Annotated in this window: 103 protein-coding genes, 2 pseudogenes, 1 riboswitch and 1 other annotated feature (2 of these 107 running past the window's edge); of the genes and pseudogenes, 24 read left to right on the top strand and 81 right to left on the bottom strand. The window is 41.5% G+C overall.

The features are described 5' to 3' along the window. From adh to MKZ11_RS05165, 7 genes are all read right to left on the bottom strand, one after another. A protein-coding gene (gene adh / locus MKZ11_RS05195; RefSeq protein WP_340792944.1) for an aldehyde dehydrogenase crosses the window boundary here: on the bottom strand, window positions 1-624 show its 5' portion. Its footprint begins 918 nt before the window's first position; 624 of the gene's 1,542 nt are visible here — the first part of the coding sequence; it begins with the start codon at window positions 622-624; the stop codon falls past the left edge of the window. Window positions 625-933: 309 nt separating this feature from the next. Then, window positions 934-1,701 (bottom strand): 3-hydroxybutyrate dehydrogenase, encoded by a 768-nt coding sequence (locus tag MKZ11_RS05190; RefSeq protein ID WP_340792943.1) that lies wholly within the window; start codon window positions 1,699-1,701, stop codon window positions 934-936. 21 nt (window positions 1,702-1,722) lie between these two features. Continuing rightward, on the bottom strand, window positions 1,723-2,487 hold the full coding sequence (locus MKZ11_RS05185) for an SDR family NAD(P)-dependent oxidoreductase (RefSeq protein ID WP_340792942.1): 765 nt from the start codon (window positions 2,485-2,487) through the stop codon (window positions 1,723-1,725). An 11-nt stretch (window positions 2,488-2,498) separates the two neighbouring features. Next, complete coding sequence (locus MKZ11_RS05180) at window positions 2,499-3,431, bottom strand: 3-hydroxyacyl-CoA dehydrogenase family protein (RefSeq protein WP_340792941.1); 933 nt, start codon at window positions 3,429-3,431, stop codon at window positions 2,499-2,501. A gap of 77 nt (window positions 3,432-3,508) precedes the next feature. Then, window positions 3,509-4,822: a GntP family permease gene (locus tag MKZ11_RS05175; protein WP_340792940.1), complete on the bottom strand. Its 1,314-nt coding sequence runs from the start codon at window positions 4,820-4,822 to the stop codon at window positions 3,509-3,511. Window positions 4,823-4,853: 31 nt separating this feature from the next. Beyond that, a complete protein-coding gene (hisD, locus tag MKZ11_RS05170; protein WP_340792939.1) occupies window positions 4,854-6,134 on the bottom strand; it encodes a histidinol dehydrogenase in 1,281 nt (426 codons plus the stop codon). A gap of 83 nt (window positions 6,135-6,217) precedes the next feature. Then, window positions 6,218-7,204, bottom strand: a complete 987-nt coding sequence (locus tag MKZ11_RS05165; RefSeq protein WP_340792938.1) for a LacI family DNA-binding transcriptional regulator — start codon at window positions 7,202-7,204, stop codon at window positions 6,218-6,220. A 164-nt stretch (window positions 7,205-7,368) separates the two neighbouring features. Here MKZ11_RS05165 and MKZ11_RS05160 point away from each other — a divergent pair, with 164 nt between their 5' ends. From MKZ11_RS05160 to MKZ11_RS05125, 8 genes are all read left to right on the top strand, one after another. Continuing rightward, window positions 7,369-8,535, top strand: coding sequence for a S1C family serine protease (locus MKZ11_RS05160; RefSeq protein ID WP_340792937.1), 1,167 nt, complete (start codon window positions 7,369-7,371; stop codon window positions 8,533-8,535). Between the two features lie 117 nt (window positions 8,536-8,652). After that, window positions 8,653-9,354 carry a response regulator transcription factor gene (locus tag MKZ11_RS05155; RefSeq protein WP_340792936.1) on the top strand — a complete coding sequence of 234 codons (702 nt, stop codon included), beginning with the start codon at window positions 8,653-8,655 and terminating at the stop codon, window positions 9,352-9,354. Continuing rightward, window positions 9,351-10,766 (top strand): sensor histidine kinase, encoded by a 1,416-nt coding sequence (locus tag MKZ11_RS05150; protein WP_340792935.1) that lies wholly within the window; start codon window positions 9,351-9,353, stop codon window positions 10,764-10,766. Before MKZ11_RS05155 ends, MKZ11_RS05150 begins: the two co-directional genes overlap by 4 nt. A 180-nt stretch (window positions 10,767-10,946) precedes the next feature. Further along, on the top strand, window positions 10,947-11,837 hold the full coding sequence (locus tag MKZ11_RS05145; RefSeq protein WP_340792934.1) for a peptidylprolyl isomerase: 891 nt from the start codon (window positions 10,947-10,949) through the stop codon (window positions 11,835-11,837). Window positions 11,838-12,107: 270 nt separating this feature from the next. Further along, complete coding sequence (locus MKZ11_RS05140) at window positions 12,108-13,295, top strand: hypothetical protein (RefSeq protein ID WP_340792933.1); 1,188 nt, start codon at window positions 12,108-12,110, stop codon at window positions 13,293-13,295. Window positions 13,296-13,416: 121 nt separating this feature from the next. Further along, on the top strand, window positions 13,417-14,652 hold the full coding sequence (locus MKZ11_RS05135) for a Zn-dependent hydrolase (RefSeq protein ID WP_340792932.1): 1,236 nt from the start codon (window positions 13,417-13,419) through the stop codon (window positions 14,650-14,652). Next, window positions 14,649-15,824: an amidohydrolase gene (locus MKZ11_RS05130; RefSeq protein WP_340792931.1), complete on the top strand. Its 1,176-nt coding sequence runs from the start codon at window positions 14,649-14,651 to the stop codon at window positions 15,822-15,824. Before MKZ11_RS05135 ends, MKZ11_RS05130 begins: the two co-directional genes overlap by 4 nt. Window positions 15,825-16,025: 201 nt before the next feature. Next, window positions 16,026-16,568: a hypothetical protein gene (locus MKZ11_RS05125; protein ID WP_340792930.1), complete on the top strand. Its 543-nt coding sequence runs from the start codon at window positions 16,026-16,028 to the stop codon at window positions 16,566-16,568. A 409-nt stretch (window positions 16,569-16,977) separates the two neighbouring features. On the opposite strand, the gene wrbA is transcribed toward MKZ11_RS05125, so the two are convergent. The 16 genes and pseudogenes from wrbA to MKZ11_RS05045 form a co-directional block, all read right to left on the bottom strand. Further along, window positions 16,978-17,661 carry an NAD(P)H:quinone oxidoreductase gene (gene wrbA / locus MKZ11_RS05120; protein WP_340792929.1) on the bottom strand — a complete coding sequence of 228 codons (684 nt, stop codon included), beginning with the start codon at window positions 17,659-17,661 and terminating at the stop codon, window positions 16,978-16,980. 20 nt (window positions 17,662-17,681) lie between these two features. Then, window positions 17,682-18,293, bottom strand: a complete 612-nt coding sequence (locus MKZ11_RS05115) for an alpha/beta hydrolase (protein WP_340792928.1) — start codon at window positions 18,291-18,293, stop codon at window positions 17,682-17,684. A 16-nt stretch (window positions 18,294-18,309) separates the two neighbouring features. Beyond that, window positions 18,310-19,248 carry a ring-cleaving dioxygenase gene (locus MKZ11_RS05110; RefSeq protein WP_340792927.1) on the bottom strand — a complete coding sequence of 313 codons (939 nt, stop codon included), beginning with the start codon at window positions 19,246-19,248 and terminating at the stop codon, window positions 18,310-18,312. Between the two features lie 158 nt (window positions 19,249-19,406). Continuing rightward, window positions 19,407-20,135, bottom strand: a complete 729-nt coding sequence (locus MKZ11_RS05105) for an amino acid ABC transporter ATP-binding protein (protein ID WP_340792926.1) — start codon at window positions 20,133-20,135, stop codon at window positions 19,407-19,409. Then, window positions 20,132-20,422: pseudogene (locus tag MKZ11_RS05100) on the bottom strand (ABC transporter permease subunit); the annotation flags it as partial. The pseudogene MKZ11_RS05100 and the gene MKZ11_RS05105, both read right to left, overlap by 4 nt. A 106-nt stretch (window positions 20,423-20,528) precedes the next feature. Then, entirely contained in the window at window positions 20,529-21,731 is a 1,203-nt protein-coding gene (locus MKZ11_RS05095) for a DUF3238 domain-containing protein (protein WP_340792925.1), read from the bottom strand. A 54-nt stretch (window positions 21,732-21,785) separates the two neighbouring features. Next, a complete protein-coding gene (gene thiE, locus MKZ11_RS05090; RefSeq protein WP_340792924.1) occupies window positions 21,786-22,445 on the bottom strand; it encodes a thiamine phosphate synthase in 660 nt (219 codons plus the stop codon). Further along, complete coding sequence (thiD, locus tag MKZ11_RS05085; protein ID WP_340796925.1) at window positions 22,438-23,268, bottom strand: bifunctional hydroxymethylpyrimidine kinase/phosphomethylpyrimidine kinase; 831 nt, start codon at window positions 23,266-23,268, stop codon at window positions 22,438-22,440. The genes thiE and thiD overlap by 8 nt, the downstream gene beginning before the upstream one ends. A gap of 79 nt (window positions 23,269-23,347) precedes the next feature. Continuing rightward, a riboswitch (TPP riboswitch) is annotated at window positions 23,348-23,453 on the bottom strand. A gap of 346 nt (window positions 23,454-23,799) precedes the next feature. Further along, complete coding sequence (locus MKZ11_RS05080; protein ID WP_340792923.1) at window positions 23,800-24,342, bottom strand: histidine phosphatase family protein; 543 nt, start codon at window positions 24,340-24,342, stop codon at window positions 23,800-23,802. A gap of 264 nt (window positions 24,343-24,606) precedes the next feature. Next, window positions 24,607-25,440: a phosphonoacetaldehyde hydrolase gene (gene phnX / locus MKZ11_RS05075; RefSeq protein WP_340792922.1), complete on the bottom strand. Its 834-nt coding sequence runs from the start codon at window positions 25,438-25,440 to the stop codon at window positions 24,607-24,609. After that, on the bottom strand, window positions 25,437-26,531 hold the full coding sequence (locus MKZ11_RS05070) for a 2-aminoethylphosphonate--pyruvate transaminase (protein WP_340792921.1): 1,095 nt from the start codon (window positions 26,529-26,531) through the stop codon (window positions 25,437-25,439). The genes phnX and MKZ11_RS05070 overlap by 4 nt, the downstream gene beginning before the upstream one ends. Before the next feature lie 21 nt (window positions 26,532-26,552). Beyond that, on the bottom strand, window positions 26,553-27,530 hold the full coding sequence (locus MKZ11_RS05065) for an extracellular solute-binding protein (protein WP_445327027.1): 978 nt from the start codon (window positions 27,528-27,530) through the stop codon (window positions 26,553-26,555). A gap of 22 nt (window positions 27,531-27,552) precedes the next feature. After that, window positions 27,553-29,172: an ABC transporter permease subunit gene (locus MKZ11_RS05060; RefSeq protein ID WP_340792920.1), complete on the bottom strand. Its 1,620-nt coding sequence runs from the start codon at window positions 29,170-29,172 to the stop codon at window positions 27,553-27,555. Next, window positions 29,165-29,917 (bottom strand): ABC transporter ATP-binding protein, encoded by a 753-nt coding sequence (locus MKZ11_RS05055; protein ID WP_340792919.1) that lies wholly within the window; start codon window positions 29,915-29,917, stop codon window positions 29,165-29,167. Before MKZ11_RS05055 ends, MKZ11_RS05060 begins: the two co-directional genes overlap by 8 nt. Window positions 29,918-30,569: 652 nt before the next feature. Beyond that, entirely contained in the window at window positions 30,570-31,115 is a 546-nt protein-coding gene (locus tag MKZ11_RS05050; RefSeq protein WP_340792918.1) for a hypothetical protein, read from the bottom strand. Window positions 31,116-31,126: 11 nt separating this feature from the next. Continuing rightward, window positions 31,127-32,308, bottom strand: coding sequence for a ParM/StbA family protein (locus MKZ11_RS05045; protein WP_340796923.1), 1,182 nt, complete (start codon window positions 32,306-32,308; stop codon window positions 31,127-31,129). A 589-nt stretch (window positions 32,309-32,897) separates the two neighbouring features. Further along, window positions 32,898-33,147: a binding site (T-box leader), on the top strand. Between the two features lie 94 nt (window positions 33,148-33,241). Between MKZ11_RS05045 and MKZ11_RS05040 the strand changes: the two genes are divergently transcribed. After that, window positions 33,242-34,048 carry a YitT family protein gene (locus MKZ11_RS05040; protein WP_340792917.1) on the top strand — a complete coding sequence of 269 codons (807 nt, stop codon included), beginning with the start codon at window positions 33,242-33,244 and terminating at the stop codon, window positions 34,046-34,048. A gap of 258 nt (window positions 34,049-34,306) precedes the next feature. Here the strand turns inward: MKZ11_RS05040 and abc-f are convergent, their stop codons facing one another. The 4 genes from abc-f to MKZ11_RS05020 form a co-directional block, all read right to left on the bottom strand. Beyond that, window positions 34,307-35,977, bottom strand: a complete 1,671-nt coding sequence (gene abc-f / locus MKZ11_RS05035; protein ID WP_340792916.1) for a ribosomal protection-like ABC-F family protein — start codon at window positions 35,975-35,977, stop codon at window positions 34,307-34,309. A 578-nt stretch (window positions 35,978-36,555) separates the two neighbouring features. After that, complete coding sequence (locus MKZ11_RS05030) at window positions 36,556-37,464, bottom strand: DMT family transporter (protein WP_340792915.1); 909 nt, start codon at window positions 37,462-37,464, stop codon at window positions 36,556-36,558. A 91-nt stretch (window positions 37,465-37,555) separates the two neighbouring features. Continuing rightward, window positions 37,556-38,716 carry a DUF6688 domain-containing protein gene (locus MKZ11_RS05025; RefSeq protein WP_340792914.1) on the bottom strand — a complete coding sequence of 387 codons (1,161 nt, stop codon included), beginning with the start codon at window positions 38,714-38,716 and terminating at the stop codon, window positions 37,556-37,558. Between the two features lie 105 nt (window positions 38,717-38,821). Then, window positions 38,822-40,222, bottom strand: a complete 1,401-nt coding sequence (locus MKZ11_RS05020; protein WP_340792913.1) for a vWA domain-containing protein — start codon at window positions 40,220-40,222, stop codon at window positions 38,822-38,824. 151 nt (window positions 40,223-40,373) lie between these two features. Here MKZ11_RS05020 and MKZ11_RS05015 point away from each other — a divergent pair, with 151 nt between their 5' ends. Continuing rightward, window positions 40,374-40,769 (top strand): hypothetical protein, encoded by a 396-nt coding sequence (locus MKZ11_RS05015; protein WP_340792912.1) that lies wholly within the window; start codon window positions 40,374-40,376, stop codon window positions 40,767-40,769. A gap of 230 nt (window positions 40,770-40,999) precedes the next feature. Here MKZ11_RS05015 and MKZ11_RS05010 read toward each other — a convergent pair whose 3' ends face one another. Both MKZ11_RS05010 and MKZ11_RS05005 read right to left on the bottom strand, forming a co-directional pair. Next, complete coding sequence (locus MKZ11_RS05010; RefSeq protein ID WP_340796922.1) at window positions 41,000-41,530, bottom strand: YehS family protein; 531 nt, start codon at window positions 41,528-41,530, stop codon at window positions 41,000-41,002. 133 nt (window positions 41,531-41,663) lie between these two features. Then, complete coding sequence (locus MKZ11_RS05005; RefSeq protein ID WP_340792911.1) at window positions 41,664-42,629, bottom strand: alpha/beta hydrolase; 966 nt, start codon at window positions 42,627-42,629, stop codon at window positions 41,664-41,666. 376 nt (window positions 42,630-43,005) lie between these two features. Between MKZ11_RS05005 and MKZ11_RS05000 the strand changes: the two genes are divergently transcribed. Together MKZ11_RS05000 and pgeF are read left to right on the top strand one after the other, a co-directional pair. Continuing rightward, window positions 43,006-43,155 (top strand): hypothetical protein, encoded by a 150-nt coding sequence (locus MKZ11_RS05000; protein ID WP_340792910.1) that lies wholly within the window; start codon window positions 43,006-43,008, stop codon window positions 43,153-43,155. A 182-nt stretch (window positions 43,156-43,337) separates the two neighbouring features. Then, a complete protein-coding gene (gene pgeF, locus MKZ11_RS04995) occupies window positions 43,338-44,102 on the top strand; it encodes a peptidoglycan editing factor PgeF (RefSeq protein WP_340792909.1) in 765 nt (254 codons plus the stop codon). A 244-nt stretch (window positions 44,103-44,346) separates the two neighbouring features. Here the strand turns inward: pgeF and MKZ11_RS04990 are convergent, their stop codons facing one another. Beyond that, entirely contained in the window at window positions 44,347-45,243 is an 897-nt protein-coding gene (locus MKZ11_RS04990) for a stalk domain-containing protein (protein WP_340792908.1), read from the bottom strand. Window positions 45,244-45,613: 370 nt separating this feature from the next. On the opposite strand from MKZ11_RS04990, the pseudogene MKZ11_RS04985 reads away from it, so the two are divergent. After that, a pseudogene (locus MKZ11_RS04985) lies at window positions 45,614-46,106 on the top strand (ECF transporter S component). Between the two features lie 609 nt (window positions 46,107-46,715). On the opposite strand, the gene MKZ11_RS04980 reads toward MKZ11_RS04985, so the two are convergent. From MKZ11_RS04980 to MKZ11_RS04945, 8 genes are all read right to left on the bottom strand, one after another. Continuing rightward, window positions 46,716-48,218, bottom strand: coding sequence for a malate:quinone oxidoreductase (locus tag MKZ11_RS04980; protein ID WP_340792907.1), 1,503 nt, complete (start codon window positions 48,216-48,218; stop codon window positions 46,716-46,718). A gap of 320 nt (window positions 48,219-48,538) precedes the next feature. Beyond that, window positions 48,539-49,726 carry a DUF4317 domain-containing protein gene (locus MKZ11_RS04975; protein WP_340796921.1) on the bottom strand — a complete coding sequence of 396 codons (1,188 nt, stop codon included), beginning with the start codon at window positions 49,724-49,726 and terminating at the stop codon, window positions 48,539-48,541. 824 nt (window positions 49,727-50,550) lie between these two features. After that, window positions 50,551-51,675 (bottom strand): plasmid pRiA4b ORF-3 family protein, encoded by a 1,125-nt coding sequence (locus tag MKZ11_RS04970; protein WP_340792906.1) that lies wholly within the window; start codon window positions 51,673-51,675, stop codon window positions 50,551-50,553. 39 nt (window positions 51,676-51,714) lie between these two features. Then, on the bottom strand, window positions 51,715-52,125 hold the full coding sequence (locus tag MKZ11_RS04965; RefSeq protein WP_340792905.1) for a VOC family protein: 411 nt from the start codon (window positions 52,123-52,125) through the stop codon (window positions 51,715-51,717). A gap of 777 nt (window positions 52,126-52,902) precedes the next feature. Next, on the bottom strand, window positions 52,903-53,181 hold the full coding sequence (locus MKZ11_RS04960) for a hypothetical protein (RefSeq protein ID WP_340792904.1): 279 nt from the start codon (window positions 53,179-53,181) through the stop codon (window positions 52,903-52,905). A 233-nt stretch (window positions 53,182-53,414) separates the two neighbouring features. Further along, window positions 53,415-53,861: an ATP-binding protein gene (locus MKZ11_RS04955; protein ID WP_340792903.1), complete on the bottom strand. Its 447-nt coding sequence runs from the start codon at window positions 53,859-53,861 to the stop codon at window positions 53,415-53,417. Between the two features lie 487 nt (window positions 53,862-54,348). Next, entirely contained in the window at window positions 54,349-55,707 is a 1,359-nt protein-coding gene (locus tag MKZ11_RS04950) for an IS1182 family transposase (RefSeq protein WP_340792672.1), read from the bottom strand. A 213-nt stretch (window positions 55,708-55,920) separates the two neighbouring features. Continuing rightward, entirely contained in the window at window positions 55,921-56,679 is a 759-nt protein-coding gene (locus tag MKZ11_RS04945; RefSeq protein ID WP_340792902.1) for an SDR family oxidoreductase, read from the bottom strand. Between the two features lie 190 nt (window positions 56,680-56,869). Between MKZ11_RS04945 and MKZ11_RS04940 the strand changes: the two genes are divergently transcribed. After that, on the top strand, window positions 56,870-57,469 hold the full coding sequence (locus MKZ11_RS04940; RefSeq protein WP_340792901.1) for a TetR/AcrR family transcriptional regulator: 600 nt from the start codon (window positions 56,870-56,872) through the stop codon (window positions 57,467-57,469). A gap of 220 nt (window positions 57,470-57,689) precedes the next feature. Beyond that, window positions 57,690-59,051: an S-layer homology domain-containing protein gene (locus tag MKZ11_RS04935; protein WP_340792900.1), complete on the top strand. Its 1,362-nt coding sequence runs from the start codon at window positions 57,690-57,692 to the stop codon at window positions 59,049-59,051. A gap of 150 nt (window positions 59,052-59,201) precedes the next feature. Here the strand turns inward: MKZ11_RS04935 and MKZ11_RS04930 are convergent, their stop codons facing one another. The 6 genes from MKZ11_RS04930 to MKZ11_RS04905 all read right to left on the bottom strand — a co-directional run bounded on the left by MKZ11_RS04930 (window position 59,202) and on the right by MKZ11_RS04905 (window position 68,648). Continuing rightward, window positions 59,202-59,534, bottom strand: a complete 333-nt coding sequence (locus tag MKZ11_RS04930; protein WP_340792899.1) for a DUF378 domain-containing protein — start codon at window positions 59,532-59,534, stop codon at window positions 59,202-59,204. A gap of 316 nt (window positions 59,535-59,850) precedes the next feature. Continuing rightward, a complete protein-coding gene (gene splB, locus MKZ11_RS04925; protein ID WP_340796920.1) occupies window positions 59,851-60,879 on the bottom strand; it encodes a spore photoproduct lyase in 1,029 nt (342 codons plus the stop codon). Between the two features lie 284 nt (window positions 60,880-61,163). Beyond that, entirely contained in the window at window positions 61,164-64,313 is a 3,150-nt protein-coding gene (locus MKZ11_RS04920) for a DEAD/DEAH box helicase (RefSeq protein WP_340792898.1), read from the bottom strand. Beyond that, complete coding sequence (locus MKZ11_RS04915) at window positions 64,286-64,702, bottom strand: (deoxy)nucleoside triphosphate pyrophosphohydrolase (protein WP_340796919.1); 417 nt, start codon at window positions 64,700-64,702, stop codon at window positions 64,286-64,288. Before MKZ11_RS04915 ends, MKZ11_RS04920 begins: the two co-directional genes overlap by 28 nt. A 242-nt stretch (window positions 64,703-64,944) precedes the next feature. Beyond that, a complete protein-coding gene (locus MKZ11_RS04910; RefSeq protein ID WP_340792897.1) occupies window positions 64,945-65,730 on the bottom strand; it encodes a MerR family transcriptional regulator in 786 nt (261 codons plus the stop codon). Between the two features lie 251 nt (window positions 65,731-65,981). After that, window positions 65,982-68,648: a DEAD/DEAH box helicase family protein gene (locus MKZ11_RS04905; RefSeq protein ID WP_340792896.1), complete on the bottom strand. Its 2,667-nt coding sequence runs from the start codon at window positions 68,646-68,648 to the stop codon at window positions 65,982-65,984. Between the two features lie 268 nt (window positions 68,649-68,916). Here MKZ11_RS04905 and MKZ11_RS04900 point away from each other — a divergent pair, with 268 nt between their 5' ends. From MKZ11_RS04900 to MKZ11_RS04880, 5 genes are all read left to right on the top strand, one after another. After that, window positions 68,917-69,426 (top strand): DUF2243 domain-containing protein, encoded by a 510-nt coding sequence (locus tag MKZ11_RS04900; protein WP_340792895.1) that lies wholly within the window; start codon window positions 68,917-68,919, stop codon window positions 69,424-69,426. Further along, window positions 69,416-70,237, top strand: coding sequence for a cytochrome c oxidase assembly protein (locus tag MKZ11_RS04895; protein WP_340792894.1), 822 nt, complete (start codon window positions 69,416-69,418; stop codon window positions 70,235-70,237). The genes MKZ11_RS04900 and MKZ11_RS04895 overlap by 11 nt, the downstream gene beginning before the upstream one ends. 1,023 nt (window positions 70,238-71,260) lie before the next feature. Further along, entirely contained in the window at window positions 71,261-72,949 is a 1,689-nt protein-coding gene (locus MKZ11_RS04890) for a methyl-accepting chemotaxis protein (protein WP_340792893.1), read from the top strand. 447 nt (window positions 72,950-73,396) lie between these two features. Beyond that, window positions 73,397-74,695 (top strand): GTPase, encoded by a 1,299-nt coding sequence (locus MKZ11_RS04885; protein ID WP_340792892.1) that lies wholly within the window; start codon window positions 73,397-73,399, stop codon window positions 74,693-74,695. 125 nt (window positions 74,696-74,820) lie between these two features. Continuing rightward, window positions 74,821-75,447: a flavodoxin family protein gene (locus tag MKZ11_RS04880; protein ID WP_340792891.1), complete on the top strand. Its 627-nt coding sequence runs from the start codon at window positions 74,821-74,823 to the stop codon at window positions 75,445-75,447. Window positions 75,448-75,736: 289 nt separating this feature from the next. On the opposite strand, the gene MKZ11_RS04875 is transcribed toward MKZ11_RS04880, so the two are convergent. The 13 genes from MKZ11_RS04875 to MKZ11_RS04815 form a co-directional block, all read right to left on the bottom strand. Beyond that, window positions 75,737-76,273 carry a chromate transporter gene (locus MKZ11_RS04875; RefSeq protein WP_340792890.1) on the bottom strand — a complete coding sequence of 179 codons (537 nt, stop codon included), beginning with the start codon at window positions 76,271-76,273 and terminating at the stop codon, window positions 75,737-75,739. Continuing rightward, on the bottom strand, window positions 76,270-76,860 hold the full coding sequence (locus MKZ11_RS04870) for a chromate transporter (protein ID WP_445327026.1): 591 nt from the start codon (window positions 76,858-76,860) through the stop codon (window positions 76,270-76,272). The genes MKZ11_RS04875 and MKZ11_RS04870 overlap by 4 nt, the downstream gene beginning before the upstream one ends. An 11-nt stretch (window positions 76,861-76,871) precedes the next feature. Beyond that, window positions 76,872-78,476 carry a gamma-glutamyltransferase family protein gene (locus tag MKZ11_RS04865; protein WP_340792889.1) on the bottom strand — a complete coding sequence of 535 codons (1,605 nt, stop codon included), beginning with the start codon at window positions 78,474-78,476 and terminating at the stop codon, window positions 76,872-76,874. A gap of 32 nt (window positions 78,477-78,508) precedes the next feature. Further along, entirely contained in the window at window positions 78,509-79,528 is a 1,020-nt protein-coding gene (locus tag MKZ11_RS04860) for an ABC transporter ATP-binding protein (RefSeq protein ID WP_340792888.1), read from the bottom strand. Then, window positions 79,434-80,504, bottom strand: coding sequence for an ABC transporter ATP-binding protein (locus MKZ11_RS04855; protein ID WP_340792887.1), 1,071 nt, complete (start codon window positions 80,502-80,504; stop codon window positions 79,434-79,436). The genes MKZ11_RS04860 and MKZ11_RS04855 overlap by 95 nt, the downstream gene beginning before the upstream one ends. Window positions 80,505-80,512: 8 nt before the next feature. Continuing rightward, on the bottom strand, window positions 80,513-82,048 hold the full coding sequence (locus tag MKZ11_RS04850; RefSeq protein ID WP_340792886.1) for a glutathione ABC transporter substrate-binding protein: 1,536 nt from the start codon (window positions 82,046-82,048) through the stop codon (window positions 80,513-80,515). 19 nt (window positions 82,049-82,067) lie between these two features. Further along, window positions 82,068-82,964: an ABC transporter permease gene (locus MKZ11_RS04845; protein ID WP_340792885.1), complete on the bottom strand. Its 897-nt coding sequence runs from the start codon at window positions 82,962-82,964 to the stop codon at window positions 82,068-82,070. A 16-nt stretch (window positions 82,965-82,980) separates the two neighbouring features. Beyond that, on the bottom strand, window positions 82,981-83,922 hold the full coding sequence (gene nikB, locus MKZ11_RS04840) for a nickel ABC transporter permease (RefSeq protein ID WP_340792884.1): 942 nt from the start codon (window positions 83,920-83,922) through the stop codon (window positions 82,981-82,983). 311 nt (window positions 83,923-84,233) lie between these two features. Then, window positions 84,234-84,683 carry an Lrp/AsnC family transcriptional regulator gene (locus MKZ11_RS04835; protein ID WP_340796917.1) on the bottom strand — a complete coding sequence of 150 codons (450 nt, stop codon included), beginning with the start codon at window positions 84,681-84,683 and terminating at the stop codon, window positions 84,234-84,236. Between the two features lie 223 nt (window positions 84,684-84,906). Further along, complete coding sequence (locus MKZ11_RS04830; protein ID WP_340792883.1) at window positions 84,907-86,217, bottom strand: serine hydrolase; 1,311 nt, start codon at window positions 86,215-86,217, stop codon at window positions 84,907-84,909. Window positions 86,218-86,281: 64 nt separating this feature from the next. Then, entirely contained in the window at window positions 86,282-86,584 is a 303-nt protein-coding gene (locus tag MKZ11_RS04825; RefSeq protein ID WP_340792882.1) for a hypothetical protein, read from the bottom strand. A 6-nt stretch (window positions 86,585-86,590) separates the two neighbouring features. Then, a complete protein-coding gene (locus MKZ11_RS04820; RefSeq protein ID WP_340792881.1) occupies window positions 86,591-86,818 on the bottom strand; it encodes a helix-turn-helix transcriptional regulator in 228 nt (75 codons plus the stop codon). A 195-nt stretch (window positions 86,819-87,013) separates the two neighbouring features. Then, window positions 87,014-87,865: a dimethylarginine dimethylaminohydrolase family protein gene (locus MKZ11_RS04815; RefSeq protein ID WP_340796916.1), complete on the bottom strand. Its 852-nt coding sequence runs from the start codon at window positions 87,863-87,865 to the stop codon at window positions 87,014-87,016. A 159-nt stretch (window positions 87,866-88,024) separates the two neighbouring features. On the opposite strand from MKZ11_RS04815, the gene MKZ11_RS04810 reads away from it, so the two are divergent. After that, window positions 88,025-88,759, top strand: coding sequence for a YqcI/YcgG family protein (locus tag MKZ11_RS04810; RefSeq protein WP_340792880.1), 735 nt, complete (start codon window positions 88,025-88,027; stop codon window positions 88,757-88,759). 46 nt (window positions 88,760-88,805) lie between these two features. Here the strand turns inward: MKZ11_RS04810 and MKZ11_RS04805 are convergent, their stop codons facing one another. From MKZ11_RS04805 to kynU, 8 genes are all read right to left on the bottom strand, one after another. Then, window positions 88,806-89,204 (bottom strand): type II toxin-antitoxin system death-on-curing family toxin, encoded by a 399-nt coding sequence (locus MKZ11_RS04805; RefSeq protein WP_340792879.1) that lies wholly within the window; start codon window positions 89,202-89,204, stop codon window positions 88,806-88,808. Then, window positions 89,201-89,479 carry an AbrB family transcriptional regulator gene (locus tag MKZ11_RS04800; protein WP_340792878.1) on the bottom strand — a complete coding sequence of 93 codons (279 nt, stop codon included), beginning with the start codon at window positions 89,477-89,479 and terminating at the stop codon, window positions 89,201-89,203. Before MKZ11_RS04800 ends, MKZ11_RS04805 begins: the two co-directional genes overlap by 4 nt. A gap of 166 nt (window positions 89,480-89,645) precedes the next feature. After that, the gene (locus MKZ11_RS04795) at window positions 89,646-90,956 is read right to left on the bottom strand and encodes a D-serine ammonia-lyase (protein ID WP_445327025.1); all 1,311 of its coding nucleotides are present in this window, start codon (window positions 90,954-90,956) and stop codon (window positions 89,646-89,648) included. A gap of 66 nt (window positions 90,957-91,022) precedes the next feature. Continuing rightward, complete coding sequence (locus MKZ11_RS04790; protein ID WP_340792877.1) at window positions 91,023-91,910, bottom strand: D-alanyl-D-alanine carboxypeptidase family protein; 888 nt, start codon at window positions 91,908-91,910, stop codon at window positions 91,023-91,025. Between the two features lie 119 nt (window positions 91,911-92,029). After that, a complete protein-coding gene (locus tag MKZ11_RS04785) occupies window positions 92,030-92,197 on the bottom strand; it encodes a hypothetical protein (protein ID WP_340792876.1) in 168 nt (55 codons plus the stop codon). A 473-nt stretch (window positions 92,198-92,670) separates the two neighbouring features. After that, the gene (gene kynA, locus MKZ11_RS04780; RefSeq protein WP_340792875.1) at window positions 92,671-93,489 is read right to left on the bottom strand and encodes a tryptophan 2,3-dioxygenase; all 819 of its coding nucleotides are present in this window, start codon (window positions 93,487-93,489) and stop codon (window positions 92,671-92,673) included. Further along, entirely contained in the window at window positions 93,482-94,132 is a 651-nt protein-coding gene (kynB, locus tag MKZ11_RS04775) for an arylformamidase (RefSeq protein ID WP_340792874.1), read from the bottom strand. The genes kynA and kynB overlap by 8 nt, the downstream gene beginning before the upstream one ends. Further along, entirely contained in the window at window positions 94,129-95,394 is a 1,266-nt protein-coding gene (gene kynU, locus MKZ11_RS04770) for a kynureninase (protein ID WP_340792873.1), read from the bottom strand. Before kynU ends, kynB begins: the two co-directional genes overlap by 4 nt. 79 nt (window positions 95,395-95,473) lie before the next feature. Between kynU and MKZ11_RS04765 the strand changes: the two genes are divergently transcribed. Continuing rightward, complete coding sequence (locus tag MKZ11_RS04765) at window positions 95,474-95,638, top strand: hypothetical protein (protein WP_340792872.1); 165 nt, start codon at window positions 95,474-95,476, stop codon at window positions 95,636-95,638. 87 nt (window positions 95,639-95,725) lie between these two features. After that, window positions 95,726-95,890 carry a hypothetical protein gene (locus MKZ11_RS04760; RefSeq protein ID WP_340792871.1) on the top strand — a complete coding sequence of 55 codons (165 nt, stop codon included), beginning with the start codon at window positions 95,726-95,728 and terminating at the stop codon, window positions 95,888-95,890. Between the two features lie 203 nt (window positions 95,891-96,093). On the opposite strand, the gene MKZ11_RS04755 is transcribed toward MKZ11_RS04760, so the two are convergent. From MKZ11_RS04755 to MKZ11_RS04710, 10 genes are all read right to left on the bottom strand, one after another. After that, on the bottom strand, window positions 96,094-96,282 hold the full coding sequence (locus MKZ11_RS04755; protein WP_340792870.1) for a hypothetical protein: 189 nt from the start codon (window positions 96,280-96,282) through the stop codon (window positions 96,094-96,096). Beyond that, window positions 96,279-96,890 (bottom strand): response regulator transcription factor, encoded by a 612-nt coding sequence (locus MKZ11_RS04750; RefSeq protein WP_340792869.1) that lies wholly within the window; start codon window positions 96,888-96,890, stop codon window positions 96,279-96,281. Before MKZ11_RS04750 ends, MKZ11_RS04755 begins: the two co-directional genes overlap by 4 nt. A gap of 1 nt (window position 96,891) precedes the next feature. After that, on the bottom strand, window positions 96,892-98,022 hold the full coding sequence (locus MKZ11_RS04745; RefSeq protein ID WP_340792868.1) for a sensor histidine kinase: 1,131 nt from the start codon (window positions 98,020-98,022) through the stop codon (window positions 96,892-96,894). 350 nt (window positions 98,023-98,372) lie between these two features. Continuing rightward, window positions 98,373-99,863 carry an aldehyde dehydrogenase family protein gene (locus MKZ11_RS04740; protein ID WP_340792847.1) on the bottom strand — a complete coding sequence of 497 codons (1,491 nt, stop codon included), beginning with the start codon at window positions 99,861-99,863 and terminating at the stop codon, window positions 98,373-98,375. Between the two features lie 20 nt (window positions 99,864-99,883). Further along, on the bottom strand, window positions 99,884-100,777 hold the full coding sequence (gene dapA / locus MKZ11_RS04735) for a 4-hydroxy-tetrahydrodipicolinate synthase (RefSeq protein ID WP_340792846.1): 894 nt from the start codon (window positions 100,775-100,777) through the stop codon (window positions 99,884-99,886). 56 nt (window positions 100,778-100,833) lie between these two features. Beyond that, complete coding sequence (locus tag MKZ11_RS04730; RefSeq protein WP_340792867.1) at window positions 100,834-102,147, bottom strand: TRAP transporter large permease; 1,314 nt, start codon at window positions 102,145-102,147, stop codon at window positions 100,834-100,836. Then, window positions 102,137-102,667 (bottom strand): TRAP transporter small permease subunit, encoded by a 531-nt coding sequence (locus tag MKZ11_RS04725; RefSeq protein ID WP_340792866.1) that lies wholly within the window; start codon window positions 102,665-102,667, stop codon window positions 102,137-102,139. Before MKZ11_RS04725 ends, MKZ11_RS04730 begins: the two co-directional genes overlap by 11 nt. Before the next feature lie 84 nt (window positions 102,668-102,751). After that, on the bottom strand, window positions 102,752-103,852 hold the full coding sequence (dctP, locus tag MKZ11_RS04720; protein ID WP_340792865.1) for a TRAP transporter substrate-binding protein DctP: 1,101 nt from the start codon (window positions 103,850-103,852) through the stop codon (window positions 102,752-102,754). Window positions 103,853-104,153: 301 nt separating this feature from the next. After that, a complete protein-coding gene (locus MKZ11_RS04715) occupies window positions 104,154-104,729 on the bottom strand; it encodes a helix-turn-helix domain-containing protein (RefSeq protein ID WP_340792864.1) in 576 nt (191 codons plus the stop codon). A 235-nt stretch (window positions 104,730-104,964) separates the two neighbouring features. Then, the gene (locus tag MKZ11_RS04710) at window positions 104,965-106,017 is read right to left on the bottom strand and encodes a fatty acid desaturase (RefSeq protein WP_340792863.1); all 1,053 of its coding nucleotides are present in this window, start codon (window positions 106,015-106,017) and stop codon (window positions 104,965-104,967) included. 280 nt (window positions 106,018-106,297) lie between these two features. Here MKZ11_RS04710 and MKZ11_RS04705 point away from each other — a divergent pair, with 280 nt between their 5' ends. Continuing rightward, window positions 106,298-108,343, top strand: a complete 2,046-nt coding sequence (locus MKZ11_RS04705) for a prolyl oligopeptidase family serine peptidase (RefSeq protein WP_340792862.1) — start codon at window positions 106,298-106,300, stop codon at window positions 108,341-108,343. Between the two features lie 69 nt (window positions 108,344-108,412). On the opposite strand, the gene opp4C is transcribed toward MKZ11_RS04705, so the two are convergent. The 6 genes from opp4C to MKZ11_RS04675 form a co-directional block, all read right to left on the bottom strand. Continuing rightward, the gene (gene opp4C, locus MKZ11_RS04700) at window positions 108,413-109,315 is read right to left on the bottom strand and encodes an oligopeptide ABC transporter permease (RefSeq protein ID WP_340796914.1); all 903 of its coding nucleotides are present in this window, start codon (window positions 109,313-109,315) and stop codon (window positions 108,413-108,415) included. A gap of 27 nt (window positions 109,316-109,342) precedes the next feature. Then, complete coding sequence (locus tag MKZ11_RS04695; RefSeq protein WP_340792861.1) at window positions 109,343-110,293, bottom strand: ABC transporter permease; 951 nt, start codon at window positions 110,291-110,293, stop codon at window positions 109,343-109,345. A gap of 304 nt (window positions 110,294-110,597) precedes the next feature. Then, window positions 110,598-112,226, bottom strand: a complete 1,629-nt coding sequence (locus MKZ11_RS04690) for a peptide-binding protein (protein WP_340792860.1) — start codon at window positions 112,224-112,226, stop codon at window positions 110,598-110,600. Window positions 112,227-112,319: 93 nt separating this feature from the next. Next, the gene (locus tag MKZ11_RS04685) at window positions 112,320-113,363 is read right to left on the bottom strand and encodes an ABC transporter ATP-binding protein (protein WP_340792859.1); all 1,044 of its coding nucleotides are present in this window, start codon (window positions 113,361-113,363) and stop codon (window positions 112,320-112,322) included. Further along, window positions 113,363-114,343 (bottom strand): ABC transporter ATP-binding protein, encoded by a 981-nt coding sequence (locus tag MKZ11_RS04680; protein WP_340792858.1) that lies wholly within the window; start codon window positions 114,341-114,343, stop codon window positions 113,363-113,365. Before MKZ11_RS04680 ends, MKZ11_RS04685 begins: the two co-directional genes overlap by 1 nt. 260 nt (window positions 114,344-114,603) lie before the next feature. Beyond that, a protein-coding gene (locus MKZ11_RS04675; protein WP_340792857.1) for a M24 family metallopeptidase crosses the window boundary here: on the bottom strand, window positions 114,604-115,343 show its 3' portion. It continues 331 nt past the right edge of the window; only the last 740 of its 1,071 coding nucleotides appear in the window; its start codon lies off the right edge, out of view — the gene reads right to left on this strand; it ends in the stop codon at window positions 114,604-114,606.

Below are 115,343 nucleotides of genomic sequence, written 5' to 3'. Positions count from 1 at the left end.
AACTAATACTAGAATCGATGCGGGCGTTTGCTCAGCAGGCTTCAGCACGACGCAGTTTCCTGCAGCAAGAGCTGGCGCAAGCTTCCACACCGCCATTAGAAGCGGGAAATTCCAAGGAATGATTTGCCCAACGACACCGATTGGTTCATGGAAATGATACGCCACTGTATCTTCGTCAATTTGACTGACTCCGCCTTCTTGCGCGCGGATTGCACCAGCGAAATAGCGGAAATGGTCAATGGCAAGCGGCAGATCAGCATTCAATGTTTCACGAACTGCTTTACCGTTATCCCATGTTTCAGCAACAGCAAGCATCTCTAAGTTTTGCTCGATGCGATCAGCAATTTTCAGCAACGTATTCGAACGTACAGTAACAGATGTTTTACCCCAAGCATCTTTTGCAGCGTGTGCCGCATCCAGCGCGAGTTCAACATCCTCTGCAGTTGAACGTGCCACTTCTGTAAATACTTTGCCCGTTACCGGTGTTACATTATCAAAGTATTCTCCCTTAACTGGCGCCGTCCATTTTCCGCCGATAAAATTATCATAGCGTTCCTTGAAGTTTACTTTCGCACCTTCTGTATTCGGAAATGCATAAATTTGATTTTCTACTGCTTGTACCATTTTTCCATTCCTCCCCGTGAGTTGTATTTTTCACGCAATGCCACTATACGTCGCAAACTTCTGCCGTATGCACCTCTACCAAAAATAAAGTAATGTATACGCTTACAACAATTCAAAAATAAAAAGAAGCTTGTCCACCCATTCTGTCAGACTATATAAATTATTTCAACTACTAGACTTTATATTCGTTCGACAAGGATTGACAGGTTCATTAGAAATTAATTTATTATCCTCACCAATTAAAATAAAAAGCCATCCCATCAGTCAATAATTCAACTTAAGGGACGACACTATTAAACAAAAACGATTTCACTGAGCGGTGTAACCGCCATCCAAAATAATGGCTTGTCCAGTCATCCCTTTCGCTGAGTCACTTGCAATATACAATGCTAAATCCGTTATCTCCTTCACATCAAGCAATCTTTTTTGAGGAACTAGTGGATATAAGACTTCCTCCAAAACTTGTTCAACTTCAATATTCCTTGTTTTCGCCAGATCTGCAAACTGGTTTCTCACTAATGGCGTATCCACATAACCAGGACAAATTGCATTGACTGTAATTCCATCAGCAGCTGATTCGAGAGCTGCCACTTTCGTTAAACCAATCACACCATGTTTTGCTGAGTTATAGGCGGCTTTTCCAGCAAATCCAATCATACCATTAATAGAAGCCATGTTAATAATTCTTCCGAATTGTTGTTTCTTCATATGAGGCAGTGCATGTTTGATGGCTATAAATGGTGCCGTCAACATTATTTTCACAAGCAGTTCAAACTTTTCAGTAGGGAAATCTTCGATAAATGATACATGTTGCATTCCCGCATTATTAACGAGGATGTCAATTCGTCCAAACTTATCCAACGTGAATTCAATCGCCTTTTTAATATCCTCTTCTTTTGTTACATCACAGACGACTCCTTCAACATTTTTTCCGAATTGGGAAACCGCTTCATCGATTGCTTGTTGCGTTAAATCCGAGATGACGACTTTGGCACCCGCGTCAGAAAATGCTTTTGCAATATCAAACCCGATCCCTCGCGCCGCTCCGGTTATAAATAATACTTGATCTTGTATCATTTCGTTTGCCACCTTTCCCGTTTAAATTGCCGTCCATCCACCGTCCACCTTGATTGTTTCTCCCGTCACAAAGTTCGATAGATCCGAAGCCAAGTAAAGAACAGCTCCCGAAATATCTCGTGGTTGAGGCAGTTTTCCTAATAGAATTCGACTTTCCACGTCTTTTTTAAATGCTTCTTCTTCAAACATTTTAGTCGTCAATTCTGTTTCAATAAACGTTGGAGCAACAGCATTTACATTAATTCCGCTTTGCGCCCACTCAACCGCCAACGCTTTTGTCAGTTGAACCGCTCCACCTTTACTTGCACAATAGGCCGCCCTTTTATAGTAGCCAACGAATGCCATTTGGGAAACGATATTAATGATTTTCCCGCTGCCCTGCGGAATCATATAGCTAGCGGCTGCCTGGCTACAAAAGAACGTAGCTTTTAAATTCGTATCCAGTACTTGATCCCAATCATCTTCTGTCACTTCTAGCGCCGGTTTGGCTATATTCACGCCTGCATTGTTCACTAATACATCAACCGTTCCAAAGTGGGCTGCTGTCTCATCCACCATCGCCCGCACCTGCCCGGTATCTTTTAAATCCGCTTGAAACGATTTGCACTTCGGATTGTATTGTTGTAATTCTACTAGCGTTTTATGCAGCGTATTTTCATCCCGGCCCACGATAACGACATTTGCTTTCAGTTCGGCGAAAGTGCGCGCAATCTCTTTTCCAATCCCCTTACTTCCGCCAGTTACGATAACCGTTTTGTTTTCCAAATCTGAAAAGTATGGTTTCATGTTAGCATCTCCTACTCTTTTCGATCGTTTTTTAGGAAGTGAATAAGCGTTTTCTCCCGCTCAGCATTCCGTGTTTCAGAAGTTTCTTGATCCCACTTATAGAATCCTTCACCACTCTTATCACCGAACTTCTTTTGTTCTACCAAGTTCGATAAGTGAGTTCCCGACTTGTTTTCATTGCTAAGATCTTCAAACAAGTAATTTGAAATCGCAGCGAAAACGTCAAGGCCTCCCATATCTGCAGTCATTAGCGGTCCCGTTATCGGTAAGCGTCTCCCAATGCTATATGTCACAGCTGCATCGATGTCTTCTTTCGTCGCAACACCTTCATCGAGCAGCGATTGTGCCTCACGGAATAAGGCATACTGCAGCCGGTTCCCGATAAATCCTGGAACTTCTTTGTTTATCAAGATCGGTTTTTTATTCATTTCGTTCAATAAATTCATAGTCCGCTCAATTGTTTCCTGATCAGTTTTCTCCCCTTTAACGACTTCGACAAGGGGTATTAAATGTCCTGGATTCCAAAAGTGTGTAACGATAAACCGATTCGGGTATTCTGTTCCTTCCGCTAAAGCTGTTGGCGCGAACCCTGATGTATTACTCGCAAGAACAGTATTGTTACTGCACATCTCTTCAATTTCTTTATACAATTCACGCTTCATTTGAATGTTCTCTGGTATTACTTCAATTATAAAAGTAGCCTCTTTTACGACTTTTTCCAATGAAGTTGAAAACGCAATGCGTCTGCGTATTTCTTCACCTTCTACTTCACTAATCAATTCATTATGTATCATCACTGTTAATTTATTGTGAAGCCCTTTGTCCGCTGTCTCAAGGTCTTGTTCGTTCATCCCGTATACTTGGACTTCAATCCCTGCCCACGCCGCTGATAACGCAATTGAATGTCCCATCGTGCCACAACCGATGATTGATAGTTTTTCCATACCGCATAACCTCCACTTTTCAGATGATAAAATACCCAACAAACTATAGATTGAATAGCTTGTTGGGTATTTATTAATTAAAGTCCTAATGAGAATAATACGACAGCCAATATGACACCTAATAATGGCACAATGACTGTTAATGCACCAAACGCAGGATAAGCATCCTTATGCGTTTCACCAGCAATTGAGCGGATTGTTGTTACAACATAACCGCCTTGCGGCAATGAATCCAGGGAGCCTGAAGAAATCGCGACAACACGGTGTAACGCATCCGGATCGACACCTAAATCTAAGTAATGCGGTGCAAGCAACGGTAAAGCAATTGCCTGTCCCCCAGAAGATGATCCTGTTAAACCTGCAATAACTGCTACTGCAAGTCCTCCACCTATCAGCGGACTCCCGGGAATAGCCGTCATAAAACTAACAGCATCACCAAACGCGGGCGTTGCTTTTATGACTCCGCCAAATCCAACAACCGCGGCTGTATTGGCAATTGCAATAACTGCACCCATTGTCCCTTCTGAAACCGCTTTCCCAAAGTTCGAGAAATACTTTCTGTTGATTACATACGTTGCAATCACACCACTTGTAAGGGCAACGATTAACGCAGATGTCCCCAAGGAGTTATGGAATATAAACGAGATGATCAACACAACAAGTAAGGGAATTACACTTAACAACGGATTCGGTAAATTCTCCCGAACCTCATGATGATCCGTTTCTCTATCAACAAAATGTTCGCCTTTTGCTAACGCTTTTGAAATCATTTTTTTCAGCCACCAATAGCCGAAGATTGCCATAAATGCAGCTACAATTATACTTACTTGCCATCCGGCATACGCAGTTGTTCCGAGGAACTCAATTGGAATCCAGTTTTGAATTTCAGGAGAACCTGCAGAAGTCATTGTAAATGTCGTTGATCCAAAAGCTAATGTCGCTGGGATGAATCTTCTTGGTAAGTTTGCTTCTTTAAACAAACTAATAGCCATTGGATAAACAGAAAATGCAACGACGAATAAACTAACTCCCCCGTACGTCAGGATTGCACAAGCTATTACAACGGCAAGAGCTGCCCGCTTCATACCAAGCTTGCCTACAATCCATTTCGAAACACTTTCAGCTGCACCGCTATCTTCCATAACTTTACCAAAAATCGCTCCAGTTAAGAACATTAAATACCATGAGCCAATGAAACTTGAAAAACCGCCCATATAGTTCGTCACATAGTTAGCTATCCCTTCATCCGGTACTCCCGGAAATAAGGGAAGGCCACTTAATAATGCTACAACCAATGCTGACAGCGGAGCCGCTATCAGCAGGTTCATACCTTTCATCGTCAAATAAATCAGTAATGCTAGTCCCCCAAATAACCCTATCATCCCTAACATCGAATCGCCTACCCCCTCTGCAGAAAAGAAATTACGCTTTCTTTCCGTACCTTCTTACTCGTAATAATGCTTGTTCAGCATGACCTGCAAAGTTCTCCAATTGACAGAGACGCGCCGCATATTCACCGATATAAGCACTCGCTTCCGGTGTCACTTTTTGATAGGTTACAGTTTTGATAAACTTACCGACCCATAGACCGCCTGTATAACGGGCTGCACCTTTTGTCGGTAAAGTATGGTTCGTTCCAATTACTTTGTCGCCATATGCCACGTTTGTTTCAGGCCCCAAGAATAGGCAACCATAATTTGTCATGTTTTCTAAGAAGTAATTTGGATTTTCTGTTAGGATCTCAACGTGTTCAAATGCGAGTCGGTCAGCTTCTACAACCGCTTCTTCGATGCTATCCACTAACAGGATTTGACCGTAATCATCCCATGAAACACGTGCAACGTCAGCCGTTGGTAACACCTTAAGCTGCCTTTCAATTTCTTCTACAGTTTCGTATGCAAGTTTTTCCGAAGTTGTGATTAAAGCTCCCGGAGATGTGGGTCCGTGTTCACCTTGCCCAAGAATATCCGTAGCAATCATTTCTGCATCTGCTGTTTCATCCGCAACGACTAATGTTTCAGTAGGTCCTGCAAACAAATCAATTCCTACGCGACCAAATAATTGTCTTTTTGCTTCTGCTACGAAAGCGTTTCCAGGACCGACAATCATATCGACGGATTGGATCGTTTCAGTCCCAATCGCCATGGCAGCCATCGCCTGAATTCCGCCTAACAAGTAAATTTCATCCGCGCCCGCTAAGTACATTGCAGTGATTGTTGCATTCGGGATCTCACCGTTAATTGGCGGCGTGCAAGCGATTACACGTTTGACACCAGCAACTTTTGCTGTCAACACGCTCATATGAGCAGAAGCAACCATAGGGTAACGTCCACCAGGGATATAACAGCCGACGCTGCTTACAGGAATATTTTTATGGCCTAAAATAACACCCGGGATATTTTCTACTTCTACATCGTTCATTGACGCTAACTGAGCTTCCGCAAATTCACGAATGTTCTTTTGCGCAAACTTGATATCTTCAATCACTTCAGCTGGTACCTGCGCTACGATTGCTTTGATCTGTTCTTCCGATAATTTGAATGATTCTGGTGACCATTTATCGAATTTCTCGGAGAACTCTCGAACCGCTTCGTCCCCTCTATTCTCAATTTCCTGTATAGCATTCGCTACAATTTTTGATACCTCAAGACTGTTTTTAGTTAATTCTTCTTGTGATTTACCAGCTTTCAATACTTTAACCATTTTACTTCCTCCTCTTTGCATACGTATGCAAACCATGTTGTAGGAAAAGAATATTGTAAATACTCTAGAAAGTCAACCTTTATTTATGTTGTTTTACGCTCAATTAATTCGCCATTCACCTCTAAATTCTTAGCAAAACCAGTATATTCCTCTATTTCTGACATCAAATAGAGCACTGTTTGATTGACCATTTCATCAATCGGCTGTACCCAAGTCGTCAGATTATAAGCCGGCCATGAAGCCATCTCAATATTGTCAAAACCAATTATTTTCGTGTCTGCCGGGATGGTAATTGAACTTTCACGAAGAGCATCCAGCACGCCTAATGCCATAATATCGTTTGCAACAAAAAATGCATCTGGAATGGTATTTTTGCTTAGTAGTTGCTGTGCAATTTTATATCCGCCCTCATAGGTATAATCTGATTCATACTTTTTCAAAGAGATGTTATGTTTCTTCAAAATTTCAGTGAAGCCTTGTTCTCTTTCTTTGCTTGTTGAGGTATTTTGATTTCCTGAAATATAGCCCATAGTCGAACTTCCTTTTTCAATCAGGAATTGTGCAATTTCTTTACTGGCATCTACGTTATTACAGCAAACTGAATAAAAATCATTACTAGCTATTTTTCTGTTAAAAAGGACTAAAGGAATTTTATATTTTTTAAAGTCTTCTATGGCGTTCAAGGATAGCGATGCATCTGTAATAATGACACCCGCAACATTGTAATTTAACAGGATATCAATATCCTCTTTTTGTATTTCGTCATTATTCGTATGTACAAACATAATGCTATAGCCCAAACTTTTAAAAGTCGTTGTAAATTGTTTTAAAACTTGTGGATAGAAAGGATTCTGAACACCTTTCATGACCAAACCAATAATTTTCGTCCGATTTGTGATTAAACCTCTCGCAAACTCATTCGGCCGATAGCCTAATTCTTCCGCCGCTGCTAGAACTTTTTCCCTAGTTTTTGCAGATACCGTTGCACCTTCAAAGTAAACCCTGGACACGGATGACTGAGATACCCCCGCACGTTTTGCAACATCCATAGCTGTAATTAACTTCTTCATTTCACACACACCTTTTAAAATCATACTATTGACTAAACTATACCTTCAAAATGATCACTTTGAAATAGTGATAGCCTTCTTTAATTGTTAACTTCTCCGTAATAGTTTGTTCATATTTACCTACTAAGATAAGAGTAATCAAACAATAACGGGAGGAACCAATCATGGATACAGAAAACAGAAACAGATCAGGTAAACGATTTTTATCAACACTCGGAGCAGGTGTGATCGGTTCGGTATTAACATTAGCAGTCGTAGTAAATACGGATTTACTGCAGGCTGAAACTGAAGTAACGGCACCTGTTTCCACGGAGACCGCTTCTTATAATGTGCAACAAACAGGAGCAAAAACGATTCCCTCACTTTCCGATATGGTCGAACAGTCATCTAGTGCAATTGTCGGGATCGTTAATTACCAAAATGCAAATAATCCTTTTTCACAACAAACCGAAAGTGCCAAGAGCGGTTCAGGGTCGGGCGTCATTTATAAAATAGAAGGTGACAAAGCGTTTATCGTAACGAATAATCATGTCATCGAAGGAGCGGAAAAACTTGAAGTTTCACTTGAAAGTGGTGAAACGACGACAGCTAAACTTGTTGGAAAGGATGCGCTAAGCGATCTTGCTGTACTGACAATCGATGCGAAGTATGCAAAAACTGTTCTTGAATTCGGCGATTCTGATACACTCCGTGCAGGTGATGAAGTCATCGCGATCGGCAACCCGCTTGGACTCGACTTTTCTGGTACAGTAACGCAAGGAATTATTAGTGCAGTCAATCGCTCCATCAATGTGAATACCTCTGCAGGCGAATGGGAAATGAATGTTATCCAAACTGATGCGGCTATTAACCCTGGGAACAGCGGCGGTGCTCTTCTCAATGCCGCAGGCCAAGTCATTGGCATTAACAGCCTAAAAATTTCTGAAAGCGGTGTCGAAGGGCTCGGCTTTGCTATTCCGAGTAACGAGGTGATTCCGCTTATTGAAGAAATGACATCGAATGGGCAAGTGGAACGGCCTTACATCGGCATCGGACTCGCGAACCTTGACCAAGTGCCTCGCATGTATTTGCAAGATCTTCCCGAGAAAGTTAAAGGTGGCGTGGTAGTTGCAAATATTGATCCTGAATCCGCAGCAGGAAAAGCAGGTCTCGATGTAGAAGATATCATTACAGCCATAAATGGCACCGCTATTAATAACTCGACGGAGCTGAGAAAGTTCTTGTATTCCAACCTTTCTGTTGGTGACAAAGCAACTTTCACTATCTACCGCGGTGCGGAAATGAAAACGATTGAAGTGGCACTCACGAGTAATGTATCCACGGCAAATTAATATATTACATGCATTCACCTCTTCCTTCGTTGCAGCGGAAGAGGTGTTTGCAGTTGCTAATTTTCCATATTGGACTTAAGTTGAAGGAAACTATGGCACGACAGGAGGTGCAATCTGGTGAAAATCCTAGTAATTGAAGACAATGAAAGTGTCTCTTCAATGATCGAACTATTTTTCTCAAAAGAAGGAATTGAGGGTTCATTTATAAAAGACGGGCTGGAAGGTTTTGAACTTGCAATGCAGGACGGCTGGGATTGCCTTATTATCGACTGGATGCTCCCCGGGATGGACGGTATTTCTATTTGCCGTAAACTGCGGCAAGTAAATGTTGCGACACCGATTATTATGCTGACCGCCAAAGACGGTGAATCAGATCAGGTGCTCGGTCTCGAAATGGGGGCGGACGATTATGTCACGAAACCATTCAGTCCGCTGGCACTTATGGCCCGCATTAAAGCAGTCACACGGAGGTACTCACCTCTTAAAGACAAGCCATTGGAAGATGGCGTTGTCGAAACAGCGCATTTCAACATTAATCCAAACACACGGGAAGTTTTACGCGATGGTGTACGGATCCAAAATCTGACACCGAAAGAATTCGATCTACTCTATCATTTTGCACAGCATCCTAAACAAGTTTTCTCACGCGAACAACTGCTTGACAATGTATGGGGATATGATTTCTACGGCGATGATCGAACTGTCGATGTACATATCAAGCGGCTGCGGACAAAAATCGCAACTGACGACCAACCATTTTTCCATACAGTCTGGGGTGTCGGTTACCGTTTTGACGAAACACTGGGTGATGAAAAATGAAAATCAAATACTTATACCAGCAACTCTTGAGTCACTTCAGCGTGATTGTCATCGCTTTTTTACTATTAAGTTTGCTGTTTTCTCATTATGTAGAGCAATTTGTCTATGATAGTAAAACGGAAGAGCTTGCGACATATGGAGAAACGATTTTACGCGACATCCAAGCTGACCAGCGAAATTCAAACAGGATTCTGCAATCATACGGACATGTACTGAATGGCCGGGATATCCAATACAGTTTATTCGATGAAAAATCAGCCATCATTTACTCGGCAGGCATAAAAACACCACTCATCGAGTTAAGCGAAAAAGAATGGCATGACATTAAAAACGGGGAAACCGTCATCGTGAAACAGGATTTCAAACGATTCGACGAGGCAGTCACATTCGTCCTTCTTCCCTATATTCACAATCGGCAATTTATCGGCGGTATTCTGTTAACCTCTCCCATTAAAGGTTCACGAGAAGTTGTATCTCAAATGAATACCTATTTAATTGTCACAACGTTTATCGCACTTGCGATTTCGCTTCTGCTTAGCTGGATTTTATCGACTTTCCACGTAAGCAGGATTAAACGTCTCCAACTGGCAACATCAGCTGTTGCACAAGGAGATTATTCAGTGCGCATTCCCTCGTCGGACTTTGACGAAATCAGTGAACTTGCTGGTGATTTTAATGGAATGGTTGAAAAGCTGGATGCGTCCATGGATGAAATTGAGAATCTTGAAAACAGGCGACGTCAGTTCATGGCCGATGTTTCACATGAATTACGGACACCCCTCACAACGATTCGAGGCATAATTGAAGGCTTGAAAAATAATATGATACCGGAATCCGAAAAAGTAAAGGGACTACAGCTCGCCACAAACGAAACAATGCGGCTCATCCGTCTTGTTAATGAAAACCTGGATTATGAAAAAATCCGGTCCAATCAAGTAACATTGATTAAACAGGATATCCAGCTCGTTGAATTGCTGGGGATTATTAAGGACCAGCTCGACGGCGTTGCAGAAGAACGAAGCAATGAGATTATTGTGACTGCAGACCCTGACGTCTTGGTGTTTGCAGATTACGATCGGCTCACACAGATTTTGATCAACATTACGAAAAACAGTATCCAGTTTACCGAAAACGGCAGGATCTATCTGCTCGGATATACGAGTGCTAGCAACTGCGTCATTGAAATCGAGGATACTGGCATTGGGATTGACCCTGATGATATCGAGAAAATTTGGAGTCGGTTTTATAAAGCGATTGTGTCTAGAACTACGAATCCGTATGGCGAATTCGGACTTGGCTTGTCAATTGTAAAAAGTCTCGTCATGATGCATAACGGTACAATCGATGTAACAAGCGCAAAAGGGAAAGGTACAAAGTTTATCCTTTCGTTCCCACTGCAAAATGAAAACTAACTTTCTTTAACTGCTGCTACACAACTTGTGTAGCGGCTTTTTTTATACGATAAGAAAAACAGAAGAGGTCACTTAACCTAGACCATAAGTGGGCTCCTTGCACTTTTCTTAATTCGGTAATAGTTTGTTCATATTTCCCGTGTACGATGAAGTCATATCAAGCATTGGAGGAATTAAAAAATGAGTAAAAAAAGGTTATTTCCCTTGTTGGCAGTTGGTCTACTTGCAATTATCCTAACTGTTACAACTGGCTGTTCAAAAGATTCAAAGGCAAAAGATGAAACCGTCGCAACTGTCGGAGACGAAAAAATCACGAAAGATGAATTGTACGAAGTCCTCGTCCAATCCGCCGGAAAAGAAGCGCTCGCAGCAATGATTGATGATAAAATTGTTACACTTGAGTTGAAAAAGGAGAAAGTTTCCGTTCCTGATAAAGAAGTGGATGCGGAACTCGCGACATACGTCGAAAGTGCCGGCGGAGAAGAAGCATTTGAAGCGGCATTGAAACAGAATGGTATGACTGAGAAAGAGTTTAAAGAAAATATTGTGGACTTTTTATCTATCCAAAAAATAATTGAGCCACGGATTAAGGTAACTGACGAAGATATCAAAGCGTACTTTGATGAAAACAAAGAATCCTTTAACGAGGAAGAACAAGTGGAAGCGAGTCATATTTTAGTTGAAGATGAAGCTACAGCTAAAAAAGTCGCGAAGAAACTTGCAGATGGAGAGGATTTCGCAGCACTTGCAAAAGAATTCTCGACAGATGAAGCGAGTGCGGTAAATGGCGGAGAGTTAGGCTATTTCCCACGCGGTAAAATGGTCGCCGAATTTGAAAAGGCAGCATTCTCTTTGAAACCCGATACAGTTAGCGATCCCGTGAAAACAGAAAACGGTTACCATATTATTCTCGTAACCGATAAGAAAGCAGCAAAAGAAGCTGTTTTTGAGGATCATAAGGAAGAGATAAAACAACTTTTACTTGATGAAGGCATACAAGCAGAGTATGTCAATTGGTTGGATGAAGTAAAATCGGATTATAAAATTGAAAATTCATTGCTAACAAAATAAGTGGTTCCTACAATGGATTGAACCCCCTTCACTGCAGAATGAATGAGATTGCAGTGAAGGGGGGTTTTTATTATACAAAAGAAGGTATTTAATGTTATTTATGGGCTTTCAAACTCTCCTAAACCTTAACTTTATTGCGATTACGATGTAAGCGTCTTCATTATACTTTCTTCTAGTATATTATTGGAAATATATAAAATAGGCTTTTAATTCACAAATTTTCATGCTATTGTAGTTAAAATTCTATGTTATCTGAAAGGGATGAATACAATGTCTCAAATGCTAGCTTTAGTCATCTTAGTCGCTATTCTCTATATTGGGGACATCATCTCAGTCCGGACGAAAGCGTGGATCCCATCAGTTTTCGTCTGTGCTGTCCTCTTCTTGCTTGGCTATTGGACATTTTTCCCGCAAGACATCGTCTCGCTTGCCGGCGTCCCTCCCACTGTTGCTTCAATGATGATTTACTTACTCATTACAAATATGGGTACTTTACTGTCACTTCAACAACTAAAAGAACAATGGAAAACTATTTTAATTTCCCTCGCAGGAATTTTAGGGATTGTCGTCGCTTTATTTGGAATCGGGACACTTCTATTCGGTATTGAAACAATCATTGTCGCTATCCCGCCTCTCGTCGGCGGTGTCGTATCCGCATTGATCATGTCCGAAGGTGCTGCCAATGCCGGCCTCGCAACATTGGCTGTATTCGCGATCGTCATTTACGTTATGCAAGGCTTCGCGGGTTATCCCCTTACGTCAATTGTTCTCAAAAAAGAAGGCAAAATGCTTCTTGAAAAATATCGCAAAGGTGAACTGATAGTAAAAAATGTAAGCACTCAAGTAGTTGCTTCAGAACCACGTGAACTTAAACTCTTTAAGTGGATGCCGGATAAATTCAATACAGACTACTTCAAATTTTTCCGACTCGCATTCGTCGGTTTCCTTGCCTATCTCGTCTCTACATTGCTGGCACCTATCGTAACGGTCAGTCCTTATGTGCTTTGTTTATTGTTCGGAATCATCTCAACCAGCATCGGATTCTTAGAACGTCAAGTACTCCAAAAAGCGAATGGTTTCGGATTAGCGATGATGGCCCTTATGCTGTTCATTTTTGACGGTTTAAAAAGCGCTACACCTTCCATGATGATGGAAATCTTGTACCCGCTTGTCGGCTGTATCGTTCTGGGTGTCATCGGCATGTATATTTTCTCGTTTTTCATCGGAAAGGTATTGAAAGTAAGTAAAGAAATGGCGTTTGCCGTTTCGTTAACTGCGTTATACGGATTCCCAGCAGACTACATTATTACAAACGAAGTTATCAACTCGTTAACGGAAGATGAGAAAGAAAGAGATGCATTGACAAGCCATATGTTGCCCCCAATGCTTGTCGGCGGATTTATAAGCGTCACCATGGTATCAGTCATCCTCGCCGGCTTCTTCGTCGGATTCTTGTGAGTTGAATTGAGCGGAGTTGGCTCGGTGACCAGGGGGATTGAATTGACTGAATTGACTGGGTGACAGTCACCTAGTCAATTCAAACACTACTCAGACTACTTCTATTTAAGGAGAATTAAGAATGACAGCCAATCAACAAAGGATTGAACAACATATTGAATTGTTGAGCCGTTTTACAGCTACACCAGGCGCTGGTGTGACGCGGCTGACATACAGTGAAGAAGATTTACAGGCACGGAATTACATTAAAGAAAAAATGGCGGAGTACGGTCTTGCTATCGCGGAAGACGGTTTCGGTAATATCTTTGGCAAGCTGGAAGGTACTTTACCCAACACCCCTTCTGTCTTCGTTGGTTCTCATTTTGACTCTGTTCCAAATGGCGGTGCATATGACGGTGCCGCAGGAGTTGTGGTCGGATTGGAAGTTGCTGCACTGTTTAAAGAAAACAATATTCAACCCGCCTACCCTCTTGAAATCATTGCACTCGTCGAAGAAGAAGGTTCCCGCTTCGGCGGCGGATTGATGGGCTCGCGCGGAATGATGGGGTTATTGACGGCAGAAGATTTCGAAACATTTGCTGATAAAGATGGCATTCTAGCAGTAGATGCAATGGCAGATATCTGGGTCAACCCGGCGAATGAAAAAAAGCGAGATCCGAAAACAATTAAGGCTTTTCTTGAATTACATATCGAACAAGGGCCAATCTTAGAGGAGAAAGGCATTCAAATTGGTGTCGTTGAAGCAATCGTGGGATTGACTCAATTGGTCGTCACCGTACAAGGGCAAGCCGGGCATGCCGGCACAACACCGATGGATCGGCGTTCCGATGCACTCGTTTCTGCGGCGCAGATCATTGCGGCCCTTCCAGGTATTGCAACCGACGAAGGAGATGGTACAGTCATCACAACAGGTCGACTCACTGTATTCCCGAACGGAGCGAATGTTATCCCGGACAAAGTTATCTTCAGCATCGATATTCGTTCTGGCAAAGAAGAGCATGTATTGAATGCAATACGGAAGGTAGAAGAATTGATTGCGCAGCAAGACGGCAACGGAATTTGCACGTCAATTGAACAACAACTCTATATCGAGCCGAAAGAACTTGATAACGGCATCCGCTCTTTATTAAAAGAAACGAGCGACCATCTTGAAATCCCCTATTGCTCGATTAACAGCGGAGCGGGGCACGACGCGATGGTGTTGTCAGATTTCACGGCTTGCGGAATGGTATTCATCCCAAGCAAAGACGGGCTCAGCCACTGCCCGGAAGAATGGTCGAACGCCAGTCATCTTGCTGATGGTACGACTATTATCTATGAAGCGGTAAAACGACTAACGGAGGCTAAAACATTATGATCAACCAAAAAATAAAAGAAGCTATTACAAATTATAGCGACGAACTAACTGCATTGCGACGCAAATTACATAGCGAACCGGAACTATCATTTGAAGAAGTAAAAACAACTGCGTTCGTTTGCGCCTATTTGGATGAACTCGGAATTTCCTATCGCAAAACAGAACCAACTGGTGTGATCGCTGAAATTAAAGGCGCACTTCCCGGCGAAACAGTTGCACTGCGCGGTGATATGGATGCACTTTCTGTTGAACAATTGAACACGCATGTACCTTATGCTTCTAAAATAGACGGCAAAATGCATGCATGCGGACATGATGCACATACATCTATGTTGTTAATTGCAGCAAAAGCTTTATCCGAAGTGAAAGATGAACTTCCTGGTAACATACGCCTCCTCTTCCAACCTGCCGAAGAAATCGCACAGGGCGCAAAAGCGATGGTTGACCAAGGCGCCATGGACGATGTCGACAATGTTTTCGGCATTCACATCTGGTCGCAATTGCCGACACATAAAGTTTCTTGTCCACCAGGACCCTCATTCGCTGCAGCTGATATTTTCAAAGTTCACTTCACAGGAAAAGGCGGACATGGAGCCATTCCTCAAGATTGTATCGATGCAGCACTTGTTGCTTCTTCGTTCGTCCTGAATGTCCAGACTGTCGTTTCCCGGACGATTGACCCGCAAAATCCAGCTGTCCTTACCGTCGGAAAAATGGAAGTCGGTACGCGTTTCAATGTCATCGCCGAAAATGCTTTGATTGAAGGAACGGTTCGCACCTTCAACCAGGACACACGCAATCATATCGAAAAATGCATTTCACAATACGCAAAAAGCGTGGCTGACATGTACGGTGCGACTGCAAAAGTTGAATATATACGCGGAACAGAACCGGTTATCAACGACGAAACGAGCGCAAAACTTGTTCAACAAGTAGCAACTGAAGCATTCGGACCAGACGTTGTATTTAATGAAAAACCGACGATGGGCGCCGAAGACTTCTCATTCTTCCTCGACAAAGCACCCGGTAGTTTTGCACTTGTTGGCAGTGGAAATCCGGAGAAAGATACGGAGTGGTCACATCATCATGGTAACTTTGATATCGACGAAGACGCACTCGTCACTGGCGCGGAATTGTATGCGCAGTATGCTTGGGCTTATTTGACTAAGTGATTGATTGTGGGAACGGGAAAGCTGCATTGGCTTTTCCGTTTTTGTGTTTAGCGGTGATAACATGCTCGATGCCGGTGATAAGCCCAGTTGTGTCGGTGATAATATACTCCACTTCGGTGATAAATTTGTAGCAGTTGGTCATATAGTCAATGTGATATGATAAACCTACTTATTACAACTCGATTGAAGAGAGGTGCTGCTATGAACTTTATTGCCTGGACGATCGTTGCCTGTGAAATTGGTTTCTGGGTTGTCATTGCTCTTGGGCTCATCACCCGTTATATTTTCAAACGCGAAAAACTCGGCTTTTTCTTCCTCGCCCTGACACCAGTTGTTGATTTAATTTTACTGATTGTCACAGCAACCGACCTATATAATGGCGCAACCGCGATACAAGTGCACGCCCTCGCAGCCATCTATCTCGGTTGCTCCATCGCGTTCGGCAAAAGCATGATTCGCTGGGCTGATGAACAATTTCGTTATTACGTTCAAAAGACAGGTACCAAACCGGTGCGTAAAACCGGCTATGAATATGCCCGCCACTCGATGAAAGGCACCCTGCAGCATCTGCTCGCTTATATCATCGGTAGTGCATTTCTTGTCGCAATGATTTATTTCATCGACGATCCGGCAAGAACGGAAGTGTTTTCCGCCACGCTGAGAGTATGGGGACTCGTTCTTGGGCTCGACTTTGTAATTTCTATTTCCTACTTCATCTGGCCAAGACCCGCTAAAGTTAAATGAATGAAGGAATAACGAAAAGCCAACCAATTGCAGGTTGGCTTTTCGTCTTGAAGTTATTCAACACCCACCACTTGCGACTTCCTTCTTTTAAAGGCTCAGTGTCCCCCCTAGAAAGACCAGAATGAGAACCATTGAAATGAAGTCCCCCGCCAAGCTTCCACCTCTCACTTCACGAAGTAAAGTTGAGTTCTTAAGATATATGATCGGTTTAACAACCTTTACGATCGGTAGTGCGGAGTTTATGATCGGTCTACAGGAAATATGATCGGTGTGGAGAAATATATGATCGGATAACAAGATATATAGTCGGTATTGGCAAGTATATGATCGGTCATCCTTTTCATTGGAGCTAAACTAGTCTCTAAAAGCAAAAAGCCGACCCATTACAGGCCGGCTAACTTACTCACTATTATGCGTTCATGCTTTTCAATGCTTCTCCCACTTTGACTGTACGTCCAGCCTGATGAGCAACTGCCGCTTTAATTGCCGCTTCGTCATCCGCTATTTTTCCATCTTGTCCGACTGTTACACTTGTGCCGTACGGGTTACCGCCGGCTGCAAATGTAACCGCGTCGGTGAACCCTGGTGCCGCAACAATTGCTCCCCAGTGGTACATTGTTGTGTACAAGGAAAGGATTGTTGCTTCCTGACCGCCATGTGGGTTTTGTGCAGATGACATCGCGCTTACCGCTTTGTTAGCGAGCTTGCCTTGGAACCAAAGACCACCTAATGTATCGATGAAACTCTGGATTTGCCCAGGCACGTTACCGAAACGTGTCGGTACACTAAAGATAATTGCATCTGCCCATTCAAGATCAGCTCCTGTTGCAACAGGTACATCTTTCGTTGCTTCAGCATGTGCTTTCCAACCTGGAGATGAATCGATTGCAGCTTGTGGAGCCGTTTCAGCTACTTTCATCAGTCTTACTTCAGCACCTGCTGCTTCTGCTGCTTCCGCCGCCCACTGTGCCAACTGGTAGTTTGTACCGCCTGAACTATAGTATACGATTGCTGTTTTAGTTTTTGTCATATTTACCGTCTCCTCTGTAGTTGTTGTAGTTGTCTTTCCAAATAACCTGTCTAAAAAGCCCATTTTTTATCCCCGCTTCTTTTTCATTTCACAAATGTCGCTGTGTACCACTCTGCCGCCGCATCCACTTCCGTGCGTGTCAGCGAATGGCCGTTCATTTCCCAGTGAATTTCTGTCACTGCTCCAGCGCTCGTCAATAGTTCATCCAGATCCTCCGATTCCTTCGCGGGACAAATCGGATCGTTTTTCCCTGCGGTGATGAACACCGGAATTCCAGCTAAAGTCGGCAAGTCGATTCCGCGCCTCGGAACCATCGGATGATGAAGAATTGCGCCTTTCAACGAATCGGCATAATGGAAAAGCAAGCTTGCTGCGATGTTCGCTCCATTAGAATAACCAACCGCAATGACATTCAACCTGTCAAAGCCATTTTCTTTTGCAGCTTCATCCAGAAACGCATTCAATTCCTTCGTACGGAAGATCAAATCTTCCTCATCGAATATGCCTTCCGCCAATCTGCGGAAGAAACGTGGCATACCATTTTCAAGAACATTCCCTCGAACACTAAGAACTCCTGCATCCGGATCAATCAAATCGGCAAGCCCCAGTAAATCCTGTTCTGTGCCTCCTGTGCCGTGAAGCAGGAGCAACACCGGTTTCGATGCATCTTTCCCCGGTTTATATAGATGTTTCATAGTAAACCTCTCCTTATCAATCAATTTCGCGCACTTCAAAAGGTATTAAAGTCGATTCCAGCTGTTCGCGATGCTTTTCATATTGCACTGGAAGCATAAGGTTTTCACCCATCGTCTCCACAGATTCATCATGCGCAAATCCCGGAGGATCCGTTGCGATTTCAAACAAGATTTCACCGTGTTCCCGGAAATAGATTGCATTGAAATAATTTCTGTCTTTCACCGGTGTCACACCATAGCCGTTCGCTTCCATATGCGCTTTCCAGTTTAGCTGATCTGCATCATCTTCAGCACGCCAAGCAATATGATGAACTGTTCCGACGCCCATTTGTGCACGACCCGACGATGTCTTTTTCAAGTCGACGATATTGCCGATATCTGCTGTCGAGCGGAACCGGATGTATTCGCCTTCTTCACCAATTTGTTCGAGTCCCATGACATGTTCAAGAAGTTGAGCCGTTTTTTCAGGTTGGGCAGATAACAGTGTCGCGCCGCCGAATCCTTTAATCGCGGTATCCGCTGTTACTTCACCAACCACCCACTCATTCTTTACCCCCTCTTCCCGCTCGACAATCTCAACTTTTAAGCCATGCGGATCTTCAAAGGACAAGTAGTGTTCGCCAAAACGTTGTGATTTCGCAAACGTAATTTTGAATTTCTCAAGACGCTTTTCCCAGAAACCCATTGCACCAATCGGCACTACGTATGATGTGACACCGACTTGACCATCTCCGATTCTGCCTTGACGAGAATTAGCCCATGTGAAAAATGTAATAATTGTACCCGGTGCACCATTGCCATCACCAAAGTAAAGATGGTAGGTCCCAGGGTCATCGAAATTTACAGTTTTCTTCACAAGGCGCAATCCAAGAACGCCAGCGTAAAAGTCGACGTTTTCCTGAGGATGTCCGACAATTGCTGTTATATGATGAATACCCATTGATTTTTTCGTCATATCTTTTCTCTCCCCAAATTAGTAGGTATTTATTTATCTCGAATTCAAGGTAATTGTATCAAGTGGTGTTTTCATTGTCAAAGAGTTGGCTTAGACAACAAAAAAAAGGAAAGCGTCAATAGCTTTCCCGTCCCTCTTCTTCCTATTCAACGATATGCTTACAATACCTTACTCAAAAAGGCTTGCGTTCTAACTTCTTGAGGATTTCCAAATAACTCTTCCGGAACATTTTCCTCGACAATAAAACCGCCATCCATAAAAATAACACGGTCTCCCACTTCCCGTGCAAATCCCATTTCATGTGTAACAACGATCATTGTCATGCCTTCTATAGCAAGCTGTTTCATCACGGCAAGCACATCGCCGACCACTTCAGGGTCAAGTGCAGATGTCGGTTCATCAAACAACATGATTTTGGGATCCATTGCAAGCGCCCTGGCAATCGCGACACGTTGCTTTTGCCCCCCTGAAAGTTCGCCCGGGTATGCTTTCGCTTTATCCGACAGCCCAACCTTCACAAGTAGTTCAAGTGCTTTCTTCTCAATCGTATTCTTATCGCCTTTACCAAGTTTCATAGGTGCGAGCATCACGTTTTGCAAGACGGTCATATGCGGAAACAGATTAAATTGCTGAAATACCATGCCGACATTTTCCCGAATTTTATTTATATCGCGCTTCGTATCTGTTATATCTTGACCATCGACCACAACATGGCCCGCTGTAATATCTTCCAGGCGATTCAAACACCGCAGAAATGTACTTTTTCCAGAACCCGAGGGCCCTATTACACAGACAACTTCACGCTCTTGAATCTCAACGTTTATATCTTTTAACACTTCGAGTTCACCGAATGACTTTTTTAAGTTCTTTACTTGAATCAGCGTCATCTAAGTTCGAATCTCCTTTCCATAAAGCTAGCAAATACCGACATCAGATAGATGATGAAGTAAATGCCCCCGACTGTTAACCATATTTCGAAGGGCTGAAATGTGGTACTTGATTGAACTTTACCTTTTTGCACAATATCAGCAATCCCAATAATAGAAAGTAGGGATGTTTCATTGAAACTAATGATAGACTTGTTCATAATTGTTGGCAACATTCTTCTGAAGGCCTGCGGCAACACGATAAAACGCATTGTATGAGTTTGCGTAAGGCCAAGTGATCTTTCCGCCACTGAGTTCTCTGTTTCGGTTTATGATTATCCAAATTTCACTGGTAAATCAAAAATAAACAATGAACCCTTCCTTTTACTAAAATCGGAAAGGGCTCATTGTTTATCATTCAAAATTAGAGATTCGCCAGTATTGCCATGCGATTATTTCCGACATCCATACAAGACCTTTGCTCTCTGACAGGTGGATAGGTTGCCAATCGTTCCCGACACCCCGCATCAGGTACACTTCGTGATGAGGTGACTGATCATGGTAGCCTGTCAGGTCGAATGGTCCATCCCGCCTCATGACAGCCCGCACTTCATAATCAATTGCAGGTGCCGGTGTGAGCGGATTACCAACGGTGTGAGTCAGATGAAATCCTGATTCACTTTCCCCGTGATTTGTCCGTTTCAACGTAATTCCATCGGGTGACGCTGTAGCCTGTTTCCGGAAGCGCTTCGAAGAGCTATACGCAATGGACGCCCCAACATCCTTTATAAACGTCATTGGAGATCGTTCAAGATCATAAGCAAGCTCAACATCAACACGGGTACGATAACTTTCTCCGTTTGGATCGAACCCTCTGTCATCTCCTTTAAAAAAGCGGTTCCGAGATAATGGATTCAGATTCTTCACCCAGTCGTCCTTCAAAAATGTAGCGTAACGGAATTGCCATCTGTCAACATTCGGTAGTCGGACCCTATCTTGAATAGGCGTAAGCAAACTCACAGGCTCTGCAATCACTTTTGACACCGAAAATCGTTCAATCGCAGCTTCTTCCTTCGTTGAAAACGGATTTAACAAGCCAAAAACACTAGAGACCACTGACTGAAACACGTTAAAACGTTCTTCCGACTTCACGAGCGGACGCTTGGAATCGATGATATACGTATAGGTTTCATCCAGCACAAAGTCCCTGTCGATGTAACGATTGTCTGTTACCGTTTTCATGTACGTTCCATTTCGATAGATGTCATATTCATCAACATCTTTGATTTCCTCCCACGATAACGCAATTTGCGTTTTCGCAACGATTGTTGTCATGACAAGCGACTGAAGCGGGCTTTCCTTGTTTTTCTTTTCAGCGAACGCTGACGTCTGCAATGCAATAACGTCAACAACCTCGCCACCTTCAACACGTTCGATTACATAATTATATAGTTTTGCATGCTTAAAATCTCCATCGCTGAATTCCGAGACGGTCCCTTCATATAAATGATGACCATCTTTATAAACGTTATAGGTGCCTCCAATATCATTCCAAGTGAAATAAATTAAATCCGGCTTATGCAAAACAGTTTGTATTTCAAACTTTTTTTTCCTCATCTGCACGCCTCCGTCCTACTCAGAAGTGTGGGGTATTTTACAGTAGGCTAAACATTACATTTCGATACCTGTCAATGAAAGAAGAACTGCCGCTTTCAAACGAATTGCCGCTTCTCCCGGGTTTTCACTTCCGGAAATTGCAGAAAGAATCGCTATACCCGAGGCGCCAGCTTTAATGACAGCACTGGCTTTGCGTTCTGAAATACCGCCAATTGCAACAATTGGTAAGCCAGGCAGCAATGTTACCACTTCACTGACCGTTTCAATCCCAATAACAGGTTGTGTATCACTTTTCGACTGTGTCTCGTAAACTGGTCCAAGACCGATATAATCCGCCCCCGCATCAGCTGCCGCAATCGCTTCCGCTACATTGTGAGTAGAAACGCCAATCAGCATTTCCGGCCCAACCTTCTTACGCACTGCCGAAACGCATCCGTCCTCCTGTCCGATATGAATACCATCCGCCCCTATTTCAATCGCAAGATCTATATCATCATTGACGATGAAAGGAACACTATATTGTTCACATAATTGCTGACATTCAAGTGCGAAAGCTTTCAATTCTTTACCCGTTAACGCCCCAGGTCCTTTTTCGCGCAATTGGAAGCACGTTACGCCGCCTTTTAGTGCCTCTTCTAATACATGCAGCGGATTGCGTCCCGCCAAATTCAATGTGCCCATGATGAAATACAAGTTCACTGTCTGCTTATCCATTTACGACAACTCCTTCCATTCTTTTGGTCGTACGGCGCCCATAAGCCCAGTGATTCGTCGGACCATGGCCGCCGCCAATTTTAAGTCCATCTTCAATCGCAGCATGGATGAAACATTTTGCCTCGATAACGGCATTCGCTGCAGTTTCCCCGTTTGCCAGAAACGCCGTAAGCGCCGCAGAATACGTACACCCTGTTCCATGCGTATCTTTCGTATCAATCCACGGTGCGCGGACCGAAAATCGTTTTCCGTCCGCCCCCATGTACAAATCCTCTGCATAGGACGCTTCCTTCCGATGGCCCCCTTTAATGAGGACCGCCTCTGCGCCCAAAGCCAGTATACGTTTCGCCGCTTGTTCTATGTCTATCTCCGTTTTTATTGTCATGTCGGCAAGCACTTCTGCCTCAGGAATATTCGGCATCACAATCGCTGCGAGAGGGACGAGGACCGTCTTTAATGCTTCAACTGCTTCCTCTTTCAGCAACGATGCCCCCCCCTTCGCAATCATTACAGGATCGATGACAAGCGGAATTCCACTCCAATGAAACATATCTCCCACTGCGTGGATAATCTCCGCCGAAAATAACATCCCCGTTTTAATCGCTTTGACATTGAAATCTTCCATAACTGCCTGTATTTGCGCTGTAATCATAGCCGTTTCAAGCGGTTGAATTGCCGTTACACCAAATGTATTTTGTGCCGTTACCGCGGTCAGCGCCGATGTACCGAAAACGCCTAATTCCTGGAACGTTTTTAAATCCGCTTGTATTCCGGCCCCGCCGCCGCTGTCAGACCCCGCAATCGTCAATGCCACATCTACCATCCGATTCGCCACCCCTTTACCTATACTAAAAAGCCGCTTCCCGGTGGCGTTAGAAAGCGGCTAGCCATTTAACAATTCATAAAGGGCGTACCCACTTTCCTACGCCGGTATAATCCGGATCAGGTTCCAAGGGTCCGCGCATCCATGCACGTCTCAGCCTTAAAAAGGCTCCCCTAGTGGTTGTTTAAATATTCAGCTTTGAGTTAAGTGTACCATAACCCGCTCGGAAACGTTGAAGATGATCCCCATATCAATTAATTAATCGTAAAAAAATCAAGCCATCACCCTTAAATAGTTTATTCCATTAAGAGTCCGGGAAGAGTATAGTGAAAGATACCAAACTGAAAGAAGGCGCCACTTATGCACAAAACTGACAGCAGACCTACTAATCCTGACAAATCCATGTGGATCAGTTTTTTCGGATCACTCATTATTATCGCCGCGGTCATTACAACTAGTTTAGCAATGGGTTGAGATTCACACAAAACTACTTTCATACAACAAACAGGCCGCTATCCAATCGGCCTGTTTTTACTTGGAGTCCCACACCCGTTTTACTTCAGAGTCTTCATCCTTTATCCGTAGCATATACACATCCGGATTCGTCAGTGCCTGCCACTGCTCAAAGCCGAATCGTTCGTCATAACACCTCAACAACAACGCCATTAAATTGCCATGTGTCACAAGCACGGTTTGCGAACCTTCTTCCAACTCATCCAGCACATCACAGACCCGCGTCATTGCCTCTCGTGAAGACTCTCCACCATCGTATTTCAGATGAAGATCTAAAAAAGTATCTTCCAGCTTTATCAACCAGTCTTTGAATTCAGTTGAACTCAGTACGCGTTCTCCAAGTCTACTATCCACTTCTACATGTAGATTTTTTCTTTCCGCTAAAGGCCAACCCGTTTGACGTGCACGTGAAAATGGACTTGTAATAATTCGATCCACCTCGATACCATCAAAGTATTCCGCAAGTTGCGCCGCCTGTAAAATCCCTTCAGCGGTCAATTCTGCGTGTGGTGCCTGTCCTTCTGCGGAGCAATGACGCACGATATATATTGTTTTTTCCATACACGCTCCACCCCTTCGCAAAATAATTGTAGTTATCCCTATCACTCTATTCCCCTTTTATTCTTCAAAGAAAACATCTCAGTTTTCTGATACTTTAAAAATACCAAGCTTCCGCATGGAATTACAAGCGCCACTTCCAACTGCAAATTACCATAAAAAAAGCAGTAAAACTCCCGTCTCAATTGAGAGTAGAGTATTTACTGCATTTTTTCGTACTAATAGACTGTCGATCGTGTTATGAACGTCGCATGTTATTTCCTCTGCCTATACAAGCACCAATGCTGTTCTTGAATTTGGCCGCTTGCCATCCGAAATAAGACTATTTATTTGATCTATAAGCTGCGGAAGTTCCCGCATCGTCGAAATCGTAAAATCAGCGCCATTTTGCATAAATGTAGCTTCCGTTTTAGAAATCACAGTTTCTTTATCAGCTTCTGATAGGCTAGAAAATTCTTCTAAACTCAGCCCCATTTCAGAGCTGCCAATAATGACACCAACTGACCAAACACCCGCGTTGACACCCTCTTTAATATCTGAAATCGTATCGCCTACTTTTACTACCTTCCATGATGCCGATAGTTTTAGCAGCTCCATATTCCGATAGACCATATAAGGATACGGTCTTCCAATCGAATTTGTATCATCAGGGGTAATATAAACATCTGGAGAATACCCCTTTTCCAGCGCATTCGGAACAACGACGTCCATCATTGTAGTTGTATAGCCCGTTGTCGATCCGATTTTCAATCCTCGATTTCTTAATACGTCAATTGCCTTTATAACTCCAGGAATTGGATCCGTATATGCTGATAATGAAGCCATCAACGCAGGTACAAATTCCGCATATAACTTTTCTACATCTTGTTCGTTAAATGACTTTCCATACTTTTCTTCCCATAATACAGCTATTCTAGACATGGATAACATAGCGCGGATATGATCAATTTTCAGCATCCCCATTGGCTCTCTTGCTTCTCCCATTGTCACGTCAATACCAGCGTCTTTAAAAATATCAACAAACACATTTACAGGTGCAAAACAACCGAAATCCACTGTTGTTCCAGCCCAGTCCACTATAACGCCCTCTATTTTATTCATATCGCCACCACTTTCATATAATCTTCCACACTAGCACATAATCCCTCTATATCTTCCTCATAGATTTCACCAATATTGCCAATGCGGAAAGTATTTACGTCCGTCAGCTTGCCTGGATAAATGACATAACCTCTGTCTTTGATAAACGAATAGAACGCTTCAAAGTCGAATTGTTCATTTGGAAAAAGGAAGGTTGTAATAATGGGCGATTGTTTTTCAACTGAGATATAGGCATGGATATTCACTTGTTCAAATCGCTCTCTTAACAAGCGATTATTATGTTGATAACGGGAAAATCTAGCTGGAATGCCGCCTTCTTCAACTAATTCCTCCAATGCTTTTGCGAATGCAGCCACTACATGGGTTGGTGATGTGTAACGCCATTTCCCATCCTGATCCATCCCTTTCCACTGATCATATAAATCCAGCGACAAACTACGTGCATTGCCCTCACACACAACAAGCTTCTCAAGTTTGGCGATGACAAAACCAAACCCTGGGACCCCTTGAATGCATTTATTTGCACTGCTGATCAAATAATCAATTTCAAGCTCAGCTACATTGATTTCCATTCCACCAAAGCTGCTCATCGCATCAATGATTAGTGTTTTCCCTTGTTCCTTCGATAAGTTTGAAATCATCTCAATTGGATTTAAAATGCCTGTCGTTGTCTCACAATGAACCATTACGATATGCGTAATTTCTTGATCCTCTTCTAACATAAGTCTTATTTCATCTTCCTTTGGACAGTCATTGTATGCCACGCTATATTCTGCGTAATTCAGTCCAATATACTGAGCCATTTTCACAATACGTTCGCCATACGCACCATTCGTGATAATCAGCACTTTATCATCTCTTGAAATGGCAGTCGTCAGTACTGATTCAACGACAAATGAACCACTTCCTTGCATGAGTACAGTTGTGTATTGCTCTTTCGGAGCATGTGCAATTTCAAGGAGCTGAGATCTGATTTTCTGTGTGATTTCTTTATAGTCTTGTTCCCATGTACAACGATCAATCAGCATTTCCTGTTTTACCGTACTTGTAGTCGTCAACGGGCCTGGCGTTAATAGTTTATAGGTATTCATATTTTTTCACTCTCCCCAATTTTAGTTAGCTGATTTAAAGAATTCTTGATGCTGCTGTAAGAGTTCGACGGTTAATGGTTGTTCAAATTGCGTCGCATAAGCTGGTTTGTTCACATCCATCACTGTTTCACCTTCGTAAAGCGCAACCGGATAGTGTGTCAGCAACTCTTTTCGCGCATTTTTAGTAATGATTTCAGCCATGTCCATCGCTAAACTCGTTGTTGCATCGTCTTTATTCACAACCGCAATTGATTCTGTGAGTGAAAAGTTGCCTTCAATTGGATCGACATACTCAATCGGTAAACCTGATTCTTTAGCCATCACTGCTTGGTAGCGCAAACCAAAACCTGCAGCCACTTCACCAGCTTGCACTTTCTTAATTGGACCTGAGCCCGAACTTTCAAGATGCGGACCCGTATTAGCAATTAAATCTTGAAGGACCGTTTTACCGTCTTGTTCCCCATATTCGCTAATAATCGCTTGGACTAGCAGCCAGCCAGTTGAAGAATCCATAATGTTTGGTATCGATACCAACCCCTTAAACTCGGGTTTCGCCAAATCTTTCATGGAAGTTGGCATCGGCAAACCCTTTTGTTTGAGTACTTCTGTGTTGATGAAAATGGACCCTGTATTGCCTAAAATCGGTGCGTAATAGGGCGGATTTTGTTCCAACGCATTTGTACTAAACGTTAAATCCTGAAACATGGCATGTTGTTGTTGGGCACTTTCGATGAAATAAGAACTCATCGTCACAACATCGGCTTCGATTTTATCGCCCTCTGCCATCAGTTTCCCGCCTAATTCGGAAGTTCCTAACGATTGGAGCACGTATTGTCCTTCATACCCCGCTTCATTCAGCGCACCTTCCATAGCTTCAGAAGCCGCTTCATCCCCATTTGTATAAATGACAACCTTTCCTTCATCCGCTTTGCCACTGTTACGGCCTGCCCATATAAACACTAGACTTAAAGCAATTAGCGACAATACAATTACCTTCATCTTTTTCACTATAAAATCCCCCTCACGACTGTTTGAATGGTCTTTTCTGAAAGTGATCACAAAGCAACTTAACGACTAGATTTGTAAAAAAGATAAGCAGCGATAAAATAAATACTTCATTGAACTTCCCAAAATGCTGTAGTTCTTTAATTTTGCTAGCTACCAATGACGTTTGCGCTGTGACCAAAAAGATAATCCCGCTAATGGTCACCATTGCATTGATAAAATAATAACTAAACATTTCAATAACCGTCGATGCGGAGTTTGGAAGAATGACTCGATAAATGGTCTTTAACCAGCTGTCCCCCAGTAACTCTCCAGTCGTTTCCCAGGTCGGATTCATTTTGGATAAAGCGTTTTTCGCCATTAAATAGGGTGTTGTAAAGAAATGGACAATGTTACTGAGAACGATAATTAGAAAGGTTCCCTTCAAACTGCTACCATTAAAAAGTAGTAAATACGATAAACCTAACACCATGCCTGGTATCGTATTCGTCATCATCGAAACGATATCAATGGCTGATTTCCATTTAACAGTCGTACGAGCATTTAACACTGCTGAACAATAAGCAACTAACGTACCAAACACTGCCGTCAATAGCGCAACATACACTGAGTTTTTATAGACAGCCAATAGATTATTTGATTGGAATGTGTCCATAAGATGTTTAAACGTAAACGTAAAATCATACGGATAACTGTTAACAAATGGCGCAATGAACATGACAGCAAACACTGAAAGCATTGCTAGTAACACAACTAATGAGATAACCCCAAAACATGCGTCTCTTCCCTTATGCGGAGTCAACTCTGTGTCGGTAAACTTGTCATAATGAAAATTAAGTTTCTCGAGATAGTTTAAGAGCAAAACACCAAACACAGCTGGGATTAACATGATAACCGCAATGGCCGCACCATTATTAAAATCCGGAATAGAACCGAGCATCACTTGATATAACTGAGTCGCTACAACAGAATAACTCCCACCGACTGAGGCAGGTATACCGAAATCTGTAAAGCTTAAAATGAAGGAAAGTACAAAAGCACCTCCTAAAGTTCCCACTAACGGACGAACAATTGTGTTCTTAAAACTCCTTATTCCCCCGTCACCCATCAACTTTGAAACGATGATAAACTTTTTGTCAACATACTTGAAGGCATTATTAATCAGTAGAAATGCCGCCGGTAACGTATAAATCACATAGCCTATCAGTAAACCGTTAAATCCGTAAATCTCAACTAAATTCCGGCCGACAATCTTGGTAATAAACCCTTGGTTACCAAAAGAGTAGATAATTGCAAATCCATACGTGATGGTAGGCAGCAACATCGGGATAAGAATCCCCATTTTAATCGCGCTTTTTATCGGCCTGTAGATTCTTGTACAGTTGACAGCGTAAGCCAGAATAAATGCTAAGACCGTTGTAATCACAGCAGTAAGACTAGAAATTTTAATGCTGTTGCCAATGGATTCTATCAATTCTTTATTCGATAAAGCGGAGAGGTAATTCGAGAAATTGAACCCCTCACTCGTTTCAAAAGAACGGACAAACAGCATGCCAAGGGGTACTACTAGAAAGGCGACGAATAACAAGATGATTGGGATATAAATAACGCGCATCGCCGGTTTTACATTAGGCATATTGTTTACCAAATAAGTTATAGATATTTTCTTTCTTAATATGTAATTGTTTCAAAATAAATTCTTTTACGAAATCAGTAGCAGGTTGATTGATAATTTCAGTAGGCGTGCCAAATTGTGAAATACTCCCGTCATTAATAATTAACACTTTGTCCGACAACGTTAATGCCTCTTCCGGATCATGTGTCACAATAATCGTTGTTAACTTAAATTCTCTGGCAATGGATTTAATGCGTTGCTTAATTGATTCCTTTATGACACCGTCCAGTGCGCTCAATGGCTCATCCAATAATAATATTTCCGGCTTCATGACAAGTGTCCTTGCAATCGATACTCGTTGTTTCTGACCGCCTGATAATTCTCCTATTTTCTTTGTTAAATGCGGTTTTAATTCCAGGAAGTCAATGTATTCTTGGATTTCCTCTTCAGATACTAACCCCTTCTTATTTCTCAGACCATAGACGATATTTTCGTAAGCATTCAGATTAGGAAAAAGCGCATAATCTTGAAAAACGATATTAAATCCACGATTCTTCATTGCTACGTCACTCAAATCCCTATCATTAAAAATGATTTTTCCGCGGTTCAGACTTGTTAACCCCAAAATGATATGTAATAAAGTCGTTTTACCACTGCCACTCGGACCTAGCAGTGAAACAATTTCTCCCGGCTTAATTTCAAGGCTTATATCGTTTAAAACTAATTTATCATCGAATTGCTTGCTAATATTTTGTAATTTCAGCAATCCGTTCACCTCCTTTACAACAACTTCAGTATAGGAGTCCTGTGTAAATTTAAATTATGATTCGTGTAAACATTTTGTAATTACTGGATGATTATTTACTACTTTCCCACAAATAGATACAGTTTAAATTCCCATACCGAAAATTTTTACATTAGAGATTGGACTATGACTTTTCCATAATAAACGTCGCAGGCGCTGGTTTTCCCTAGAACACCGAGGACTTAAGTAACTAATTTCCATAATATACGCTGTGACGCGTTATGGATGCCTCCGCTGGTTCATCTTAGGTATATTGGTGACATGTAATTCTTCGTTACAGAGTATACAAATTGCCGAAGTGAGTCGAAAAGGATTTCAAATACTCATAAATCCCTGCTGAACACCTTAGATTGTGGCACACACTAACCGGTGTCTGTTTACAGTAAACGGCACGGTATATTGAGTGCTTATTTACATCAAAGCGAAATTTAAGCGAAAGCGCCTTACAGGGGTAGCCGAAGTGATTTGAAGGACTCTTTCTATTTCAATTTGTATAGTCACCCCTTGAAGTACCCGAAATGAGCTCGCTATTTTTTAAAACAAAAAAAGCCTGTGCAGCAACCATCATGAACGTGTAACCATTCATGACGGATCGCTGTACAGGCACCCACTATTATTTATTCATTTGTGCAAGGAAATCGCCAAGAGGATCCTCGTCTTCCTCTTCTTCAACTGGCGCGCGCTCCGCCCCTTTTAATCGTTCCCAATCAAAGTTATCTAAATCATCATCATCCATATCGGTGATTATCGAATGATCTTCTGTATCCAATTCTACAGCAGCGCTCGTTTCTTCCTGCAAATATAAAGCAGCATCTACATCTATTGCATTGCTGTTCAATGATGCAAAGAGAGCAGCCGTGCGGATTGGGTCGGACATCAGCTGATAGACGATACTACCAAGCAACGCCTCCGAATGTTCATGCTTCAACCAATCGCGCTGTGCTTTCGTTAAACCTTTCGGAAGCGGAATGGTGATGGCTTCTCTTTGTTTTAATAGAGAATCATTTACACCGTCTATTACAAACTCGGCAATTTTACTGGAAAAGTTTCTTCTTTCGACTTCTTTTAACTTTTGCAATTCCTTTAACGTGTGGTCAGATGTATCAGACGGCAGACGAAACGTAATAGGCTGACCTCTTTTCAATCCTGTATCATTCATGCACAATCACCTTATTTTGTTTTAACTAACTTTTCTTCTTCTTTGTTTTTTGCCTGTTGATTTTTTCTTGCGAAGTCTGAAATTAATTTGTAATAAGCGTTGGCCATCATCCAGACGCTTTCTTTTTCATCCTCAAAGAAATCGATATTGTAGCCATCTAAGCTATTATTTAATGTTTTAAGGTAATCTTTAAGAACAATCGAGCCTCCGCCGATGAAATAGCAAATCTCAGATTGCGAATTTCTTGACCATACATTCCGTAAATGACGGTATTGCTTTTTCGCTAAGTCTAAGAGAATCCGGTCCACAATGTCATGGACACTCGTCCGGCTTCCTTTTACCATGATGTGATTGCGGTCATTTTTCTTCGTTATAATTTCCACAACATCCAGACGGCTGTCCAGCTCTACACCATGTCTAGCGTAAATTTCTTCCCGAATGGCATCAAGAGACTCTGACACGCCTAAGTTGAAGCCTTGTGCTTTATCATCATCAACTTTGCGATTTTTAATCACCGCAACATCCGTTGACAGACCCCCGATGTCTTGAATCAAGATTTGCTTATCAATTAGTTCTTTGTTAATAACATTTAAATTATTATCCATCACGAGATTAATGAACGCCGCAAAGCCTTCCGGATAAACTTTCACTTCATCAAATTTAATATTCACTTTCAAACCTTGATATTTAGGTGTAACCAAAAACTCGACTTGGTGAACAGAGCCTAGTAATTGCGAACGATAACCTACGTCTTTTCCCTCTTTTACTTCCCTAAGTGGAAGCCCTGTTCCGAGTGTATACGTAGCCTCGATTACATTATTATTACGTTTAAAAATACCTTTATTCTCTTCTCTGGCCGCATCTAATGCCAGCGCTGCAAACAACATCACAAGAGTTTGATCCTCTTCCGATTTGTTGCTACCCGGGTCTAACTCGGTTGAATTACCGCTTTTGGTCGCTAAATTTCCGACACGGTAAATAGAGTTGTTGTCATTTAACGTCGGAGAATGCAAGCGAATATGAATGCCATCAGTAGGCTCTTGGTTGTCTAATTCTTCAATGCCGATGATTGGACGATCTGCAATATCTTGTGCAATAACATTCGGGATATTGAATTCCACTTCCAACTTACCGAATATTGCTTTTAATGAATCATTTCCTACATCAATTGCTGCAATGCGAGTTTCTGTCAAAAGAATCATCCCTTTCATTACTATGTCTTTCTACTAAAATGGTACTGGAGTATTGTTGGCAGGTCAATCCTATTCCACTGTTTATCACACAAATGTAATATTGTTTGCATATGCGTAAACTTGTATACATTTTTGTATACGTATATAAACACTAGTTGTGTACTTGATTGTATACATGTACACGTTATCGTTTACACATGTATACAATAACGTGTACAACACACTTTTTTATGTATACATCAAATGACTAGATTTAAACTGAACTTTTGCGATGTTCCCTTCAAGACCTTTTCCCCCTCCCCTTTCCTTGAATCAAGACCAAAATAGATTTTTCAAGCTCCTGCACAAGCGTCCATTATCTGCCCGATATACACTAATTTCAGAGATGCCATATGGTTACTCCTTCTTTATGTTCTTTTCAGTTCGTGTCTCTAGGTTTAGGAGCACCCTAGCAAGTTAATCGTTAGTACCACCCCTCGCACGCTGAACAAACATGTTCTTTTGGTTAAATCAATGGTTGAAGTGGCCACGAAATTGAAAAGTACATGTTGACACTTCTATTTTTCTCTGCTAAATTAGCTTCTAACAACTAAAGTCTACAACGAGAAAAAGTACGAAAAGAACTCTGTTCTCCAGAGAGTCGGCGCCTGGTGTAAGCCGATGGACAGATCTTATCCGAACATCATCTCCGAGATGCAAAGCTGAAGATTAGTAAGCTTTGACGGTTATCCACCGTTATAATGGAACACGTATGATTGTACGTTGACTGAGTGCCGTATGTTTCCTTTGGGAGACTTGCGGAATATGGGTGGTATCGCGAGCACAAACTCGTCCCTTTTTTAGGGGCGAGTTTTTTTATTGTAAAAGGCCGGGATAATTTTCCACGCCAGTGCAAGGGTATCTTTAATGTTTTTTAAAGGAGAGTTTACATTAATGAAAAATTTAATCGTCGTTTTAGGATCACTGATTGTTGCATTTGCCTTTAATTTCTTTCTAGTCCCTTTCGGTATTTTAAGTAGTGGAATCAGTGGAATCGCTATCTTGCTTGGCTTAATCACTCCATTTAATACTGGTTTATTAAATTTGGTGCTGAATTTGCCTTTAGTTATTTTAGGCTACTACAAACTCGGAAAAACCATCACCATCAATACATTAATTTGTGTTGTTTCACTTTCCACCTTCCTATACTTGCTGCCAGTAGTTCAAGTTACAGACAATATATTGTTATCGACAGTTTTTGGGGGTGGAATTGGCGGTATCGGTGTGGGCCTTATCCTAAAGCATTCAGGAACCTCCGGCGGATTGGATATTATCGCAATTTTGATTTCCCGTACTAGTTCCTTCAGTATCGGTCTTCTTCTTACAGGGATGAACGGTATAATCGTTCTCATTTCCGGGGTTGTCTTTGACTGGGAAAAAGCATTATACACCCTGTTATCTATCTATTTGACTGGTAAAATGATCGATACCATTTTTACAAATCATGTGAAATTAACGATGCAAATTGTTACTTCAAAAGGAGTCTTAATACGTAATGATTTATTGCAATCTATCTACCGGGGCATCACTATCACCGAGGGATATGGGGGATATACACAAGAGAAAAAGGATATTTTAATGATGGTTGTTACACGCTACGAAACATTACAAATTAAACAGATTGTCCGAAAGTATGATGAACATGCTTTTATAAATATATTTGAAACTGTAGAAGTTGATGGCAAATTCACTAATAATTAGACTTAAGGTTAATTGATAAAAAAATACTTACTTCCAACTAGCCCGTATCAATTCTGCACGACTTTTTCTGGTATATAAATTGGAGTTTACGCTACAGAGATGCCTAAGCTCAGTATTAAACACCTCAACTTATATAGCAGTAGAAATAACTGTACACTCAGCCCAATAACCCGGCTAAATGTACAGTTATTTTTAAATCCCCCTTGAATTAAAGGTTAAATACTTATTTGATGTCCGTGTGGTCGTTTGGTTCTCCATTCACTTCAATTCTCGCAGACGTTTGCTTAACTCATTAAAAGTCCTATCGAGATCAGCATAGCCTTTCTCTCCCGGTTTCATCATGCTTAGCTGTCCAAGCACCGCCTGCAGTTCCGTTTCAAGTCTCAAACGCTCCTCAGAGGTTTTTTCCGGTTGCACCGCGTTTCCATGCTCTTGCCATTCAGCATATGTCATAGGCACTTTTCGTACTGTCCCCCGCTCGAATAGGAGAAGCCCATTCGCCATCCTCTCTGTAAAATAGCGGTCATGGGAGGCAAATAGAAGTGTTCCTGGAAACGTCTCCAATGTCTTTTCAAGCTCTTCTCTTGAGGGCAGATCGAGATGATTCGTCGGTTCATCCAGAAACAATACGTCCGTTTCTTCAAGAATAAATTGCATCAGCTTGACCTTCATGCGTTCTCCCATGCTAAGAGTTGAAAGCGGAAGGTCCCAATGCTTCTTCGAAAAGCCTAGATTCGTCAAATGAGTACGGATCATTCCCTGTTCGCGGAATGTATCCGCATAAAAGTAATTCGCCATCGTTACGTCCTGCGGAAAATCAAGTACTGTCTGACTTAAATAACCAATCGTCATCCCCTGTGTTTTCCAAAGATCTCCTTTATAATCTTCTTCCCCTAATATCATCCGGAAAAGTGTCGATTTTCCGGCGCCATTCCGACCGACAAGACCAATTCGCTCGCCGGCCTGCACTGTAAACGAGACGTCCGCAAAAAGTTCATGCCCACTGAATGACTTTCGGATATCTTTCAACTCCATGACTCTTTTCCCTTTTTTCTTTCCGCTTTTGACATTAAAAGACACACCAATTTCATCTTCAGGCTTCTCAATACGACCTTTTTCCAATTCCCCTTCTAGCCGTTTATGCTTCGAGCGGATTTGGACATCGCGTTTTTTCGCCTTCATCCGGAAGTATTCCTTTGCTCCCATCATTCTTCCGCCCTTTTTCGTCGATTCCGCATGCGCCTTCGCAGACCAATTTTCCAACTCTGCGATTTGCTCTTCCACTTGCTCGATCTTTCGCTGTTGCTGTTCGTAATGCTTCAACTGGACTTCGCGATTCGCATCCTTCAGTTTCCGGTATTGTGTATAGTTTCCTTTGTAAACCGTCAACTTGCCGTACTCGATTTCAAACACAAAATCTGCCGTCTGGTCGATGAAATGCCGGTCGTGGGACACGATCAAGTACGTACCATCAGCATCATTAATAATTCGGATCAATTCTTCCAAACTGTCTCTGTCCAAGTGATTCGTCGGTTCGTCCAGAAGAATAAGCCTGCTCTTCTCGGCAAGCGCAGTTGAAAGCCGCATTTTCATCCGTTCTCCGCCGCTTGCAGAACGATATTTAACACGCTCCGGTACTTTCCACTTCCGTCGGTACATATGGGTTTCCGCTCGTTCCCAATCGGTTGCTCCCTCGTCTTCCTGTTCCTGCCTGAAGTAAGTGATGGACGGCGGCTTGCCGTTCCAATTAATCGAACCTGACGTCGGCGTTGTCTCCCCCGCCAATAATGACAGTAGCGTCGTTTTCCCGGCGCCATTCGCTCCAACAATCGCAATACATGCTCCTTCCGGAATATCCGCAGACACCCCGTCAAGAATCACCTTTTCACCATGCACAACTGCTATCTGATTCACTGTTCCCATAAGCATATCCATACCTCCAAGTACGGAGGGACCAAAAAAATCCCTCCGATTTATAATCGGAAGGATCAGTCACTTTTCATCCAAATTTAACGTTCGCTAAAAAGCCTCTCACACGTGTAAAGAGGAAGGAACTATTTAAAAGTGGACAGACTAATCCTATTTCCCGTTCGAATAAAAATTCAATTTCCCGGAATCAATAGATTAGTACTTCATTGTCCACCCTCATACCCTTCTCTTTTAAAGTTATATGTATTGTATCATAGGTCTCAGCTATCAGTAAACAGTATTCCCACTTTTCTTTCTTTTCAAGAAACTGCTACGCTTGCTTTTGAACTCCCCCTACTTTCACTTTGTTTAGAAGTGGGAGTCTTCTGTCTGTGGCGAGATAAATATGCCTTTGTTTAAGGAGTTTGACGTGCCGTTAGAGAGCTTTTATCGACGATTGGTAGTGATAAGTCCAATACGGCGCTTAGAGGAGGCCACCAGCCATTAACCATGCTGACTCGGCTCTCCTCGCTCCCACCTATAAAACAGTGCCTGTACAAGATCAACAGAGCATAGCTACCCGGTAGTTCCATGCACATCTATAGCAAGTATCTTTCTAGCCCTCCATCTCCATCGCTGGCAACGACTATCTTCTCTTGTTTAACGATTGTATACACAATCCCGCCGAAAATAAGAAGGATGCCAAAACTTTGTAAAATAGAAGGTCGGAAATCTAAAATAAGTGTATCGAGCAGAATTGCAACTACTGGATCGACAAACACTAAAGCCGATATGACAATCGTCGATAATTTCCGAAGGCTATTAAAAAACAAATAATAAACAAACCCTGTATGGATTAAGCCCGTCCCAATTATGTATAGCCAATTCGAGTCACTTAACCCAATGAATACAGCGAAGTTCATAAACGGAAATAACATGAGAATCCCTATTGCTGTCTGAACAAACGTCATTGCATACGCACTAAGATTTGTAATCCCTTTTCCTATTAGCATCGTCATTGCATAGCACACAGCCGAAAGGATTGCCCAGACAAAGCCCGAACCTACGAAATCGGCTAACGAATTAAAATGTTGGATACCGATAATGAACACACTTCCTAAAAAACAGGTGACAATTGCCAGCAACGACGTCAGCGTCATCTTCTCTTTTAAAAATATGCTCCCTATGATGAGTACAAAAATCGGCGCTAAATTATAAAGCGTGATTGCAACCGTAATTGACATTTCTTCGAATGCCTTAAATAAAAACACCCAGTTCAAAACTAAAAAGATGCCACAAACAATCGTTTGCAAAACTTCTCGCTTGCACCATACCTCTACTTTATGTTGACCCGTGATGAACCAACAAAATCCTAAAAAAAGCGTGGCACAAATACACCGAACAAAAACTAATTCTACTGCAGGAATACCTGTCTTCCCTGTAAAGAATCCAATCGAACCAAAAATAGCCATCGCCAATGACATTTGCAGCATTGGAACTCTATTCATGCACGTCACCTCTTACTCATCATATCCCTTTTTAATTCCCACAGATAGCTGCTTAGTTATCATGTTGAAGTGTATATATCTTGAACAGTATTTACAAATTCACACCCCTCAGTTCACTATACTGCACGTGTATTCGATTTTCAGGGTGTCGATCGACAGTGTATAACACCACTAAGAATAGCCATTCTAGTGGCTTCATTAGAAGATAGACAATATCAGCAGACCACTTCGTTTGAATGTGCTTACTTATTGGATAGCCATACGTATCATAGAAAAGACGAATTCTTTTATGGAGGTTGGGTGTATATTGCTCAATGATATTTTCGAATGCATTGGCAATTAATAATTGACGATTCACAACAATTCGTTCCCCATGACGTATTCCAGACCGCACCGGTTTTACCAATCGCTTATGTCCCGCCGCAGAGACAGTGCATAGATAATGTCCATCCCCCCGAACGATTTCCGGAGGAGGCGCAGGCATTTTGGAGTAATTATAACTACTCGTATCAAGAAAGACTTGGATAAAACTATCTGGCCGTTGTCCCAATAAAACTAAGAAGAGTTGGATCAATACAATAACCGGAAATAAAAATAGCATACCCAAGACAGGTACCCGATGATAGTGCAAAGAAATCTGCGAGAGAACCCTTAACAACTTATTTGTATACTGGATATTCCGTTCTTGTTGGAGGGTAAGGAATTGTTTCAATGATTCGTTTAACTTGGCAATGTACAATAAACTTAAGGAGCCATAACCAAATTGAATGCAGAAAACCGCAATCCCGCCATCAAGCGAGCTGCCATACTGTAAGAATCCTGTATGTGTAAGATATACCAAAGTAAATAAGATATTTGCAATCAATAATGAACTGCAAACAACATATAAAATAGGAGGCAGCTTCCCCATTTTAGCCGATAACAGCCGATAGGCAATCAAACTCAAAATGAAAAAGGCAAAAGTCGTAGGAACATGGGTAATCGAAAGTGAAGCATAACCCGCTGTCGACTTACCTGTCTCTGCATAAATATGTAACGGTTTTCCGCCTGCTACACCTTGACTGTCAAAGGTATAACCTAACAATATAAAGCAAGAAATGCACATCAAAATAAATGTGTCAAATACCCTTTCTCTTATATTGGCCTCATGTAATTCCGTTTTGTTTTCTCCACTAAAACTTCGTGCCATTTTCCAAATTGAGTAGATGAATATAGAAAAAAGAAACGCGAATAGAAGTACATTAACAAACATCCGTATCCCCACCTCTGCAAAATGAATAAATCCGTACTTTTAACATCCGTTAGATAAATGGGAATACCTGTCACTTACAAATCAAGCGACAGGCGTTATCAGTAATCATTTATCCAACTCCAAATGCCACTTTTCTTTCCAAGCTTCTACCTTAGCATTAATTTCATTTCTGATTTGCTCCGCTTCTTCACTCTTCCGCTCTTTAATTTCCCTGAAATGATCATTTCGAAGTTCACGTATCTCTTGAGCCTGGTCAATCACCTTTTGTCCATTCTCTTCGCTAATCAGCTTTTCACTTCTCAGGAATGAAGCCGCGTCAATAACCCGGTTCGCTTCCCGGTCTGAGATATTCACAAGAGGTTCGGAAATCTCGACAAGCTCAGTCAGATGACCGACTAAGTCTTGTAGTTTGACCCCTTGTTGGCTAATCACTTGCATCAAGCTTGGTTGCCACTTCTTGAGCAGTACACCTTCAAAGTCGTTTTGATCACGTACTGTCGCATAACTTCCGCCGCCAGCTTCTGCTACCTGTTTCAGCTGGGCCTGCCCTTCATCATCAACATCAAAACCGATGATATTAACTTTGGCTTCAATCTTGCTGTCATTCAATTTCTTTGCCGCCTCGATTGGATCACCACCACAGGTCTCGATGCCATCGCTCACAATGTAAACGATATTTCGATACGCTTCACTTCCATGAGAAGCCAGGATGGCATCCGCTTTCTCAATAGCCCCCGCAAGCGGTGTCCAACCGCTTGCTTGGAAGGAATCCATCGCCTCGTGAAAAGATGGTTCATCATAGGACCCTAACGGATAAACGGTATCAATTGTCTGGCAAGAAAGCTTTTTGTCCGCTTCTGTTCCCGCGCCTTTATGGCCATAAGCGAGCAGAGATACGTTGACACCAGAGTCTAATCCGGCAGTAAATGTTTCAATCGCCTCTTTTGCAAGTTTCATCTTTGAACCGCCCTTTACTTCAGCCTTCATACTTCCGCTTGCATCCATTAAAATAACGATATTGGTTTTCTGGACTTTGGCAATTTCTATTTTTTCCTTCCCCTCTGGCAATTCAGGCATCACATACCCATGCTCATAAGACTCAAGTCGTCTATATAATGATTCGTATTGACCAGATCCAAGCTGGTACACCAAGTAGTTATAGATCTCATCACTGTTCGATAATTTATTTCCCGTGAAATAAACTGATAATTCATCTTGAGCAATTTCTTTAAACGTATGATCATAAAATTTATTGTAGGTTGTAAAATTCACTGTACGCGCTGCTTCAACGTCCGGCTCCATATGTTCTTCCACTAACTTTCCGGGTTGCTGGGCAATCACTTCCTTAAGGCTCTTCGGCGCATCGGGAATATCCTCATCCTCTATGATTACTGTCTTTTCTTCCTTACTCTCCGCTGCATCACCCGTTTGATTCATAGTGGATTCTGTCTCATCAGTACAGCCCGTCAGCACTGCACACCCTAGAATCAACACCAGAAAAGCCATGCGTACTCTTTTTTGTGAGCGAATATCCATCTCCTCCTTAAACGTCTAATTCTGACTCTCTTTTATGTATGTACGGTATTTCTATGCACTTATATCCCATTATTATCTTGCACATCCATTAGCTTAACGAGTTTAACTAAGCAATTTTCCAATGAATAGAATAGAAACTAATACCACCGATAAACCCATCGTAAAAGTTATAGTAAATATACTTCTAGCCATCGATTTCCACTCACTTACGTCCTTTAACCCGATAAATCCAAGAAAAAATGCGATTACTGTAATGCTTAAGACAATATTTAATGGATGGATTCCTATGAATTTGGTAAAAAATCTAAAAAAATTTGTAGAGAGTATGGCCATGAAAAATATAGGAATACAAAATAAAGAAAGTATAAAGGATCCTAAATTAAAATTAAGTTTCATACGTACCTCTCCCTTGAAATTCCTCATTTCATTCCACTCTCTTCTTAAAATACAGTTAATCGAATTTTTAAATAACCGTATTAATAATACGCCCTTGGCTTTAAAAAGTTTCATTTCTTAATGATAATTAACTTCTTAGGTGTTTTCCTATCTATGTTGAAATAAAGAATCCCTTCGAATTCACTGCGGCGCAAGGGGATGCCGCCATTCTTAGGGCTTCCGCTATCCCTAGTAAGTCGTCTTCGCACAATCTTTAATTTTTCAGTCAAAAATAAAGACCAAGATTCGGTTGGGAATCTTGGCCTTTTTATTTATTTAATTCTTCATAGGCTGCACTAGGTATGGATTTAATTATTTCCGATATCTAATTGCCAATCCTTTTAGGAAGTTTCTGGCGTATCTATCGCCACACTCTTTGTAGTTTCGATGTCCTTCTTTTCTAAGAACAGCACTTAATTCACTTTTTGAAATAGTGACTTCTGTGTCTTTTAAGATGTCGAGCATATCCTCACCTGTAAGTGAAAGTGCAATTTTCATTTTCTTAAGCAAGATGTTATTAACGTTTTTATTATTCATTATCATTAAAGCTTGTTTTTCGGTATTCTCCGCGTTTGAATCTTGTGGCCCTCTTTTATATATGATAAAACCATTTAAAAAGGACTCCAATGTATGGTTGTCTAGTTTTTTCATATACTCATCAAATAACAACTCATCATCTTCCGATTCATTATTGCTTCTGTTTTTTGACTTTAATAATAGTTTTTGTACTTCTTCTTTTGTTATTTCAATTCCGCCAAGTCCAAAAATCTCAACCATTTCTGCATCTTTTATATCCAACGCATATCTTAATCTGACTAATATATCATTATTATTCATCTTTATCCCCAAAACCTTTCCTATTTGCACAGTAGTTATCAGTATAATGCTTTACTTTATTTATTGCATTATTTATGTGGTGGGTATTTGTACGAAGAACACCAGCATATAAGCCGCTACTCTGAATAGTTACCTGACACTATTTAATATAACGGTTAAGAAAATGATCAATTGCCATTTTGTATTTGTCTTCGTCTAATGCAATGGATTCACCGTGGTTCGCTTTCGGAACAATCAAGAGCTCTGCGTCACTTGAAGTTTGCTGATATAAATTCTTTGCCATCTTCGCTGGAACGAATGTATCGCTTTCTCCATGAATATATAGAATTGGGACATTCGTCTTCTGCACTTCTTTCAGCACACTTGCTTCCCTGAATGAATAACCTGCCCTCATTTTCGTTAACACACTCGTACTGTCTAACATCGGAAATGCCGGCAGATGAAACATCCGATTCATTTGATATTTGAATAATTGGTAGACTGACTCATACGGGCTGTCCGCTATAATGGCCTTGACTTGGCTGGGAAGTTCCTCTTCTCCACTAGCCATCAAGACGGTCGCCGCGCCCATCGATAAGCCATGATAGGCCACCTCAGTATCCGGTCCAAGTTTCTTCACCAAATAGTGTGTCCAATCGATTAGATCAAGCCGTTCGGGCCAGCCAAACCCATAATAATCTCCCTCGCTCTTCCCATGCCCCCGTGCATCAGGCATAAAGATATTGTAGCCCAAATCGTTATAATAATGCTGTCCAAATAGCCCCATCTGCTTCGCATTTCCTAAGTAACCATGTGTTAAAATGACCAGTTTTTCTGTTGGCTTGGCTGCTGGCAAATAGTAGCCTGACAATTTCAGTCCGTCGCGTGATGTTAATGTAAGGTGTTCAAATTTTTGAGCAGCCACCCAGTCAATCCATTCTCCGTTCAAAAAGAGGTCCATTGCCTTATCCGACACTTCCAAATCTGTATTCTTCTGCAAAAATTCTTTCGGTCCCCGCTTGACTGCTAATTCATAGAAAAAGAAGCTGCCGACGATTTGGAGGATCACGAAGACAGCAGCAAAAAGTAAAAGAAGTCTCTTCCAATTGATTCGAATCTTACTCATTCCCCTTTACTCTTCCGTCTTATTAGCATTCATGACGCCTATGAATAGTATATTGGAAAAACAGAGGAAAATGAAAGAAATCATTACGATTACATGAAATTCCCACAGGGTTTCCAGCCATGTAAAGAATATGAGTTATAAATGCACCGTGTCAGCAGCTGGCTGGCCTCACACACTGAATAGATAAAGCCATACTAAACACTCTCCAAAGAAGTAAAGGACATAGAGATCCCTTTCAAATCTACTTCAACGCTTAGGGAATGCCTGCGCCAAAAATAATGATAGTCTGAGGTACCTGTTTTTCATCATCTTACATAAAACTCTTCCGCAGGAACATAATAGAGAAGAAATCAATCTACAAAAGGAGGTTCGAGTCATGTCGGAGGAAAACAAAAATAAAAATAAAGATAAGGGGAAACAGCGGAACGCCCTTAAATACGATACTAAGCCGAAAAATGATGTTGAGTTTGCAAGCGAAAGCGAATTTCTAAACTTAGATGGTAAAAAAAACAAAAGAAAGCGCTAAAATCAGTGCCTGTTCACCATAAGTGTGACAGGCACTGTTTTCATCGGCTAAAGTCCTGACGTATTTCATAATCCTTTTCGATTAAATTGCGGCAAACAGCCCCCACTTACTCCGAAAAAATTACTTTCATACTGCCCTGTACATCAGTAGTACACAACTATATAGTAAAATAAGGTGATGATATGAAAACAAACATATACGTAAACAATGACAAATTTATAGCAGGAATGACCATGAAAGATGAATCCGAACTTGAAGACAACAACATGGCGCTTCATGCCTGCGTAACCCCTACTAATATAGTGGAAAATCGCAAGAAATTAGCTACTTCCTTGCATTGCAAGCTAGACAATTTCGTTTGTGCCACACAAACACATAGCGCCTATTTCCATCGGGTAACGCCAGATGACAAAGGTCGAGGTGCAGACCGCGTACATACCGCCATTGCTGACACAGACGCCCTGTATACGTATGAGCCCAATCTCGTGCTCTGTAGTTTCACTGCCGATTGTGTCCCCGTGATTTTTTACAATGAAGTGAATGGTCTCATTGGCGTGATCCATTCCGGATGGCAAGGTACAGTCAAAGAAATTACCTCGAAACTTTTCGAGCATTTAACACAAGTTGAGCACTGCAATCCGAGTGATTTCCACGTCCAGATTGGTGCAGCACTAAGCCAGAAAAAGTTTGAAGTCGATGAAGATGTCTATATAAAATTTAAAGAGCTTGGCTATACGGATGAGTTTATGTATTACAATGACCAGACTCGCAAGTACCACATTGATAATCAGCTTACTGTGAAAAAGCAATGTGAGATGGCGGGGATTCCAGCTGAGCGAATTACAATTGATCGGACTTGTACATATATAGATCCGGCTGGTTTTTCTTATCGTCAAGACAAAAAATGCGGAAGACATCTAAGTTTTATAATGAAAATTGACAATTGACCAGGTAAAGATAAGAAAAGCTCCAGCGCCTTGGTAGAGGCGCTGAAGCTAGACACTGCTCCATGTTCAAAATCTTATACTTTCTTACCTTTTGAAATAAGGTGCCCGTTTCCAAAACAGTTTCGAACTGTTTTGGAAACGGGCACCTCTCATTACGCAAGGGGTTTTGGTACTGGCCTCCTAAAGACTTCAAACCTATCTTCAGGGGACCGGTACCTGAGCACCGCCTGATTACTCGACATTCTTACTTTATTAATTCTCGAATAAATTCAACAGGGACATACGTTTTCATTGGCTCAAGAAGAGCTGGAGCTACATCAAAATTAAGAAGTGCTTTGTTATAGCCGTACGTTTTTTCACCCCGTGTAATTGTGTAGCTTAGAGCACCTTTTGAAATGATTGCTCCTTTACCAGTCGATTTCACTTTATAACCAAGTTCCTCAACAAGAAGTCGAAGTGGTACCATTTTTGTTCCGTCCACATCATAGAAATCATTAGCAATAATTTCTTCGATAACTGAGTCTCCTGGAGCTTCCTGATCCGCTTCTTTTTGATCCAATACAACTACCTTTGAAGGCGGTGTTTGTGCAGGGATACTCATTGTTGTAATTGTATAGAATACAAGTAAATTTTTGTCGGCTAGATCAGTGATTTTTACTTCTTTGCCCGATAAGCTTGATAGTTCCGTCTCTTCACTGACATTTAATTTTAATGACAAGTTAGCATCCAGTAAGTCTTTATCAAATGTTCCTACAGTTGCTTCACCCATTGCCTCTGTTTTGACAATAACTACCTCTGGGCTATACTGTGGTGGGTAAATTGCTAACATTGGTTTATTTGCAAATGTGTGAGCCTCTACTTTATCGCCTTTTTTCAGCTCCACCTTTTTACCTGTATTATCAAATACAAGTGTATCAGCTGTAACCGCTAGTACATTTATATTTTCCCCGTCTTTCATTGTATAGTACGTCGCATTATCGCGTACATCCACATTGTCAATTGTGCCTGCGATTTTAATGAAAACCGGTTGTACTTCCATTTCTTCTGTAGGTGCTTCATCGGCAAACGTTGTAGTTGCTACAGTTGCCCCCCCTAGTAACAAGGCTGTCATAGCGAATGGTACGAATTTTATCTTTTTCATAAAAAACATCTCCTTTTCATTTCACCCTATTAGTCGATTCCAAAACAAAAAGGTTACAATACTATCAACCTAGTTTTAGATAATGAACGCGACCGGCTACAAGGCTTCCTTCTAGTTTCCGTAACTACTTTAAAATAAAAACAAGATACTAATTATTTCTTACATAGCGTTTAATGTGTATTTAGATTCAATTTCAACTCATGATTCACCACTCATTTTTTTGATTTCCCTACAAACTGCTCCCTACCTTTTACACTAAATCGATACTTTTATGTATACCCTTTCTTCGCTAAGGTTATCAGTGAATACGAAAACAGATTTAAAAAGTCAGGACTCCAGACAAAGAAAAAATAAAGGTAGGATTATAACTATGAAATCAAGCACGTTTGATATGAACCTAACCGCAATGTTAATTGCACTCGTACTCGTTACACCCCTTACATTCAATTTCAGACTACCTATTGTGGCAAATGGTGGATTGGTTCATCTTGAAACAGCCACGTTCTTTATCGCAGCTATTCTTTTTGGCCCTAAAAAAGAGGTACTCGCTGGCGCTATTGGCATGGAATTATTTCACTATTATTTGATTGGACATTGTGGGCCCCCTTTACCTTTGTGGCTCGAGGCTTGCAAGGCTATATAGTTGGTAAAATTGCTTGGTCATTCGTTCGCAAAGGAAATAGTATTGCTTTCAATCTATTAGCCACCATCAGTTCAATTCCCGTTATGTTAGGTGTTTGTTATATTTGCGAACGGGTCCTATTTGGCAATTGGCTTCTACTCCCGGAAACTTACTTCAAAATATTGTGGAGATCATTGTAGCAATTCGAGTATGTGTTTTGCTGAAAAAAGTTTCTATTTAAACGTAAAAAGCAAATACTGCCCGCCTATTGTTCAGGCGGGCAGTATTTGCTTTTTTAATCCTTTTATCAAAGAAATGATTGTCCATTAGTGAAAAGTGTTGCTATATATGTTGAACAAATGAATATGGCATATGTGCTTTACAAGTTCTTTTGGGAGGTCTCTGAAAAAGGTCTAATACTTGGAACGAATTAAAAATCCTGCTAATACCGCTTCGGCGCTTTGTGGATGCCTCCCGCGATAAGCCAGAAAGAAGACCACTTTCAATCTTATCGCTACGGCTACCACGAAGTCGCGCCTTCGCTGGATGTTCTATGGAGAAAGAGCATTTCATTATCTGTGATGAGATCTGCAACCTGGGGTGCGTCTTTCTTGATTATAAGTAGTATCAACTAGTAACCACATTATAATCTCGGCATATACATCTCAAAATCACATTTCTCTCAATACTGAACACCCTAGCGCAGGCGCAGCAAAGGCGTCCCAAAGCGACAAGCGTTCTACAATCCATACCCAGAATTCCAACTCTCTCATTATTGAGCACCACAGCAGATTCAATGGGATTCTTTAATTCAACATATATAAATACCTTAACTTCCACGTCTAAAGAATTAACTATAGACTAGCTCTTTTCCGCTTAGACCAAGTGTCTCTGCTGTCGAAGCATGAATTTCGTCCAGAAGCTCCGGATTTTCCATTAGCGACAAGCCATAAGATGGAATCATTTCTTTGATTTTTTGTTCCCACTCATTCACATGTTCCGGGAAGCATTTTTGAATTATTTCAAGCATAACGTGAACAGCAGTAGAAGCACCTGGAGAAGCACCTAGTAATGCTGCAATCGAGCCGTCAGCTGCAGTGATAACTTCGGTACCAAATTGGAGCGTTCCTTTACCGCCGTCAGCAGTATCTTTAATAACTTGTACACGTTGGCCGGCTACTACGAAATCCCAATCCTCGCTCTTCGCGTTCGGGATAAACACGCGCAACTCTTCCATACGCTGTTCTTTCGATAACATCACTTGTTGGATCAAGTATTTGGTCAATGACATCTCTTTTGCGCCTGCCGCCAACATAGTTAGGACATTATCCGGTTTTACGGAAGTTACTAGGTCAAACATTGAACCTGTTTTTAGGAATTTTGGTGAGAAGCCAGCAAATGGTCCAAATAGTAACGATTTTTTATCATCGATAAATCGTGTATCAAGATGCGGAACAGACATTGGAGGAGCTCCAACCTGTGCTTTACCGTATACTTTTGCATGATGTTGCGCGATAACATCTGGATTATTACACACCATAAATATGCCACTTACCGGGAATCCGCCAATATGTTTTCCTTCAGGAATACCGGATTTTTGCAGTAGATGCAGACTTCCTCCACCGCCTCCGATAAAGACGAATTTTGCAGTATGGTGCTCGACCTTACCACTATCGACATTCTTCACTTTCAAATCCCATGAGCCATCGTTCGTACGTTTAATAGCGTCAACACTATGGTTATAGTTGATATCAACATTTTTAGTTTTTAAATGGTCAAATAACATGCGCGTTAAAGCACCAAAGTTAACGTCTGTACCAGAGTCAATTTTTGTTGCCGCTATCGCTTCATTCGATGGGCGGTCTTGCATAATAAGCGGAATCCATTCCATCAGTTTTGCTGGGTCATCGGAAAATTTCATTCCTTGGAACAAAGGATTGTTTGACATCGCTTCAAAACGTTTCTTTAAAAACGCTACATTTTGTTCCCCTTGCACCATACTCATATGGGGCAATGACATAATAAAGTCCTGTGGATTATGTATCAGCTTATTGTTTACGAGATACGACCAGAACTGCATTGAAACTTGAAACTGCTCATTAATACTTATAGCTTTGCTGATATCTACAGATCCATCCGGTTTTTCAACTGTGTAGTTAAGCTCACACAGTGCCGCATGGCCCGTTCCTGCATTATTCCATTCATTAGAACTTTCTTCCCCCGCGTTTGCGAGCTTATCAAATACTTTTATTTCCCATTCCGGTACTAATTCTTTTAGCATTGTTCCCAAAGTCGCACTCATAATTCCGGCACCAATTAAGATGACGTCTGTTTTCTTTTCGCTGTTGCTCATTTTTATCATCCTCATACTTTAAGATTTGCAGAAAGGATGTAGGCGCTCCTGCTTAGGCGTCACAACAAGCCAAAAAATGACTAGTCACATACCTTTTCTGTATGAATTAAAACAATATCACAGGCCATTGCAATTATTTATAGTTTATATTAACTATTATATAATAGTTATCGTCTATTTGATAGATGGTAAAAATCAGGGTTTCCATCCAAAAGGTCCTAACCCCGCTTCTATTCGGGGTAGGTACTACCGCTGGGAAGCCACCACTAGATGCCCCTAACTATTTATGCCCACTTGGTGTTCGGTCTATAAAGCTACAATTACTCCAACAGTTCTTCCGGAAGCAGCGTAAACCCTTCAATTATCGTGTCTTCTTCTACCTCAATCAAAATACAACGTTTTCCATTGACAGTGACCTGCCTCACATATCTCAAGTCTTGTGGGCTGATAGCAATGTTTGCTACTTTCGTTTCAATCTTGATGGACTTGGTTGTGTAACTTGGAACGATATGGCTTGCCTTCATTTCATATGTTTTGTCTTCGATTACTTTCTGAAATGCCCTTTCCACTATTTCCGTGCTCACATCTTTCACTCCACTTGCCTTCAGCACACGCTCCACTTCTTTAGTATCCAAAGTAGAAAGACTTTCATCTTCTTCCTCGTTTTCCACAAGCAACATACTGTTTAATTCATCATATACACTGGCAAGGGTTCTTGTATTCATCTCATTACCAGCCACTTCTTTTACGATTTCTTCAAAGACGGCTTTATCATCCTCAGCAGTCATAATCTCTTCGCCGTCCAGCACATTCTCGATGAAGTGGTAATCTGGCTTATTCGCTTTGCCAGCAGCATACAAGATGTGATTGACGTCTGCCGCATTGTCAGTAAAGCAAGGGAACACAAATCCACCAATTGGAGAAGTTAAATTGATGATCGGATCGAGCATGTCACGCGACTTAAATTCCTTCTCATTGAAATCAAATACAAGTGACCGTTTCGGCAGTTCAGTCTGATTCATACTGCAGAGAATGAATGGGTTCTTGTACACTTCATCCTGCTTTGCGACTTCCTCTTCATCATGATTCCTTTTCGTCGGTTTAAAATAAGTACCGCGGATAAAAGTCACAACGATATCCTTTTCATATTGAGAATCTTGCACCATTTTCCGGGCTATACTTTGCATATTCTCTTTCCAATCTCCTACTTCATCCGAATGGAGGCCCTCATATAAAAGTCGTTGCGTATGATCCGTTTGCTCCTCCGCTTGCTCTTGAAACTTCACCTCAAATAGTTTCAACCCTAGTTTTCCACCTAACACTTTTTTAAAGTTGGTCAGAAACAACTCCTGTTGCTCCCTGTCCAATAGGGAAAATGACTGGCTTTCCTCATGATAGAAATCACTGCTCTCCTGCTTAATATACACTTTATAAATCTCAGTGATTTTCAGTAAATCCGTATCTAACTTAAATTGCTTGCGAATCGCTGCAATGTCCTTCTTGTTCATCTCTATTTCAGCTCCCTGACCAGTATAATCTGTCATATCGAATCTAAAACTCACTTTATAAACGTAAAAAGAGCGTCAAAGCTTTTGTTCAGCATTTGACACTCCCTTATTATAGCAATGTTTTTGATGATGGTAGAACTACAATTGACTTCGAATGATTTGCGCCCTCTTCTAAGTGATTAAAACTAATGAAGTGCACCATCATTGACATAGTTATCACCACTAAATGACAAACTATTTTCCGCTACTTCATACTTCTGGAATCGAAAACGGTATGCTTGTTATACAAACTTTATTGATTTTAAGTAAGATCAATTTTCTACAAATGAGCTATTCAACAGAATATATTTATATGTATTTGGTGGATTAGAAGGGAGACAATATATGAACATCAAAAATAAGTGAATATATCCCAATTATCTGTCCATCACAAGAACGGTAGAAGTAGGTGGTCTTACTAAATCACAACTAATGCAGAGCCTGTTTGTGCGATTTGGAAGCAATCGCGCACTTTTGTTTAACAAAGACAAAGTGATAATCTGGATCCACATGTGCTGCTCACCAGCAATGTATCCATGCAACTTCTCATAAGATGATATTGTTAACAAAGATAAAGCGTACCTTGCCAGGATCCTGATCCATTTCTTAAATCTCAACAAAAGAGGTTTTTTAGCAAACAACCACGAGAATTTAAACATTCATGTTATTTCTTACACAGGTGCCAAAATATCAAAACAAATGTTTCCTACCAATCAACACCAACGGCAAGCATTCTTCTCACACATACGTTTCGCGTTGAGGAAGGAGACTTCTTCCTTAATCGATTAAAATCTCTTCAATTCTATATTTATATAGTCAATAGCAAAATCCTGATAACTCTGCATCCGTCCCCAATTAACCATATGCTCATACTCAGGGTGAGCGGGATCAGCAAGAATCCCGAGAAATTCTTCATAACCATACTCACCGCCTACATCTTCTGGTGGTGTATTCCCTTCCCCTTCCAAGCAAACAGGAGAGTTGGAATCATAGTTCTCTACAATACTTTCTACTTCGATATCATGCTTCCAGTCATCACCGAAATCATAATTGTATGTCAGTTTATCGTATGCAGGGATATATTCCGATAGCTTCACACCTTTTTCATGCTTCATGGCCACTTCCCTAGGATAAGAAAAAGCTTCTTGATCACAAACAAGGTTGATGATCGGTTTTTGGATTTTTTCATTATGCCCAACAGTTATGTGATTTTCCGAATTAACCACATTTCCATAAACATAAAAGTCATGAAGATGGTTATCTTGCCATCCAAAGGCCATCTGTATAATTTGATGCAACTGATTAAACGTTTTGTTTATAGGGACCACAAGTCGCCGCCATACATGACGGTTTTCAAGCCTAAGTGTCACTTTTAAAATTGCTGCTTTTGCTTCAAAAATGGATTGGCCTGCAAAAAGGGTAAGATCCTTATACATCTCTTCATTCGGTTGAATATAGCTGTTTTTTCCATCTCCAACTAAAAAACGGCTAATTCTGTTGCCCATGTCCGGCTGGAAAATAGAATCATTATCCCATAACTCATCAAAAAAGTATGCATTATCACAAGCCTTATTCATTCTTGCCACAGAAGTTCGATCCTTTGTTTTCGTAGCGGAAACTTCACCGGCATGAAGTAAATACTGGTCAATCACCTCGTCCGATATCCCTTCCCCCTGGAATGTTTCACGGATTCCTTGCAGGGCAATCTCGGTGAGCCTTTTAAAGTCTTTCGCTTTCAGGCCGTACAACACAACGGCATAACGATTATGATCATTCACTAACACAACCGCTTTCCTACGATTGACCATGATTAAATTTGCGTGCCAAGAGAAAAGTGGATTGTCCTCCGCAACTGATTCAGGTTCGACTTTAAGTTCAACTAAAAGTTTCTTCGTACAACGAATATGCATAATCGACAGCTCCTCTAATAAAGATAATTCTAATTAGGTTTACTCTGAATAACTACAAAGTTCAATCAAAGTACCATCAGTTGAGGCGGGATTAATATAGATGAGCCTTCTTCCACGTGCATTGGTGCGTAGTGTGTCCTCTAGAAAACGAACTCCATTTTCACTTGCTTCAAGTATTGCTTTGTCCAAATCGTCAACTCGATATGCAATATGATGCACCCCTTTTCCCCGTTGCTTAATAAAACGAGCCATTGGAGAGTTCTTGTTCGTCGGTGCCAGTAATTCAATTACTTTATCATTCGTTCTGACAACAGCAACGTACACTTCAACACCAGGTGTATCACTTGTATAACGGTCCTCTAATGAACCATTTAAAACATTAAGATAAAAGGGAAGTGCGTCATCAATACTTCTAACAGCAATTCCAACGTGATCTAAAACGTATCCCAATTTAACGCCTCCTTCAATATTATTATTTTTAATAATAACTACGTTCCAAGCGAATCTGGTGCTCAATATCAACATACGTTCTCTATTTACTTCTTGTCGTGCCATAAATCTCTTCTACCCCAACAGCGCTTCCGGGATTAGCTCAAACCCATCAATCATGCGATTGATTTCTTCATATACACTGGCGAGGGTTTGCACTCACTGACTAGTATAATCTGTCATATCGAATCTAAAACTCACTTTATAAATGTAAAAAGAGCGTCAAAGCTTTGGTTCAGCATTTGACACTCCCTTATTATAGCAATGTTTTTGATGATGGTAGGACTACAATCAATTTCGAATGATACGCGGACTCTTCCAAGTCGACACGGCGATAGATTTCCCATTAAAGCGTAGTTATCCTACAATGAAGGAAATGAACCGAAAAACGTAAGAAATGAGGGATTCATATGATGTGCGGATCAAAATGCTTCGTTGTGGAAATGAAACTAAACGGAACAAAGCAAATCAAACAAGTCACCGCGAGAACCCCCGTCGGTGCAAGGAAAGTAGTCAGGGGAGAATTCGGAGCTGACGCTGAGATAGTATCGGTGAAAGAGGAGAAGCGGATCTAGCGGAGGGACCTACGTTTTAAACTCTGGTAAGTAAATCCGAATTTTTAAAGGCGACATTTCGTTGGATTCTGAACGAAATGCCGCCTTTTTTGTTTACTCTGTATCGATGAATTAGACACGATCAATATACCCAGTCGAGACTTGCGGGGGTTATTGTCACATATTATTGCTCTTCTACAATTCCCTGGACATCGTTCAATTGTTGCTTCATCAAGTCTAACTGTTCTTTGTTTTGCTGGACTGAATTCGCTTGCTCATTATGTTGTTCAGCATGCAAAAATGCCTTTTCCGCACGTGATATTGAATTGAAAGCATGCTCAACTGCTATCTCTTCCGGATGTGACATTGCTTGCTTCACCGCACGATCCGCCTTTTGAACGGAGTTGCCTAAAAAAGTGCTTGGATTATCCTTTTTCCAACTTGTGTCTGAATCCTTAGCCATTTACACCTCTCCCTTCCTGCAAATAAGATAAGTTACGGAACGCTTAGTATTGTAAAATATCCTGAAAGTATGCGCGGTGAGGTCTAATAAATACGATTGCATGTCATTTTTTGATTTTAAAATTTCCTCGTCAGATTCATATTCATCATGTGATTACATTGAAAAGGCTCTCTGAAATGGTATAAAGTGAGGTTATTTTAATTCAGTAATCCCATCATATAATCAGACTATCCCTAAGAGTCGTTCCTATACGGCAGACATTCTTTCCCTTGTCTAATGGTTGCTGTACCTTCTGTTGTTGCATAAGGCGGTGTTTCCGGCAAAATGTTCATGACTAATAGACGGATCGAATGTTCTTTATAAAATAGTTCATAAAATGAAGGAATAATGTGTGGATCTGTATTCTCAAACACCCTTTTTTGTAATTCTTTTATGTCTACATCAAATGGAATCCCTATTAAAACATTGTCTATTCCCCGCACTTTGTCGGCCACGCCGAAAACAACACTGCCCCCGCCGCCATTTGCCATACAAACAGCGTATTTAATCATTTTATTGATATTTTCCTCTGCAGCACTAAAATTCCACTGTTTAAAGTCTAGGTCCTGTGCCTCAAAATCATCTGCAATATGATGATCCAATTGCTGAATGATCCTCATGATTTCTTTTTTATTCTTCATAAGAAAATCCTCCTTTCCAGCAAAATTATTCTATATACCTTGCACATTTGTTAACCAATGCTTATACAAAAAAGGCAGTCCCTAATCACAAATATACTTGTGGGAACTACCTCTTATTATATTTATATGTTTGTTTCATCATGGCTGTTTATAAAAGTTTTAGTCACCGGTGCCTGTGCATGAAAAAACGGCAAACAATTCATCAACGGTGAATATATACTTATACAAGATAGATACTTTCGTGTATATATGATTTCCGTTTTATAACTACTCAATTTATTGTATTAACTGAGTAGTATCTTGAACAGGCAACTAAAATTAAGTTGGATGAGATTCCGGTGGAATGGACTACAAAAGATACACTATGTGTTTTTTTATTTCTCAAAGATCATTTAACTGAATCAATTTCATAATAGCCATTTTTAAAAATGTGTAGAGTAGCCCCTTGATGATTTTCAAGTTTTTTAAAAATAAAATTTCGATGTAGTTAAGCTACTTGTAACGACTGTTGCTTCATTACTACTCTGATCCGATCCGTGGCTAATTTTGAAGCATTATAAACAAGCGTCACCAATTGGAAGTGCAGCTTCGCTTTCTTTCCAGTTCGATGACGGACATTATTGAGCCCGAAGAATTCTTTTAAATACGCATTGACCCGTTCGACAGCGGTACGTTCCTTGTACAGTTCATCCCACTTTTTCGATCCCCTGGCTGGATTGGTGTACTTCCTGAAATCCGTGGATTGTCTAATTTTATAGGTCTTTTGACAAAGGGTGTCGTGTTGTAATGGACAGGTCGCACATTCTTTCGGGCGTGTATATTTCAGTGTCTTGTATTTCGGATCGAAGCTATCGTAAAGATAGGAATGCTCTACGACACACGTCGGTGCGAAATGCTCGTCGTAACCGACCATCTCTCCTTCGTTGCGTCGATTATACGGAATGACGGCTTGTAGATTTTGGTCAGTCAATTGTTGATAAATCGGTTCGTAGTCGTAACCGGCATCGAAAAGACCTGTGTTAAATAAAGCTGGAAGGTCCCGATCAATTTTCTTCAATAATGGAATGGCTGCTTTCCCGTCATTGAGACTACCGGACGTCATCATACCCGTAAGAATATATTGGCTTTTTGTGCTGACGGCCAAATGACCTTTATAACCAAACCAGAAGGTGTTTTTTCCATCACTGTTTTTCTTGATTCCCCATTTCGGATCGATAGGGGCCTCTTTAAACAACGTTTCTACTGATTCGGATAGCTGATGTACAATCTCTTTTTCATAAATCGGACGCGCTTTCTCCGCCGCCTGTTTTTCTTTCAACCATTGTTCACGTTCGGCTTTTGGCTTGCGACCGCGCTTTTTCGAAGCCGGCTTTTCTTTCTTTTCGGAAGCCTGGGCACGATCCCTCGCCTCGAAATGGGTGGCGTCAATGGCGATGTTTTCTTCGCCAATATGCCCTTCATCGATGGCCAGCAAAATAAGATTGTCATGAATTTGGGTCATCGTATCTGATTCACTGATGACGGTAATCATCCTGGAATAAGAAGCTTCGGATGGGATTTGGTCGGAATGAAGAAAACCACAGTCATAACGAAAAATGGGGTCACGATCCAACCGTCTGACAAGATCCTTGATTGTCACAATACGCTCGACGACGCGAGCGATAAGTGAATAGATCATGGCACCGTAATTCAATTCTCTAGGTGCACCTACTTTTTTCGGTTTATCGAATAGATTCAAGATAGGATTTAAGTTAACTGTTGAAAAAACTGCTTCAAAATGATGGGTGGGTTCCATCTTATATAATTCATGCATGTCAAACAGGCTTTGTTGTCGTATAATGGACATAGGGGCATCTCTCCAGTCTGTTATGTATGTGTCGTAACTTACATTATACAGGATTTGGGGAGGTGCTCTATTTTTTATGTCTTGAAAGCCTTGATACGTAAGGGCTTAGGATTATGAAATTAACTCAACTATAAAAAAATTAAAGATATAAATAAAAAAATCTGGATTTAAAACAGTTCAGAACTGTTTCAGATCCAGATATCTATTTTCAAATTAATAAGCAGTCCATCCTGCATCTGCCGTTATGACCGTACCATTGACGAAGCTCGAATCGTCTGAAGCTAGGAACAATGCCACCTTTGCAATCTCTTCAGGCTTGCCCGTCCGTGGATTAATTGCAAGTCCCGGTTGAATGCGTCCCATCCCAAACTCGTTGATCGATGTCATCGAAGATCCGATGTTCGTTTCTACTCCCCCTGGGGCAATAGCGTTACATCGAATACCCTGCTTAGCGTACATAAAGCCCGTATTTTTTGTAAAGCCAACAACAGCGTGTTTAGATGCCGTGTATGCAGCACCAGCACGAGCACCATATAGTCCTCCTGCTGAAGCTATATTAATAATCACGCCTTGCTCTTTTGCTAAAAAGATCGGCAATACTTTACGTGTTGAACGCATAACACTCGTCGTATTTATCGCGAAAATCCGATCCCACTTATCGTCTTCAATATCACCCGCAGCTTCAAAGTTGTCCATAATACCGGCATTATTCACCAACACGTCAACTGTGCCATACGTGCTGACAGCTGTGTCAATTAGATTTTGAATGTCCTCTTCTTTGGCAACATTCGCAACGACAACAATGGCGTCCCCGCCATTCGATTTAATTTCTTCTACCACTGCATTAGCAGAATCATTGTTAATATCGGACACAACCACTTTTGCCCCTTCTTGCGCATAGAGCATAGCGATTGCTTTCCCCATGCCTGAACCGGCCCCAGTTACAACCGTTACTTTGTCTTGAAGTCTCAATTTATTCCCTCCTATTTTAAATTGAATGCGTTTTCACAATAACGATAATGAACAGATGTTTACTATCTTTCATTTATAGTATAATCAATTCAAGCTACTTCATTCAATCAGCAAATCAACACAGGCTTGTTGCTTATTAGACACTCTATTCAAGTTTTGTTCGTTTATCTAAAAAATGAGGGGGTTAATAATGTCTGATCCATCACCAAGCGTGGATAGAAGGATTCGAAAATCAAAAGTGGCACTAAAAGACGCACTTCTAACCTTAATGCAAACAAAAGAATTCAAACATATTTCAATTACAGATATTGTCCAACTTGCCGATCTTAATCGGGGAACATTTTACAAACACTATGCAGAGAAAGAAGAACTGTTGGAAGAAATAATCGATGAAGTCATGAAGGATTTAATCACATCTTACCGTGCACCTTATGAAAGCCTGACTGTTTTTGAAGTCAGCAAGCTTACCGCTTCAGCCATTAAAATATTCGAACACGTGGCGACTAACGCCAATTTTTATACATTACTAGGAAAATCCAATATATTAACAGGTCTACAAGCCAGAGTCTGCAACGAATTATCACAACTTATCCTTCAAGACATATCCAATAGACCCTTACATACAGAAACCAATAGCAAGATGCTAGCCAATTACCAAGCATACGCAATTTGGGGAATGATAACCGTTTGGATTGACAGCGAATTCTTATATCCATCCGATTATATGGCCGAACAATTACTTGCGATTCTCCATCAAAGCTCGGTCAATGATACAGGATCACGGGGCTAAAATAACAAAGAAAAGTGAGATTATCATACCTGAATACAAAAGTATGAATCGAAACTATGCTAAATCGGCTCGATACCTGGTCCCAAAAGACGTCCATCCTATCTTCAATGAATCCAAGCCTGTGCGCCAATCGATCTTGGTTTTTTCATACACCGAATTCTGACAATAATTGTTCTTTATAGTATACTTGGATAAAGACAGCCCCTAGGAGGTTTATATCTTGAAAAACAAACTAGCGTTTTTGTCCATGGCAATCCTGCTTTTCTTAGCTCTGCCTTTTCAAGCAAAGGCTGCTGACAATCAATTTCCCGACGTTAAGAACCATTGGGCACATGAAGAGATTATGTATTTGTATAACCATCACATCATCAGCGGCTATCCTGACGGGACATTTAAACCAAATGAACCCCTCACAAGAGCACAAGCGGCTACAATGCTCATCAAAGCATTGGATATCCCTTTGACGGTAAATACTTCCGTTCAATTTAAGGATGTTGCCAAAACGTCACCTAATTACGCGGTTTTAGCAACCGTACATGAAAAAGGAATTCTTCGCGGCGACAACGGCTTTATGCGCCCTGGCGAAACAACAACTCGCGCTCAAATGGCAGCGATTCTTCGCCGCTCATTTGAATTACCATTAGACACGCAAGCTACTTTCGTTGACGTCTCGCCTGCTCATTGGGCTTATCAAGACATTAACGGGATTGCAAAACAACGGATTGCAGGCGGGTCTAATGGAAGGTACATGCCTTCAGAATCTGTCACCCGTGCCCACTTTTCGGCATTTCTCGTTCGAGCATTAGATGACAATATGAAATTAGGCAAATATCATTCATATGTCAGCAACAAAGGAAAGACTGTCGAACAGAATGGTTCCATTTACACTATTAGTAAAGAAGATGATTTCAGATTTTATGTGACTAAAGAAAATCAAAAAACAGGTAAAAAAGATATGTTGTTGAACAACTTAGACATAAAGAAAGAAGATTACTTTCAAACCCTGTTATTGACCGGATTCCCCCTTATTTTGTATAACGAAGATATTTATATTCCTTACTGGCATTCTGTCGGAGAAATGAGCGAACTTCCAGCATCGTATGGATTGATGAAAGTACAGACAGATAGCCAAAACTTTGAATTCATGAGCCACCCTTCAGGTTATACGTTCCGAAACATGTATATTTGGAACGATCGAATCTTTTACACAAATGAAAAGAACAAAGAGCGTTATTTCGATTACACATTTGATGAAAACATTCCATTAGATGACCCGCTCGTGTTAATATCCACAGCTATGGATGGCAGTGATAAGAAAATAGAATTCAGATTCGATGCTCGCGTCATTTTCGATGACGTTGCATTTACACCAAAGCATATTAAAGTCAACCAAAACAATAAATCCGTAGCATTCGATCACTCCACAATGTACTACTTTAATAAAAAAGGAGTGTTCAAATATAGTTTGCTGGATCAGAAAACAAGCAAACTTTCGAACATCCTTGCCAAAGAAATGCGCGTCACTGCAACCCATATCGAAGTGATGGATCAAAAAGGGAAGAAGTATTCACTTAAAAAGTAAAGCGTTGATAATAAAAACAACATGCAAAGGATTTCCTCTGCATGTTGTTTTTTTAATGTAAGGTGCCTGGTGCTAAAACAACTCTGAATTGCTTTAGAACCAGGCACCTAATTTTTCATTTAAATGAATGTGGCTGTTTTTTTGTTGCGATCAGTCTGCATCATCCTTGCGATTCGCTTTTTTCATCTCAGCGTCCCGCTCTTTCCTGAAATCCGCCTCCTCGCCGAATTCTGTACCTAAATTAGGATTGGAGAAACGTGAATGCCGGTCGGTAACCGTGTCGATCTCTTCGCTAGGCTTAAACAACAGACCGAGACATAGCAGGGCACTTAACCCTACAAGACCATAGACCACCCTAGATAAGAATGCATCTTGACCACCAAATAATGTCGCAACTAAATCAAACTGAAAAAAACCGATCAAACCCCAGTTAAGTCCACCGATAATAACTAGAGCTAGCGCAATCCGTGAAAGCATACTCATACAATAACTCCTCCTTCGTATTCGTACTTATCTTCTACCAAAACCGATTTTTAATACATTATCTTTACAGCTGAAGAAGTCGGTTTCCAGAAACGATAAGTAAAAATTTTCGAATACTTCTATCAGCAGTTGCAGATTACCGATAAGTCTCGCGGGCTTAAGATCGGTGATTCCCCTTCATCGGATATTCTTGGCGGTGTTTAACTTTGGTCAGAAAACAGTTAGTTGAGTGTACAATAGACGGTGACTTATTCAATCCGCCGAGAAAAAGCGTAAAGCCCCAGTTCCCTCGGGCCCATACGCTTTTTTCGTTTGCTTAAGTAAAATACTCCAATTTCGCATTCGGAAAGTACTTTTCCATATAGCCGTATAAATACGATTTTATTTCATCCTCTTCGTCCTTTTGGTAAATATACTTACCGATTCCATACTTCCCCCATTTGTATCGCCTTTTATCTTCATCTAACTCCAATTTTGTCTTTGGGTAGTTCTTTTCAATTACTTTTTTTGCAGGCTTCGTAAATCGGTGTTGAATGAACTCAAATGTAATATCCTCTCTTGCATCTTGCGGCAATTCCTCGTCAAGTCGTTCGAACAAGTGGCGGTAGCCTTCCTCCCAGCCTTCATGAAGGTAAATGGGAGCAACGATAAAGCCTAGTGGATAACCGGCTCTTGCCACTTTCCCGGCAGCCTCGATTCTTTTATCCAGAGGAGAAGTGCCGGGCTCAAAATTCTTAATAACATAATCAGCGTTTACGCTAAATCTGAATCGCGTATTGCCATTATGCTTGGCATCCAATAAATGGTCTACAAAGTGAAATTTCGTTACAAAACGTAGCCTACCTAATTCCGTTTGACCAATATGTTCAATTGCTCTTTTTAATGAATGCGTCAAATGGTCAATTCCCACAATATCGGATGTACACGCAGCTTCGAATCGGGTAATTTCAGGTGCACGTTCTTCGATGTAGCGATCAGCCGCTTCAAAAATCTCCTCCACGTTAACGTAAGTTCGAATATAGGGTTTGCTGCCCATCGTCGTTTGCAAATAACAATAATGACAATGCCCCATACACCCTGTCGCAAGAGGGATTGCATATTCGGCTGACGGTTTGGACGTCTCGAATTTTAACGTTTTTCGAATTCCTACGACTAAGGTGGATTTCGCGATACGGTATTTTTGCGCGTCCGTATCACCCGGCAAATCCCGAATCTGATTATGTGATGTCGTAAAGCGCGTTTCAATCCCCATTTTCTCAAACTTTTCCTTCAGTTCTTTTCCAAGCGGATATTCAAGTGCATTGGGCTCAAAATAGACAAGCTGTGGTGTGAAGGGTTTATTCATACCACGAACTACGTAATCCATAATTATTATCCATAAGATCACCTTTCTCCTTTTTATATAGCTTGTCTTAAAAGTGAGAAGTTATGAAAACGGACTTAATTTCGGGTGTGTAGTCCTTACACTCAAACAATCCTAATGTACATACATTTACTTATAAATTTGAACGTTTCTAAAACATTTAAACCCTTATTTATTTTTGGTACCGTTCCTCTTTCACAAATTAAAATACTTGAATTACAACATCGTAATTATTTTCTTTCTTCGTAACCCACTTGCTCAATAAATCACAGGATATTCTTATTCGCACGTGGCACCAAGTTAGCTGGCATTGGCTCATTAAGTCGCCATACGAGACTGACTGGCTTGCTTCCTGAATGACTTACATAATTGGCAGTTCCAAGAAAGATAAACGGCGCTGTGTAACCTGATTCCGTTTTGTATTCCCTCACGAATAACGCTATTTTATTTCCTGTTTGTTGATGTTGCATATATCTTTGCGCTGTTGGACTTGTATCAGACGTTCGACTTTGAGATTGCCAATGAAACAGACGATCATTGATAGCATAGTCTTCATATAAGGTCGATGGTGAGAAATCTTTATCTGATTTATTTAGCGTAATAAAAAAGATATCTGTTTTTTCATCCGAGAAGTATTTCACCCCTTCACGAAATGCAGGACTTTTTTCGTTATTAAAATAACCGAAAGCCGCGAGAATTTGGTCTGTTGTATAATGTGCATGTACGCGAAGCGGTGAGATGAACTCAAATGGCGACTTTCTTTCAAGAAATCGTAAACTTTCAAAGCAAACTTCTAGAACTTGCTGAATTTCATTTTTCAATCGATCATTCGACAAAAGCGCTCGCAGTCCTTCATGCATGGAATTAAATCCAAAGTTTGCTGGTGGATTATTAAAGAAAGAGTAATAGAGCATGGCAACCATTCGATGCTGTTCTTCGCTGGTTATGTTTCCACTTTCCAAATAAGAACGATAAAACTTCAATAATTCCACAGAATCAAAATGAAATAACGTATGAATCCTTTTCATGACAACCATTTCAAAATCAGATGTAAAGTCAACTGCTATTCCCGCTTCAACCTTTAACCTTTCAAAAGTTCTATTTCTCCCTGTACCATAAAATTCAGCCAGGGTTAAGTGGTGGAAGCGCAGGAAATTGTGAAGCGTTAATGTTTTTCCCGAATCCTCTTCAAAATATTTTAACTTGGAGATTAGGTATTTCTTCGAATTCTTAGTTGCTTTTATATTCCGTAAGATATACTCTTTCGCTTGCTTCTCCATTTGAATAACGGAGCCTCTTGGTAAATGAAAGAAGCCATTTTCAACGTAATGGCGAATTGAATGATTTGTTCTTCCTACAAGTGCACGTAGCTTTTCTTCAAAGGGATAGTCTTTATGTGCTTGACCAACGAAATCAAGTACCGTAAGGCACTCTTTACCGTCAACAAGACGTAATCCACGTCCAAGTTGTTGTAAAAACACAGTTAGACTCTCAGTTGGTCGAAGAAATAAAACTGTGTTCAACTCCGGAATATCGATTCCTTCATTATATAAATCCACAACAAAAATGAAATTGATTTTGCCACTAATTAAATTCCGTTGAGCAGTCTGTCTTTCTTCAGGTGATGATTTCCCATGAAGGGCAATGGATGGAATGTTTTTTCGATTAAAATAGGATGCCATATACAGTGCATGCTCAACGGAAACACAAAAACCTAATCCCTTCACATCATCAAGTGATGTAACATACTTCTTTATGCTCTGGATGACAAGGTCGCTACGCCGGTGATTGGATGTATAAACATTTGTCAATTCCCCTATGTCGTAACCTTTTCTTGACCATTTAATCCCCGTCAAATCTACATTATCTGTAACACAAAAGTAATGAAATGGACTGAGTAATTTCCGATCAATGGCCTCGGTCAATCTCATTTCTGAAGCAATTCGATCATTGAAAAAGGTTAAAATATTTTCATTATCCATTCGTTCGGGCGTTGCCGTTAAACCTAACAATATGGTGGGATTGTAGTATTCCAATAACTTACGGTATGAAGGCGCAGTCGCATGGTGGAACTCATCTACTATAATAAAATCATAAAAGTCCTCATCCGTATTTCCTTTCATTTTTTTGCTGTTCCAGCTTTGGATACTCATAAATAGTTGATTAAATGTGGTCGGTTGATGAGTACCGACAAACATCTCACCAAAATTCGCATTTTTTAAGATAGCGCGAAATGTTATCATACTTTGTCGAAGAATTTCTTCACGATGTGCTATAAATAATAATTTTGCATCTGGCTTTTCCCGTAAAAAACGTTTAAAGTCAAATGCTGATATGACAGTTTTCCCAACCCCAGTAGCAGCTACAACAAGGTTTTTCATTTGCCCATGGATAACTCTCTCTGCTTCAAGTTCCTCTAATATCTCTCGTTGATAAAAATAGGGTTGAATATCAAAAATGTACTGTTCATTCTCTTCTGCTACTGCATCCTTCGTTAATGATTGACGTAACATTTTCCAATTTTCTTGTTCTTCATCAGCTAGTGATTTAAATTCTTCGTCATTCCAGTAACTTTCAAAAGTTGCTTCAAATTTACGTATAATATCGAAAGAATCTTTCTCTGTCACTTTCAAGTTCCATTCAAGACCAGACGTTAAGGCAGGATTTGATAAATTTGAAGATCCTATGTAAGCCGCACTAAATCCACTATTTCTTTTAAACAAGTACGCTTTTGCATGCAGGCGTGTCCGTTTTTTATCCAACGAAACTCTAATCTGAGTGTTAGGTAGTTTACTTAATTCTTCAAGCGCTTTAAAATCTGTTGCTTCCATATAAGATGTTGTTATAATTCGAAGTCGTCCGCCTCGTACCTCCGTAAATTCACGAAGTTCATTCAAAATAATACGAAGCCCCGACCATTTGATAAATGAAACGAGCCAATCAATTTCATCTGAAGAAGCAATTTCTTTTCTTAATTCTTCAAGCATGTTAGGCTCGGCGTGAGAACCTGTAAAAAGTGAACTTTGTGAAAGCGATGTTACCGGTCGTATTGGCTTCTCCTGTTTAATTGTGAGCATTGTGTTTATTTTCTTATGTACAGAAGTAAGTACCTCTGATTGTTCTTCAAGCTTTAAATCCGCAAATTCTTCGTCTTTGAGCCTATTGTTTAGAACTTGAATAATTTCATTGCACGTTTGAATTTGCTGAAGAATTGCATTGTCATCGCCTTGTTTGGCGTCTTCTCGAATATAGGAAAGTGCTTTTCGAGTGACTGCCGCTATGTAAGATGATAAGTAAACCCTTGCTTCTTCTACATCCATTTTCTCGGTCTCAATAGCATACAGGTCAGGGGATAACTGATCTAATTCAACACGAATCTTTTCATTAATTAATTGCTCGTAAATTCCTTCATGCATCGTGTCAACACCCTTTCTACTGCTGGAATATCGGCAGGTGCCCAGTTCAATGACGATAACTCTTCTCTCGAAATCCATCTTATTTCCGCATGTTCCGAAAGCATGGGGGTTCCAGAAATAACTTTCGACATAAACGTCTCTAGCCTCACGATAACTTTTTCATATTCATATGTCGTATCTTCAACTTGATCAAACACTTCAATCGTACAACCAAGCTCTTCTTGAATTTCTCGCAGTAAGGCCTCTTTTTTTGTTTCACCTTCTTCAATCTTGCCACCTGGAAACTCCCAGTAATTTGGCAAGGTCATTTCTGGTCCTCGAAGTGCACATAGGATTTTACCGGTTTCATTTTCTATAATTGCCCCAACAACATGTACTATTTTTTTGATTGTAATCACCTATTCTTAATCTTATTTTTCCAAAAATACCCAAAAGAATTATCTGTTAATATAAACAAATCATACCATATAGTTGCCATGGAAATATTTAATTTGAACGAGATCTACTTATCTATCCAATCTCCTACAATAGTTTTTCAAATCGCACTTTTTAGTAACGATTATCATGACTTTTATTCATTCAAAAAAGGATGAACTAAAAAGCTCATCCTCTTTATAATGCCCTAACCTATTCAATTCCCGCGCAAAGCCTCCCCAATATACTGATAAACCTCAGCATCCACACCAAACTGTAAGTCATTCCCCGGATTTTCGGCATGAAACTTCTCTGCCGCCTTGATGAATTCAGGGTCATTTTTCGGTGTGAACATGTCTACGAGTTCTTGCCATTGTTTGGCTAGGCGTTGAACGTTTAAGTCTGTTGCTGGGCTACCCTGTTGCATATGGTTGCGGATTTCATTCAGCACTGTTGTAAATTCTTGCTCCGCTTTTTTCATGGTTTCCGCATCCATGCTTTTATACTGCCCTTTCATGTTATCCAACTGTTCTTTGGTAAAATACTTTTCTTGATTCATTTTCATCGCTCCTAATAGTTTGATTAGATCCTTGGATTGCAAGGGTTGCTTATTGTGAATTAAAACTGAGACGTGTTCCAGCTCGTTTAAAAGGGTCTGCTGTATTCCAATGTCTTCTTTCAAACGTGCCATTTGGGTGAAGATTAATTCTGAGGCGCTGATGCTGTTGCTACCTGTTAGCACTAACTGCACCTCTTCTAATGACAAGCCCATTTGTTTTAGTGACTGGATTTGTTGTAGCCTTGCAAGATCCGCCTTGTTGTATAGCCTGTGCCCGGATTCGGAGTATTCAGATGGTGAAAATAATCCAATCTGGTCGTAGTATCGTAATGTTCTTACGGTTAACCCTGTTAACTTGGCAAGGTCTCCCACTTTCCACTGTTCTTTCATAGCCATCTCCTTTTTTTGCGCTAGCTGTTTACCGGTAAGTTCACTATAAATCATTACGTTGCGTAAGGTGCAAGCAGGAAAGCGATTTTCTTTTATTCCACTATCCAGTGAGTAAAAAAAGAACCAAATAAGGTACACTACTGCACCCTACTTGGTCCTTAATGAAAACCTCACTTCAGTATTACCTCGATTACTACTATTCTATAAACAAGTCCTATTAGTATAAGGAAACTTTTTATGAAGAAAATATTCAACTGTAATTGTTCTCATTTAGATCCCTTGCTACACGATCTCGTATCCCTCATCTATCGCCATCCACTGGTACGCTCCGCTTTCGGAACGAACTTAATTGACAACGCCTTCATCCTTGCTTCTAATAGTTGAAGCCGCCCCTCGGCAGTTCTTGTGTAGATGAAGTCCGCTTTTCCAACTCGGTGTGCCCATTCTTTTAAAAAGAAGTTCACGTATTCCTTTTTTTGCCCGATTACTTGGGGGATTGCATGATAATCAGTCCGTTTCCACAGCTTTCCGGCCTTTCGGATTAGAATGTATCGGGGGTTTTCTATTGGATCTAGCAATTCTTTCAATGCATTCATGAATACAGTCTTCTCCTGCGTCGTTCCTTCGTCAAGCCAACATGTATAGTAGCCTGAACCATCATGCGTTATTCGAATCATCCTTTTATGGAATGGTGTTGTAATTGCACCCGCATGATGCATGGACACATAAAGGGTTTCTGAGATTTCCTTCATGCTTGATTCTACAGAAGGGTGCTTGCTATACAATTTCACAGTCCTATAGAGGGAAGGCGCAGCGAATAGCAGTCCCAACGCTGCCGCTATTGTCATTCCTTCCTTAAACGAAAACACGCCAAGATTCCGAAAGAGATTGCTGAAGTCGAATACAGCTTCTAGAGCGATAAAGCCCGTGATCCAGGCCAGGCCCTTCAACGTGTTATCCAGATAGTATGGTCGTGGTAATGAACGTTTTTGCGCGACAATTTCTTCCGTCATTTCACGGCCATTGTCGATCGCCTTTTGCCATCGGTCGAAAAGCGTGTTCCTTTTGCCTGCACGTCGATGCATCTCACTATTCAACTCATCTACTTGTTCCGCAGTCACCGGGGGAGCCCCTGTCTCCAATCGCGCAATGCCCGTTTCAATGATAGCTCGTTTTGCACCAATGCCAATTAGCGAACGAAATCTTCTCGTCAAGTTTTCATAATCCGTTCCCACACCTGCATCATTCCTGTCTACACAAACAAGATGCCAGATAGAAGATGTTTTAGTAAGATCATGCCGATCTGTCCGAATCGCACGTCCGCGCATTTGGTTTGAAAGCATGAAGGAGCCGACATAGGACGCCATGATGAGTGAATTTATGCAAGGGGCATCCCATCCCTCCCCTAGAAGCGCAGCAGTTCCGGTCAGGACGTCGACGCCGCCCTTATTGAGTACTTCCGTCATCACTGCAACCATCTGCTGTCGATTGCCAGCACTTACTTCGATTCGGATAAAGGAGGCATCTGCCTCGAGCGGTGTCGTAACAACTTTCAATCCATGGGTTTTTGCCACCTCATCAAAAATCGACCAAGCACTTCCCGGCAAAACAACAATCGATCCCGTTAGGATACCAGGTTTAACTAAATGGCCAAGTTTTCTGCGCACCATTTCAAAAATTGGTACGACACCGAGGCGTGCAAATGGAAGCTCATCCTCCTCAGTTAACGGCATATCCGCAAGTCGAATGTAGTCCGTCAAAATAACCATGCGGAGTTGATCGCCCAGAACATTTTTTTCTGCTTTTACAATCTCTTCTATACTTTTCAACTTTGACGCACTATGTATGAGTGCCTTTTTTATGGACGCGTTTGAAAGTAGAACAACTTTACGACGCTCAACTGCACCAATACGAGTTAAGCGCATTCGTATGGACTTCAAGATTGTTTCTTTTCCCTCTAAGTGAAATAGCAGACCCGTAAGCAGCTCCTCAAGCCAAAGCAACGTCAACTCAGGCATCTGCCCTTCTTTCATTCCGATGATAGGTAGGGCATGCAAATACGCGGGTGAACCATTATTTTTCAAGAATAGTAGCATTGCAGAAAAAACTCCCGGGCTAGAAAGAATTTCTTCAACATGAGCTTCTGGTTCAGCAATCCATGGATGCTTTTCGAGATAAGCAAGAAACTCCTTATCCGCGTTTAATTGTTGGATAAACATATCTACGTCTTCACGGAATTCAAGAATTCGCATCATTTCATCTGCTTCAGGAATTGAATAGTGGATAAAGTCCTGATGTGGACAAAGCTCTGACGACTTCACAAGCTCTGGTACCGAAATTTCCAGATCAATCGGACCACACAAAGCAACATAGCGCTGCCATTCCGAAGCACTCACATCAAAAGGTGGGGTCGCAGTGAGTGCGACGACAACAGGTTCGACGAGCCGACTTTTCACTTCAATCATCGTCCGCCACCAAGATGTCCGTAGATGATGGGCTTCATCCAATACGAGTGTTCCAAAACCCATCTGCTCAAATCTACGGATAACCTCGTCGCTATTCCCAGTCACTCTGTCCTCAATCAATTCATCGTCAATCTGGTCCTCACCATCATTGTTTGATTTATCATTACGCCCACCAAATAGACTATGCAGCGACTGATATGTTGTCACGGTGACGAAGCCGGGCTCCTTTAAACTAGTCGATACCCAGACCGGTTTTTCGTTTCCTAGGAAAAGCTCGGTAAACCGCTCAACCCATTGCTCTCTAATTGCCACGGTCGGCACCACGATGAGTGTCGGTTGGTCAAGCCGAAGCATTACTTCGAGACCAAGGACCGTTTTCCCTGATCCCGGTGGCGCTACAAGATGAAGATGGCCATTCAAAAGATGACCATCCAGCTCGTTTAGTATCCTTCTTTGATAAGAACGCCACTCATAACAGAATTGGATGCCTTCCGGAAATCGCTCCATGTTTTTCACTCCTTAAAAACAGCATGTCTTTCATAACCTGTCCATTGTCCTTATAGTCAAATGATACCAAACAAAAGCACACTTCTACATGTTAGCTGATTGCTATTTCCATAGAGTCTTACTATACCCAGAAACTATTACCAAGCAGGCACAGGGAAACTACGGCATCCGGTGACTAGCATCAGACAATTTCCCCACGCCGTTTACCACCATCCCCTTGCGGATATACTTGGAAAAGCACTAACTTCTTTAGATGGAGGAAGACATTATGAAGACCCTACAGAATAAGCAAGCATATTCCACGAACAAAGTAACGTTTGCACGCCGAAATCTTTGGTCAGGTATCTTGTTCGGATTAGGTTTTGTTGCTTTTCTTGACGAAACCTTGTTTCACCAATTGCTTCATTGGCATAAATTTTACGACATATCGACGGTTGCGGTCGGTCTTGTTTCAGATGGGCTCTTTCACGCATTTAGTTGGTTCGCGACCGTCGGGGGGCTATTCTTACTTGCCGACCTGCGCCGGCATCACGCTTTGTGGCATAAGATGTGGTGGGGAGGAAAATTGTTGGGCGCCGGGATTTTCCAACTCTATGACGGGACAATCCAGCATAAGATCATGCGCATCCACCAGATCCGATACAATGTGGATATTTTGCCGTATGATCTTGTATGGAATATTACCGCAGCCATTATGATTGGCGCCGGTATCGCCTTAACCATCCAAGCCAAAAGCGATCAACGTAAAGGGAAAGGAGCGTTTTCTCATGCATCATGAGCCAAGCAATCATGCTTCCTTTCTCTTTACCGATCTGTTTTTTGGAATTTCGGCATTGCTTGCAATTGGATTTTACATCGGAGCTGTTTTAGTAACCAATCAACGGGGGCACCTTCGTAAATGGTCATTGCTACGTACGTCTTCCTTTGTTACAGGCGTGCTCTTTGCAGCCGCCGCAGTGGTCGGCCCACTCTCTCGTCAATCCTATGCCGATTTCACGGCTCACATGATGGGTCACCTACTTCTGGGCATGCTCGCTCCGCTTCTTATCGCGCTCGCAGCACCTATGACATTACTATTGCGTACACTAAACGTTCATGTTGCAAGAAAACTTAGCCGTCTGTTACAAAGACACCCAATCCGTTTTTTCACCCATCCTATTGTCGCCTCAATCTTGAACATCGGAGGGTTATGGCTTATCTATACAACCAATCTTTATGCAGCGATGCATACAAATCTGTTGCTCCATGTCTTCATTCACATTCATGTCTTCATCGCCGGCTATTTTTTCACAATTTCTTTACTCTACATCGATCCCGTTTCCCACCGTTTAAGTTTCCCATACAGAACTACCGTCTTCATCCTAGCCCTTGCCGGTCATGGTATCCTGTCAAAATTCATCTACGCATACCCACCGGAAGGCATTCCGGAAGAACAGGCAAGAACTGGCGCATTGCTGATGTATTACGGAGGCGATGCAGTCGATCTGCTACTGATCTTTATCCTTTTTAGGCAGTGGTATAAATTTGGTCGCCCACGCGCCGGCGCAAAAAGCATTCTTCCTAATAAAAATCAACCGATGAAAGTATAAATCTTGATATTGCGAATGAAGTAATGCGAAATAAAATCGGTTTTTCGGGTTGCCACGAAAAGAGTTCCGATTAAGATGAAATAGAAATGTCCTAGTGGAAATTCACTATATATGTTGAAATAAAGAATCCCATTGAATCTACTGTGACACTCAATAAAAGAGGGTTGTAATTCGGGATATGGATTGTAGAACACTTGGCGCTAGGGAATGCCTCTCGCCATAGGCCAAGCAAACATAATTATAGTCAAGAAAGACGTACTCCAGGTTACAGATCTCATCACAGATAATGAAATGCTCTTTCTCACATAGACCATCCAGCGAAGGCGCGACTTCGTGGTAGCCGGAGCGATAAGACTGAAAGTGCTCTCCTTTCCGGCTTATCGCGGGAGGCATCCACAAAGCGTCGAAACGTAATTAGTAGAAATTCTGATTCATTCCTCATATATTGTGCGATTCGTTGATCACATTCGCTCGATTTATCGCACTCCAAGTTGTAGGCCTCATCCCAGGAAAAGAAATGCGCTTTCTCAAATAGACTATCCAGCGAAGACGCGACTTCGTGGTAGCCGAAGCGATAAGACTGAAAGTGGTCTCCTTTCTGGCTTATCGCGGGAGGCATCCACAAAGCGTCGAAGCGGTATTAGCAGGATTTTCGATTCACTTCAAGTATTGGGGATTTTTCAGTGACCTCCCACAAGCCCCTGTAAAGCGCATATGCCGTATTCAGTTATTCAACATATATAGGGTTTTTTTCTTTTTAAAAAAGCATACTACATTTACTGATAGCCCTTGTAGTTAAAAAGATTGCGTCAAGGGTACCAGCGTATAGCGTTAGTAGATGAGCAGCTGTGCAGGGTGCATTTTCAATTTCTTGGGTTATTCACCTACACAACCTTTTGGCCGTCTGTCACGGAAGTAGCCTCTTTATCATTCCTTTACAATCTTTACATAATTATTACATAAAACTTTTGTCCTACGTCATATAATTATAAATAACTATAAGACATAGGGGGACTTCAGGTCATGCGAATTACTGTAGGAAAAAAACTATGGATTGGCTTCACATCCATACTTGTCATTTTAATCGTTGTTGGTGCATCCGGATTATGGGCATTAACGAAATTGAATGATAAGTACCGGTATTTCATCGATGACAATATAAAGAGTGTCTTGTTGTTTGAGCAATTGTTATCCAATCAAAACGAAGTTGCAAAAAACATTCATGGTTTTATCATTTACAAAGAGGATTCTTATTTAGTTCATCGTGATGAAGTGCTTGCTTCATTTAAAAATAAACTAAAAACAGTCGATAAACTCATACAAACTCCTTCTGAACGTGATTTGCTTAAAGCCGTTAAAGAGGCATCTTTAAGTTATCAGGATATCAGCGAAATCGTAATAAGAGACGTGAAAGAAAGCAAACTGGTAAGTGCGGCGAAGATAGCAGCCGAAGGAGAGATTTACGAGGATGCCGTTAATGAGAATATAGGAAAACTGATTAAGCATCAAAGTATTGAGCAAGCTCAGACTGAAAAAGAGCTGCAAAGTGTATTAGCATGGATTCAAGTTCTGATTGCTAGCCTGATAGCCATTGCCGTTGTCGTTACTATAATCATTGCCCGGCTCATTAGCCGCAGTATTGCACGTCCTGTCGAAACGATGACGGATGCACTAAAACAAATTGCCTCCGGAAACCTCGCTGTTGAAGCGGTGAACATTCGCAACAAAGATGAAATCGGAGAAATGGCGTTTGCTTTTAATGGCATGGTTGAAGATCTTTGTGAAACGATAACAAATGCAAGACAGTCCGCTGTTCAGCTTGCCGTTCATGCGGAAGAATTATCAGCAAGTTCGGAGGAAAGTCTTGCTGCTTCTGAAATGGTGGCTGAAATCACAGTGCGTAACTTGATAGCAAGCGAACAACAAGTATCCACTGTAAAAGGGTCGACGATTTCCATGGATGAAATGGTAACAGGCATTAATCGAATTACTAAAGACAATGAAGTGTTGTTGTCTTCTTCCGAAGAAGTAACACGACTTGTCGGTGACGGGGCAATACTTATGCACGATTTCACAAATCAAATGACGATGATTCGTACGACGATCGGGCAATCTGCCGGTATTATTAGCGAAATGGCTACGCATTCTGAACACATTCGAACAGTGACATCGCTCATAACGGCAATTGCTGATCGAACAAACTTATTGGCTTTGAATGCTGCAATTGAAGCAGCAAGGGCCGGTGAACATGGAAAAGGATTTGCGGTTGTGGCCGAAGAAGTACGCCATCTTGCCGAACAATCCAAACAGTCTGCCAAAGATATCGGTCTAATGATTGACTTGATGATTCAAGTCGTTGGAAGTGCTGTTTTGAGTACAGAAGATAACAGTAAGCGTGTTGAAGATGGACTTGTGGCAACCGATAAAACGGGTGAAATTTTCCATCGAATTGAATATGCAGCGAACGATATGCGAGAAAAAATTGGCAATGTCTCTGTTACGATTGAACAAATTCGGGCAATGACCGATAAAGTTTCGAGTGAATCGGGCAAAATTGTAGCGATTGCGATGCAAGCCTCAGTTGAAGCCCAATCATCGAGTGCCGCGACGGACGAGCAGCTTGCGGCAACTGAAGAAATAGCGTCAAGTGCACAAACGCTCGCAGAACTTGCGGAAAAGCTTCAAAATGATATGGGACGGTTTACCGTTTAGATAGAAAATGAAACAAGCAGAGTGTCATATGAAACCTCTTTTCCAGTATAGTTTTTTATCGACATGGCATTAGTTTTTTAATCAAGATAGAAAAATCCACTTTGCAAAATGGAAATGAATTTATTCAATTAACCTGTGGCGGTCATAATAAGGCTTATGCCGAGCATATTCGAAGCCATGGTGAGCATAATGGGGCTCATGCCGGTCATAATCGGGCCAATGCTGGTCATAACAGGATAGACGGTCACTTTTTGCAACAAAAAGCACCTACTAACTAAGGGACAATACTAGACTCAACTTATATAGCAACCAATAATTCAATATAACGATCATCCATATAGATTCCGGTTTTCTTATGGAACGGGTAATTCAACATCTAAATCCGACTGAATTCCATCCAAAACGGGTAAAGAAGTTGTAACTATGCAGCAAAGGAGTTTTTTCCTTATGAACCCCCAATTCGAGGAAATACAGAAACGAATGAGCCATATTGGTAATTTGAATAACTACCTGGAAGATTTGCTTGCTAAGATCCCGAGTAATTTGTTGACGGGTAAGCAGCAGGAGAAGTTAATGGACGTTTTGCTAGATGACAAGGATTTGAATAAACTGTTGGAAGGTTTAAAGGATCCCCGTCCTCCCCGCTTTGTACTTGTTGGACGGACAGGTGTAGGAAAAAGTAGTTTGATCAATGCTATGAGCGGGAGATATCTGGCGGAAGTAAGCGACGTTGAGATTGGAACGAAGGAAGCACTGCGGTTTACATATGAATCAGATGGCCAGGTGTATTTTGAAGTGATAGACACGCGCGGGATTGGTGAATCCGAATCATTTAATCAGACAGCTGAGTCCGAACTTGCGACTGTCATTAAGGCGTTTCGACCGGATGCGATCCTTTTTTTGCAGAAAGCGACGGAACGGGCGCATATCGATAAAGACGTGGATAGCGCGAAAAAGATGATGCTGAATGCGGGATATGATTTGCCGATGGTTGGCATTATTACGCATGTGGATGAGTTGAATCCTTCCCGTATTAAAAACCCTGCGGATTATCCTAAGGGCAAGCTGGGCTTGATTGAAGAGAAGAAAGCCCAGCTCATGCGGATCTTTAAGGAACAGGATGCACGAGTGAAGGCGATTATCCCTGTTTCTTCTTATATTGAATGGGATCGGGATGCCGATGACTTGCCCCAGGAAGAACGCCGTGAATTGACGATTGAATTTGATGGTCGTTATGGAATCGAGGAATTGCTGGATTTTTTGGAACAAAGTATCGACATACGGGCGGCCATCCATCTCGGCATGACGATACGGGTCAATAAGATTGCCGAGAAAATTGCACTCCGGTTCATCAAAGTGTTTTCAGCACTCGCTGCTACGGTTGCGCTAAGTCCTATTATCGCGACAGATATCGCTGTCTTATTGTCGTTGCAGACAGTTCTTTTGATGATTGTCGCATATTTGTCCGGTCGCGATTTGGAGTTCAAAACGGCCAGAGAACTGCTTGTTTCGCTTGGTGGAATTGGCGCGACCGGTTTCACGCTGCGGATGATTGCGCAGCAAGGCAGTAAGTTTGCGAATCTGGTTCTGCCAGGAGCAGGTTCCGCTATTAGTGCGAGCATTGCGAGTGGCGGGACGTATGCCATTGGTAAGGCTGCGGTTGCTTATTATCTGAAAGGTGTTCCTGAAGGTGAGTTGAAACAAGTTGTGAAAAGTGCCCGGGAGGAGTTTGTTGAAATAGAATAAGGACCAAATAAGGTACTCAACTGTACCTTATTTGGTCCTTATTTGCTTCTTAATAGATTGACGTTTTTCACCGGACTCACAGGGTACTAATAGAGTAGAAGGCAAAATGACAGAGGAGGATTTTGATGGGAGCGTTGAAAGCACTTATTTTGAATGCGACGTTGAAAAATTCGGAGGAGGAATCGAATACGGAGGCGCTTGCGAAGAAGGTCTGCCAAATTTATGATAATGAAAATGTCGTGGCAGAGGTCGTTAGACTGGCAGATTATGCGATTTCCTATGGAATGAGTCCTGATATGGGAGATGGCGATGAGTGGCCACAGATATTTGAAAAGGTGAAAGAAGCGGATATCCTTATTATCGGGACACCGCTTTGGCTTGGGGAAAAAAGTAGTATCGCAACGCTTGCCATAGAAAGATTGTATGGAAGCAGTGGGGAGACAAATGATAAAGGACAAGCCATTTATTATAATAAAGTAGGCGGGGTTGTTGTAACAGGCAACGAAGACGGAGCTAAGCATGCCGCCGCTTCCATTCTCTATGGGTTATCGCATATCGGGTTTGTTATTCCCCCGAATGTCGATACATATTGGGTCGGAGAAGCAGGACCCGGTCCATCTTATATCGCCGCCGGGCAAACAAATGATTTCACGAAAAAGCATGTTGAAATGCTTGCTTATAATACAATCCATCTTGCAAGAATGCTGAAAGAACATCCGATTCCCGCACAAGGGAATTTGCTTGAAAGCTGATCTACACAATGAGACGATTGGATGAAGTATTTGTGGGTTGAAGCATCCTTAATGGATGCTTTTTTGCTCGGACGGATTAAATGGTTCAGCGAGGGCTTGGCTTGATTGTATCACCTTCTCGAGCGAGGTTATCACCGTTACGGGTCATTTCACCCTAAAAAAATACCTGTGTAGTAAAGTACCATGAAAGTTAAAACATTCATGATTCTTTCTTACGCAGGTACCCAATTTTGAATGCTCATGGCAAATTTTGCAGAACCAGCTTTCGCTAAAAAAATAGTACTCCTTTTCACCATTCAATCCCAGTCAATGCACCAAAACCTAGTGCAATCAAGATCACAAACGCCGGATGCCAATTCCACTTCTGCAGCATCAGATAACTAGCTAGGGCTATGATTCCAGTATATAAATATCCGACCCCTTCGAACGACGTTTGCACAAACTGGACAGTCATAAACACTAAGAGAATGGCGATGACCGGGCGGATAAGCTTCGTTATACTTTTCACCTTGGGATGATCTTTGTATTTCATGAGGATAGCCATCAATCCGATCATCAGAAATAGAGACGGCGCTACAGAAGCAAATAATGCGACAAATGCTCCTAGGATCCCACCTTCCGAATAGCCGATGGATGCAGCCATTTTCGTTGCAATCGGACCCGGCAGTGAATTTCCGATTGCAACCACCTCACTGAATTCTTGCGTATCCATCCACCCATATGTCCCGACTACTTCATTCTCCACTAATGGAATAGTAGCCGGTCCTCCCCCATAACCCAGCATTCCAGATATAAAAAATGCGAGAAATAGTTGCCAATAAATCATACTTTCTCCCTCCTTCTTCGAATTGGAAGGAAGATGAAAATTAGAACGATCAATATAATAATTGCGGGATGTATATTCAATGCTTCCATTAAAATTCCCGCAGTAACCAGCATCGTCAATGCCTTTTTCCAGCCGAGTGTATCACCGGATTTTTTGATGAAATCCCAGGATAGTATCCCTAGCATGACTGCCACCACCGGCACAACAGATGCTGACATATTTTTAACCCATGGGATATCTTTGTATTTCTGTAAGATACCAATTAACAAGATCATCATTAGCGAGGTTGGTAATACGGAAGCGATAATGGCATTGAAACAGCCTAACTTTCCGCCCACTTTGTAGCCAATATACCCTGCCAATTTTGTTGCAATCGGTCCGGGCATAGTATTTGCGAGAGCAAGAGTATCGCCGAACTCATCTTCATCCATCCATTTGTAATTGCGCACGACTTCCTGATGAAATAACGGAATTGCTGACGGTCCTCCTCCGAAACCCAACAAGCCTACCCTACAAAATGCAACGAATAAATCTTTTTGCAGCTTCCATCCTTCATGACTAGACGCCTTCTCACCACCAGGAGGAATAGTGTTATTTTTCACCAAGCTGCAAGGGACCCGTCTGTACGGGATTCAGTTCCGCCCTGAAGTACACCCGTCTCTGGATTTCGCCATATAATCTGCCCTCGTCCAAAACCACCGCCATCTGGAGAAACCGTTACTTCATGCCCTTTTCTGATGAGCGACTGAACAAGATAATTCGGGAACTCTGGCTCAACTAAAACTTTTCTAGCTTCTGTCCATTGCCATCTAGGCACATCAAGCGCTGCTTGTGGGTTCAGCAGGAAATCTACCGTGTTTAACACTACTTGGAAATGTCCTTGGGGTTGCATATAGCCACCCATTACTCCAAATGGTCCGACCGCTTCGCCATCTTTCGTCAGAAAACCAGGAATGATTGTGTTATATGACCGTTTACCTGGTTTCAGTACATTCGGATGATTTTTATCAAGAGAAAAGTCATGACCACGGTTTTGAAGTGCAATACCGGTGCCGGGAACAACGATACCTGAACCAAATCCCATATAGTTGGATTGGATGAAAGATACCATGTTTCCTTCTTCATCTGCGGTCGCAAGATACACTGTACCACCCTTTGGCAATTCGTACGGTTGCGGATCCATCGCTTCATCATGAATAAGCTTTACCCGTTTTTCCGCATACTCATCAGACAACAAATGGGCCGTTTCAACCGGCATCTCGGCCTCTTCTGTTATGTATGCTTTCCCATCTATAAACGCTAACTTCATACTTTCAATTTGTTCATGAATCGTTTGAACCGACAGCCACTCAGGTTTGTCTAGTTTCTTATAAATATTCAACGCCATGAGTGCGACCATTCCATGACCGTTCGGTGGAATCTCCCACACGTCATAGCCTTTGTAGTTCACGGAAATTGGTTCGACCCATTCCGGTTTATATGTAGAAAGGTCTTCTTTCGATAAAAAACCTCCATGCTTTCTCATATAAGCATCAATTTCATCGGCAATTTCACCTTCATAAAAATCACGCGCATCTGTTTCTGCAATGGTCCGGAGTGTTTTTGCATGACCTGGCGATGACCACATTTCACCTGTTATCGGCGCACGACCGTTAGGCGCAAATGTTTCAAACCACGCATTGAATTCTTCACCGTCGCAAAGTTCTTTAAATTTTTTATATGCTATTCCCCAATACTTACCGAGAATAGGTGTAAGGGGGAAACCTTCTTCCGCATAACGAATTGCAGGTGCAAGCACTTCCTTCAAAGATAGCTTTCCGAACTTGCGTGAAAGCTCTGCCCAAGCGGCAGGCGTACCTGGCACTGTAATAGGGACCATTCCATAGGCTGGCATCTTGTTGTGACCGAGTGCCTGTACAGCTTCCGGCGTTAATGTTGCAGGTGCTGGTCCAGATGCATTTAGCCCATACAACTTATCTTTAACCCAGACAAGCGCAAATGCATCGCCTCCAATACCATTGGAAGTCGGCTCAACCACTGTAAGTGCCGCCGCTGTAGCAATAGCAGCATCAATTGCATTTCCTCCCTTTTGCATAATTTCTAAGCCTGCACTTGCGGCAAGGGGTTGTGATGTGGCGACCATGCCTTTTCGAGCAAAGACCGTGTGACGTTTAGATTGATACGGATGATACAAGTAATCCATGAAAATCCTCCTCGGAACTATACTATTTTCAATTATATTTTTATACCTGCGAAATGGCAGGCTGCGAAATGTTGCGGTTCAACTTCTTCCCAAATTGGTTTCTTTTCACTGCAAATACTTTGAGCAACTGGGCATCGCGTATGAAACGGACATCCTGTTGGCGGATTTGCCGGATTTGGTAAATCCCCTTTTAGTCTTACTCTATTTTTTGCAGTATGAACTGAAGGTCTGGGAATAGCGGAAAGAAGGGCCTGCGTGTATGGATGAATCGGATTATCAAATAGCGACTTTACAGAGGCTAATTCCACAGTTGTACCTAAATACATGACGAGTACCCGATCACAAAAGTACCTCACCACCCCTAAGTCATGGGAAATAAACATATAAGATAAGTTATATTTTTCTTGTAACACTTTTAATAACTTTAGTACCTGTGCCTGTACAGACACGTCTAACGCGGAAACAGCCTCATCGCATATTATAAAAGATGGATTAAGCGCAATTGCGCGAGCAATTCCAATCCGCTGGCGCTGGCCACCACTAAATTCATGAGGATAGCGATCAAAATGCTCTTCCTTTAACCCTACTTCTTCAAGCAGTTGTATTACTGTCTTTCTTTTTTCTTGAGAAGATAAGTCGGTATGCATTGTAAACACTTCTTCCAAAGCATTTCCGATACGTTGTCTTGGATTTAGAGAAGCATAGGGATCCTGAAAAATCATCTGCATCTCTTTAACAAATTTAAGTCTCTCTCGTCTTTTTAAATCTTGTATTTCATTGCCACGAAAAAAAACTTTACCTTCAGTAAGATTTTCTAAACCTAATACAGCCCGACCCAAAGTTGATTTTCCGCAACCCGACTCTCCTACTACTCCGAGACTCTCACCTTCGTATAGTTGAAGTGAAACATCTTCAACCGCTTTTACGTTTCCTTGCACACGTTTTAATACTCCGCCTTTAATGGGAAAGTACTTTTTCACTCCCTGCAACTCCAATAGTACCTTTTCCTTCACTATCGATTCCTTTTCCTTGTTTTTCGTTATCACCACCATGTAATTCAACCTCCTCTTGTAACCAGCAGCTTACTGTATGTCCATTCGAAACTTTAAATTCGGGCGGTGAATCTATCCGGCATTTATCCATAGCAAATTTACACCGTGGATGAAAACGACAACCTGAAATCTCTTCGCTCAGACTAGGTAGAGAACCCGGAATAGCTTCGAGTTCAAATTCTGGATTGTCGATATCTGGAACCGAATTGAGAAGACCAATTGTATATGGATGTTTCGGATTGTCAAAAATTTCTCCTACAGGTGCTTCCTCTACTTTTTGGCCGGCATACATGACCATAACCCTTTCAGCTACTTCTGCTACAACCCCCATGTCATGCGTAATCATCATGATTCCCATATCAAGTTTTTCTTTTAGTTCTTTGATAAGATCAAGTATTTGAGCTTGAATCGTTACGTCCAGTGCAGTTGTCGGCTCATCCGCAATAAGTAATTGAGGGTTGCATGAAAGTGCGATGGCAATCATAACACGTTGTCGCATTCCTCCACTCAACTCATGAGGATATTGTCTAATCCGTTTCTCAGGATATGGCATGCCTACCTGCTCCAGTAATTTTACACCTTGCTCATAGGCTTGCTTTTTCGTCAACTTATGGTGCAACATTAACGGCTCAGTCAGTTGGAAACCAATTGTAAGCACTGGATTAAGAGCAGTCATCGGTTCTTGAAAAATCATCGACATCTGATTACCGCGTATTTTCCTAATTTCTTCAGGTTGCAGATTATGAATCGGTTTGCCGCCCAATAGAATTTCTCCTGATGATATGTCACCGTTAGAGGGTAAGAGTCCCATTACAGAAAGAGAAGTAATACTTTTCCCACATCCAGATTCTCCCACAATGCACAATGTCTCTCCTTTATTAATTGAAAAGGAGACGTCCCGGACAGCAGGAAGTGTTCCTTCCTTCGTCCGGAAAACAGTGACTAGATTTTTCACTTCAAGCAATGTCTCCTTCATGACTTCTCCTACTTTCTTGTAACGTTAGTGATATACCATTTTCCATTCGGATCAAGTTGCAGACCAGAATAATCTTTGTTTAATGCAGCTGTTACAAAACCGTGGTTCATAACGACGGCCACGTCTTCATCGAGCATTAGTTTATTTGCTTGCTCCAAATACTTTTTACGCTCGTCCTGATCAATTGTGCTTCTTGAAGCATCTACAAGCTTATCAAATTCAGCGTTACTGTAATGAGCGCGGTTGGAAGAACCGACGTTATCACTATGGAAGTTCGGATAGAACATTTCAGATCCATCAGCCGTTACGTTCGCCCAACTTAGAAACGTAAGATCATATTCTCCCGCTCTTGCTGCATCTAGGAAAGTGGCCCACTCCATCGATTCGATTTGAACTTTGAAACCTGCATCCGTCAATTGAGCTTGCACGATTTCAGCCATAAGAATGAAATTAGAACGATTCGCCGTCAGTAACTTGATTGGTTCATTGCCATATCCATTTTTTTCAACAAGTGCTTTGGCCGCCTCTACGTCATACGGAGTCCCCGCCTTGTCATTCGATTCATTATAGCCAAAAACTTTTGGTCCAAGAATGCTATCACTGCGAACACCCAGTCCATTCAATTTTGAAATGAATGCATCACGGTCAATTGCGCTGGCTACAGCTTTTCTGAACTCAGGATCTTGGTTACGGTCCTTTGCATGGTTAAATGTAAGATAGTAAATTGTCGTTCCTTCTTTTTTCTCGATATTAATATTTTTCATCCCTTCCAGACGCTCAATTTGCTCTGTTGGAAGATTATCGATGAACTGAACTTCCCCTGCTTGAAGCATGGAAATAGCTGTAGAAATTTCAGGTACAACCTTTATTGTAAATTTATCCATTTCTGGTTTCCCACCCCAGTAGTCTTCGTTTGCCTCCATTACAACCTGATCTCCAGACGTCCAACTTACGAATTTATATGGGCCTGTCCCTACTGGATCTTTCATTAAATCCTGTTTCTGATCAGCTGTAGGGCTTACAATAGCCGCGTTAGTATGCGATAACGTTGAAAGAAATGGTCCATACGGGTAAAGTGTTTTGATTTCAACCGTATGTTCATCAATAACAGTAATTGTGTCGATTGGTTCCATAAGTGAAGCACGCGGGGCCGCCGTTGCGGGGTCGCGCAGTTTTTCAAATGTATATTTTACAGCTTCCGCATTAAACGGTGTTCCATCATGAAATGTAATATCTTCTTTAAGTTTAATAGTCCAAGTGAGCTCATCGGGGTTCTCATAGGATTCTGCTAGTAACGGTTCAATTTCCATCGTATCCCCATTTAGCTTAAATAGTTGTTCGTATAGATGTTCAGTAGCATTAGCAGATACGGAGTCATTCATTAAAATCGGGGATAGGCCGACGACATCACTAGTCGTTGCGAAAACGATAGATTTCTCGCTTCCCTTATTACTATTTCCTTTTCCCGAAGTTTCTCCATCAGAACATGCTGCCAGTAGTAACAAAAAACTGGCAATAATTATAACTAGTAATTTCTTCTTCATTTTCTTTCCCCCTGAATTTTTATTGGATATCCATATTTGGGTCTAAAGCATCTCGAAGACCATCGCCAACTACGTTAAAAGCAAAGACAGTTAACATGATTGCAATACCGGGGATAATTGTAAGGTGTGGAGACGTCCACATAAAACTTTGTCCTTGTGAAATCATTGCTCCCCATTCCGGTGTAGGGGGTTGAGCGCCCAGCCCCAAATAGCTAAGCGAAGCTGTTGATAAAATTGCCGTAGCCATTCTCATGGTGGCAAACACGATTATCGGAGCAAACGCATTAGGCAATATATGCTTTACCATTATCCTGATATCAGAAGCGCCCATCGATTTCATCGCCATGATATATTCCTTTTCTTTAATCGATAAAACAGATCCCCTCACAATACGGGCGCATGTTGGAATAGACCAGATACTAATAGCGATTGCAACGTTTACAAGACTTGTACCAAGAACGGCAATGATAAGCATCGCAAGTAAGATGCCTGGAAAAGAAAACAGCAAGTCCACAATTCGCATAATAACACCGTCAAGTTTGCGATAATATCCACCTAACAAACCTAGCGTTACTCCGCCAATTAACCCAAGAGTCACCGCAGCAATTCCAACTACTAACGAAACGCGTGCCCCATAAACAATACGGCTCCATACATCTCTTCCATAATTGTCCGTCCCCAGCCAATGACCTTCGCTGAACATGGGAAGTTCACTGGCCGGCAGATTTTGCTTAACCGGATCGTGAATTACAATAAACGGTGCAAATATAGCCATCAAAACCTGAGCTAAAATGATAATACAACCTGCAACCGCCAATTTATTTTTCAATATCTTTTTTAACGTGGCAATATAAATTTTTTCTTTCTTGTATTTTGTCTTCTTATTTAACTTCAATCCGCTAACAGATTGCTCCATATTATTTTTCCTCCTTTCAATCGTATTTGATTCGCGGATCGATGAATGTATAAACAATATCGACAATCAAGTTCACAACAACAAACAATGTTGCGACGAGTAATACTGACCCTTGAACCATAGGAAAGTCTCTTGACGCTATAGCATCAATCATAAGACGTCCAATACCGTTAATTGCAAAGACCTTCTCTGTAATAATTGTTCCACCTAGCAAAAAACCAAAATTCAGCCCGATAACCGTTATGACTGGGATCATTGCGTTTTTCAATGTGTGAATCCAGATGACATTACGTTCCTTCACACCTTTTGCTCTTGCAGTCCTGACATAGTCTGCACGTATGACTTCAAGCATTGATGAACGTGTCATTCGGGCGATCATAGCTGCAGAACCTGTCCCAAGTGTTATAGCAGGTAAAATGAGTTCTTTTATGCCTTGCCATGTATAGAAGGGACTCGACAGACCACCTACCGGTAATACTTGCAGGTTTACTGCAAATACTAGAATAAGCAATGCGCCCAGCCAGAAATTCGGAATGGATATTCCAGCGAGGGCGAAAGTGGTCGAAGACACGTCGAGCCAAGAATTATGCCGCAGGGCTGAAATAAGCCCCGCGGAGATACCGATAATAACAGCGATTATCATACTGGCAACAGCTAATTTAAGTGTATTCGGAAATCGTACCGTAATGGCTTCTGATACCGGTTGCTTTGTTTGGTATGAATAGCCAAAATCACCCTGTACTGCATCCTTTACATATCGGCCGTACTGCACTAGAAATGGATCATCAAGACCTAAATTCGTTCTTATTGCAGCCAAATCAGATTCAGTCGCGGTTGGTCCTCCAATCATCGATGCCGGATCACCTGGCGCTATATGCATTGAAGAAAAAACGAGAAACGAAATTCCAAATAGAAGGAATATAAGCTCGAAAGCTCTACGTACAATTAATGCAATCATCAAATCCCCCACTTCTAATCACATGTTAACCAAATTTACATTTTTGCTTAACATGTGTTGCTATCAAGTTAGATATGAGTATAAAACAAATATTCAGGTAATGCAATACTATATTTCAGATAATTAATATAACTAGAATATTATTTACATTTGAACTACTTCCTTATCATTTCTTACCAAATAGCAAGTGCATTGAGCCTTCTCCTTACTACTTGTACTAAATCAGAATTATAAAAATGACAACGCTTACAAACATTTCGTATCTCAAAATAAAAAAACCCATCCGCAGACAGGTTTTCAGACTTAGTTATTCATAATTTCAAACCGGTTCGACTCTTAAAGCGCCGAAGTAATATATGGCTCTCCACTCTCGTTATCCCATCAAGGGCATATAATTCTTCATTGATAAACTTTTCCAAGTCGGTAAAATCATCGACCAACACATGCATATGAAGTGTTGAGGGACCAGTCATCTGATAACAGCTGGCAACAGAGGATATATCAGCGAGCGCCTCTGCTACACTTACTAAAGACGATGGTTCACAATCCACCTCAAAGAAAGCCGAAACTCCCTTCCCCACCTTTTCACTATTCACTACAACTGTAAAACGCTCGATAATACCATCCTCTTGAAGGTTATGAATCCTTTCCCTCACTGCCACACGTGACAGGTTAAGTTCTTTACCGATATCCACGTAAGAGAGTCGCCCATTATCTATAAGTAGTTCTATAATTCTTTTATCAGTCGCATCCATTCTAATTCCCTCCTCACCATTATGTATTACTTATTAAAGTATTTTTAACAATTGTTCATAAAATACTTATAATATAATTCATAATGTATATTATTTAATATGCACTGTTGAGAAGTAAAGGTCAAGCAGCCCTTTAGAAAGTACGATCCGAAACATTATAAAGATAAGAGGATGAACGCTTAAAAAAGCCATTGCCGACTTTTCAATCGGCGATGACTTTTCACATACGTTACATTTCAGAGAGTTCCTTTTGGACTTTGAGTCTGAATTCTTCACTTCCGAGCATTTCCGATTCGAATGAACTCAGATTTTTTCTAATTTGTATTCCTTGCCAGAAGCTTAGGTCGTCAGTCAGGAGTACGATTTCAATTTTATCGCCTGCATGACTTTCTGCGTACATTGCGTCGTTCATTATGAATACCGTCGATCCACCCTTTGCGCCCAAATGGGTAAATCGCTCATGGTTTCTCTCATTTAACTCCATTGGCCATTCCAGTAAATCTCTTAGGATTTCAGATGCTGCAGGCGGAAGTTCATCATTCGAGATTATCGCCAGTAACTTCCCATAGTCGTTAGCGGATGCACCAATTAATTTATCTGACCACACTTTTTGTAGTTTCATAGATAAATCAAAAGTTAGGTCTTCAACTTTGATTGTTTCCTCTTGCATTTGTTCACTCAGTTCTTCAGCCAATGTACGATATTCTTCCATTGGCATAGCTTTGAGCTTTTTAACCAATTGCTTCCCATTCATCGATTCGCTTTTTATATGTTCGGGAATTAAAAGCGCGCTGACAATCGGATAGACGGCCTCATGCTGTGTTAATCCAAAATCTTTTGCCCGCTTATTGATGGCCGATATTCCGAGCAGGTCAATTAGGTAATCCGTGTTGGCATTGGAACTGTATGTCGCCATCCCTTTTGCCACATCATGTAGCTTCACATTGTTGTTTTCAACTTTGCCTTCGCTGTGCATGCTTTTTAGCCACTCCTTATGGGCCCCGCCATCCGAATTTTTTAAATAGTACCGGCTTAAATCAGCAAGTGGTACAGAGCTATCTTTGTTTAGCAGGCCTGCATCGATCTGCATAGCATATTCGGCAGCAATCAACATCTTCACCGTACTTGCCAGCGGCCGGACCACATCCGATTGATAGGTGATTAATTCTACACCGTTTTCTACGAGGTATAGGGATGTCGTTTGCGGATTGTCTTTCAAATGATTCAGGACATATTCAGGGTTTTCCCTGGATAGGGCGAAGCCGGCGATTCCGAAAATCAGAATAATTGATCCATAAATAATCAAGCGCTTTTTCATGTAGGTTTTTTTATCGAATACAATCATCAAAGCGAAACCGACTATCACTGCAAGTAAATAATTAACATCGAAAATTAACACCGCAATGATGATTCCCAGTATGATTGCTACTGTTCCGATCGCTACCCGAGTTGCCTTTTTTGTTCTGTTCTTTTTTTTAACAAAAGGTAAAAGTGTAAAAAAAACAATTCCCAACATTCCGATCCACGCAAAAATATTCACGCAACATCTCCCTTTCTACTAGTCTCAGTATTTTTCATATGTTAAATGTAAGCGAAAGACCAATTTAATACTTTCTTTTTAATACTGAAATGATAATTGCTTGAAGGATCATTAATCCTGTAATTAAAAACCAAATTGCCAATTTGTACGCCTCATAATCCAAAGCGCTAATAAATCGATTATACAATTCGATGAAAAGCCACCCGAGAGGCATTAAGGGAAATACTATACTGTATGATTTATTCGAAATACTTTTTCCCCGTTCATCTTTATATTCTTCTCCCCATTCAAATTTCAGTGAAATAAATACTGCGATAAAGAAAATTAAGACATAGACAAGACGGCATACAACAAATAAAATATCCATAATTTCTTACTCCTCCTCTACTTCATATTGAAAAACTTCATGTAAATCTACTCCAAACATCAGTGAAATATCATAGGCCAATTTTAGTGACGGATTGTACCTGTTTTTTTCAAGAGAAATAATTGTTTGTCTACTCACCCCCAATTTATCAGCCACTTCTCTTTGGGATAAGCCCCTTTCGGCTCTTAGCACAACAATTCTGTTTCGTATTTTTCTTTCATTATTTAAAGTCATCTCAATCACCTCTATAAACTTAGTGTAATATATTTCTTACACTAAGTAAAGTTTATTTTACCATTAGTATGAAATACATTACCATTAATGAGGTTTGAAGTTATTCTCTTATTTTTGTTAACACGAGCTTTTCACTATCACGAACTAACTTCATACAGAAAAAACCCCACTTCACAGTGGGGTTTTCAATCAAGTCTATTCTCTATTGACGGGCATCGAGCAACATCTAAAAGAGCCGCCCGATTTGATAATTTCGGAGAAGTCGACTTCGATGACTTCGAATCCGTGGGCGCGCATTTGTGCGTTAACCTGCTTGTTTTGCGGCAGGCTAAACACTTTCTTGTCACCGATCGATAAGACGTTCGTGCCCATCGTAAATTGCTCTTCCTCTGACACATCGATCAGCGTGTATGTGGCTGAAAGCATATCGACTATTCTCTGGTCAAATGCTTTTCTGAAAATCAACCCTACTTTAGGTGATAAGATGTTAAATACACAGTCAAGGTGCAAATACTTTTCATCAAATGGGACAGGGATAATCGTGTAGTCTGGCAGGTCAACATTTAATTTCTTGGCGGCTTCAACCGATGTACGACTGCTTATACCGACATACAATGTGCCGCGGTCAACGATGACATCTCCGCCTTCTACTCGACTCGTTGTCGTTTGAAACGAGATATCTTCGTCATCCAACCATTCTTCGAGCGCCTCTTCTTCCCCTTTGCGAATATCACTTGCCATTTCCGCAACGAAAATATCTTCTCCGACTGTAAAGCCGATATCCCGTGTGAAAACTTGTTCCGGGAATTTTTCGGATGATGGCAGTTTGATCACTTCGACTCCGTGTTTTTTGAGCAATGCTTCAAATTCCTTATGTTGTTTCATTGCAAGTTCAACATTAATATTTTCGTCTTCGTATTTTTTCTGTACGTCATTAATGACTTCATCGATTGCCATAAATTTCGGCTGACATAGTATAACACGGCGCAACGTGCCATATTCTGTGTTGCATTGTGTGATTGCGGTATCTTCTATAGGGGAATTCATCATCGTTCCTCCAACTATTATTTTTTTCATCTTCTTTACAATTCCCCCTTAGGTTCTATTTAAACATCCATCTTTATTCAATCAAAATGAGTGTTTTAACCGCTGTGTGATCGGGGATAAAGAGGATATGTAACGTTAGTCTAAATGGAGGGGAAACCAATGATTCAGACAGATATTGCTTTATTAACAAAAGAGGATTTTGTAGAACGTACTGATTTACCTGATTGGCTGCTAAAAGAATACCAAACGTTCCATGAAACCGTAACGGATAAAACGTTCCCATGTTACTTTGGGATGGGTGGCGAGCTGAAGGGCGAATTGCGCTATGCCTACATAACACAAGATGATTGGTCTAATTTGCCGGAAGCTCTAATGTCATTTTTAGCCCTTTTCGATAATCCTATACATAAACGGCACGGTCTGTTCGTATTTGTGGAACCATTTGAGATAGAAGGTTCTCTGGATGATTACAGAAAGCAGTTTTGGCAGATTTTGCAGTACTTGCATGAAGTTGACGAGGTAAAATGGCCCGAAGAAAGTCCGCGTGATCCTGAGCATCACTTGTGGGATTTCCGTTTCAACGGGGAACCGATTTTCGTTTTCGGCAACGCACCTGCCTATAAGCAACGGAAAACACGAGATCTTGGCAATGCGATGGTGCTTGGTTTTCAGCCACGAAGAATATTTGAAGGGCTGAAAGGAACAGAAAAGGGTGGCGTCATGTCCCGAGAAAAAGTGCGTGAGCGTGTTGAAGTATGGGATCAGCTTCCGAAACATCCGGATATTAGCCATTTCGGAGATCCAGCACATAATGAATGGAAACAGTTTTTCATCGGGGATGATGTTGAGCCAATTCAAGGGAAATGTCCATTTTCCCATAAGGAGATAAGGTAAAAGCCGTCCTAGTTGGCCGGCTTTTCTTTTCGGCTCAAAATCATGTTCAATGTTTTTTGGGGGATGAGTTATTTCTAATAAAACTGACGACCTCATCAAATGTATAATTACTTCCAGCTGTCTCGACTACAAAATTGACAACATCCTGTTGCCCAACAATCAAATCATAGCCGTTATACGAGAGAAACTGCCTTACTGCCACAAAGGCAGTCCTTTTATTGGCGTTATGAAAACACTGATTTTGTATAATCGATTCGAATAACGCTGCCGCTTTTGAGATAATGTCTGGATATGGTTCTTTTCCATTTGTATCCTGCATTGGTCTGTTCACTGCCGTGTCGAGCAAAACGGGTTCCTTGATCCCTTTTATCTGCATAGGCGAATAACGTTCCGTTAGAAAGTAATTGAGTGCAATCACTTCTTGAGCTGTCACGTAACGAATCATCGGTCTTTTAATTCCTTTAACGCTGTGTCGTACTTTTCAATTGTTTCATTAAGGACATCAAAAAAATCTTCCGAAATTCCATCAGGATACACTGTGTGCTGTATTCTTCTTAGTATTAACTCGCCTGCCTTCATTTCCACTTGAACATCATCGCCTTTCGTTATTTTTAGATAATCCAGCATTTCACGCGAAAGAGTCATCCCATACGAGTTTCCGATCTGTGTAATTTTTCTTGTTTGAAAACGCGGACTCCCTTGGTCTTCATTCATTACCATATGAGCACCTCCATCTTTAGTTGTTATAATAATTATAATATTATAACAACTCGTTGTAAAGTATTACCTGTTTAAAATCAGACAAAAAACCTCACAGTTCTGTGAGGTTCTTCATGGAGATCAATTATTTCCTTAAAGTTGTCGATTTCCCGGGAAATACATCATTTTATTTCCCAGACATACCGTAATACAAATCCATCTCTGCTTCAGGCACCATACTGCCGCCTGTTCCCCAGACAAGGTGGGTAGCATTTGCAAGAGTAGCATTATTCACATTTTCACGGATGACTTGTACTGGGCCGGTCATCCCCGCGAGTGCAGAAGGCTCAAGTTTAATACGCTCTGTGTCTGTAAGCAATTTCAATAACTTAAACATCGTTTCGTCTCCAATCGTGTAACAGCCCGATAAAAGCGGTTCCATTGTTTTGCCCACGAAACCTGACGCGGTCCCAACTGCAAGACCGTCTGCTGCAGTTTTATTGTCGAGGCCGAAGTCTTGAACAGAAATTTGATCGTGAAGACCAGTCATCATACCCAGCATCATGCACGGGGAATGCGTAGGTTCTGCAAAGAAACAATGAACGGCATCTCCGAATGCAAGTTTTAATCCGAAGGCTACGCCCCCAGGACCGCCGCCTACACCGCAAGGCAGGTAGACGAACAACGGGTTGTCTTTATTGACGACTGTACCGCGAGCTTTTAACTGCGTTGCAACACGCTCTCCAGCCACTGCGTAGCCTAAAAATAAATCAAGTGAGTTTTCATCATCGACGAAATGACAAGATGGATCTGCTTCCGCTTGACGGCGTCCTTCTTCAACGGCCTTACTGTAGTCATCGGCGTATTCGACAACCGTAACGCCTTTTTCACGCAGCATATCCTTTTTCCATTGCTTTGCATCCGCGGACATATGAACAGTGACATTGAAACCTAGTTTGGCACTCATGATTCCAATGCTTAAGCCAAGGTTTCCAGTCGAGCCTACAGCAATTTTATAATTTGCAAACAATTCTTTGAATTCCAGATCCGCAAACTTCGCGTAGTCGTCGGCAGTTGTTATTAAACCGTGTTCGATCGCTACTGTTTCTGCATGTATTAATACTTCGTAAATACCGCCACGCGCTTTGATTGAACCTGATATTGGCAGTGCGTTATCTTCTTTCAGAAGTAGGTTTCCCGGGATTTCGGTTCCGTATTGAACGGCAAGCGCTTCTTTCATGTTCGGAATAGCTGTAATCGGTGATTCAATAATGCCTTTTGTCGCTATTGTTTCCGGGAAAACACGCTCGATATAGGACGCAAATCGTTTAAGACGGTCTGATGCATCTTTGACGTTTTCTGCAGTCACGCCTGTTTTAGGGAGGCCGGTAGATGTTGATTCGACTAGGGGGTTGAGCCAGAGAACTTCTTCACCTGCGATTACTTTCTCGATGAACGGAAGCTTCTCTTTCCATTCATTTACTTGTGCTTTTTCCATCAATTTCATCGCCTCATTTTTTTGAATGTTGTATGAATAGTATAGCATGCAAGGCAGTTCTTGAAGTTAATTCAGCACAAATCTCTCAATCAGTTCTTTTGTCAATTCAAATCTCGGAGTTGTAGTATCTCCCCGTTCTGATTCAACAGCCATCACAACTGAAATTATACGCCGCCCCTCAAAGACACCCGTGCCTGCAAAACAGGAACCTGCCAAATCTGTATAGCCCGTTTTCAATCCGTCGATTCCAGGAAAAGCTTGGGGCATCCCTTCCAACATCAAGTTGGTGCTCCACAATGTGGTCCCATTACCTGTTTTGAAGCTCGTCAGTTTTGTAAAGTCGAGTACTTCGGGATGCTTGGCAATCAGTTTTCGGGCAATGATTGACACATCTTGTGCAGAGGCGAGATTAGTTTCCTCGCGTCCTTTGCCGATATAATCGCCGTCAAGTCCGCTTGCATTGTAAAAAGTCGTTTCTTTCAGACCAAAACTTTTGGCCTGTTTATTCATCAATTCAACAAATGCTTCTTCTGTTCCGCTAATCATTTCAGCCAAAGCCATCGCCGCGTCATTCGCTGAATGGACTGTCATAGCGGTAAATAATTCGTCTACAGTATATGAATGCCCCGGTGTCATTCCGAGTTTTACGGCAGCAGACAGTCCTTTTATTTGTTGAATATAGGCACTTGGCTCGTATGTACTTTCCCACGATAATGTCCCGCTTTTGATAGCGTTGAGCACAAGATACTCTGTCATCAACTTGGACATGCTTGCGATAGGCAACGCTTCTGTACTGTTTTCTTCGTACATCACTTTACCCGTATCCGCATCCAGAAGAATAATTGCTTTCGCTTGAACGCTTAAATCTGCTTTTTCAAAGGTTGTTTCCTTGTTATTCATCACAACTGTGATGCTTAACACGATTATTACTATAACAAAAATCAATTTCTTCATCTTTTTCACGCCTTTTTAGTCTGTTAAGTTCACTAATTTAATACTAAACGCTAAAAATGAAGAATAGCTGAGCATAATCATGAAGAAATTCTTAAGTTTTCACTTCACGTATGCGTTCCCTACAAAAAGCGCCCGATTAACCAAACTATGATTAATACTACTCCGAACGCTAACCAGATAAATGCAAGCAACTTTTCCCTCTTCTTTTTATCTTTCATGTTCCTCGTCAAAAAGCGTACAAAAAATTCTGCCGCAATCGCCAAGACAATGATTAGTATCCAACGCATGCTCAGTCCCCCTTTCTACAGCAGTTTTGGTTTTCTATATTGCGAGTCACAATATGCTAATTCTATCATTCATTTCAGTCGGAAGCGCACAAGCCCGAACGCACACACACCCCCCGTCCCTGCTGAATATGCTACTATAACAACTCAGTAATGGTGGTGCTTCAAATGGTATTAACGTTGAGTCCGCCTATTGATGATTGGTGACCCTATTTTGCAATCATCTATGGGGAAACAAAATTTCAAAAAATTGTTCGCTTTCTGGGTATCTTCGGGTTGTGGCAATGAACCACAGCGGTTCGCGGAGGAGTTCCTACTGTCGGATAGGCAATCAGTTCGACGGGTTTATTGCCGGCATGCCTGCCTCCAATAAGCGAACGGGAAAAATAGATTGGAAGTTACATTGAGGAGGTTACTTGTACGGCCAGATATCAAAAACTCCGCTGACAAATTTCTTGTTGGCGGAGTTTTTCCTATTATAATTTCGTCCGTACATCCCATAGCTCCGGAAAGAACTGATGATCCAAGACCGACTTCAAGTAATTCACACCTGACGAGCCGCCCGTCCCCATCTTGAAGCCGATAATTCGTTCAACTGTTTTCATATGACGGAAGCGCCACTGCTGATGACTGTCTTCAATATCAACGAGTTTCTCTGCTAGCTGATATAAGTTCCAGTGCTCATCAACATTGCGGTATACCTCCAGCCATGCGTCCGCCACCGACGAGTCTCCTTTATATGTAACAGAGAAATCGCGTTTAAGCAGCTCGGGGTTTATTGCAAAGCCGGCTCTCGCAAGCGCACGTATTGCCACATCGTAAATACCCGGTGCGCGGAATGCCGCTTCTAGATCACTTGCAAGTTCGGGATCCTTCTCATAAATCTTCAAGATATGCGATTGCTTATAACCGAGCGCGAACTCAATAAGTCGATTTTGGTACGACTGGAAGCCTGACGCGCGGCCTAAACTGTCCCGGAATTCCATGTATTCTGCAGGTGTCAGTGTCGCCAGCACATCCCACGCCTGGATAATTTGCGTTTGTGTTTTCGACACCCGCGCCAGCATTTTAAACGCTTCCGGCAGTTCGTCTTTTTCAATTAAGTCAATGGCAGTATTGAGCTCATGCAAAATGAGTTTCATCCACAACTCGCTCACTTGATGAATGACAATGAACAGCATTTCATCATGATGGCCGGACAAGCGTTGCTGGCTCGTCAGCAATTTGTCGAGATTCAAATACTCACCATAGGTCATATTGTCTTTAAAATCTGTATGAATCCCTTTTTCAGTCATGGCTGATTTGACCCCCTTCAAGTGATCGCACTACAGCACGAACGGGACTGCCGTCGCCGTCTTTTAACGGAAGTGGCAACGCAATTAGTTCATAATCGCCCGGCTCCACTTCACTGAGCACAATGTTCTCCAAAATCAGCACATCGTTATCATTGAGCGAATGGTGTGCTTCTACCGTCTTGCTCGTTTCCGGATCAACGGATGGTGAGTCGACGCCGATGAGCCGAACCCCTCTCTCCTTCAGAAAAGGACCGATATCCGCACACAAATATGTGAAGTTTTCCGGGAATACATCCGGGTCAGGTCGGCTTCCTGTTTTCAATAAAATCCGTTCTGCCCCACCGAAATCGATTTCCTCCAGATCAGCACGTCCCACACTCTCTTTTCCTGAAACGTCAACTACACGCGCCCGCCCGATATATAAATCAATTGGTAGATCAAGTACTTTCATTCCGTTGTCATCAAAGTGGAACGGTGCATCGATATGCGTTCCCATATGGGTACTTGTCGACAATTTGCCGATATTGACTGAGCCCGTTTCAGCTTTGGTATACGCAACTTCATAAGAAAATGGCGTGTCACCAGGCCATTCGGCGATATTATTTTGAAGTGGTTGTGAAATATCAATCCATTGCCCCGTCATGCGACAACACCTCTTTTATTTTCAAATTTTTCGTAACGTTTTTCATCCATGATTTGTTTTAGTTTCTGCACAGTATGCCAGACGTCTTCGAAAGAATTGTAAAGTGCAACCGGTGCAAGTCGGACACCGTTTGGTGCACGAAAGTCCGGAATTACTCCATCTTCTTTCAACGCTTTGCAAATACGGGCCGCCTCAACATGTTCAAGTAAAATATGACCGCCGCGTGATTCGTCTACCGGGTTCCCAATTGTGAAGTTGTGATTGGACAGTTCCTTTTGAATTAATACCAACATATAGTCCGTCAGCTGAAGTGACTTTTCACGAACGTTTTTAATGCCTACCTCTTCAAACAATTCGAGCGCACCAATGACCGGTGCTAGACTTAGTACGTGAGGCGTTCCGATTTGATAGGCGGCGGCATCCATTGCAGGATCCATCGTATGACTCATATCAAATTGTGATTCTTTTTTTGAACCAAACCAACCCGCTAATCCCGGTGCAGTGCCAAAATGCTTGTCATGAACGAACAATCCCGCGACGGAGCCGGGTCCACCGTTCAAATGCTTATATGTACACCAAAATGCAAAGTCCGCACCCCAGTCGTGCAGCGCATGTTCAACTGCACCGATCGAATGACATAAATCAAAACCGATTGGGATTCCTTTTTCATTCGCAGCTTTCGTGAGTTTCTCCATATCGAGTATTTGCCCACTTCGGTATAAGACTGCTGGCAGTACAATAAGTGCAATATCATCTGTCATCGCCTCGATGATGTCTTCTTCATATAAAAATCTGCTATCTCTGCTTTTCACTTGGACAAGATGTTCATCCGGATTAAAGCCTTTAAGTGCCAGCTGGCTTTTAAGTGCATAAATATCTGAAGGGAAGTTGAGTTCATCGGCAAGAATTTTTGTTTTAGCCCCGGATGGTTTGTAAAATGTCGCGGCCAGCTGATGCAGGTTCGTTGTAGTTGAGCCTGTTGCAATGACCTCGCCACTTGTTCCCCCGACAAGCGGCGCCATTTTTTCACCGACCGACTCCGATAAATAAAACCAAGGATTGTCCCCCTCTGTCCAACCGTCGATGCCAAGTGTTTTCCATGATTCAAGCAAATCATGAAGCGTACGCTCCGCCCGTTTTGAAAATAAACCGAGTGAATTTCCATCCATATAGATCGTGTCTTTTAGTAAATAAAACTCGTCTCTGTATTTTGCGAGGCTATCCTTTTCGTCAAGCCCCTTTGCATAATCGATTCCAAACATACTAGGTTCCCCCCTTGTGTGAAATTTCCGTTATTAGTAAAAGTGTAACATATTCGGGTGGGATGGTGGAGGAGGTTTTTTGGTCGGTTTGGAGTGGGATATGGGCGGTGTGTTGGCGGGTATGAGCGGTTCGACGACGGATAGGAGCAGTCTTCAGCGGGATATGAGCGGTACGACGACGGATAGGAGCGGTCTTCAGCGGGATATGAGCGGTGCGACGACGGTTATGAGCGGGCTTCGGTGAGATAGGAGCGGTTCAATAGCGGTTTGGAGCGGACTTCGGCGGGATAGGAGCGGTACGACGGCGCATAAGAGCGGGCTTCAGCGGGATATGAGCGGTACGACGGCGGTTATGAGCGGGCTTCATTGGGATAGGAGCGGTGCGACGACGGTTATGAGCGGACTTCAGCGGGATAGGAGCGGTTCAATAGCGGTTTGGAGCGGTCTTCGGCGGGATAGGAGCGGTGCGACGACGGTTTGGAGCGGTCTTCGGTGAGATAGGAGCGGTGCGACGACGGATAGGAGCGGTCTTCAGCGGGATAGGAGCGGTTCAATAGCGGTTTGGAGCGGTCTTCGGCGGGATAGAAGCGGTGCGATAGCGCATAGGAGCGGACTTCGGCGGGATAGGAGCGGTTCGATAGCGCATAGGAGCGGACTTCGGTGGGATAGGAGCGGTACGACGACGGATAGGAGCGGTCTTCAGCGGGATGTGAGCGGTGCGATGGCGGATAGGAGCGGTCTGCCAATATATGCCCCATTCAAATAACTATCTCCTCCCATTTCCCACGTCAAAAAGCCGCCGGAAACTTTCTCGCTTCTAGCGGCTTTCATCAAATGAATACTATCCACTTTTGGATCTATTCTAATTATTTTTTGCGGACAAGTCACTTAAACCAGCCCTTCTCCTTAAATCGGGAAATTGCTTCAATCCGGTTACCGACGTCCAGCTTATCCAAAATGGTGGAGATATAATTCCGCACCGTCCCCGGCGTCAAAAACAACTCGCCCGCGATTTCTTTTGTCGTCTTTCCCTCGGCGATTAGCGAGAGTACTTGGGTTTCGCGGTCCGTTAGTGGATTTACCGTTTCATCCCCGTCTCCGTAAGCAATGTCTACAAGTTCCGGTGCGTAAATCCGTCTGCCGTCCATAATCGTCCGGATTGAACTAACAAGCTCCTCGATTGGACTGTCTTTCAACAAATAGCCACGTACGCCCGCTTTTCGAGCTCGTTCAAAATAACCGGTTCTGGCAAATGTCGTCAAAATGATAATTTTACACTCCTCGCCATGGAGAGCTTCCGCTGCGTCAAGTCCCGTCATAAGAGGCATTTCAATGTCCATAATGCAGACATCGGGCTGATGTTCTTTCACCAATGCGACCGCTTCTTCGCCATTTTTCGCCTTGCCGACCACTTCCATATCATCTTCCATATTCAATAATGATCCTAGTGCTCCAAGCATCATCCCTTGATCTTCCGCTATAACAATTCGAATCACGTCAATCACTCTCCATAATATGTTGTATGACCGCAGGAACACGAATCGATAATTTCGTTCCCTCGCCGCCCTCGACACGAAGGCTTCCGTTGACAAACTCAAGACGTTCCCGCATTCCTGTCAAACCATTCCCCGGTGACGTCTCTCCGCCTCTTGCGATTCCAATTCCATCGTCTTCTACATTAATGACAAATTCATTCGGTAAATGATGGAACGAAACACAGCAAGTCGTTCCGAAACTATGTTTCACGACATTTGTCACAGCTTCTTTCAAACACATGCTCATGACACTTTCGACGATCGCCGGGATATTAGCGAATGAAGGATTGCCCTCGATTTTGTACTCCATTTCAGCTGCCTTTAACATTTGCTGAATGCGGATGACTTCATCTTCCAGTTTCGTTGCCCGCATCCCTGCAACTAACTCCCGTACCTCTTTCAGCGCCGTGCTTGCAGTTTGCCTTATATCGCGCAATTCTCTTTCAGCCGCCCTTGGATCACGAGACACCAATTTTCCAGCCAAGTCACTTTTCAAACCAATCAGCGATAACTTTTGACCGAGTGTATCGTGTAAATCCCGGGAAATCCGTTCCCGTTCCTCTAAAATAATCAGCTCAGAAATCCGTTCATTCGCATCTTCTAATTGATCAACCAAGTTTTCACGCTTATTTCGATTGTATAGATTAAACGGCAACAGCACCGTACCAATCACAGTAATGATGATGAAATGGATTTGTGAAATAAACAATTCGAGTTCAATGAAAAAACCTATGACAATCGCAACAACCGTAATTGCAATATGCAGCCCGTATATGATGAAAAATCCAATTGGGTTTCGGATATTACCAATGAAAAACGCAGTGAATATCGATAAGTAAACATACCCGAATAACAGCGTCATTACTACGTTAATCACAATTTCGAAACTGATCCACATATAAACGAGGCCGCTCTTCGATTTGAATGAAAACCGGTACGACAGGAAAAATAATAATACCAATGAAATGCCGATAGCAATTTCGATCGGTGACGATGATCTGAAGATGAAAAAGAATGGAAGAAGACAAAATACTGCCCATGCGTAAATACTGAGCCATGGATTTTTCGGAAAAATACTGTACCAACTCTGCATATATTTGTTTCACCGTCCTGTCTATACTTACCATTGTACCAAATTGGAAGAATAAAAAAACAGCCATCCTCTGAAACGATGGCTGTTTTAAGTATTATTCTGCGTCGAAACTTGTGCGCTTCGGCTTTAAATCAATAGCTGGACACTAGAATATAATTATCCCTATACTATTTTCATTTTAACTACCTCGCATTTTCTGCCGATAGAATGTTCACTTCTTTTAGTATATCCAATAGTAATCTCTCGTTGTCACACTTTTTGGAGGAAACATGTTATTGGTGGAAAGGCATAAAACGTCCTTGAATTTAGATTCCAAAGCCGTTTTTCTATCAGTTAGACTACTGAATCAATTACTGTTTGATGTTCACGAATACACTTTTTACTTCAGTATAGTTCGCCAAACCGTATTCTCCGCCCATTTCACGGCCAATACCGGATTGTTTGTAGCCGCCAAACGGCATTGTCTCGATTTCGATACCAAAGTCGTTGATCCAGACCGTCCCTGCTTGCAATTTCTTTGCAACATAATGGCCCGTTTTGATATTTTCTGTCCAGACGCTCGCTGCAAGCCCATAGATACTATCATTTGCACGTCGGATCACTTCTTCCACCGTATCAAAAACAAAAATGGATAGGACAGGTCCGAAGATTTCCTCTCGCGCAATCGTCATGTCATCTTCTACATCTGCAAAAATTGTCGGTTGCACATAGTAACCTTTATCGAACGCTTTGCTGCCACCTGCGACAAGACGTGCACCTTCCGCTTTTCCTTTTTCGATATAGTCGAGAACCGTCTGTTGCTGTTTTGCTGAAACGAGTGGACCCATTTCCGTTTCCGAATCCATGCCAGGTCCGAGCTTCAGCGCATTTGCACGTTCGACTAACTCATTCACTACGCGGTCATAATGCGACCGGTGAACGAAGACGCGTGTACAAGCGCTACAGTTTTGTCCATGGTTATACATCGTGCCGTTAAATGCCCCTTCAATGGCTTCTTCAAGGTCGGCATCTTCCAGGATGATGCTCGGCGATTTTCCGCCAAGCTCAAGGGTAACGCCTTTGAGCTGATCAGCCGCTTTTCGCATAATGCCTTTTCCGACAGCCGTTGAGCCCGTAAATGCAACTTTATCCACATCCTTATGCCCAACAATCGCATCTCCGGCAACTCGACCGGCGCCAGGTATAACGTTGACAACACCGTTAGGGAATCCGGCATCTTTGAATAGCTTTGCCACATATAGAAGAGATAGTGGCGTTTCACTTGCAGGCTTGATGACGACCGTACAGCCGACCGCAAGTGCCGAGCCGAGCTTCCAAGCAGCCATCGCTAGCGGGAAGTTCCAAGGAATAATTTGTCCAACAACACCAACAGCTTCGTGTACGGTGTAATTCAAGTAATCCTTGGACACAGGGATTGTTTGTCCGACCATTTTCGTCGCCCAGCCCGCGTAGTATCTGAAATGCTGAACCGTGCCATCCACATCATCTGCTAGCGCTACTGCATAAGGCTTGCCGTTATCCAGTGCTTCCAGTTGCGCAAGCTCTTCACGGTGTTCTTCCAATAAATCTGCAAACTTATAGATAAGATGAGAACGTTCAGCTGTCTCCATCTTCGTCCATTCACCTTCATCAAACGCTTTTCTCGCAGCGGCAACCGCTATATCAACATCTTCTGCTTGCGCTTCACTTACTTGCACGATCACTTCTTCGGTCGCCGGATTAATGACATCGAATGTTTTCCCGCTAATTGCTGGTACATATTCCCCGTCAATATAAAGCCCTTTGACGCCTTGCAAAAATTCCTGCACTTTTGGTTTCAGTTTATAGTCTGTTGCTTCCATTCGTTTTCCACCTCCACTTCTTAGTTAGTGACCGTTTCCAAGCTTTGTAGAAGTTCTTTCAATTTCGCTTCTTCCTCTTCGTTAAGCGGAAGTCTCGGTCTGCGGCATGGTCCGCCCGCTAACCCTTGCAGATCCATTGCTCTTTTAACGATTTGAACGTATTTTCCGGACCCTTCAAGAAATTCGCAAAGCGGCAGAAGTCTATCATAAAGTGCCCAAGCCTGGTCCAATTCATTATTTTGAACATGGTTGTACATGTCCGTCACAAGGCGTGGTGCAATGTTCCCCGATACAGAAATCCATCCCGTTGCACCGACAAGTAGCGATTCGATTGCAAGGTCCTCAGATCCGCAGAATACTTTAATGAAACCTGCGCCCTGTCGGGCAATATCACGCGCTTTGCCGATGCCACCGCTTGATTCTTTAATATGCGTAATGTTTTCAACGTCACGTCCGACTTTTAGAATCGTTTCCGTGCTAATGTCGACGCCCGATGTAAATGGGTTATTGTAAATCATCACCGGGAATTTAACAGATTCTGCAACAGCCTTGAAGTGTTCATAGATTTCGTTCTCTTTCGGGTGTGAATAATACGAGTTGATCAGCAATGAAGCGTCCGCACCAGCCTGTTCAGCCTGTTGTGTAAATTCAATCGCATCTGCTGTCGTTTCGGCCGCCGTACCAACTATCAATGGAATTCGACCGTTGACTTGTGCAACTGCTACTTCAACTGCTTTATAGCGCTCTTCCCTTGTCAAGCTGACGAATTCGCCCGTACTGCCGTTAATTGTAAGACCTGTCACACCCGCATTGATGAAATGCTCGATGTTATTTTTGAATCCTTCCCAATCGATTTCCCTTTCATTGATCATTGGTGTAATTAGTACTGGGAATACCCCTTCAAGTTTTACCATAATAAATTCCTCCTATGTTTTATATTTTTGTTTATAAATTAAACTAACGGTTTCCACTATTTTTTTAATAGTTCAGGAATCCATAGGGCTAACCCTGGGAAAAGAATAAATATTATAGCAGCTATAAGCTGCAATACAATAAATGGTAATGTTGCTTTATAAATTCTCTCAATTGGAATCTTGTCACTAACTGCACTCTTCAAATAGAATATTGCAAATCCAAACGGCGGTGTTAAGTAAGCTAGTTGTAAAACAACCATAAAGACAATCCCCCACCACAACGGATCAAAGCCGGCATCGGCAATTAGTGGAGAAATAATAGGTGCGGCTAACATAATTAAGGCCATTGTTTCTAAAAACATTCCCAAAATGATTATAAATATTAAAGAGAATACAAGTACGCCCCATTTTCCACCCGGTGCAGATTGGGCCATATCTGACACTAATCGATTTCCACCTACTCCTGAGAATACCGAACTAAAGCATGCTGCCCCAGCAAGTATCCAACCGACCATTCCTGACATTTTAAGTGTTTCATATAGAGCGGACATGAACCCTTTCAAATTAAGTCTTTTAGTAATTAAACTAATAACTAATGTCCCTAAAACCCCTACAGCGGCACCCTCGGTAGGAGTAGCAGTTCCTGTAAATATTGTTCCTAATACAATAAAAATTAAAAGCATGGGAAGAATTATTGATTTTAATGCGACAACCTTTTCATTCAACGTTGCCCTTTTTTCCTTTTCAAGAGCTGGCGCTAAATCTTTTTGAAGAAAAGAACGTACTAAAATATAGATAACAAACAAGCTAGCAAGAAAAACTCCCGTTCCCAATCCACCAGCAAAAAGACTTGTAACAGAAACACCGGTTATCGCACCGTAAACTACCATATTTAAGCTTGGGGGTATTAACTGACCTAGGGTACCGCCAGCCATAACAGCACCTAGACTTAAATTTTCCTGGTATTTATATTTCAACATTTGAGGTAAAGCAATTAAGCCTAATCCAATTACACCAGCAGCAACTACACCTGATATTGCACCAATAATTGCTCCAACAATAATAGTTGCAATGGCCAAACCACCTCGTAAACCACCAGACCATTTATAAACTGCATCATATAGATCAGCAATTATATTTGACTTTTCCAATAGTATTGACATAAATATAAATAACGGAATTGCAATAAGTGTGAAGTTATTCATCACACCCCAGACGGCACTAGTTAAGAGACTTGTACTTTGTATCCCCCATAAAAAGTAAGCAAATACAAGGCCCGTAAAACTTAAAGAAAAAGCGATTGGAACCCCTAAAAAAAGCAATAAAAGCAAAACAATAAACATGATTATCGGTGCATATTCAAGTAACATCTTCATTTTCCTTTCCCAGGAGTTCAAGAATTTCATTGGCTAGTTGCCTAATTGCCTGCAAAAGAACTAATATGGCAGAAAGAGGAATGAACCACCTAAACCACCAAATTGGAGGGTTAAATGAACTTTGATGGGAAGAGTGTTCATTAATTAATGTAGAACTTAACGCAGAATTGTATCCCTGCCAAGCCATAAACAGGCAAACAATAATTATTATTGTCGATGAGAATATTTTCAAAATAACTTGAGCCTTTGCCGGCAGTAGTCTTGGAATAACGTCAACAGATATATGCCCATTTACGCGGAGGACCTCTGCACCAGCAATCATGATGCCAATCCCATATAGAAAGATTGGTACTTCAAATCCCCAGTCTGGTGCACTTGAAAAAAATTTTCTCATTATAATGGTGTAACATATAACAAGCGTTAGCGGTATGATTAAAAAGCTCACGATTTTCCCCGACCAATAAGATATTTTATCTATTGCCCTAAGAATACTTCTCATTTTACTCTTCACCACTTCTCATTTGATTTACTCTTATTGATGATATAGTTCTTCACCTTATTCAGGTGGTTAAAAAACAAGGCAAAGCTTTAGTTATAACTATTTTTTATACCCCAGTTTTCCCGCATCTTCTTCATATCCCAAATCATATAAAACTTGTGCATAGGCATTAATATATTCTTCACTTGCAGCACTTTCTTTTTTGTATTCGAGTAGTAAATCAAAAGCAACTTTCCGCATTTTTGTTACTTCTTCATCAGGTAACTGAATAATTTCTACACCACTATCCAACCATTCTTGTTTTGCTTTCTGATTTTCAACGCCATAAGCTACTGCCGAATTATATCTCGCCTCATCCCTTGCAGTCATAACAATTGCTTTTAAGTCGTCAGGTAGTGAATCCCACGCTTTAGGATTAACAATTAATTCTTTGTCAGTGCTTGGTCCTACATGCAAGGCAGGTTCGATAACGTATTTTGTTATTTCATTAAGTCCAAGCTCCTTGTTTACTAAAAAGTCATTGTATTCAGCTGCATCTACAGTTCCCAACTGTAATCCGGTATAAATTTCCGGTGCTGATAACGAAATTGCTGATGCACCTAATTTCCCATAATAAATACTAGCAATTCCCGCAGCTCTGATATTTTTACCTTTAAAGTCAGCAACCGAATTAATCGGTACTGTTGAAAGCAATATTTCTTCTGGTGCATAGTCAAATGCACCTAAGTTTTTTATGCCATGTTTTTCATATACTTTACTTATTAACGGCTCCAATTGATCAGAACGATAGAAGTGTTCAGAAAATCCTTGTATTGGATCTCCAGGCATTGTTCCTCCGCCTAGGGCAAAAATAGGATCTTTCCCCGTCCAAAACCCAGTGTAAATGGCAGCCATTTCAACTACACCATCTTTTACGGAATCAAATGTATCTGTAGTAGGAAATAGGTTATCTGCACCGTACGGTTCAATTATCAACCTTCCACCAGATGCTTTCTTGACCGCTTCAACAAATGGTAGAATTGTACCGTCGTACCTTGACGTACCTGGAATTTGATGTGTGACCATTCTCCACTTGTATACCTTTCCATCCACTGCCTGTCCTTCTGCATCCCCTTGTGAACAGGCGGATATTAATCCTAGTAGTGTTGCCATGATAAGTATTGATAAAGTTCTACTTTTCTTCCCTCTAAATAACTTCATATTTTCACACCCCACTCAACTGTTTTTAGTACTAAATAGACATTTTTCAAATTTAATTTAATTTTAACTTATTCTCCTCAACTTAAATAATTTCACCTCCACTTCAATTTATTCACAAAAAAACAATTCCGATTAAATGAACAGTCAATTCTGAAAACCGTTATTCTCATTCCAATTATAATCGGATTTACGTCAATGTCAACAATAATTAATAGACAGTTTCGAATTGATTGATACTTTAACCCGACGTGAAAATTGGATTTTTAGCGCAATCGTTTAATACAAGCCATTCCAGTATTTTTTAAATCCTATCAAATTTGCTTATCGTACTACTATTAATTGATGCCACTACAATTAATAAATTTACCAGCTCATTAGAATTATTAAACCAGGTATGCGGAGTCGTTGATTCGATATGTAGACTATCTCCTGGATATAAAAAGTGCTCTTTGTCATCTAATATGACCGTCAAAGTTCCTTCTAAAACGTATAAAAACTCTTGACCTTCATGTGAATAAGGCTTTATTTGCGTTTCACCTGGTAATAGTGTCGCAATAATTGGTTCAAATAATGGGTTTTGAAAACTCCCGGCTAAACTTGAAAAGTTAAATTTGGCATTTTGATACCTACGGCTTTCACGTTTTTCTTTCCTTATAATGCTGACTCTTTGTGCATTCTGTAAATTAAAAAAATAACTTACATTTACTCCAAGCGCCTCCGATATTTTCTTAAGCGACGTCAATGTGACTGAACTTATAGAACGTTCTACTTGCGATAAAAAGCTAATAGACAGACCACTTTTTTTAGACACGTCATTTAATGTCATCCTTTTTTTCAGTCTTAAATCTTTAATACTAACTCCCAATCCGTCCTCCACTAAAATCCCTCCTAATCTTCTGTATATTCAATACCTTGTATAATTAGATTATCACATTTCATGTCGTCATGATTAAATTTCGATTCATTTCGAGCAACGACTAATTTTTTGGGCTGAACGGAAGCGCCAAAAGCGGATTTTCACGTCGTTGCTGCGACCAACCAAGATTTAAGAGAGTTCATTTGTACGGGGATAAAAAAAACAGCCATCCCTTAAGAGATGACTGTTTCCATTATTATTCTGCGTCGAAACTTGTGCGTTTCGGCTTTAAATCAATTGAGGGGCGTGCTGACTTAATCATATGCTTCACGTCTTTAAACGCGATAAATCTTTTCTTCTCCGGATCATATAAACGGTAGCGGATTGACGACAAACTTTCTTTGATTGTAATTGTAGTTGCTACATGAAGAGGTGGTGTCGATTCATGCGCCATTTCCAAATTGTAGTTCGGAACACGCGGTGACAAGTGATGGACATGATGGAAACCGATATTTCCTGTCGCCCACTGCAATACACGCGGTAGTTTGTAGTATGAACTACCATCAATAGCTGCTTTCACATAATCCCACTCCGATTCCTCTTCGAAATAAGAGTCTTCAAATGTATGTTGGATGTAGAACAACCAAATACCAAGTGCTCCTGCAACGAACATGATCGTTCCTTGTACGATAAGGAATGCCTGCCAACCGACAAGCATAATCATGCCGGTGTACAAAACAACCAGTACTGCGTTTGTCAAATACGTATTGTTGCGTTCTTTTTTACGTGCATCTTTACGGTTGAAACGGCTTGAGATAAGTACAAGGAAAAGCGGTCCGAAACCGAACATAACAATCGGGTTACGGTATAAACGGTAAGCAAAACGCTGCCATTTTGAAGCTTCAACATACTCTTCAACCGTCATGACCCAGATATCACCCGTGCCGCGTTTGTCGAGATTTGAGCTTGTTGCGTGATGAATTGAGTGTTCGCGTTTCCATTTTTCATATGCAAACAGTGTAAGGACACCAGTAATGGTACCTACAATATCATTTGTTTTTTTGTTTTTGAAGAATGAACCATGCGTGCAATCGTGGAAGATGATGAATGTCCGAATGACAAATCCTGCTGCAATCACAGAAATTCCAAGGGTTAGCCAGATAGATACTGACAGACTTTGGTAAGCTAAAAACCAAAGGATTAGAAACGGCGGGACTGTATTGACAAGTTGTATAATACTTTTCTTTTTATCCGACTTCGCAAAAGGGGCAACGTCTTTGTGCAACTGCTTTGTTTTTTCTTTAGACATGTTGTGTTATCCTCCTTCAATCTGATGTTCTTTTTCTGATTCACTACCTTGAATCTAATGATAAAGAACTTTCTGATTTCACAGAAGACATATGTGTCATGATTTTCAATATGACATGTGTCACTTATTGTGAATTCATTCACAATGAATGCATTTCCTCCCATTTGAAAAGCCAGTCTTTTATTTTCGTATTTCCTATATATCGGCACATAACTTGCATGTATTTATAGGTGTAAAGAATTTTCACGCCTATAAATACAAACAAAGGAGCGTTAACGGAATGAAAAGTGAAAAAGAAAAACAAATTGTTACAGATAACTATCATGGCACTATTGTTAAAGATCCTTTCAGATGGTTGGAAGATGATAAGAGTACAGAAACAAAAATATGGGATGAGCAACAAACCGCTAACACACAATCTTATTTCAAAACAATTCCTGAAAGAAAAGAGCTAAAAGAAAAGCTAACAAAACATTGGAATTATGAAAAGTATTTCGTTCCCCAAAAAGAAGGCAATTATTATTACTTCCAAAAAAATGACGGCCTGCAAAATCAGCCTGTATTTTATCGTGCAAAAACACTTTCAGATGCCTCGCCAGAAGTCATGATCGATCCAAACGCATTGAATCCAGATGGAACAACGGCTATAACACACATTTCCTTTAACAAAGAAGGAAATCTAATGGCATATGCACTTTCAGAGAATGGCAGCGACTGGCAAGAAATAAAAATCCGTAACATGGACAATGGCATGGAATATCCGGAAATCATTTCACGCTGTAAATTCAGCAGTCTTGCCTGGATTGAAAATGGAACCGGCTTCTATTACAGCCGCTACCCCGAATTTGGTGCTGTAGATTCCGTCGATGAAAGTAATTATAACCGACTTTATTTCCATGACGTGGGCACGCCCGAAACCGAAGACAAACTAATTCATGAAAGTACGGACGACAAAGAGCTCGCATTCGCCGCTATCATTTCAGACGACTATAACTATCTTTTGCTTGAATCATGGAAAGGAACAGAAAACAAAAACCGGCTTTATTATCGACCGATTGCGAGCGAAGGTGAATTTATCCCCCTAGCCGCTGCAGGAGATGCCTATTATTCATTCATTGGAAATAAAGGCACTACTTTTTATATCTATACCAATAAGGATTCAGCGAACGGGAAAATAGTTGCCATTGATATTAACCAGCCTGAAGAAAAAGATTGGCAGGAAATTATTCCTGAACAAGAGGGTGTCATGTCATTCACTAAACTGATGGATGATCAATTAGCGATAACCTATCTGAAGCACGCCAAAGACTTCATCAAGTTATATAATCTATCCGGAGTGCTCATCCGTAAACTGGATCTTCCTGATATGATTACGGTGACAAACATCACCACAAATAAAGAACAAAAAGAAATGTTCATTAGTTACACTTCTTACTTAAGCCCGACGACAGTTGCACGCTATAATTTCACGACAAATTGCCTCGAGACTGTCTTTTCTTCGCAGGGAGCGCTGGATAGTTCGGCTTTTGAAACAAAGCAATATTTTTACCCTTCAAATGACGGGACGAACATACCTATGTTTATCATCCATAAAAAAGATCTCAAGTTAACTGGAGATAATCCTGTACTGTTATACGGTTACGGTGGATTCAACATCAGCATAACACCCTCCTACTCTGCATCCAATGCGATGTTTATCGAAGATGGGGGTATCTATGCCGTAGCTAACATCAGGGGCGGCGGAGAGTATGGAGAAGATTGGCATCAAGCTGGAACATTTGATAGGAAACAACAAGTATTCAATGATTTCATCGCAGCGGCTGAATGGTTGATCAGCAACGATTATACGAGCCCTTCCAAATTGGCCATTATGGGCGGAAGTAATGGCGGCCTATTGGTTTCAGCTTGTATGAACCAACGACCCGACTTATTTAGTGTAGTCATTTGCCAAGTGCCTGTAACTGACATGCTCAGATATCAGCACTTCACTGTTGGACGATTTTGGACATCAGAATTCGGTAATGCGGAAAAGAACGCAGAACACTTTAAAACAATTTATGCCTATTCACCGCTTCATAATATTTCACCCAATCAAACATATCCCGCCACATTAATCACAACTGGAGATACGGATGATCGGGTTGTACCGCTTCATTCGAAAAAGTATGCAGCGACCCTGCAAGAAGCTCAAATTGGTGAAGCACCCATCCTCCTCAGAATTGAAAAAGATGCCGGTCATGGACTGGGTAAGCCGACAGTAAAAATCATTGAAGAACATACGGACATTTATACGTTCCTTTATAAAGGATTAGATATGTTCTCATAATAAGTGCATGAAGAAGACCATTCTCAAAATGAAATTCATTTTGAGAATGGTCTTCTTTCGCTTACTATTTCATTCACTTATTTTAGGATCAAATGCATCGCGTAATCCATCACCTATAAAGTTAAATGCCAGTACAGTAATCAGAATCATAAAGCCTGGGAATAGAGGGTACCACCATGCGCCAAGCATGATTTGAGGATTTTGGGCACTTTGCAGCATATTCCCCCAACTCGGAATCGGCGGTTGAATACCGAGTCCAAGATAACTTAGGGCGGCTTCCCCTAAAATGACCCCTCCAATACCAAGTGTTGCAGAAACAATAATCGGCCCCATTGCATTAGGCAAAATATGAGAAAATATGATCTTGACGTTCCGGATTCCTAATGTTCTTGCCGCCAATACAAATTCAGCCGAACGAAGGGATAAAAATTCCCCCCGCACTAAACGGGCGGTTCCAGTCCAGCCAAATATTGCAAATACGCTGATAAGCGTCATTAGGCTTGGTTCAAATATAGTAACAAGTGTAATGAGTAAGAACAGTGAGGGGAATGAGATGACAGCATCTACAATTCGCATAAGAACCGCGTCAAGCTTGCCGCCGTAATAACCTGCTACCGCCCCGATTACCGTGCCGATAAAAATTGAACCCGCCACGGAAACAAAGCCTACAAGCAAGGAGACTCTCGCCCCGTAAAGCAATCGACTCAATGTGTCACGCCCTAAAGTATCTGCACCTAAAATGTACTTTTCTCCTGGCGGACTAAGTTTATCCAGCAAAACTTGTTTACTAGGATCTTGCGGCGCTATCCAAGGAGCAAATATGGCACAGCCGATAATAATAAACAGCAAAAATGCACCAATGACAGCTAGTTTGTTTTTCATGAACTTGCGCAACATGACTTTCCAAATCGATTCGTGAATATAATCTTGTGTTCCATCTATAAGCAATGGCTCATTCGCCGTTGGATTCATTCCTGGTGGTGTCACTTCTTTCCCCTCCTAATACTCAATTCGCGGATCGAATATAGCGTAAAGTATATCTGCAATTAAGTTTCCGATTACGACCAAGGACGCTGCAATTACAACTACCGCCATTATTACTGGATAATCCCGTTGAAATGCGGCTTCTACAAAAAGCAAACCAATTCCGGGCCATGCAAAAATACTTTCTATTATGACAGATCCTCCAATAAATGACGGCAACATTAACCCAAGAATTGTAATGATCGGGATTAGTCCATTACGAAGGCCATGCTTAAAAATAACTGTCATATTGCGGAAACCATTCGCTTTAGCTGTACGAATATAATCCTGCCGCAATACTTCCAACATACTCGAACGGGAGTATCTCGTTAATCCTGCCATATCTGCGGTCGCAAGTACAAACGCCGGAAGTATTAAATGATGAATGCGATCCCACAGGCTGAAAGGTTCTCCAAGAGTCGAGACACCACCCGTCGGAAACCAGCCCATATGAACAGACATAAACATAATCAAGACAAGACCTATCCAAAAGTTTGGTGTTGCAATTCCTAAAAAGGATACAAATGTAATCGAATAATCAGTCAAAGAGTTACGTTTAGTCGCTGAGATGACGCCAAGTGGAATGGAAATAAGAAAAGCAATGACAGATGACACGACCATTAATATCAAGGTATTTGGAAGCCGGGCCACAATCAGTTCGCTAACAGGTACACCCTGCCGAATCAATGATTCCCCAAAATTTCCTTGCGCCATATTTCCCAGCCACCTAACGTACTGAACTATGACGTTATCATTTAAACCATAGGCTTCTTTATAAGCGGCTAAATTTTCCTGTTTGATCATGGGATCCATCATTAACGCCGTAGGATCTCCCGGTGCCATCTGCATCATGGCAAATGAAATGATTGTTATAATAAAAAGTAATGGGATAGCCATTAACGTTCTTCTTACTATATATGTAGTCATTTTCAGTCCGCTCCTTCTTATAATTTTTCGTTGACTGGGGCTTTCTGAATATCCAATGGATAAAATACTATATATGTTGAAATAAAGAATCCCATTGAATTTGCTACGGCGCTATGGGATGCCTCCCGCCCTAAGCCACCTTCGCTCAGTTTATATAAGTATTCATTTGTTCAACATATATAGAAACCATTTCCACTTTAAAAATATGAGTTCATCCATACAATTGATTTAGTAATAATGCGAACACCTCCAGTTGTATACTTGAGATGTTCGCTTTTTATGATAGGGATTTTATTTTAAATAATTATTCGATGTACCATTCATGTATGTTGTAGTAAGTGTTGGACGCATTATATGAAGGTCCGTGAAGACTCGGTGCATTTGCTAAACTGCCCTCCACATAGTATAAGAATGTATTCGGCTGATCCTCGGCAACAATTGCATCCGCTTCGGCGATGATTCTTTTTCTTTCATCTAGGTCGGATACTTTTGTATTTTCAGACAGTAGTTCATCAACTTTCTTATTGGAATAACCACTGTAATTCAAGCCGTTTTCAATTTCGGATGTATGCCAGAACCACGTTGGGTCCGGGTCGCTGCCGATAGACCAACCTGCTACGATAGCGTCAAAGTTCCAAAGCGGCGGACTTGTTTGTTCTACATAGGCACTCCATTCAAGTACTTCAATCGAAACTTTAATACCAATTTCGTTCAGTTGCTGCTGAACAACTTCTGCAATTTGCTGACGAACTTCATTTGCCGATGTCGTTTTCAATACAAATTCAAAGTTCTTACCGTCCTTCTCCAAAACGCCCGTAGAATTCGGTTCCCACCCAGCTTCTTTCAACATTTCCTTCGCAACCTCTGGATCGTACTCGAACTTCGGAACATCTGGATTAAATGCCCAGTTTGCAGGGCTTCCGGGACCATCTGCAACAGTGCCTGCTCCATCCAATAAAGCCTCTACGATGGATGCCTTATCAATGGCATGCGTTAATGCTTGGCGCACCATTTTGTCTTGGAACAATTCATTTCTTAAGTTATAACCGATAAATTCAAAAGCATTGGCAGGTCCAGAAGATACTACTATCTTCCCTTTTTCCTCCAACCTTTTGGCGGTTTCGATATATTGTGGAGAAATGCCCATCATATTAATATCGCCAACTTCCAACTGAGCCATCAGCGTATTCATATCAGGGACAATTTTGTAAATAATACCATCCAATTTTGGTTTTCCAAGGAAATAGTCATCATTCGCTACAAGTTCAATATACTCTCCCTCTTTCCATTCTTTAAATTTGAATGGACCCGTTCCAATCGGTTCTTTTGTATTGAATTTGTCCTTGCCAAGATCCGCAATAGGAACATCTCCGAGAATATGCTCCGGCAATACTTCAAATTGTGCCGTAATCGTAATGAATGGTGCGTATGGTTCAGAAAGGACAAACTCTACTGTATAATCATCAACTTTATTTATTTCATCAATAATTTCAAACGGCAGCCCCCGTGGTCCGACGTAACCTTCATTCAATGGAATGCCATAAGAAAATACAACATCATCCGCATTAAAATCTTCCCCATCATGCCATTTAACACTTTCCCTCAAATGGAAAGTCCATGTTAGCCCATCATCTGAGAAATCCCAGCTTTCGGCTAGATCTCCTTCGGGATTGAAATCTTCGTCGACTGTAACTAATCCGCTAAACATAAATCCTTCAAGCGTCGAACTTGAAGTATCAGTTGAGTAATATGGATTGAATAATGTCGGAGCAGCTGTCGTACCTAGCATTAATTTACCGCCTGAAGCTGCGTCTTTTTCTGTTTGGTTACCGTCCTTTTGGTCACTCTTGTCTTTAACTTCTCCGTCCGAACATGCAGAAACTATAAGCATTAATATGAAAACAACTGCTAGTAAAATTCTTTTTTTCAACATACTACTTTTCCCCCTTAACTTTTTCTGAAATCGTACCGCTGCCAGTTATTAAACGTCTTCCCCCCTCTACAGAATAAAAATCTATTTACCCATTTATAGACTTTCATCATATAAATGACAGGCAACGAAATGATTTGGTCGCGCTTCGTTAAGTTGAGGAATCATCGTTTCACAAACTTTCATTTTTGCCGGACATCTTGTATGGAATACACATCCAGCCGGCTGATTGACAGAACTCGGAATATCACCTTTTAAAACAATCCTCTCCCTGCTGACAGTACCTTTGCTTCGAATAACAGGTACGGCGGAAAGTAGTGCCTGTGTATATGGATGAAGCGGTTCAAAGTATAAATCATTCTTGTCAGCCAGCTCAACGAGTTTCCCCAAATACATAACGCCTACCCGATCCGCAATATGCCTTACCACACTTAAATCGTGGGATATGAATATATACGTAAGGTTAAATTCCGACTGAAGGTCCTCCAGCAAATTAATGATTTGCGCTTGTATGGATACATCTAATGCAGAAACAGCCTCATCCGCAATAATTAGTTCCGGATTCAACACCAAGGATCGAGCTATGCCTATTCTCTGACGTTGCCCTCCCGAGAATTCATGAGGATAGTGATTAATGGATGAGGAATGCAACCCGACGACGTTGAGTAGTTCCTTTATTTTTTCATCCCGCTCTTTTTGTTTGCCATATAATCCGTGTGCTTTTAACGGTTCATTTAAAAGATTGCCCAATGATTTTCTGGGATTTAAGGAAGCATAAGGATCTTGAAAAATCATTTGAATTTTTCTTCGGATTAGTGGCCTTAATTCTTTTTCCGGTAACTTCGTAATATCGGTTCCGTCAAACAGAACATGCCCACCTGTCGGTTCGTATAACCGAATAAGAGCCCTGCCCATCGTCGATTTACCGCAGCCCGACTCTCCGACGATTCCAAGTGTCTCCCCTTTCTTCACGGTAAAACTAATATCGTCAACGGCTTTTACATGACCAACTGTACGTTGTATTATTCCTGCTTTCACTGGAAAGTACATTTTTAAATGCTGGACTTCCAATAATGTTTCTTCTATTACTTTATTTACTCTTTCAAGTTTTGTTGGTTCTAATAAATTTGTCGATCCCATCATTCCACCCCCACTTCGTCATACAAAAAGCAGCGAACAGATCTAGTTTCATCCATTTTTGTCAAGGCTGGCATTTCCTTGTTACAGCGGTCGAACACTTTGCTGCATCTAGCCGCAAACCTGCAACCTGTTATTATTGATCCGGGAGCGGGAACATTCCCTTTGATAGCCTGAAGCCTTTCAATTTCTCCATCTATTTTCGGGACCGAATTAATTAGCCCTACTGTATAGGGATGGAGGGGGCTTTCGAACAAATCATCAATAGGAGCGATTTCAACAATTTTACCTGCATACATAACAATGACTCTTTCCGCCAGTTCAGAAACAACACCAAGATCGTGTGTGATTAAAAGAATCGATGTAGAAAATTGCACACTTAATTTTTTCATCAACTCAAGGACTTGTGCTTGAATGGTAACGTCTAATGCAGTTGTCGGTTCATCCGCTATCAGCAACTTGGGATTGCAGGACATTGCCATCGCAATCATCACTCGTTGTCTCATCCCGCCAGATAAGCGGTGCGGGTAATCTTTAAGTATTTTTTTCGGATCAGAAAAACCGACTAACTCCAGCATTTCTATCGCTTTGGTTTCCGCTTGTTTCTTTGTGAGTTTTAAATGATAAATGATGACACTCATCAATTGGTCACCAATTGTTAGAACAGGATTTAAAGATGTCATCGGTTCCTGGAAAATCATCGCAATATCTTTCCCTCGAACTTTATACATTTTTTTCTCGGGTGATTGTACCAGATCAACGCCATCTAGCAGTATTTCACCGTCTTCTATTTTCCCCTCCGGTGACGGGACAAGACCCATAATTGAAAGTGAAGTCATGCTTTTTCCGCATCCGGACTCCCCGACAAGCGCAACAGTCTCACCCTTTTTTATCTCAAAATCTATTCCGTCTACCGCCCGAACGACGCGTTTATTCTTTTTAAAATGTGTTTTAAGATTTTTGACTTCCAACAAAGTTGACATCAATATCCACCCCATAGTTTTCGGCTTTCTTGCGATATGAACATATATAACTACATTGCAAGTTTCGTGCCACTAGTCAAAGCGTCCCAAAAACCATACGAATATCCCCACTGTGACGTATTGTCAGTGAGGATACAGAAGTAATACGATATTTAATCTATTTTTTCAATTTCAACTTTTCATTCACCGAATATAATGGTGTCTAAATAATTTGAATACTACAATTCTGGTGTCTATTAACATTTACACCAGTAATCCCTTCACAACGTAATCAATTGTTTAGGAGACAACGTCAAAATCTCAATCCCATTTTCTTTTACAAAGATGTCATCTTCAATTCGAACGCCGCCCAGTTCTGGAATATAGATACCCGGTTCAATCGTGACAATCATGCCCGGAAGAAGTTCTTCCGTTGAAATATTCGAGAAGAAAGGATCCTCGTGTATATCGAGACCGATTCCATGTCCAAGGCCGTGTCCAAAATATTGGCCATATCCTTTTCCTGCTATATAATCCCTTGCGATAGCGTCTATTTCATTTGCTGACATTCCCGCTTTGATCGTCTCCAGTGTCAGTTGCAGTGCATCATGAACAATCGTATACATTTCGACCAGTTTTGAATCGGGTATTCCGACTGCAAGCGTTCTCGTCATGTCTGATCTGTATCCTTCATACAATGCCCCGTAGTCAAGCGTCACCATATCCCCTGACTCAATCACTTTGTCACTTGCAACTCCATGTGGCAATGCTCCTCGGTGACCGGAAGCGACAATAAGTGAATGTGATGAATTTCCGCTTGCCCCCTTTTTCTTCATGAAGTGTTCCAACTCAATGGCAACGTCCAACTCTGTTATGCCAGGCCGGATGATACTTTGAATATGATTGAACGCGGCATCTCCAATTTTCGCGGCCTCCCTAATCTTTTCAACTTCTATTTCAGTCTTGACCAATCTAAGCTTTTCCACAATTTTAGTTGTTGGAACGAGATTTTCATCCATTA

The sequence above is a fragment of the Sporosarcina sp. FSL K6-1508 genome, assembly GCF_038007465.1.
Classification (GTDB): domain Bacteria; phylum Bacillota; class Bacilli; order Bacillales_A; family Planococcaceae; genus Sporosarcina; species Sporosarcina psychrophila_B.
Note: the sequence above shows the minus strand (reverse complement) of the source record. Positions and strands in the feature narration are given on the sequence as shown.

Bases quoted from the DNA above. Each gene is read 5' to 3' on its own strand.
- MKZ11_RS05190 (WP_340792943.1), bottom strand. From the start codon at position 1,701: ATGATACAAGATCAAGTATTATTTATAACCGGAGCGGCGCGAGGGATC.
- MKZ11_RS05185 (WP_340792942.1), bottom strand. From the start codon at position 2,487: ATGAAACCATACTTTTCAGATTTGGAAAACAAAACGGTTATCGTAACT.
- MKZ11_RS05180 (WP_340792941.1), bottom strand. From the start codon at position 3,431: ATGGAAAAACTATCAATCATCGGTTGTGGCACGATGGGACATTCAATT.
- MKZ11_RS05175 (WP_340792940.1), bottom strand. From the start codon at position 4,822: ATGTTAGGGATGATAGGGTTATTTGGGGGACTAGCATTACTGATTTAT.
- hisD (WP_340792939.1), bottom strand. From the start codon at position 6,134: ATGGTTAAAGTATTGAAAGCTGGTAAATCACAAGAAGAATTAACTAAA.
- MKZ11_RS05165 (WP_340792938.1), bottom strand. From the start codon at position 7,204: ATGAAGAAGTTAATTACAGCTATGGATGTTGCAAAACGTGCGGGGGTA.
- MKZ11_RS05160 (WP_340792937.1), top strand. From the start codon at position 7,369: ATGGATACAGAAAACAGAAACAGATCAGGTAAACGATTTTTATCAACA.
- MKZ11_RS05150 (WP_340792935.1), top strand. From the start codon at position 9,351: ATGAAAATCAAATACTTATACCAGCAACTCTTGAGTCACTTCAGCGTG.
- MKZ11_RS05145 (WP_340792934.1), top strand. From the start codon at position 10,947: ATGAGTAAAAAAAGGTTATTTCCCTTGTTGGCAGTTGGTCTACTTGCA.
- MKZ11_RS05140 (WP_340792933.1), top strand. From the start codon at position 12,108: ATGTCTCAAATGCTAGCTTTAGTCATCTTAGTCGCTATTCTCTATATT.
- MKZ11_RS05135 (WP_340792932.1), top strand. From the start codon at position 13,417: ATGACAGCCAATCAACAAAGGATTGAACAACATATTGAATTGTTGAGC.
- MKZ11_RS05130 (WP_340792931.1), top strand. From the start codon at position 14,649: ATGATCAACCAAAAAATAAAAGAAGCTATTACAAATTATAGCGACGAA.
- MKZ11_RS05125 (WP_340792930.1), top strand. From the start codon at position 16,026: ATGAACTTTATTGCCTGGACGATCGTTGCCTGTGAAATTGGTTTCTGG.
- wrbA (WP_340792929.1), bottom strand. From the start codon at position 17,661: ATGGGCTTTTTAGACAGGTTATTTGGAAAGACAACTACAACAACTACA.
- MKZ11_RS05115 (WP_340792928.1), bottom strand. From the start codon at position 18,293: ATGAAACATCTATATAAACCGGGGAAAGATGCATCGAAACCGGTGTTG.
- MKZ11_RS05110 (WP_340792927.1), bottom strand. From the start codon at position 19,248: ATGACGAAAAAATCAATGGGTATTCATCATATAACAGCAATTGTCGGA.
- MKZ11_RS05105 (WP_340792926.1), bottom strand. From the start codon at position 20,135: ATGACGCTGATTCAAGTAAAGAACTTAAAAAAGTCATTCGGTGAACTC.
- MKZ11_RS05095 (WP_340792925.1), bottom strand. From the start codon at position 21,731: ATGAGGAAAAAAAAGTTTGAAATACAAACTGTTTTGCATAAGCCGGAT.
- thiE (WP_340792924.1), bottom strand. From the start codon at position 22,445: ATGGATAAGCAGACAGTGAACTTGTATTTCATCATGGGCACATTGAAT.
- thiD (WP_340796925.1), bottom strand. From the start codon at position 23,268: ATGGTAGATGTGGCATTGACGATTGCGGGGTCTGACAGCGGCGGCGGG.
- MKZ11_RS05080 (WP_340792923.1), bottom strand. From the start codon at position 24,342: ATGGAAAAAACAATATATATCGTGCGTCATTGCTCCGCAGAAGGACAG.
- phnX (WP_340792922.1), bottom strand. From the start codon at position 25,440: ATGAATAAAATAGAGGGCGTTATAGTGGACTGGGCTGGAACAACAGTG.
- MKZ11_RS05070 (WP_340792921.1), bottom strand. From the start codon at position 26,531: ATGAATACCTATAAACTATTAACGCCAGGCCCGTTGACGACTACAAGT.
- MKZ11_RS05065 (WP_445327027.1), bottom strand. From the start codon at position 27,530: ATGAAGGTAATTGTATTGTCGCTAATTGCTTTAAGTCTAGTGTTTATA.
- MKZ11_RS05060 (WP_340792920.1), bottom strand. From the start codon at position 29,172: ATGCCTAATGTAAAACCGGCGATGCGCGTTATTTATATCCCAATCATC.
- MKZ11_RS05050 (WP_340792918.1), bottom strand. From the start codon at position 31,115: ATGAATGATACAGGATTGAAAAGAGGTCAGCCTATTACGTTTCGTCTG.
- MKZ11_RS05040 (WP_340792917.1), top strand. From the start codon at position 33,242: ATGAAAAATTTAATCGTCGTTTTAGGATCACTGATTGTTGCATTTGCC.
- abc-f (WP_340792916.1), bottom strand. From the start codon at position 35,977: ATGCTTATGGGAACAGTGAATCAGATAGCAGTTGTGCATGGTGAAAAG.
- MKZ11_RS05030 (WP_340792915.1), bottom strand. From the start codon at position 37,464: ATGAATAGAGTTCCAATGCTGCAAATGTCATTGGCGATGGCTATTTTT.
- MKZ11_RS05025 (WP_340792914.1), bottom strand. From the start codon at position 38,716: ATGTTTGTTAATGTACTTCTATTCGCGTTTCTTTTTTCTATATTCATC.
- MKZ11_RS05020 (WP_340792913.1), bottom strand. From the start codon at position 40,222: ATGGCTTTTCTGGTGTTGATTCTAGGGTGTGCAGTGCTGACGGGCTGT.
- MKZ11_RS05015 (WP_340792912.1), top strand. From the start codon at position 40,374: ATGAATAGAATAGAAACTAATACCACCGATAAACCCATCGTAAAAGTT.
- MKZ11_RS05005 (WP_340792911.1), bottom strand. From the start codon at position 42,629: ATGAGTAAGATTCGAATCAATTGGAAGAGACTTCTTTTACTTTTTGCT.
- MKZ11_RS05000 (WP_340792910.1), top strand. From the start codon at position 43,006: ATGTCGGAGGAAAACAAAAATAAAAATAAAGATAAGGGGAAACAGCGG.
- pgeF (WP_340792909.1), top strand. From the start codon at position 43,338: ATGAAAACAAACATATACGTAAACAATGACAAATTTATAGCAGGAATG.
- MKZ11_RS04990 (WP_340792908.1), bottom strand. From the start codon at position 45,243: ATGAAAAAGATAAAATTCGTACCATTCGCTATGACAGCCTTGTTACTA.
- MKZ11_RS04980 (WP_340792907.1), bottom strand. From the start codon at position 48,218: ATGAGCAACAGCGAAAAGAAAACAGACGTCATCTTAATTGGTGCCGGA.
- MKZ11_RS04975 (WP_340796921.1), bottom strand. From the start codon at position 49,726: ATGAACAAGAAGGACATTGCAGCGATTCGCAAGCAATTTAAGTTAGAT.
- MKZ11_RS04970 (WP_340792906.1), bottom strand. From the start codon at position 51,675: ATGCATATTCGTTGTACGAAGAAACTTTTAGTTGAACTTAAAGTCGAA.
- MKZ11_RS04960 (WP_340792904.1), bottom strand. From the start codon at position 53,181: ATGGCTAAGGATTCAGACACAAGTTGGAAAAAGGATAATCCAAGCACT.
- MKZ11_RS04955 (WP_340792903.1), bottom strand. From the start codon at position 53,861: ATGAAGAATAAAAAAGAAATCATGAGGATCATTCAGCAATTGGATCAT.
- MKZ11_RS04950 (WP_340792672.1), bottom strand. From the start codon at position 55,707: ATGTCCATTATACGACAACAAAGCCTGTTTGACATGCATGAATTATAT.
- MKZ11_RS04940 (WP_340792901.1), top strand. From the start codon at position 56,870: ATGTCTGATCCATCACCAAGCGTGGATAGAAGGATTCGAAAATCAAAA.
- MKZ11_RS04930 (WP_340792899.1), bottom strand. From the start codon at position 59,534: ATGAGTATGCTTTCACGGATTGCGCTAGCTCTAGTTATTATCGGTGGA.
- splB (WP_340796920.1), bottom strand. From the start codon at position 60,879: ATGAATAAACCCTTCACACCACAGCTTGTCTATTTTGAGCCCAATGCA.
- MKZ11_RS04920 (WP_340792898.1), bottom strand. From the start codon at position 64,313: ATGCATGAAGGAATTTACGAGCAATTAATTAATGAAAAGATTCGTGTT.
- MKZ11_RS04910 (WP_340792897.1), bottom strand. From the start codon at position 65,730: ATGATTTATAGTGAACTTACCGGTAAACAGCTAGCGCAAAAAAAGGAG.
- MKZ11_RS04905 (WP_340792896.1), bottom strand. From the start codon at position 68,648: ATGGAGCGATTTCCGGAAGGCATCCAATTCTGTTATGAGTGGCGTTCT.
- MKZ11_RS04900 (WP_340792895.1), top strand. From the start codon at position 68,917: ATGAAGACCCTACAGAATAAGCAAGCATATTCCACGAACAAAGTAACG.
- MKZ11_RS04895 (WP_340792894.1), top strand. From the start codon at position 69,416: ATGCATCATGAGCCAAGCAATCATGCTTCCTTTCTCTTTACCGATCTG.
- MKZ11_RS04890 (WP_340792893.1), top strand. From the start codon at position 71,261: ATGCGAATTACTGTAGGAAAAAAACTATGGATTGGCTTCACATCCATA.
- MKZ11_RS04885 (WP_340792892.1), top strand. From the start codon at position 73,397: ATGAACCCCCAATTCGAGGAAATACAGAAACGAATGAGCCATATTGGT.
- MKZ11_RS04880 (WP_340792891.1), top strand. From the start codon at position 74,821: ATGGGAGCGTTGAAAGCACTTATTTTGAATGCGACGTTGAAAAATTCG.
- MKZ11_RS04875 (WP_340792890.1), bottom strand. From the start codon at position 76,273: ATGATTTATTGGCAACTATTTCTCGCATTTTTTATATCTGGAATGCTG.
- MKZ11_RS04865 (WP_340792889.1), bottom strand. From the start codon at position 78,476: ATGGATTACTTGTATCATCCGTATCAATCTAAACGTCACACGGTCTTT.
- MKZ11_RS04860 (WP_340792888.1), bottom strand. From the start codon at position 79,528: ATGGTGGTGATAACGAAAAACAAGGAAAAGGAATCGATAGTGAAGGAA.
- MKZ11_RS04855 (WP_340792887.1), bottom strand. From the start codon at position 80,504: ATGAAGGAGACATTGCTTGAAGTGAAAAATCTAGTCACTGTTTTCCGG.
- MKZ11_RS04850 (WP_340792886.1), bottom strand. From the start codon at position 82,048: ATGAAGAAGAAATTACTAGTTATAATTATTGCCAGTTTTTTGTTACTA.
- MKZ11_RS04845 (WP_340792885.1), bottom strand. From the start codon at position 82,964: ATGGAGCAATCTGTTAGCGGATTGAAGTTAAATAAGAAGACAAAATAC.
- nikB (WP_340792884.1), bottom strand. From the start codon at position 83,922: ATGATTGCATTAATTGTACGTAGAGCTTTCGAGCTTATATTCCTTCTA.
- MKZ11_RS04825 (WP_340792882.1), bottom strand. From the start codon at position 86,584: ATGGATATTTTATTTGTTGTATGCCGTCTTGTCTATGTCTTAATTTTC.
- MKZ11_RS04820 (WP_340792881.1), bottom strand. From the start codon at position 86,818: ATGACTTTAAATAATGAAAGAAAAATACGAAACAGAATTGTTGTGCTA.
- MKZ11_RS04815 (WP_340796916.1), bottom strand. From the start codon at position 87,865: ATGAATTCCCCTATAGAAGATACCGCAATCACACAATGCAACACAGAA.
- MKZ11_RS04810 (WP_340792880.1), top strand. From the start codon at position 88,025: ATGATTCAGACAGATATTGCTTTATTAACAAAAGAGGATTTTGTAGAA.
- MKZ11_RS04805 (WP_340792879.1), bottom strand. From the start codon at position 89,204: ATGATTCGTTACGTGACAGCTCAAGAAGTGATTGCACTCAATTACTTT.
- MKZ11_RS04800 (WP_340792878.1), bottom strand. From the start codon at position 89,479: ATGGTAATGAATGAAGACCAAGGGAGTCCGCGTTTTCAAACAAGAAAA.
- MKZ11_RS04795 (WP_445327025.1), bottom strand. From the start codon at position 90,956: ATGGAAAAAGCACAAGTAAATGAATGGAAAGAGAAGCTTCCGTTCATC.
- MKZ11_RS04790 (WP_340792877.1), bottom strand. From the start codon at position 91,910: ATGAAGAAATTGATTTTTGTTATAGTAATAATCGTGTTAAGCATCACA.
- MKZ11_RS04785 (WP_340792876.1), bottom strand. From the start codon at position 92,197: ATGCGTTGGATACTAATCATTGTCTTGGCGATTGCGGCAGAATTTTTT.
- kynA (WP_340792875.1), bottom strand. From the start codon at position 93,489: ATGACTGAAAAAGGGATTCATACAGATTTTAAAGACAATATGACCTAT.
- kynB (WP_340792874.1), bottom strand. From the start codon at position 94,132: ATGACGGGGCAATGGATTGATATTTCACAACCACTTCAAAATAATATC.
- kynU (WP_340792873.1), bottom strand. From the start codon at position 95,394: ATGTTTGGAATCGATTATGCAAAGGGGCTTGACGAAAAGGATAGCCTC.
- MKZ11_RS04760 (WP_340792871.1), top strand. From the start codon at position 95,726: ATGAGCGGTACGACGGCGGTTATGAGCGGGCTTCATTGGGATAGGAGC.
- MKZ11_RS04745 (WP_340792868.1), bottom strand. From the start codon at position 98,022: ATGCAGAGTTGGTACAGTATTTTTCCGAAAAATCCATGGCTCAGTATT.
- MKZ11_RS04740 (WP_340792847.1), bottom strand. From the start codon at position 99,863: ATGGAAGCAACAGACTATAAACTGAAACCAAAAGTGCAGGAATTTTTG.
- dapA (WP_340792846.1), bottom strand. From the start codon at position 100,777: ATGGTAAAACTTGAAGGGGTATTCCCAGTACTAATTACACCAATGATC.
- MKZ11_RS04730 (WP_340792867.1), bottom strand. From the start codon at position 102,147: ATGTTACTTGAATATGCACCGATAATCATGTTTATTGTTTTGCTTTTA.
- dctP (WP_340792865.1), bottom strand. From the start codon at position 103,852: ATGAAGTTATTTAGAGGGAAGAAAAGTAGAACTTTATCAATACTTATC.
- MKZ11_RS04710 (WP_340792863.1), bottom strand. From the start codon at position 106,017: ATGTCTAAAGAAAAAACAAAGCAGTTGCACAAAGACGTTGCCCCTTTT.
- MKZ11_RS04705 (WP_340792862.1), top strand. From the start codon at position 106,298: ATGAAAAGTGAAAAAGAAAAACAAATTGTTACAGATAACTATCATGGC.
- opp4C (WP_340796914.1), bottom strand. From the start codon at position 109,315: ATGAATCCAACGGCGAATGAGCCATTGCTTATAGATGGAACACAAGAT.
- MKZ11_RS04695 (WP_340792861.1), bottom strand. From the start codon at position 110,293: ATGACTACATATATAGTAAGAAGAACGTTAATGGCTATCCCATTACTT.
- MKZ11_RS04690 (WP_340792860.1), bottom strand. From the start codon at position 112,226: ATGTTGAAAAAAAGAATTTTACTAGCAGTTGTTTTCATATTAATGCTT.
- MKZ11_RS04685 (WP_340792859.1), bottom strand. From the start codon at position 113,363: ATGGGATCGACAAATTTATTAGAACCAACAAAACTTGAAAGAGTAAAT.
- MKZ11_RS04680 (WP_340792858.1), bottom strand. From the start codon at position 114,343: ATGTCAACTTTGTTGGAAGTCAAAAATCTTAAAACACATTTTAAAAAG.